The organism is Sphingomonas cynarae, from assembly GCF_039537815.1.
GTDB lineage: Bacteria > Pseudomonadota > Alphaproteobacteria > Sphingomonadales > Sphingomonadaceae > Sphingomonas > Sphingomonas cynarae.
Window position 1 is genome coordinate 340,053 of record NZ_BAABBF010000001.1, and the last position, 115,343, is coordinate 455,395.

The 115,343-nt window shown below is 68.2% G+C and carries 97 protein-coding genes, 4 tRNA genes, 2 pseudogenes and 1 riboswitch (2 of these 104 cut by a window edge); of the genes and pseudogenes, 64 read left to right on the plus strand and 39 right to left on the minus strand.

Annotated features, from left to right (window positions below; genetic code table 11):
- Together ABD719_RS01630 and ABD719_RS01635 are read right to left on the minus strand one after the other, a co-directional pair.
- Positions 1-937, minus strand: the 5' portion of a protein-coding gene (locus ABD719_RS01630; protein ID WP_344691634.1) for a sensor histidine kinase. 416 nt of this gene lie to the left of the window's left edge; only the first 937 of its 1,353 coding nucleotides appear in the window; it begins with the start codon at positions 935-937; its stop codon lies beyond the left edge, outside the window.
- Positions 934-1,605: a response regulator gene (locus ABD719_RS01635; RefSeq protein WP_344691636.1), complete on the minus strand. Its 672-nt coding sequence runs from the start codon at positions 1,603-1,605 to the stop codon at positions 934-936. Before ABD719_RS01635 ends, ABD719_RS01630 begins: the two co-directional genes overlap by 4 nt.
- Before the next feature lie 144 nt (positions 1,606-1,749).
- Between ABD719_RS01635 and ABD719_RS01640 the strand changes: the two genes are divergently transcribed.
- Together ABD719_RS01640 and ABD719_RS01645 are read left to right on the plus strand one after the other, a co-directional pair.
- The gene (locus ABD719_RS01640; RefSeq protein ID WP_344691637.1) at positions 1,750-2,406 is read left to right on the plus strand and encodes a hypothetical protein; all 657 of its coding nucleotides are present in this window, start codon (positions 1,750-1,752) and stop codon (positions 2,404-2,406) included.
- A gap of 144 nt (positions 2,407-2,550) precedes the next feature.
- Complete coding sequence (locus tag ABD719_RS01645) at positions 2,551-4,857, plus strand: TonB-dependent receptor (protein WP_344691638.1); 2,307 nt, start codon at positions 2,551-2,553, stop codon at positions 4,855-4,857.
- A gap of 12 nt (positions 4,858-4,869) precedes the next feature.
- On the opposite strand, the gene ABD719_RS01650 is transcribed toward ABD719_RS01645, so the two are convergent.
- From ABD719_RS01650 to ABD719_RS01660, 3 genes are read right to left on the minus strand one after another with little or no spacing between them, the layout of a single operon-like run.
- Complete coding sequence (locus tag ABD719_RS01650; RefSeq protein ID WP_425567085.1) at positions 4,870-6,453, minus strand: efflux transporter outer membrane subunit; 1,584 nt, start codon at positions 6,451-6,453, stop codon at positions 4,870-4,872.
- Positions 6,425-9,643 (minus strand): efflux RND transporter permease subunit, encoded by a 3,219-nt coding sequence (locus tag ABD719_RS01655; protein ID WP_344691639.1) that lies wholly within the window; start codon positions 9,641-9,643, stop codon positions 6,425-6,427. The genes ABD719_RS01650 and ABD719_RS01655 overlap by 29 nt, the downstream gene beginning before the upstream one ends.
- A gap of 6 nt (positions 9,644-9,649) precedes the next feature.
- Positions 9,650-10,855, minus strand: a complete 1,206-nt coding sequence (locus tag ABD719_RS01660; protein ID WP_425567086.1) for an efflux RND transporter periplasmic adaptor subunit — start codon at positions 10,853-10,855, stop codon at positions 9,650-9,652.
- A gap of 90 nt (positions 10,856-10,945) precedes the next feature.
- Here ABD719_RS01660 and ABD719_RS01665 point away from each other — a divergent pair, with 90 nt between their 5' ends.
- The 6 genes from ABD719_RS01665 (at position 10,946) to ABD719_RS01690 (ending at position 18,440) form a co-directional block, all read left to right on the plus strand.
- A complete protein-coding gene (locus tag ABD719_RS01665; protein ID WP_344691640.1) occupies positions 10,946-11,608 on the plus strand; it encodes a TetR/AcrR family transcriptional regulator in 663 nt (220 codons plus the stop codon).
- Between the two features lie 156 nt (positions 11,609-11,764).
- Positions 11,765-12,499 (plus strand): pyrimidine utilization protein D, encoded by a 735-nt coding sequence (rutD, locus tag ABD719_RS01670; RefSeq protein WP_344691641.1) that lies wholly within the window; start codon positions 11,765-11,767, stop codon positions 12,497-12,499.
- Positions 12,500-12,673: 174 nt separating this feature from the next.
- Complete coding sequence (locus tag ABD719_RS01675; protein WP_344691945.1) at positions 12,674-15,733, plus strand: PAS domain-containing protein; 3,060 nt, start codon at positions 12,674-12,676, stop codon at positions 15,731-15,733.
- A 50-nt stretch (positions 15,734-15,783) separates the two neighbouring features.
- Positions 15,784-16,935 (plus strand): acyl-CoA desaturase, encoded by a 1,152-nt coding sequence (locus ABD719_RS01680; protein WP_344691642.1) that lies wholly within the window; start codon positions 15,784-15,786, stop codon positions 16,933-16,935.
- Positions 16,936-16,988: 53 nt separating this feature from the next.
- Positions 16,989-17,474 (plus strand): hypothetical protein, encoded by a 486-nt coding sequence (locus ABD719_RS01685; RefSeq protein WP_344691643.1) that lies wholly within the window; start codon positions 16,989-16,991, stop codon positions 17,472-17,474.
- Between the two features lie 228 nt (positions 17,475-17,702).
- Positions 17,703-18,440, plus strand: coding sequence for a Crp/Fnr family transcriptional regulator (locus tag ABD719_RS01690; protein WP_344691644.1), 738 nt, complete (start codon positions 17,703-17,705; stop codon positions 18,438-18,440).
- Between the two features lie 81 nt (positions 18,441-18,521).
- Here the strand turns inward: ABD719_RS01690 and ABD719_RS01695 are convergent, their stop codons facing one another.
- Positions 18,522-19,178, minus strand: coding sequence for a PEPxxWA-CTERM sorting domain-containing protein (locus tag ABD719_RS01695; RefSeq protein ID WP_344691645.1), 657 nt, complete (start codon positions 19,176-19,178; stop codon positions 18,522-18,524).
- A 192-nt stretch (positions 19,179-19,370) separates the two neighbouring features.
- Positions 19,371-20,468: a beta-N-acetylglucosaminidase domain-containing protein gene (locus ABD719_RS01700; protein WP_344691646.1), complete on the minus strand. Its 1,098-nt coding sequence runs from the start codon at positions 20,466-20,468 to the stop codon at positions 19,371-19,373.
- A 101-nt stretch (positions 20,469-20,569) separates the two neighbouring features.
- On the opposite strand from ABD719_RS01700, the gene modA reads away from it, so the two are divergent.
- From modA to modC, 3 genes are read left to right on the plus strand one after another with little or no spacing between them, the layout of a single operon-like run.
- Complete coding sequence (gene modA / locus ABD719_RS01705; protein WP_344691647.1) at positions 20,570-21,352, plus strand: molybdate ABC transporter substrate-binding protein; 783 nt, start codon at positions 20,570-20,572, stop codon at positions 21,350-21,352.
- 2 nt (positions 21,353-21,354) lie between these two features.
- Complete coding sequence (modB, locus tag ABD719_RS01710) at positions 21,355-22,032, plus strand: molybdate ABC transporter permease subunit (protein ID WP_344691648.1); 678 nt, start codon at positions 21,355-21,357, stop codon at positions 22,030-22,032.
- Positions 22,032-22,811, plus strand: a complete 780-nt coding sequence (gene modC, locus ABD719_RS01715; RefSeq protein ID WP_344691649.1) for a molybdenum ABC transporter ATP-binding protein — start codon at positions 22,032-22,034, stop codon at positions 22,809-22,811. The genes modB and modC overlap by 1 nt, the downstream gene beginning before the upstream one ends.
- Positions 22,812-23,006: 195 nt before the next feature.
- On the opposite strand, the gene ABD719_RS01720 is transcribed toward modC, so the two are convergent.
- Positions 23,007-25,118 carry a transglycosylase domain-containing protein gene (locus ABD719_RS01720; protein WP_344691650.1) on the minus strand — a complete coding sequence of 704 codons (2,112 nt, stop codon included), beginning with the start codon at positions 25,116-25,118 and terminating at the stop codon, positions 23,007-23,009.
- A gap of 131 nt (positions 25,119-25,249) precedes the next feature.
- Between ABD719_RS01720 and ABD719_RS01725 the strand changes: the two genes are divergently transcribed.
- Positions 25,250-25,846 carry an NADPH-dependent FMN reductase gene (locus ABD719_RS01725; RefSeq protein ID WP_344691651.1) on the plus strand — a complete coding sequence of 199 codons (597 nt, stop codon included), beginning with the start codon at positions 25,250-25,252 and terminating at the stop codon, positions 25,844-25,846.
- A gap of 250 nt (positions 25,847-26,096) precedes the next feature.
- Here ABD719_RS01725 and ABD719_RS01730 read toward each other — a convergent pair whose 3' ends face one another.
- Both ABD719_RS01730 and ABD719_RS01735 read right to left on the minus strand, forming a co-directional pair.
- Entirely contained in the window at positions 26,097-26,495 is a 399-nt protein-coding gene (locus ABD719_RS01730; RefSeq protein ID WP_344691652.1) for a hypothetical protein, read from the minus strand.
- A gap of 28 nt (positions 26,496-26,523) precedes the next feature.
- The gene (locus ABD719_RS01735) at positions 26,524-27,198 is read right to left on the minus strand and encodes a queuosine precursor transporter (protein WP_344691653.1); all 675 of its coding nucleotides are present in this window, start codon (positions 27,196-27,198) and stop codon (positions 26,524-26,526) included.
- Between the two features lie 125 nt (positions 27,199-27,323).
- Here ABD719_RS01735 and ABD719_RS01740 point away from each other — a divergent pair, with 125 nt between their 5' ends.
- Positions 27,324-28,658 carry a NupC/NupG family nucleoside CNT transporter gene (locus tag ABD719_RS01740; protein WP_192125637.1) on the plus strand — a complete coding sequence of 445 codons (1,335 nt, stop codon included), beginning with the start codon at positions 27,324-27,326 and terminating at the stop codon, positions 28,656-28,658.
- A gap of 70 nt (positions 28,659-28,728) precedes the next feature.
- On the opposite strand, the gene ABD719_RS01745 is transcribed toward ABD719_RS01740, so the two are convergent.
- Positions 28,729-29,496 (minus strand): hypothetical protein, encoded by a 768-nt coding sequence (locus ABD719_RS01745; protein WP_344691654.1) that lies wholly within the window; start codon positions 29,494-29,496, stop codon positions 28,729-28,731.
- A 376-nt stretch (positions 29,497-29,872) separates the two neighbouring features.
- Here ABD719_RS01745 and ABD719_RS01750 point away from each other — a divergent pair, with 376 nt between their 5' ends.
- Together ABD719_RS01750 and ABD719_RS01755 are read left to right on the plus strand one after the other, a co-directional pair.
- Positions 29,873-30,373: a Ros/MucR family transcriptional regulator gene (locus ABD719_RS01750; protein ID WP_344691655.1), complete on the plus strand. Its 501-nt coding sequence runs from the start codon at positions 29,873-29,875 to the stop codon at positions 30,371-30,373.
- A gap of 244 nt (positions 30,374-30,617) precedes the next feature.
- Positions 30,618-30,840: riboswitch (cobalamin riboswitch) on the plus strand.
- Positions 30,841-31,039: 199 nt separating this feature from the next.
- Complete coding sequence (locus ABD719_RS01755) at positions 31,040-32,995, plus strand: TonB-dependent receptor plug domain-containing protein (RefSeq protein WP_344691656.1); 1,956 nt, start codon at positions 31,040-31,042, stop codon at positions 32,993-32,995.
- On the opposite strand, the gene ABD719_RS01760 is transcribed toward ABD719_RS01755, so the two are convergent.
- Positions 32,979-33,848: an ABC transporter substrate-binding protein gene (locus tag ABD719_RS01760; RefSeq protein ID WP_344691657.1), complete on the minus strand. Its 870-nt coding sequence runs from the start codon at positions 33,846-33,848 to the stop codon at positions 32,979-32,981. The genes ABD719_RS01755 and ABD719_RS01760 overlap by 17 nt on opposite strands.
- A gap of 192 nt (positions 33,849-34,040) precedes the next feature.
- Between ABD719_RS01760 and ABD719_RS01765 the strand changes: the two genes are divergently transcribed.
- From ABD719_RS01765 to ABD719_RS01780, 4 genes are read left to right on the plus strand one after another with little or no spacing between them, the layout of a single operon-like run.
- Positions 34,041-35,048 (plus strand): FecCD family ABC transporter permease, encoded by a 1,008-nt coding sequence (locus ABD719_RS01765; protein WP_344691658.1) that lies wholly within the window; start codon positions 34,041-34,043, stop codon positions 35,046-35,048.
- A complete protein-coding gene (locus ABD719_RS01770; RefSeq protein ID WP_344691659.1) occupies positions 35,042-35,863 on the plus strand; it encodes an ABC transporter ATP-binding protein in 822 nt (273 codons plus the stop codon). Before ABD719_RS01765 ends, ABD719_RS01770 begins: the two co-directional genes overlap by 7 nt.
- 30 nt (positions 35,864-35,893) lie before the next feature.
- Positions 35,894-36,604, plus strand: a complete 711-nt coding sequence (locus tag ABD719_RS01775; RefSeq protein ID WP_344691660.1) for a CoA transferase subunit A — start codon at positions 35,894-35,896, stop codon at positions 36,602-36,604.
- Complete coding sequence (locus ABD719_RS01780; RefSeq protein WP_344691946.1) at positions 36,604-37,266, plus strand: 3-oxoacid CoA-transferase subunit B; 663 nt, start codon at positions 36,604-36,606, stop codon at positions 37,264-37,266. Before ABD719_RS01775 ends, ABD719_RS01780 begins: the two co-directional genes overlap by 1 nt.
- 69 nt (positions 37,267-37,335) lie before the next feature.
- Here the strand turns inward: ABD719_RS01780 and ABD719_RS01785 are convergent, their stop codons facing one another.
- The 5 genes from ABD719_RS01785 to ABD719_RS01805 form a co-directional block, all read right to left on the minus strand.
- The gene (locus tag ABD719_RS01785) at positions 37,336-38,076 is read right to left on the minus strand and encodes a head GIN domain-containing protein (RefSeq protein WP_344691661.1); all 741 of its coding nucleotides are present in this window, start codon (positions 38,074-38,076) and stop codon (positions 37,336-37,338) included.
- A 412-nt stretch (positions 38,077-38,488) separates the two neighbouring features.
- The gene (locus ABD719_RS01790; RefSeq protein WP_192125645.1) at positions 38,489-39,022 is read right to left on the minus strand and encodes a CarD family transcriptional regulator; all 534 of its coding nucleotides are present in this window, start codon (positions 39,020-39,022) and stop codon (positions 38,489-38,491) included.
- A gap of 199 nt (positions 39,023-39,221) precedes the next feature.
- Complete coding sequence (fdxA, locus tag ABD719_RS01795) at positions 39,222-39,563, minus strand: ferredoxin FdxA (protein WP_192125646.1); 342 nt, start codon at positions 39,561-39,563, stop codon at positions 39,222-39,224.
- A 52-nt stretch (positions 39,564-39,615) separates the two neighbouring features.
- Entirely contained in the window at positions 39,616-39,900 is a 285-nt protein-coding gene (locus ABD719_RS01800) for a S4 domain-containing protein (RefSeq protein ID WP_344691662.1), read from the minus strand.
- Between the two features lie 20 nt (positions 39,901-39,920).
- Positions 39,921-42,395, minus strand: a complete 2,475-nt coding sequence (locus ABD719_RS01805) for a helicase-related protein (protein WP_425567099.1) — start codon at positions 42,393-42,395, stop codon at positions 39,921-39,923.
- Positions 42,396-42,600: 205 nt separating this feature from the next.
- Here ABD719_RS01805 and ABD719_RS01810 point away from each other — a divergent pair, with 205 nt between their 5' ends.
- The gene (locus ABD719_RS01810; RefSeq protein WP_344691664.1) at positions 42,601-44,082 is read left to right on the plus strand and encodes a peptidoglycan DD-metalloendopeptidase family protein; all 1,482 of its coding nucleotides are present in this window, start codon (positions 42,601-42,603) and stop codon (positions 44,080-44,082) included.
- Between the two features lie 83 nt (positions 44,083-44,165).
- Here ABD719_RS01810 and ABD719_RS01815 read toward each other — a convergent pair whose 3' ends face one another.
- Positions 44,166-45,239: a DUF1176 domain-containing protein gene (locus ABD719_RS01815; protein ID WP_344691665.1), complete on the minus strand. Its 1,074-nt coding sequence runs from the start codon at positions 45,237-45,239 to the stop codon at positions 44,166-44,168.
- A 112-nt stretch (positions 45,240-45,351) separates the two neighbouring features.
- Between ABD719_RS01815 and ABD719_RS01820 the strand changes: the two genes are divergently transcribed.
- The 5 genes and pseudogenes from ABD719_RS01820 (at position 45,352) to ABD719_RS01835 (ending at position 49,346) form a co-directional block, all read left to right on the plus strand.
- Positions 45,352-46,221 carry a 3-hydroxybutyryl-CoA dehydrogenase gene (locus ABD719_RS01820; protein ID WP_344691666.1) on the plus strand — a complete coding sequence of 290 codons (870 nt, stop codon included), beginning with the start codon at positions 45,352-45,354 and terminating at the stop codon, positions 46,219-46,221.
- 63 nt (positions 46,222-46,284) lie between these two features.
- On the plus strand, positions 46,285-47,043 hold the full coding sequence (locus tag ABD719_RS01825) for a hypothetical protein (RefSeq protein WP_344691667.1): 759 nt from the start codon (positions 46,285-46,287) through the stop codon (positions 47,041-47,043).
- Positions 47,044-47,157: 114 nt separating this feature from the next.
- Positions 47,158-48,393: pseudogene (locus ABD719_RS01830) on the plus strand (esterase-like activity of phytase family protein); the annotation flags it as partial.
- Positions 48,394-48,579: 186 nt separating this feature from the next.
- Positions 48,580-48,684, plus strand: a pseudogene (locus ABD719_RS18650) (PEPxxWA-CTERM sorting domain-containing protein); the annotation flags it as partial.
- A gap of 89 nt (positions 48,685-48,773) precedes the next feature.
- Positions 48,774-49,346 carry a fasciclin domain-containing protein gene (locus ABD719_RS01835; RefSeq protein ID WP_425567087.1) on the plus strand — a complete coding sequence of 191 codons (573 nt, stop codon included), beginning with the start codon at positions 48,774-48,776 and terminating at the stop codon, positions 49,344-49,346.
- Positions 49,347-49,414: 68 nt separating this feature from the next.
- On the opposite strand, the gene ABD719_RS01840 is transcribed toward ABD719_RS01835, so the two are convergent.
- Both ABD719_RS01840 and mgtE read right to left on the minus strand, forming a co-directional pair.
- The gene (locus tag ABD719_RS01840) at positions 49,415-49,831 is read right to left on the minus strand and encodes a DUF1489 family protein (protein WP_344691948.1); all 417 of its coding nucleotides are present in this window, start codon (positions 49,829-49,831) and stop codon (positions 49,415-49,417) included.
- A 42-nt stretch (positions 49,832-49,873) separates the two neighbouring features.
- The gene (gene mgtE, locus ABD719_RS01845) at positions 49,874-51,295 is read right to left on the minus strand and encodes a magnesium transporter (protein WP_344691669.1); all 1,422 of its coding nucleotides are present in this window, start codon (positions 51,293-51,295) and stop codon (positions 49,874-49,876) included.
- A 137-nt stretch (positions 51,296-51,432) separates the two neighbouring features.
- Between mgtE and ABD719_RS01850 the strand changes: the two genes are divergently transcribed.
- The 3 genes from ABD719_RS01850 to ABD719_RS01860 all read left to right on the plus strand — a co-directional run bounded on the left by ABD719_RS01850 (position 51,433) and on the right by ABD719_RS01860 (position 53,294).
- A complete protein-coding gene (locus tag ABD719_RS01850; protein WP_344691670.1) occupies positions 51,433-51,888 on the plus strand; it encodes a peptidylprolyl isomerase in 456 nt (151 codons plus the stop codon).
- Between the two features lie 186 nt (positions 51,889-52,074).
- The gene (locus tag ABD719_RS01855; protein WP_344691671.1) at positions 52,075-52,548 is read left to right on the plus strand and encodes a hypothetical protein; all 474 of its coding nucleotides are present in this window, start codon (positions 52,075-52,077) and stop codon (positions 52,546-52,548) included.
- Positions 52,545-53,294, plus strand: a complete 750-nt coding sequence (locus tag ABD719_RS01860) for a TorF family putative porin (RefSeq protein ID WP_344691672.1) — start codon at positions 52,545-52,547, stop codon at positions 53,292-53,294. The genes ABD719_RS01855 and ABD719_RS01860 overlap by 4 nt, the downstream gene beginning before the upstream one ends.
- A 4-nt stretch (positions 53,295-53,298) precedes the next feature.
- Here ABD719_RS01860 and ABD719_RS01865 read toward each other — a convergent pair whose 3' ends face one another.
- Positions 53,299-54,192 (minus strand): LysR substrate-binding domain-containing protein, encoded by an 894-nt coding sequence (locus ABD719_RS01865; protein ID WP_344691673.1) that lies wholly within the window; start codon positions 54,190-54,192, stop codon positions 53,299-53,301.
- A 247-nt stretch (positions 54,193-54,439) separates the two neighbouring features.
- Here ABD719_RS01865 and ABD719_RS01870 point away from each other — a divergent pair, with 247 nt between their 5' ends.
- A complete protein-coding gene (locus ABD719_RS01870) occupies positions 54,440-56,731 on the plus strand; it encodes a CDC48 family AAA ATPase (protein WP_344691675.1) in 2,292 nt (763 codons plus the stop codon).
- Between the two features lie 73 nt (positions 56,732-56,804).
- On the opposite strand, the gene ABD719_RS01875 is transcribed toward ABD719_RS01870, so the two are convergent.
- Positions 56,805-57,161, minus strand: coding sequence for an antibiotic biosynthesis monooxygenase family protein (locus tag ABD719_RS01875; protein ID WP_344691676.1), 357 nt, complete (start codon positions 57,159-57,161; stop codon positions 56,805-56,807).
- A gap of 183 nt (positions 57,162-57,344) precedes the next feature.
- Between ABD719_RS01875 and ABD719_RS01880 the strand changes: the two genes are divergently transcribed.
- Positions 57,345-57,956, plus strand: a complete 612-nt coding sequence (locus ABD719_RS01880; protein WP_192125661.1) for a class I SAM-dependent methyltransferase — start codon at positions 57,345-57,347, stop codon at positions 57,954-57,956.
- A gap of 196 nt (positions 57,957-58,152) precedes the next feature.
- Here ABD719_RS01880 and ABD719_RS01885 read toward each other — a convergent pair whose 3' ends face one another.
- Positions 58,153-59,313, minus strand: a complete 1,161-nt coding sequence (locus tag ABD719_RS01885) for a phospholipase D-like domain-containing protein (RefSeq protein WP_344691949.1) — start codon at positions 59,311-59,313, stop codon at positions 58,153-58,155.
- A gap of 209 nt (positions 59,314-59,522) precedes the next feature.
- On the opposite strand from ABD719_RS01885, the gene rpoZ reads away from it, so the two are divergent.
- Positions 59,523-59,867, plus strand: a complete 345-nt coding sequence (gene rpoZ, locus ABD719_RS01890) for a DNA-directed RNA polymerase subunit omega (protein ID WP_192125786.1) — start codon at positions 59,523-59,525, stop codon at positions 59,865-59,867.
- Between the two features lie 334 nt (positions 59,868-60,201).
- On the opposite strand, the gene ABD719_RS01895 is transcribed toward rpoZ, so the two are convergent.
- The gene (locus ABD719_RS01895) at positions 60,202-60,897 is read right to left on the minus strand and encodes an RlmE family RNA methyltransferase (RefSeq protein ID WP_344691677.1); all 696 of its coding nucleotides are present in this window, start codon (positions 60,895-60,897) and stop codon (positions 60,202-60,204) included.
- A 24-nt stretch (positions 60,898-60,921) separates the two neighbouring features.
- Entirely contained in the window at positions 60,922-61,965 is a 1,044-nt protein-coding gene (locus ABD719_RS01900) for a Ppx/GppA phosphatase family protein (protein ID WP_192125663.1), read from the minus strand.
- A 158-nt stretch (positions 61,966-62,123) separates the two neighbouring features.
- Between ABD719_RS01900 and ABD719_RS01905 the strand changes: the two genes are divergently transcribed.
- A tRNA-Gln gene (locus ABD719_RS01905) sits at positions 62,124-62,197 on the plus strand.
- A 336-nt stretch (positions 62,198-62,533) separates the two neighbouring features.
- Here the strand turns inward: ABD719_RS01905 and ABD719_RS01910 are convergent.
- Positions 62,534-62,620: transfer RNA gene (locus ABD719_RS01910), tRNA-Leu, on the minus strand.
- A 95-nt stretch (positions 62,621-62,715) separates the two neighbouring features.
- Here ABD719_RS01910 and ABD719_RS01915 point away from each other — a divergent pair.
- The 5 genes from ABD719_RS01915 (at position 62,716) to ABD719_RS01935 (ending at position 71,390) form a co-directional block, all read left to right on the plus strand.
- Positions 62,716-63,651: a complex I NDUFA9 subunit family protein gene (locus ABD719_RS01915; RefSeq protein ID WP_344691678.1), complete on the plus strand. Its 936-nt coding sequence runs from the start codon at positions 62,716-62,718 to the stop codon at positions 63,649-63,651.
- 28 nt (positions 63,652-63,679) lie between these two features.
- Entirely contained in the window at positions 63,680-64,480 is an 801-nt protein-coding gene (locus ABD719_RS01920; RefSeq protein WP_344691679.1) for an undecaprenyl-diphosphate phosphatase, read from the plus strand.
- Positions 64,481-64,628: 148 nt separating this feature from the next.
- The gene (locus tag ABD719_RS01925) at positions 64,629-66,071 is read left to right on the plus strand and encodes an NAD(P)-dependent oxidoreductase (protein ID WP_344691680.1); all 1,443 of its coding nucleotides are present in this window, start codon (positions 64,629-64,631) and stop codon (positions 66,069-66,071) included.
- 72 nt (positions 66,072-66,143) lie between these two features.
- Complete coding sequence (gltB, locus tag ABD719_RS01930) at positions 66,144-70,652, plus strand: glutamate synthase large subunit (protein WP_425567088.1); 4,509 nt, start codon at positions 66,144-66,146, stop codon at positions 70,650-70,652.
- Positions 70,653-70,727: 75 nt separating this feature from the next.
- On the plus strand, positions 70,728-71,390 hold the full coding sequence (locus ABD719_RS01935) for a GNAT family N-acetyltransferase (RefSeq protein ID WP_344691681.1): 663 nt from the start codon (positions 70,728-70,730) through the stop codon (positions 71,388-71,390).
- 28 nt (positions 71,391-71,418) lie between these two features.
- On the opposite strand, the gene ABD719_RS01940 is transcribed toward ABD719_RS01935, so the two are convergent.
- The gene (locus ABD719_RS01940) at positions 71,419-71,967 is read right to left on the minus strand and encodes a hypothetical protein (RefSeq protein ID WP_344691682.1); all 549 of its coding nucleotides are present in this window, start codon (positions 71,965-71,967) and stop codon (positions 71,419-71,421) included.
- Positions 71,968-72,069: 102 nt separating this feature from the next.
- Between ABD719_RS01940 and ABD719_RS01945 the strand changes: the two genes are divergently transcribed.
- A complete protein-coding gene (locus ABD719_RS01945; protein WP_192125672.1) occupies positions 72,070-72,741 on the plus strand; it encodes a glutathione S-transferase family protein in 672 nt (223 codons plus the stop codon).
- A gap of 3 nt (positions 72,742-72,744) precedes the next feature.
- On the plus strand, positions 72,745-73,095 hold the full coding sequence (locus ABD719_RS01950) for a tRNA-binding protein (RefSeq protein ID WP_344691683.1): 351 nt from the start codon (positions 72,745-72,747) through the stop codon (positions 73,093-73,095).
- Positions 73,096-73,215: 120 nt separating this feature from the next.
- Here the strand turns inward: ABD719_RS01950 and ABD719_RS01955 are convergent, their stop codons facing one another.
- The 5 genes from ABD719_RS01955 to ABD719_RS01975 are packed head-to-tail and all read right to left on the minus strand — an operon-like array spanning position 73,216 to position 78,391.
- Complete coding sequence (locus ABD719_RS01955; RefSeq protein WP_344691684.1) at positions 73,216-73,926, minus strand: phosphocholine cytidylyltransferase family protein; 711 nt, start codon at positions 73,924-73,926, stop codon at positions 73,216-73,218.
- Between the two features lies 1 nt (position 73,927).
- Entirely contained in the window at positions 73,928-75,019 is a 1,092-nt protein-coding gene (locus ABD719_RS01960) for an inositol-3-phosphate synthase (protein WP_192125675.1), read from the minus strand.
- A complete protein-coding gene (locus ABD719_RS01965) occupies positions 75,019-75,897 on the minus strand; it encodes a CDP-alcohol phosphatidyltransferase family protein (protein WP_344691685.1) in 879 nt (292 codons plus the stop codon). Before ABD719_RS01965 ends, ABD719_RS01960 begins: the two co-directional genes overlap by 1 nt.
- A gap of 34 nt (positions 75,898-75,931) precedes the next feature.
- Positions 75,932-78,001 carry an NAD(+) synthase gene (locus tag ABD719_RS01970; protein ID WP_344691686.1) on the minus strand — a complete coding sequence of 690 codons (2,070 nt, stop codon included), beginning with the start codon at positions 77,999-78,001 and terminating at the stop codon, positions 75,932-75,934.
- A gap of 57 nt (positions 78,002-78,058) precedes the next feature.
- A complete protein-coding gene (locus ABD719_RS01975) occupies positions 78,059-78,391 on the minus strand; it encodes an Mpo1-like protein (RefSeq protein ID WP_344691687.1) in 333 nt (110 codons plus the stop codon).
- A 188-nt stretch (positions 78,392-78,579) separates the two neighbouring features.
- Between ABD719_RS01975 and ABD719_RS01980 the strand changes: the two genes are divergently transcribed.
- The 8 genes from ABD719_RS01980 to ABD719_RS02015 all read left to right on the plus strand — a co-directional run bounded on the left by ABD719_RS01980 (position 78,580) and on the right by ABD719_RS02015 (position 88,059).
- Entirely contained in the window at positions 78,580-78,822 is a 243-nt protein-coding gene (locus tag ABD719_RS01980; protein WP_344691688.1) for a hypothetical protein, read from the plus strand.
- Between the two features lie 386 nt (positions 78,823-79,208).
- Positions 79,209-79,556 (plus strand): ArsC family reductase, encoded by a 348-nt coding sequence (locus ABD719_RS01985; protein ID WP_344691689.1) that lies wholly within the window; start codon positions 79,209-79,211, stop codon positions 79,554-79,556.
- Positions 79,557-79,604: 48 nt separating this feature from the next.
- Positions 79,605-80,465: a 3-methyl-2-oxobutanoate hydroxymethyltransferase gene (gene panB / locus ABD719_RS01990; RefSeq protein WP_344691690.1), complete on the plus strand. Its 861-nt coding sequence runs from the start codon at positions 79,605-79,607 to the stop codon at positions 80,463-80,465.
- A 128-nt stretch (positions 80,466-80,593) separates the two neighbouring features.
- Positions 80,594-81,307: a tetratricopeptide repeat protein gene (locus ABD719_RS01995; protein WP_344691691.1), complete on the plus strand. Its 714-nt coding sequence runs from the start codon at positions 80,594-80,596 to the stop codon at positions 81,305-81,307.
- A 26-nt stretch (positions 81,308-81,333) separates the two neighbouring features.
- The gene (locus tag ABD719_RS02000; RefSeq protein ID WP_425567100.1) at positions 81,334-82,659 is read left to right on the plus strand and encodes an outer membrane protein assembly factor BamB family protein; all 1,326 of its coding nucleotides are present in this window, start codon (positions 81,334-81,336) and stop codon (positions 82,657-82,659) included.
- Between the two features lie 75 nt (positions 82,660-82,734).
- The gene (gene der / locus ABD719_RS02005) at positions 82,735-84,114 is read left to right on the plus strand and encodes a ribosome biogenesis GTPase Der (protein WP_192125682.1); all 1,380 of its coding nucleotides are present in this window, start codon (positions 82,735-82,737) and stop codon (positions 84,112-84,114) included.
- An 83-nt stretch (positions 84,115-84,197) separates the two neighbouring features.
- Positions 84,198-84,626, plus strand: a complete 429-nt coding sequence (locus tag ABD719_RS02010) for an Hpt domain-containing protein (RefSeq protein ID WP_344691693.1) — start codon at positions 84,198-84,200, stop codon at positions 84,624-84,626.
- Positions 84,627-84,702: 76 nt separating this feature from the next.
- Positions 84,703-88,059, plus strand: coding sequence for a glycosyltransferase (locus tag ABD719_RS02015; protein WP_344691694.1), 3,357 nt, complete (start codon positions 84,703-84,705; stop codon positions 88,057-88,059).
- A 167-nt stretch (positions 88,060-88,226) separates the two neighbouring features.
- On the opposite strand, the gene ABD719_RS02020 is transcribed toward ABD719_RS02015, so the two are convergent.
- Entirely contained in the window at positions 88,227-89,123 is an 897-nt protein-coding gene (locus ABD719_RS02020; protein ID WP_344691695.1) for a DMT family transporter, read from the minus strand.
- 48 nt (positions 89,124-89,171) lie between these two features.
- Positions 89,172-89,711, minus strand: coding sequence for a TetR/AcrR family transcriptional regulator (locus ABD719_RS02025; protein WP_344691696.1), 540 nt, complete (start codon positions 89,709-89,711; stop codon positions 89,172-89,174).
- 75 nt (positions 89,712-89,786) lie between these two features.
- Between ABD719_RS02025 and ABD719_RS02030 the strand changes: the two genes are divergently transcribed.
- Positions 89,787-90,257, plus strand: a complete 471-nt coding sequence (locus ABD719_RS02030; RefSeq protein ID WP_344691697.1) for a monooxygenase family protein — start codon at positions 89,787-89,789, stop codon at positions 90,255-90,257.
- Here the strand turns inward: ABD719_RS02030 and ygfZ are convergent.
- Positions 90,254-90,961 (minus strand): CAF17-like 4Fe-4S cluster assembly/insertion protein YgfZ, encoded by a 708-nt coding sequence (ygfZ, locus tag ABD719_RS02035; RefSeq protein ID WP_344691698.1) that lies wholly within the window; start codon positions 90,959-90,961, stop codon positions 90,254-90,256. The two genes, ABD719_RS02030 and ygfZ, sit on opposite strands and share 4 nt — an antisense overlap.
- A gap of 85 nt (positions 90,962-91,046) precedes the next feature.
- Here ygfZ and pyrC point away from each other — a divergent pair, with 85 nt between their 5' ends.
- Positions 91,047-92,090 (plus strand): dihydroorotase, encoded by a 1,044-nt coding sequence (gene pyrC, locus ABD719_RS02040; RefSeq protein ID WP_344691699.1) that lies wholly within the window; start codon positions 91,047-91,049, stop codon positions 92,088-92,090.
- Here the strand turns inward: pyrC and ABD719_RS02045 are convergent.
- Complete coding sequence (locus ABD719_RS02045; protein ID WP_344691951.1) at positions 92,087-92,836, minus strand: DUF1134 domain-containing protein; 750 nt, start codon at positions 92,834-92,836, stop codon at positions 92,087-92,089. The two genes, pyrC and ABD719_RS02045, sit on opposite strands and share 4 nt — an antisense overlap.
- A gap of 153 nt (positions 92,837-92,989) precedes the next feature.
- Between ABD719_RS02045 and ABD719_RS02050 the strand changes: the two genes are divergently transcribed.
- Both ABD719_RS02050 and ABD719_RS02055 read left to right on the plus strand, forming a co-directional pair.
- A tRNA-Ser gene (locus ABD719_RS02050) sits at positions 92,990-93,079 on the plus strand.
- A gap of 385 nt (positions 93,080-93,464) precedes the next feature.
- The gene (locus tag ABD719_RS02055) at positions 93,465-94,526 is read left to right on the plus strand and encodes an alpha/beta hydrolase fold domain-containing protein (protein WP_344691700.1); all 1,062 of its coding nucleotides are present in this window, start codon (positions 93,465-93,467) and stop codon (positions 94,524-94,526) included.
- A 264-nt stretch (positions 94,527-94,790) separates the two neighbouring features.
- Here ABD719_RS02055 and ABD719_RS02060 read toward each other — a convergent pair.
- Positions 94,791-94,865: transfer RNA gene (locus ABD719_RS02060), tRNA-Gly, on the minus strand.
- Between the two features lie 130 nt (positions 94,866-94,995).
- Between ABD719_RS02060 and ABD719_RS02065 the strand changes: the two genes are divergently transcribed.
- The 9 genes from ABD719_RS02065 to ABD719_RS02105 all read left to right on the plus strand — a co-directional run bounded on the left by ABD719_RS02065 (position 94,996) and on the right by ABD719_RS02105 (position 105,981).
- Complete coding sequence (locus tag ABD719_RS02065; protein ID WP_344691701.1) at positions 94,996-95,817, plus strand: ImuA family protein; 822 nt, start codon at positions 94,996-94,998, stop codon at positions 95,815-95,817.
- Positions 95,777-97,273 (plus strand): Y-family DNA polymerase, encoded by a 1,497-nt coding sequence (locus ABD719_RS02070; protein ID WP_344691952.1) that lies wholly within the window; start codon positions 95,777-95,779, stop codon positions 97,271-97,273. The genes ABD719_RS02065 and ABD719_RS02070 overlap by 41 nt, the downstream gene beginning before the upstream one ends.
- Before the next feature lie 250 nt (positions 97,274-97,523).
- On the plus strand, positions 97,524-101,042 hold the full coding sequence (locus ABD719_RS02075) for an error-prone DNA polymerase (protein WP_344691702.1): 3,519 nt from the start codon (positions 97,524-97,526) through the stop codon (positions 101,040-101,042).
- A 62-nt stretch (positions 101,043-101,104) separates the two neighbouring features.
- Positions 101,105-101,998 carry a tetratricopeptide repeat protein gene (locus tag ABD719_RS02080; RefSeq protein WP_344691703.1) on the plus strand — a complete coding sequence of 298 codons (894 nt, stop codon included), beginning with the start codon at positions 101,105-101,107 and terminating at the stop codon, positions 101,996-101,998.
- Positions 101,995-102,627, plus strand: a complete 633-nt coding sequence (locus tag ABD719_RS02085) for an LON peptidase substrate-binding domain-containing protein (RefSeq protein WP_344691704.1) — start codon at positions 101,995-101,997, stop codon at positions 102,625-102,627. Before ABD719_RS02080 ends, ABD719_RS02085 begins: the two co-directional genes overlap by 4 nt.
- A gap of 18 nt (positions 102,628-102,645) precedes the next feature.
- Positions 102,646-102,831, plus strand: coding sequence for a Trm112 family protein (locus tag ABD719_RS02090; RefSeq protein ID WP_344691705.1), 186 nt, complete (start codon positions 102,646-102,648; stop codon positions 102,829-102,831).
- Positions 102,832-103,020: 189 nt separating this feature from the next.
- A complete protein-coding gene (locus ABD719_RS02095; RefSeq protein WP_344691706.1) occupies positions 103,021-103,707 on the plus strand; it encodes a GntR family transcriptional regulator in 687 nt (228 codons plus the stop codon).
- A gap of 43 nt (positions 103,708-103,750) precedes the next feature.
- Entirely contained in the window at positions 103,751-104,656 is a 906-nt protein-coding gene (locus ABD719_RS02100) for an SGNH/GDSL hydrolase family protein (RefSeq protein WP_344691707.1), read from the plus strand.
- Positions 104,653-105,981: an MFS transporter gene (locus ABD719_RS02105; protein ID WP_344691708.1), complete on the plus strand. Its 1,329-nt coding sequence runs from the start codon at positions 104,653-104,655 to the stop codon at positions 105,979-105,981. The genes ABD719_RS02100 and ABD719_RS02105 overlap by 4 nt, the downstream gene beginning before the upstream one ends.
- 3 nt (positions 105,982-105,984) lie before the next feature.
- Here ABD719_RS02105 and ABD719_RS02110 read toward each other — a convergent pair whose 3' ends face one another.
- On the minus strand, positions 105,985-108,273 hold the full coding sequence (locus tag ABD719_RS02110; protein WP_344691709.1) for a glycoside hydrolase family 3 N-terminal domain-containing protein: 2,289 nt from the start codon (positions 108,271-108,273) through the stop codon (positions 105,985-105,987).
- A gap of 182 nt (positions 108,274-108,455) precedes the next feature.
- Between ABD719_RS02110 and ABD719_RS02115 the strand changes: the two genes are divergently transcribed.
- The 4 genes from ABD719_RS02115 to ABD719_RS02130 all read left to right on the plus strand — a co-directional run bounded on the left by ABD719_RS02115 (position 108,456) and on the right by ABD719_RS02130 (position 115,139).
- A complete protein-coding gene (locus ABD719_RS02115; RefSeq protein ID WP_344691710.1) occupies positions 108,456-109,439 on the plus strand; it encodes a LacI family DNA-binding transcriptional regulator in 984 nt (327 codons plus the stop codon).
- A 49-nt stretch (positions 109,440-109,488) separates the two neighbouring features.
- Positions 109,489-112,488 (plus strand): TonB-dependent receptor, encoded by a 3,000-nt coding sequence (locus ABD719_RS02120; RefSeq protein ID WP_344691711.1) that lies wholly within the window; start codon positions 109,489-109,491, stop codon positions 112,486-112,488.
- A 64-nt stretch (positions 112,489-112,552) separates the two neighbouring features.
- The gene (locus ABD719_RS02125) at positions 112,553-113,965 is read left to right on the plus strand and encodes a glucoamylase family protein (protein ID WP_344691712.1); all 1,413 of its coding nucleotides are present in this window, start codon (positions 112,553-112,555) and stop codon (positions 113,963-113,965) included.
- 82 nt (positions 113,966-114,047) lie between these two features.
- The gene (locus ABD719_RS02130; RefSeq protein WP_344691713.1) at positions 114,048-115,139 is read left to right on the plus strand and encodes a LacI family DNA-binding transcriptional regulator; all 1,092 of its coding nucleotides are present in this window, start codon (positions 114,048-114,050) and stop codon (positions 115,137-115,139) included.
- Positions 115,140-115,151: 12 nt separating this feature from the next.
- Here ABD719_RS02130 and ABD719_RS02135 read toward each other — a convergent pair whose 3' ends face one another.
- Positions 115,152-115,343 carry the final stretch of a sugar porter family MFS transporter gene (locus tag ABD719_RS02135; RefSeq protein ID WP_344691714.1) on the minus strand. It continues 1,230 nt past the right edge of the window, so the window shows 192 of its 1,422 coding nt (coding positions 1,231-1,422); its start codon lies beyond the right edge, outside the window; its stop codon occupies positions 115,152-115,154.

Sequence of the window (115,343 nt, forward strand, 5' to 3'; positions counted from 1 at the left end):
CGAGCGGGGTCGCTGGGGGACGACCGCCCCCGGCACGGGCACGGCCGAGATGGTGGCGGATGGTGGCGTCGATCCGGTCGACCTGACGGCGGCGGACGGGATCGTCGCCCACTGCCAGCGCCAGTGTCGCCACCGGGGTCTTGAGCGCATGGGCAAGATTGGCGGCGGACAAGCGCGCGGTGGCGAGCGCGGCCTGCGTATCGGCGGCCAATGCGTTGAGTTCGATGGCGAGTGGCCGGAGTTCGGTAGGCTGATCCTCGTCGATCCGGTCGATCCGCCCCGCCCGCAACGCCGCCACCGCGTCGCGCAACGATCGGAGCGGACGCAGGCCGATCCGCAATTGCACCCACGTCACCGCCGCCATCAGTCCGCCAAGGATGGCCAGCGCCAGCAGCAACGGCGTCACTGCTTCCCGGATCGGCTGCGCGATCACCGCCTGCGGGGCAGCGACGGTGATGGTCACCGTTCCGCTGGTGGTCGCCAGCACATGGCGGCGGGCATGGAGCACCACGCCGTCCGCACCGATACCGTCGAGGGGGACCGGTACCTCCGCCGGGTCCACCGGCATCGGCGGTCCGCCTTCCGGACCCGACCGGTGGTCGCGACCGTGATGACGGGGCATGGTGCGCACCGTCATCGTCGCCAGCCCGGCATCGCCCAGCGCCTCGCGCGGGGTGTGGATCAGCCATCGCCAGTCGCGGCCCATCGTCAGCAGCCCGCGATGCGAGCGCAGTAATCGCGCGTCGACCCGTCCGTCCGCGCCGACGGTGCTGGCGAGCAGCGCGATCTGCGCGTCCAGCCGCTGGTCGATGCCACGCGTCACGAAGCGTTCCAGCACCCCTGCGATCGCCCAGCCCGCCACGACCAGCGCGACGACGGTCGCCAGCGCGGACAGCGCCGCCAGCCGCCCCCCGATCGAGCGCGGCCACCACCTCATGGCGCTTTCCCGTCCGCGGTCAGGCGATAGCCGCGCCCGCGCACCGTTTCGATCGCCGCGGCCCCGATCTTCTTGCGCAGCCGGCCGACGATCACCTCCAGGCTGTTCGAATCGACATCGGCATCGCCTTCGTACACCCGTTCCAGCAGGTCGAGCCGTTCGACCACGGTCTCCTTGCGCAGCATCAGCGCGGACAGGACACGCCATTCGAACGCGGTCAGCTTCAGCGGCAGGCCGTCCAGCTCGAACTGCCCGGTCTGGGTGTCGAAGCCGATCGCACCGCAGGCGATGCGCGCGGCGGCATGGCCGGCGGCGCGGCGGACGAGGGCGCGGAGCCGCATCACCAGTTCCTCGACGCGGAACGGCTTCACCAGATAATCGTCCGCCCCCGCCTTGAACCCGGCGACCTTGTCCGACCACGCCTCGCGCGCGGTCAGGATCAGCACCGGCATCGTGCGGCCGGCGCGACGCCATTCGGCCAGCACGGTGATGCCGTCCTTCCCCGGCAGGCCAAGGTCAAGGACGGCGGCGTCGAACGCCTCCGTCTCGCCCAGGTGCGCGCCGTCGATGCCGTCGGTGGCGAGATCGACCGCGAAATGTTCGGCGCGCAGGGCGCGGGCGATCGCGGGGCCGAGATCGGCATCGTCCTCGACTAGCAGGATACGCATGACGGCCGGGCTAGCATCGATTGCGGGTGGGGAACCATCCCCGATGCTCCTGACCGCACGGCCTAAACCGAGACTGAACGGCGCGGTTCAGGGGGCATCGGGGGCGAGGCGGTAGAAGGGGGCATCGAGCATGAGGAGCAGATGATGAGCAGGATGACATGGTGGACTCCGCGGGCGCGGATGGGACTGGCGGCGGCGGCCCTGCTGGCGGCAGGCGCGGCGGGTGGCGCCGGCGCGGTGTCGATGACGCGACCGGCGGTAACGATGGCGCCGACCGTCGCCACCCCGATCGCCCGGCTGGCCGCGTCGAGCGGGATCGTGACGGTCAAGGGGCGTGTCGCCGAGATCTATGGCGACCGGATGATCGTGCAGGATGCGACCGGACGGACGATGGTGGCGGGCAACCGCGAGGTGGCGGCCACGCTGGTACGCGGCAGCGCGGTGATGGTGCAGGGCCGTTATGACGACGGCCAGTTGCGCGCCGCCTATCTGGTCGATCCCGCCGGACAGGTCACCGAGGTCGGGCCGCGTCACGGACCGGGCGGGCCGGGACGCGATGGCCCTGGTGGCCCCGGACCGAAGGGGCCGCGCCATGGCCCCGGGCATGGGCCGGATCGGGGACCGGGTGGCGCGCCGGACGGTCCGCCGCCCCCGCCGCCCGCCGATGACGTGGCACCGCCACCCCCGGCAGCCGGTGCGGGGACGCCGCCCGCCGCTGGCATGGTGCGCCCGCCGGCCCCCGCCGCCGGCGCCACCGCGACGCCGCGCCCCGCCGGTGCGGCGCCGACGCCACAGCGGTGACATGAAACGGCGCGATCGGGGGCGGGTCGGCTGGTGCCGGCTTGTCCCCGGTCCGCGTCCTGCTAGGCAAGGGGTGATCGCCCGACAGGACAGAGGCGATGGATGCGATCGGACGGGGATGCCGCCACCGGCAAGGGGTCCGTCATGTCACGTCGTCGTTCGATTACCCGCAACCTTGTCTGGGCCGGCACCGCGCTCGGCAGCCTCGCACTGGCGCTCGCCGCCGGTGGTGCGGAGGCACAGGCGATCGGTGCCGTACCGGCGGACGGACAGGCCACCGCCGCCCCCGCCGGCCAGCCTGCGCATGAGGACGGGCTGAGCGAGATCGTCGTCACCGCATCGCGCCGCGAGGAATCCGCCAAGGACGTGCCCGTCGCGGTCGCGGTGATCGCGGGCGAAAAGCTCGACGTGCTCAATTCCAGCGGCCTCGACGTGCGTTTCCTCGCGGCACGGGTGCCCAGCCTGCAGGTCGAAAGTTCGTTCGGGCGGACCTTTCCGCGGTTCTATATCCGCGGTCTCGGCAATACCGATTTCGATCCCAATGCCGCGCAGCCGGTGTCGGTCGTCTATGACGATGTCGCGCTGGAAAGCCCGATGCTGAAATCCTTCCCCGTGTTCGACCTGCAAAGCGTGCAGGTGCTGCGCGGGCCACAAGGGACGTTGTTCGGGCGCAACACGCCGGCCGGTGTCGTGAAGCTTGATTCGGTCCGGCCGTCCGAGACGCCGTCGGCCTATGCCAGCCTCAGCGTCGCCACCTACAACACCGTCAATGCGGAGGCGGCGTCCGGCGGCCCGATCGGCGGCGGCTTCAGCTACCGCGTGTCGACGCTGCTCCAGCGCCGCGACGACTGGGTGCGCAACACCAGCGCCAGTTCCGGCACCAGCCCACTCGCCAGCCCCGGGCTGGAGGGATATCTGGATTATGCCGGGCGCGTTCAGATCGCCTACAGCGGCGGCGATTTCAACGCGCTGGCCAATGTCCATGGCCGCGAGCTGGAGGGCAGCCCGCGCATTTTCCGCGCCGGCCTGTTCCAGCGCGGCAACAATCGCTTCACCCTCGGCTTCGACAAGGACGTGGCGGCGCTCGACGGCATCACCGACCAGTCGCTGACCCAATGGGGCGCGAACCTGCACCTCGACTATCACCTGGCGGGGCTGGGCACGCTCTATTCGATCACCGCCTATGAACGGGCGACGGTCAACAGCGTCGGCGATATCGACGGCGGTGATCGCTATCCGTTCAGCGGCGGCACGATCGGCCAGCTGAACGTCGGCCTGTTCCCGTCCAACACCGGCGGGCGCACCAAGCCACGCGAATTCAGCCAGGAGGTGCGCTTCGCCACCGACGATCTGGGTGGGGTGCGGTTGCAGGCGGGCGGCTATTATTTCCGGCAGCGGCTGAACTACGACGAATATGCCTTCTCGGGCTCTACCGTCTCGACGCAGGATATCCGCCACCGCAACCGCAACGAGAATTACGGCATCTTCGCCTCGGCCGAGTACAAACCGGTCGACGATCTGACGGTGCGTGGCGGCGTGCGTTATTCGCACGACAAGCGGCGCGATCTGGTCGAGGGCTTCTCCCCCGGCCTGACCCCCGGACTGACGCTGCCGATCACCACGCGGGTGACGGGCGACAACGTGTCGTGGGATGCCAGTGCCACTTATGCGCTGACCGACGCGGTCAACGTCTATGGCCGGTTCGCGACCGGGTATCTGGGGCCGGCGATCCAGGACCGGGTGACGTTCGGCAGCCTGCCGACCACCGCCGCTAAGCAGACGACGATCTCGGGCGAGGGCGGCATCAAGGCGCAGTTGTCCCGCGTGTTCCGCTTCGACCTGACCGGGTACTGGAACCGGACCAAGGACCTGCAACTGACCGCGGTGGGCGGCGCGACCAATTCGGCGCGGCTGCTGAACGCCGACAAGGCGATCGGCTACGGCGTCGAGGCGGAGATCGAGGCGCGGCCGATGCCGAACCTGACCTTCACCGCCAGCGGATCGTACAATTTCACCGAAATCCGCGACGGCGACATCGCGGTGGCCCCATGCGGATCGGGGCTGTGCACGGTGCGCGATCCGCTGAACGCCGCCGGCCTCGCCGTGATCGACGGCAACGACCTGCCACAGGCGCCGCGCTGGATCGCGAACGCCACCGCGCGCTATGCGATCCCGCTGGCGAACGGGGACCAGATCTTCGCCTATGGCGACGTTGCCTATCGCGGAAAGATCAATTATTTCCTGTACGAGGCGGCGGAGTTCCGCGGTCGCGCGTCGACCGAACTGGGCCTGAAAATCGGCTACAAGACCGCCGATAACCTGGAACTGAGCGTGTTCGGGCGCAACCTGCTGAACCAGATCCGCAGCATCAGCGCGATCGACTTCAACAACCTGACCGGCATGATCAACGAACCACGGATCATCGGCGGGATGATCCGCTTCACTTATTGATCGGCCCGCCCGTCACCCCGCAGGCGGGGGGACGGGCGCCCGGTCGTTCAGGCCACCGCCCAGCGAGCGGTACAGTTCGATCAGGTTGTTCTCCCGCGTCAGGCGGGTGGTGACGAGGTTCTGCCGCGCGGCATAGGCGGTACGCTGCGCATCCAGCGTGGTCAGGAACGAATCCACGCCGGCGCGGAATCGCGCGTCTGACAGGCGGGCGGCGCCCGTCGCGGCATCAGCGCGCGCAGTTTGCGCCGACAGCTGCTCGCCGATCGTGCCGCGCTGCGCCAGCGCATCGGCGACCTCGCGGAACGCGGTCTGGATCGCCTGTTCGTAGGTGGCGACCGCCACCTGCTGCGACGCGCGCGCATAATCGAGATTGCCCTTCAGCCGGCCGCCGTCGAACAGCGGCAAGGCCACGCCGGGCGTGGCGTTGTAGGTGAAGGTGCCGCCCCCGAACAGGCCGGACAGCGCGGTGCTGATCGTCCCCAGCGTCGCGGTCAGCGAGATGGTCGGGAAGAAGGCGGCGCGCGCCGCACCGATATTGGCGTTCTGCGCGATCAGTTGGTGCTCGGCCTGCAACACGTCGGGCCGGCGCAGCAGTGCCTGCGACGACAGATCGCTGGGCAGCGAATCGAGCGTGTAGCTGTTCGTGCCCAGATCGGTCGGCAACTGTTCCAGCGGCACGGTGGTGCCGACGAGCAGATTGAGCGCGTTCTGGTCGCGGGTGATGGTGGTGCGCAGCGTCGCGATGTCGTTGCGCGCGGCCTGATAATTGGTTTCCGCCTGCCGCACCTCCAGTTCCGATCCCACGCCGACGCGGAACTGCGCGCGGGTCAGGTCCAGTGTCTGCTGGAAGGTCTTCAGCGTCTCCTGCGACAGCCGCAGCTGTTCCTGATCCGACGCCATCGTCAGCCACGCGGTCGCGATCTCGGCGATCAGGCTGATGCGGGTCGACCGCTGCGCTTCCTCGGTCGCGAAATACTGTTCCTGCGCGGCCTGGGTCAGATTGCGGACCCGGCCGAACAGATCGAGTTCGAACTGCGAGAAACCGGCGGTGACCGTATAGGCCTCGATGTTGGACGAGGTGGCCCCGGTACCCGCACCACCGGTCGCTCCGGTGCCGCCGCCGCCGGTGCCACCCGTACCTGTGCCGCCGGTGCCGCCCGTGCCCGTGCCGCCGCCGGCGGTCCCGCCGCTCGCCGCACCCGCCGCGCCGAAGATGTTGTTGGTATAGATGCCCTGCCCCGACACGGTGGTGGAGGGGACGCGATCGGCGCGCTGGACGCGGTATTGCGCGCGTGCCTGCAACACGTTGCCTGCCGCGATCCGCAGGTTGCGGTTGTTGGCGATGCCTGTCTCGATCACCTGCCGCAGGCGCGGATCGGTGAAGAAGTCGCGCCAGCCGATCGCGGTCACGTCGCGTGCATCGGTCGACGCGGCCGGATAGGCGCCGCCCTGCGGCAGCGTCGCCGGGATCGCGCCGGCGGGCCGGACATAGGTCGGCGCGAGGTTGCAGCCGGCCAGCATCGTCGTGGCGGCCAGCGCCACAGTAAGGATAGACCTGTTCACGAAATCACGCTCCCTGCGGCGCGGTGCCGCCATCGGAGGATCGGTTGCCGGCATCGGGTGCGATGTCGGCGTTGGCACGCGGCTTGTGTTCCCCGTCGTGCTTGCCCCCGTCGCCCTTGCCATGTCCGAACAGGCGGCTGACGACGACGAAGAACATCGGCACGAAGAAGATCGCGAGGACCGTGGCCGACAACATGCCGCCCACCACCGCCCGGCCGATCGCGTTCTGCCCGCCCGCGCCCGCGCCGGTCGACACCGCCAGCGGCAGCACGCCGAAGACGAAGGCGAGCGACGTCATCAGGATCGGGCGAAGCCGCAGCCGCGCCGCCTCCACCGCCGCATCGAAGGCATTCATGCCCGACTGGATGCGTTCCTCGGCAAATTCCACGATCAGGATCGCGTTCTTCGCCGACACACCGATCGTGGTGATGAGGCCGACCTGCAGGTAGATGTCGTTGTTGAGACCCGTCAGCGTCGCCGCCAGCAGCGCGCCGATCACGCCCAGCGGCACCACCAGCAGCACCGCGATCGGCACCGACCAGCTTTCGTACAGCGCGGCAAGGCACAGGAACACGAGCAGCAGTGACAGACCGTAGAGGGCCGGGGCCTGCCCGCCGGACAGCTTTTCCTCGAACGACAGGCCGGTCCATTCCAGCGCGGTGCCGGGTGGCAGTTTGTCGTGGATCGCCTCCATCGCCGCCATCGCCGCGCCGGTGCTCAGGCCCGGGGCGGGAGAGCCCTGGATCTGCATCGCCGGCTGACCATTGTACCGGGTCAGCTGCACCGGTGCCTGCGCCCAGTTGAGCGTCGAGAAGGCGGTATAAGGCGCCATCGCGCCGGTCGCGCCGCGGACGTAATAGTCGCCGATATCCTCGGGCGCGAGGCGGAAGGGAGCGTCCGCCTGCACGTAGACGCGCTTCACGCGGCCACGGTCGATGAAGTCGTTGACGTATGCGCCGCCCCAGGCAGTGGCGATGGTCGAGTTGACGACGCCGAGGTCGAGGCCGAGTGCGCGCGCCTTGTCCTGATCCACGTCCACCTTCAACTGCGGTGCATCGTCCAGGCTGAGCGGGCGGACCTGCGCCAGGCTCTTGTCGCCCATCGCCATGCCCAGCATCATGTTACGCGCCTGAAGCAGCTTGTCGTGGCCCTGACCGGTCTGGTCGACCAGCTGGACGTCGAAGCCGGTGGCGTTGCCCAGCTCCTGCACGGCCGGCGGCACCAGCGCGAAGATCATGCCGTCCTTATATTGCGAGAACGCACCCATCGCGCGCCCCGCGATCGCCTGCGCCTTGTTCTCGGCGCCCGGACGCTCCTCCCACGGCTTCAGACGAACGAAGGCGAGGCCCGCATTCTGCCCCTGTCCCGCGAAGCTGAACCCGTTGATGGTGAAGACCATCTGCACGGCCTTCTCGTTCTTCAGGAAATGGTCGCGAACCAGGTCGAGGCCCTTGTCGGTCCGCGCGGTGGAGGCGCCGGCCGGCCCCTGCACCAGCGCGATGACGGTGCCCTGATCCTCGTCGGGCAGGAAGCCCGTCGGCAGGCGCCAGAACATGAAGCCCATGATGCCCGCGATCAGCAGATAGACGAGCATCGACCGCTTCCACCCCGTCGCGGTCTTCTTGACGGTGCCCTCATAGGCGGTGGTGGCGTGATCGAACCGCTCGTTGAACCAGCGGAAGAAGCGCGCCAGCGGCCCCTTGCCCTCATGCTTCTTGGGGTCGTGCGGCTTCAGGATGGTGGCGCACAAGGCCGGCGTCAGGATCAGCGCGACCAGCACCGACAATACCATCGCCGACACGATCGTGATCGAGAACTGGCGATAGATCACGCCGGTCGATCCGCCGAAAAACGCCATCGGCAGGAACACCGCCGACAGGACGAGCGCGATGCCGATCAGGGCGCCGGTGATCTCGTCCATCGATTTGCGGGCGGCCTCCTTCGGGGACAGCCCCTCGGTCTGGATCAGGCGTTCGACGTTCTCGACCACGACGATGGCGTCATCGACCAGCAGGCCGATCGCCAGCACCATGCCGAACAGCGTCAGCGTATTGATCGAATAGCCCGCGATCGCCATCACCGCGAAGGTGCCGAGCAGCACGACCGGCACTGCGATCGTCGGGATGATCGTGGCGCGCCAGTTCTGCAGGAACAGGAACATCACGAGGAAGACGAGGATCACCGCCTCGACCAGCGTGTGGATCACCTGTTCCACCGACAGGCGAACGAACGGCGTCGTATCGTACGGGAATTCGGCATGGACGTCCGACGGGAAGCCCTTGGCGATCTCGCCGACGCGCGCCTTCACCGCATCCGCGGTCGCCAGTGCATTGGCACCCGGCGCCAGCTTGATGCCGAAGCCGGAGGCGGGTTTGCCGTTATACTTGGTGTCGAAGCCGTAGCTTTCGGCGCCCAGTTCCACGCGTGCCACGTCGCGCAGGCGCACGACCGCGCCGCCGGCATCCGACTTCAGCCGGATCTCACCGAACTGTGCGGGGGTCTGGAGCCGCGACTGGACCGAGACGGTCGCGTTGAGCATCTGCTCCTTGGGGGCCGGCTGCGCGCCGATCTGCCCTGCGGAAACCTGCGCGTTCTGCGACTGGAGCGCGGCGGTGACGTCGGCGATCGTCAGCTGATAGCTGTTGAGCTTGGTCGGATCGACCCAGACGCGCATCGCATATTGCGAACCGAACAGCTGCGTGTCGCCGACGCCGGAGACGCGGCTGATCGGGTCCTGCAACTGCGCGGCGACCATGTCGGAAAGATCGACCGCGCTGTGCGAGGCGTCGTCCGAATAGAGTGCCATCACGAGCAGGAAGTTATTGGTCGCCTTGGCGACGCGGATGCCCTGTTGCTGAACCTCCTGCGGCAGCAGCGGGGTAGCCGCCTGCAGCTTGTTCTGGACCTGCACCTGCGCGATGTCGGGATCGGTCCCCTGTTCGAACGTCAGCGTGATCGTGACGGTGCCGGCCGACGAGGACGAGGCCGAGAAGTAGCGGAGATTGTCGATCCCCTTTAGCTGCTGCTCGATGATCTGCGTCGTCGTGTTTTCCAGCGTCGTCGCGTCCGCACCCGGATAGGTGGCGGTGATCGAGACCGCGGGCGGGGCGATCGTCGGGAACTGCGCGATCGGCAGGCTGCGGATCGCCAGCACGCCGGCGAGCATCAGGATGATCGCGATGACCCATGCGAAGATGGGGCGATCGATGAAATAACGGGCCATTTCGGGTTACTTAGCCTGTGCCGCGGGGGCGGCTGCCCCCTGGACGGGCGCCTGGGCAGGCGCCTTGTCGCTATAGGGAGCCGTCTTCACGGCGGTGCCGGGCTGCAGGTTCTGCGCGCCCTCCATCACCACCTTGTCGCCGGGCTTCAGCCCGCCGGTGACGAGCCAGTCGGCGCCGACCGTGCGGCTGGTGACGAGCGGGCGGGGCGCGATCTTGCCGTCCTGGCCGACCACCAGCACGGTCGCCTCGCCCTTCTCGTTGCGCGACACCGCGCGCTGGGGGACGAGGATGGCGTTGGCCTGCGTCCCCTCGACCAGCACGGCGCGGACGAACATGCCCGGCAGCAGCAGACCGCGCGGATTGGCGAACTGGGCCCGGATCACCTGGCTGCCGGTGGTCGGATCGACCGTCACATCGGCGAATTTCATCGTGCCTTCGGGGCCGTAGTCCGACCCGTCCTCCAGCTTCAGCTTGACGCGGGCGGCACCACCGCCGCGCGACAGCGCACCCGACAGGATCTGCTGGCGCAGGCGAAGCAGGTCGGCGCTCGACTGCTGGATGTCGACATAGATCGGGTCGAGCCGCTGGATCGTGGTCAGCGGCTCGGTCTGCGACGCGGTGACGAGCGCACCGGTGGTAAAGGTGGAACGACCGATCCGACCGGAGATCGCGGCGCGCACGGTGGTGCGGCCGAGATCGATCTGCGCGGTGCGTAGTGCTGCGGCCTGCGCGGCGACATCCGCCTGCGCCTGCTGCGCGCTCGTCGTCGCATTCTCGAAATCCTGCCGCGAGATCGCGTTGATCTTCACCAGTTCGCCGTAACGGCGCGCCAAAGCCTGGCTGGAGGCGATCGCGGCGCGGGCGCGGGCGACCGCGGCACGCGCGCTGGCGACCTGCGCCTGATAGGGCGACGGATCGATCCGGTAGAGTGGCTGGCCCGCCCGGACGAAGTCGCCTTCCTGGAACAGCCGGGCGAGGACGAGGCCGTTGACCTGCGGCCGGACCTCCGACGTCTCATAGGCGCTGGTGCGACCGGGTAGTTCGGTGCTGAGCGTCACCGATTGCTGACGGACCTCGATCACGCTGACCTGCGGCGGGCCGGGCGGAGGCCCCGCCTGCTGATCGCCGCCACCGCCGCAGCTTGCCAGCAGCAGGGACGCCAGCAACAGGCCAGGGGCGGACATCATCGTGGGGGCGGCATACTTGACCATCGGGGTCCTCGGCGACAAAGAGAGCGAACGTTCACTCACATCGGCCCGCAGCTAAGCCTGGGCATAGCGTTCGTCAAGAAGGATGGTGCGGTGCACAACAAGAAGCGAGATTCGGAACTACCTGCATCCCGTGGCGAAAAAGCGACGCTTCGGCGAAATAAATTGGTCGAGGCCGCCCGTATTCTGTTCGGTGAACACGGCTTCCATGGCACCGGCATGGCACAGATCGCCGATGCATCGGGCATCCGCGTCGGGCAGATTTATCGCGATTTCGAATCGAAGGAAGACATCATCGCCGCGATGGTGGCGGCCGACCTGTCCGATTTTCTTGACGAGGCGGTGCTGGCCCAGGCGATCGCGATGGGCGACCGGCAGCGGGTCCGCCGCTGGGTGCTGGACCTGATGATCCGCAAGCAGCAGCCCAACGACTCGACGCTGTTGCCCGAGATACTGGCGGAGGCATCGCGCAATCCCCGCGTGGCAGCGATCATGCGCGAGGGGGATCAGCGTATCCGCCGCCATGTCGCCGCCGCCCTGGCGATGCTGGCGCCACACGCCGAGTCGGCGTGCGCCCGCTGTGTCGAGGAATTGATGATGACGCTGATGATGGGCGGATGCAGTCGGCGGATGGCGCTGGTCGAGGGGGACTGGCAATTCCTGGAAGGGTGCATGGCGCGGTTCCTGGACCAGCAGATCGCCTGGCTGGCCGACCATGATGATGGCGCCGCCGCCGCTGACCATGCGGATGCTTGAACAAATCTCGCAGTTGCACAATCATGGCGCGATGAACCATCCGCCACCCGTCCCCGATATCTGCCCCACTGGCCGGTGGCGGCTGCCGATCCGTCCGGCCTGATGCCCGTCCTCGGCGGGCTTCATCACGAAATCCATGGGCCGGATGGGGCGCCCGTGCTGCTGCTCGCATCGGGAATGGGCGGCGAGGCGGGGTATTGGGCACCCAATCTTGCCGCACTGGCTGCCCGCCACCGGGTGATCGTGTACGACCAACGCGGCACCGGCCGTTCCGAACCAACGGTGGACGGCATCCTCACGATCGACAGTCTGGCGGCGGACATGGCGATGCTGCTGGATGCCACCGGCACGACGACCGCGACGGTGATCGGGCACGCGACCGGCGGCATGGCGGGGATGATCCTGGCACTGACCGCGCCTGCCCGGGTCGAGCGGCTGGTGGTCATCAACGGCTGGGCACGGCTGGACCGGCACACCGCGCGCTGTCTCGATACCCAGTTGGCGCTGCTGCGCGCCAGCGGGCCGCGTGCCTATCTCCACGCACAGCCGCTGTTCCTGTATCCGCCGCAATGGATCAGCGACCATCACGACCGGTTGCTGGCGGACGAGGAGGAGGGGCTGGCGCGATTCCCCGGCGCCACGATGATCGAGCGCCGCGTCGCCGCGGCGCGTCGATTCGACGTGGTCGAACGACTGGCGCAGATCGCCGCGCCGACGCTGTTCGTGTCCAGCGACGACGACATGCTGGTGCCCCCGGCCTGTTCGGCGCGAATGCAGGCGCGGTTGCCGGGATCGGAACTGGCACGGCTCGCGGAGGGCGGCCACGCCTGTACCGTCACCCGTGCGGAGCATTTCAACCGCTGGCTGCTCGACTGGCTGGACAGCGAATAGCGGCAGCTATCGTCTCGCCGTCCGATACGGCCCCGCTTCCCGCTGCAACGGACTGAATTTGCTGGGGTAGGCGCCGCGACAGCGTGATCCGCGATTGGCAAAGGCCCGCGATGGGAGTAAATCCTAACCACAAACGCCGTGGGGGCGGCAAAGGGGCGGACGATATTGGCTCATGTGAAGGATCACGCCAGCCTGTCGTCCAGCGATGGCGGCGGATGCGTGCCCCAATCCGCGACGACGGACCCCTCTGTACCCGATCACGGCCTGCCACCGGCGCTGCGGTGCGGCGGTGGCGTGATGGGCGATCGCATCCGTGCCTTCGACTGGTCGTCGACACCGCTTGGCCCGATCGCCGGCTGGTCGCCCGGACTGGTCGCCGCCACCGCGCTGCTCCTCCATTCGCCGACTGCGATGGTGCTGCTCTGGGGGGCGGAGGGCACGATGATCCACAATGATGCCTATGCCATGTTCGCGGGCGAGCGGCATCTGGATCAGCTGGGGGTGGGCGTCCATACCGGCTGGCCCGAGGTGGTCGAGTTCAACACCCATGTCCTGCGGACCGGTCTGGCCGGCGGGTCGCTGCAATACCGCGATCACCTGATGCGGCTCAACCGCACCGGCACCTTGGAGGACGTGTGGATGGACCTGTCCTATTCGCCGACGTTCGACGAGGCGGGACGCCCGGCGGGCGTGCTGGCGATGATCGTCGATACGACGGCTACCGTACTTGCCCGGCGCCGCATCGCGGCGGAACATGGCCGGCTGGAGCAGCTGTTCGAACAGTCGCCGACCTTCATGGCGCTGTTGAGCGGACCGGAGCACCGTTTCGAACTGGTCAATCCCGGCTATCGCCAGTTGATCGGGCATCGCGAAGTCATCGGGCTGACGATGGTGGAGGCGCTGCCCGATGCGGTCACGCAAGGATATCTCGCGCTGCTGGACGAGGTGTATCGCAGTGGCGAACCCTATAGCGCAAAAGGCGCGACCTATATGGTCGAGCCGAACCCGGACGGGCATGTCGACGAACGGGTGATCGATTTCGTGTTCCAGCCGATCCGGGATGCGGCGGGAATGGTGACCGGTATCTTCGTGGAGGGGGCCGACGTCACCGATCGTGCGGTGGCCGAACGCGACCTGCGCGACAGCGAGGCGCGGTTGCGTTTCCTCGACCAGCTGGGCGAGCGAACGGTGCCGCTGGGTGATGCCGATGCGATCATGGCGGTCACCACCGAACTGATCGCCATGCACCTCGGGGCGTCGCGGTGCGTCTATGCGGATATCGATGCCGATGGCGAGGGCTGCAAGGTCGGTGGTGGCTGGGTGTTGCCGGGTGGCGTCCCGCTTGACGGACGGCACCACCTGATCGATCTGGGGGCGGCGGCGGTCGCGCTGCTGCGCGCCGGAGAGCCGTTGATCGTGGGCGACGCAACGGTGGAGATGCCCGGAACGGCGCCGTTCGAAGCGCTGGGCGTGCGGGCGTCGGTCTGTATTCCGTTGATCCGCAACGGCCGCCTCCATGCACTGCTCGCGCTGCATGACGCGAAGCCGCGCCGCTGGTCCACCGCCGAGGTGCTGGTGATACGGCAGGCGGCGATGCGATCCTGGGCCCTGGTCGAGCGGGTACGCGCCGAGGCGGCGCTGCGCGACCTGAACGCGACGCTGGAGGCGCGGGTCGCGGAACGCGCGGCGGCGGTGCAGCAGGGCGAACAGACCATCCGCACCGTGTTCGAGAATTCGTTCATGGACCAGACCCTGCTCTCGACGACGGGCGAGGTGGTCTATGTCAACGCGACCGCGCTCGCCGGGATCGAGGCGGTGTCGGCCGATGTGATCGGCCGGCCATTCGCGACGACACCCTGGTTCGCCGCCACCCCCGGCGCACCCGATCAGGTCCGCGCCGGCATCGCGCGGGCGGCGGCGGGGGACAGCGTCCGCCTGCATCTGGCGCTCGACCTGCCGACCGGGGCACGGGTCTATGATTATTCCCTGCGCCCCGCGTTCGACGGGGCGGGCAATGTGGTGGCGATCGTGTCCGAGGCGATCGAGATCACCGCGCGTGTCCGCGCCGAGGATGCGTTGCGCCAGGCGCAGAAGATGGAGGCGGTCGGACAGCTGACCGGCGGGCTGGCGCATGATTTCAACAATCTGCTGGCGGCGATCAGCGGCAATCTCGAATTGCTGGAACGGCGTATCGCACAGGGGCGGATCGACGGGCTGGCCCGCTATATCGACGGCGCGACGCAGGGCGCGCGGCGCGCGGCGGCGCTGACCCAGCGGTTGCTCGCCTTTTCCCGGCGGCAGACGCTCGACCCGCGTCCGACCGACGCGGACCGGCTGATCGCCGACATGACCGACCTGATCCGGCAGAGCGTCGGCCCGACCGTCGCGCTCGAAATCGCCACGACCGAGAAACTGTGGCCGATCAACGTCGATGCCTCGCAACTGGAGAACGCGCTGCTCAACCTGTGCGTCAACGCGCGCGATGCCATGGCGCCCGATGGTGGATGCCTGCGGATCCGGACCGACAATGTCATGCTGGGCGAGGGCGACGTGCTGCGCCGTGACGTGGCGGCCGGAGAATATGTCCGCATCTCGGTGATCGACGGCGGCGCGGGAATGCCGCCGGAGGTGATGCAGCGCGCGTTCGACCCGTTCTTCACCACCAAGCCGATCGGTCATGGCACCGGGCTGGGCCTGTCGATGGTCTATGGCTTCGCGCGGCAATCGGGCGGGCAGGTGCGGATCGAATCGGCCGAAGGGCAGGGCACCACGATCTGCCTGTGCCTGCCGCGTTTCCACGGCACCATCGATCCCGCGGTCGATGCCGCCGGCCCGGTCGTGACCGACGAGCAGGGCGCCGGCGAGACGGTGCTGGTGATCGACGACGAACCGGTGCTGCGCGCCCTGATCGTCGAGGTGCTGGTGGAGGCGGGATACCGGGTGCTGGAGGCGGGCGACGGTGCCGAGGGGCTGCGGCTGCTGGAAAGCGGGGCGCGGATCGATCTGCTGGTCACCGATGTCGGCCTGCCCGGCGGCATGAACGGCCGGCAGGTCGCGGATGCCGCCCGCCTGTCCCGCCCCGCCCTGCGGGTGCTGTTCATCACCGGCTTCGCGGATATCGCCGCGGTCGGCCAGGCCGGATCATGGGGCGGGCTGGAACCCGGCATGGGCGTGCTGACCAAGCCGTTCCCGGTCGCCAGCCTCACCGCGAAGATACGCGAAATGCTCGATTAAGCGCGGCGGCATCTTCCGTTGTCCCGCATCCGGCTGTACCGGCGCAGGCGATGACCCAGTTGCCCGGCGATTCCGCCACGCCCGTCGCGGACGACGATATCGTCTATCCTTCCGCCGTCCCTTTCCTGCTGATCCATCTCGCCGCCTTCGCCGCGATCCTGACCGGGATCACCACCTCGGCGCTGGTGCTGTGCGGGGTGTTGTACGTCGTGCGGATGTTCGGCGTGACCGCGGGGTATCATCGCTATTTCTCGCACCGTGCCTATGCCGCCGGCCGGGCGATGCAGTTGGTGCTGGCGGTGCTGGCGCAGAGCAACGCGCAGAAGAGCGTGCTGTGGTGGGCGGCCAAGCATCGCCACCACCACCGCCATGCCGACACGCCCGAGGACGTCCACTCGCCCCGCCACGCCGGCTTCGCCTACAGCCATCTCGGCTGGATCTTCGCGCGCAAGCACGATCAAGCCGACTTGTCGGTGGTACCCGACCTGACCCGCTGGCCCGAACTGGTCTGGCTGCACCGCCACGAACATACCCCCGCGATCGGGCTGGCGCTGTTCAGCCTCGCCATCGCCGGCTGGCCGGGGCTGGTGGTCGGGTTCGTGTGGAGCACGGTGCTGGTCTATCATGCGACCTTCGCGATCAATTCGCTGGCGCATGTCCGCGGTTCTCGCCGCTACGTCACCGGCGACGACTCGCGGAACAACTGGCTGCTCGCGATCGTGACGATGGGGGAGGGGTGGCACAACAACCACCACGCCTTCCAGAGCAGCGCGCGGCAGGGTTTCCGCTGGTGGGAGGTCGATATGACCTTCTACCTCCTGAAGCTGCTGGCGCTGACGGGGGCGGTGCACGGGTTGAAGAACCCGCCCGCGGGGGTGATCCGCGGCGAGCAGCGGCTGGGCGCGAAGGTGATCGCCCGCACCGCCGAGCAATTGGCCGACCGGTTCTGTGCCGAACGGATCGCAGCGCGGCTGCGGGCGGCATGGCCCGAACACGAACTGGCGGGCCTGCGCGCCATGCTGGCCGATCCGGCCACGGCGGCGACGCAGATGTGGAACCGGTATCATCCGCAATTGCCGGGGCGCGACGCATTGCTGGCGGAGGCGCGGACGTTGTTCGCGCGCACCCCCTGGCTCGACGAGATCGTCGATCGCGCGCATCAGCGGATGCTGACGGCGGTGGGAAGGCAATTGGCGGCCTGAGCCGATCCGCCTTCCCGTGCGTTGGCGCGCAGACACAGGGAAAGGGAACTACGTTGATCGCGACCATAGCCGAGCTGGATCGTATCCGTGACGAATGCCGTACGATGGTAACCAAGCGGTCGCTGATGTCGGCGGGGGCGGCGGTGGTGCCGGTGCCTGGCGCGGATGTCGTCGCCGATGTCGGGCTGCTGTCTAACCTGCTGCCCGCGATCAGCACCCGTTTCCAACTGGACGAGGCGCAGGTGAACAAGCTCGAACCCCGGCTGGGCCAGCAGGTGCTGGTGATGGCGTCCAGCCTGGGTAACAACGTGATCGGGCGGATGGTGACGCGCAAGGTAGTGACCGCGCTGCTGAAGCGGATGGGTGTTCGCATCGCGACCGGATCGATGGCGAAGTTCGTGCCGTTCATTGGATCGGCGGTCGCCGCGACGATCAGTTTCGGCGCGATGAAGGCGATCGGCAATGGCCATATCGACGATTGTTACCGGACCGCGCGGGCACTGATCGAACCGCCGCTGCCGTCGCATCACAACCGTTAGCGGCCAGCGGGGGCGGGTCGGACCGCCATCATCTTGATCGCTGCAATATTTAGCGTTTCGGGTGGATATCGCCTAACATCGGTCCGACTCGTCGCCCGGTTCGCAGGCCGGGCGCAATTATCGGCGTCGTCTATGGTGACGGTGTCGGAAATACCGGCGGGATCGGGCACCCGTCGGCCATTATGAACGACCCCTCGTCGACAGGGGGGCGTTCAGGGAGATGATGGCGTGGACAATCCCCTGATCGTCAGGTTTCGGCGGCAATGCCACCTCGATGCGGCCGATGTCGATCGGATCGATTATCTCTGCACCGACGTGCGCGACGTGCCACGCGGCGTGAATCTGGTGCGCGAGGGGGAGCGGGTGGAGCGCATCCACCTGATCCTGTCCGGCTGGGCGGCGCGGTACAAGCTGTTGCCCAACGGCTCGCGGCAGATCACCGCGCTGCTGCTGCCGGGCGACCTGTGCGATCTGCGGTGTTCGATGCTGGCACGGATGGACGATGGCATCGTCGCGCTGACGCCGATCCACGTCGCCTTTGTTCCCCCCGATGCGATCACCCGACTGGAACGGACATGGCCGTCGATCGCCCACGCGCTGTCGTGGTATTGTCTCGTCGAACAGGCGACGACGCGGGCATGGATCGTCAACATGGGGCGGCGTCATGCACTGGAGCGGGTGGCACACCTGTTCTGCGAACTGTCGACCCGGTTGGCCGTCGTAAGCGATGCGCCGGACCAGCCGCCGCATTTTCCCCTGACGCAGGAAGAGATCGCCGATGCGCTGGGGCTGACAGCGGTCCACGTCAACCGCGTGCTCCACGAACTGCGGCGCCGCGAATTCATCACCTCGCGGCGGGGCGGGCTGACGATACTCGACCTGCCGGGGTTGAAGGAGATGGCCGGTTTCAACGACAACTATCTACATCCGGCCATGGCGATGCCGACCGAGGCGGCCTTGGGCTGATCCGGCCGCGAAGCCATACGAAAAACGCCCGACCGACAAAGGTCGGCCGGGCGTTTCCATGATTGCCGTTCGTCGAAGCGATCAGGCGTAGGAGACGTTCCGGTTGCGACGGCGATACCGTGCGGCGGTGCCGATCATCCCGAAGCCCAGGAACATCATCGCCCAGGTCGACGGCTCCGGCACGGCGAAGACGACGTTGTCGACTTCGAGCGAGTTGCCGTTGCTGAGGAAGCGGATGCCGCCGATCGCGACGTCATTCACGTCACGGCCGATGGTGATGCGACGGTTGGTGTTCGGAAGATCCTGGTTGCCGTTGGCATTGGCCACGAAATCCGTGCCGGTGAAGCGCGAGATCACGCTGCCGGTCGCGCTCAGCACTTCGACGACGTTGTACGCGTCGATCGAACCCAGGAAGAAGCTGACGCTGTCATAGGCCGTCGCGGTCGAGGTGACCATCGATGCCGATCCGCCGTTCAGGACGGTCAGATAGGCGGTGCCCGCCGGGCCGAACGCAGGTGCGGCATAACGGCCGATCGCGTCACCGGTGACGATGCCGGCTTCCAGGAAGCTGTAGCTGAAGGTCGAGGGCAGGGTGCCGTCGAACGTGATCGCGTCACCCGCGGGTGCTGCATAGGCGGCAGTGCTGCCGGGGGTGTTGCCGATGATGCGGGCGGCCGACGCCGGCGTTGCGACGGTGGCGACGAGCGTGGCGGCGGCCAGCAATAGCTTGTTGTTCATAATCGTTACTCCCTTTTACGCGGAAGAAGGCCAATCGCCGATCCAGCACCTCGCCAGAGCGCACAGTCGCTTGCCGTCCATCCGAGCGCCTAACGTGGCCCTGACGGATTGGTTGCAGCGCAGCATTGATTTCGCACGCATTTACTAAAAAAAGGTTCCGTGGCCGTATCATAATGGCACAAGAAAAACGTCTTATTGTGTCTGGACATCCTCTGACGACACGCTGAACCCACCATCGAGCCAGCGAATCACCTCCTGTGCGATATCGTCGTCATAGGCCGCGTATCGTAAACGAATTGCTGCACGGCGTGCCGTCAGCCGGCCCAGACCGCCGTCTTCGATGGCTAACAGATCGGCTTCCAGCATCGTCGCCAGCACCGGCCCCGCCACGGCGATCGCTGCGGCGCGGAACGCGGCCATGTAACGATAGGCTGTCCCATCCCGGTACAGCATCGGCAGCGTCAGCGCGGGAATGCAGCCAAGGTGCGGCTGCAGCGCCGGATTGATCGCATGGCCGCTGAGCAGCGGGGCATTGGCGGCGCTGCGCCCGGTGAAGCCGCGCAGATGCAAATGCCCGCTCATCCGTGGACCGTCGTTGACCGGGTAATTGTCCCACAGGCACACCGGTCGGCCGAGCCGTGCGCCGACATCGGCGAGGTGACCGGGGCCGATCTCGCGCGCGCATACTTCCTCGCCCGTCCAGTAGACGCGGATGGCCGGGTCGAGCAGCCGCCCCAGCGTCTCCAGATAATCCACGGGCCGTTCGCCGAACACGCGGTCCAGCACGCGGTCGTCGCTGTAATAGGTTGGGCAGACATACAGGCGGGTGGCACGGGTTCGCGCCGCACAGAAATCGACGATCGCTGCCTGTCGCGCCGCCAGATCGGGCAGGTCGCCCCGCATGTCGTCGAACAGGACCGCCAGATCGTCGATCCCGATCGCGTCGAGATCGGCCAGCCGTGCCGCCAGCCGCGCGAGCCCCGCGTCGTCGACGTCGCGGTGCAGGTCGAACGGGGTCAGCCCGATGCCGAAACGAAGGCCCCGTGCGCGGCAATGCGCGGCGAAGGCCGCGATCGCGGCGGCATCCTCCGGCGGGTGCGGCAGCTGCCAGGCGCGGCGCAGATGCGCGTCTCCCTTGGGGGCATAATGATAAAAGCCGTACCCAGCCGGGGCGAGCCGGTCGACCACCGCCATCCGTTCCCGCCACGACCAGGGTGGACCGAAGAATCCCTCGATGATGCCCAGGTCGGGCATGGCGTCGGACATGGGTGGCGGGAGGGATGCGGTCATCGGCCGGGCATCGCGCAGCGACTGCGGGCTGTCCAGCGGCCGCGGCTTGCCGGGCGGGGCGGGGGCGGTATAGCCGGACGGGAATAGAGGAAGGGCGGCGGATGCTGACGCGACGGGGGATGATCGGCGGGATCGCGGCGGCGTGGCTGACGATCACCGGTGCGGCACCGGCGGTGGCGCAATCGCAGGTACCGCTGACGGTGTTCGCCGCCGCCTCGCTGACCGATGCGTTGCAGGAGGTCGGCCGGGCCTGGACGAAGCGCAGCGGCCAGCCGGTCCGCTTCTCGTTCGCGGCCAGCGGCACCGGCGCGCGCCAGATCGTCGCCGGGGCGCCGGCCGACCTGTTCGTGTCGGCCGAGCCGGGCTGGATGGATCAGGTGCAGGCGGCCGGGCGGCTGGTGCCGGGCAGGCGCCGCGATCTGCTTGGCGGCCGGCTGGTGCTGGTGGCGCCTGCATCCAGCCGGGTACGGCTCGCGATCCGGCCGGGCTTCGCGCTCGCCGCGGCCCTGGGCGAACGGGGGCGGCTCGCGATCGGCGATCCGCGATCGGTACCGGCGGGTCGTTATGCGCAGGCGGCACTGACGCGGCTGGGGGTTTGGGGCGGGGTTACCACCCGCCTTGCTCCCGCGCAGGATGTGCGCGCCGCTTTGTCCTATGTCGCGCGGGGCGAGGCGCCGCTGGGGATCGTGTACGAAACCGATGCGGCGGCCGAGCCGGCGGTACGGATCGTCGGCACCTTCCCGGCCGCCAGCCATCCGCCGATCGTCTATCCGGCGGCGGTGGTGAAGGGCGCGAAGCCGGGGGCGGTCGCCTTCTACCGTTTTCTGGGCGGCGGTGAGGCGATGGCGATCTTCCGCCGCTATCGCTTCCGCACATCACGCTGACGGTGACGTTCACCCCGGAGGAATGGGCGGCGCTGATCCTCAGCCTGCGGATTGCGGGAATGGCGACCTTCGGGGGGCTGATCGCGGCGACCGGGTTCGCATGGCTGCTGGCACGGACGCGGTTTCCGGGGCGGGTGCTGCTCGACGCACTGCTCCATGCGCCGCTGGTGTTGCCGCCGGTGGTGATCGGGTTCGTGTTGCTGATCCTGTTCGGCACGCAGGGACCGATCGGACGCTGGCTGGATCAAATCTGGGGGATCAGGCTGGCCTTCACCGCCGGAGGGGCAGCGCTGGCGGCGGGCGTTTCCGCCTTTCCGCTGATGTTGCGCGCGGTGCGGCTGTCGATCGAGGCGGTAGATCCGGCACTGGAGGACGCGGCGCGCTCGCTGGGCGCGGGGGCGTGGGACCGCGCCTTCACCATCGTGCTGCCACTGGCGCTGCCGGGACTGGTCGCCGCCGCCGTGGTGGGGTTCGCGGCGGCGCTGGGCGAATTCGGCGCGGTCATCACCTTCGCCGCCAATATCCCCGGCGAGACGCAGACGTTGCCTCTGGCGATCTACGCCGCGTTGCAGGTGCCCGGCGGTGAGGCGAGCGCGGCGCGGCTGTCCGCGATCTCGTTCGCGGCGGCATTGGCGGGATTGTTGCTGTCCGAACTGCTGCTGCGCTGGCGGCGGCGCTGATGCGGGTGATGGCGCGACACCGGCTCGGCGATTTCATGCTCGACGTGGCGTTCGAGGGGCCGGAGGACGGCGTGACCATGCTGGTCGGTCCGTCGGGGGCGGGCAAGTCGGCGACGCTGGCGATCGTCGCCGGGCTGTCGCGGCCGGACAGCGGCGTGGTGGCGATCGGCGACCGGGTGCTGACCGATACTGCCGCGCGCCTGTTCGTCCCGCCCGAGCGGCGGCGGATCGGCATCGTCCATCAGGAGGCGCGGCTGTTCCCGCATTTGTCGGTCGAGCGGAACCTGCGTTACGGCCTCGTCCGCGCGCGCGACCGGGCACGCCGGATCGAGCCGGATGCGGTGATCGACGTGCTGGCGATCCGCCACCTGCTCGCCCGCCGGCCGCGCGATCTGTCGGGTGGCGAGCGGCAGCGGGTGGCGCTGGGCCGCGCGATGCTGAGCCAGCCCGACCTGCTGCTGCTCGACGAACCCGTCTCCGCGCTCGATCCGGTGCGGCGGGCGGAGGTGCTGGGCTTCGTCGCCGACCTGAAACGCCGCTTCGCGCTGCCGATGCTCTATGTCACGCACAGCGCCGACGAGGCGCGGCTGCTGGGCGATCATCTGGTCCGGATCGAGCAGGGCCGCGTGACCGGGCAGGGCAGCGTCACCGCGATGCTGCCGGTCCGCGAGATTACCGGGGAGGTAGTGGCGCCGGGGGTGGTGCGGATCGGCGATGCGACCATGCCGGTGGCGGGGCTGGACGCGCCGGTCGGGGCGACGGTGCGGCTGGGCTGGTGATCTTGATCCTTGCGGGACTTTTATAAAATCCCGCTTGCCTCCCCGGCGGAGGCCGGGGCCCAGTTGGGAAGGCCGCTGCAAGTCACTACCGACCTTCGCCCAACTGGACCCCGGCCTCCGTCGGGGAGGTATTGGAGGATAGGGAACAGGCTTTCCCGGCAGCCTGCGCCTTGCGGGAGACAGGGCTGCCGGCCCTCACCATTCCTCCTGCGGCTCGTCCGGCGCGCGGCGGTCATCGCGGGGAAGCGGGCCATTGTCCGGTTCGCGGCGACGCGGACCGACCGAGATCGAGCCGTCGTCGCCCTGGCGGATGTCGATCCCCAGTTCGCCGAGCCGGTCGGCGGCGGCATCGATCGCGTCCGCGCCGATCTGGCCCAGATCGTTGCCGACATCGTCGACCGCGTTGCTGTCGAACACGGGTTCCGGTTCCGCCACCACGACCGGCGCGATGCCGAGCGCGGATTGCATGAACTGCCGCCACATCTGGGCAGGGATGCCACCGCCGTGCAGGCCGGGATTGGGCGAATTGTCGTCGTTACCCACCCACACGCCGACGATCAGGTCGCCCGCGAAGCCGATGAACCAGGCGTCGCGGCTCTGCTGCGAGGTGCCGGTCTTGCCCCACGCGTCGATGCTCAGCACCGCCTCGCGCCCCGTGCCACGGATCGAGGAGCCGAGCAGTTGGAGCATCTCCTCGCGTACCCGCCCGTCGATCGCGCGGCTCCGCCCGGCGAGCGATGCGTACCAGCCCCCCACGCCCTGATCGCCTGCCACCTGATCGACACCGCGCGGCTCGACCGGATAGCGGCCGTTGGCGATCGCGGCATAGGCGGCGGTCAGTTCCAGCAGCGACACCTCCGAAGTGCCCAGCCCGATCGTCGCCTCGTTGGCGATGGGGGTGGAGATGCCGAGGTCGCGTGCCGCCTTGATGACGTTCTTCACGCCCACTTCCTGCGTCAGCCGCGCCGCGACGACGTTGGACGAGCGGGCGAAGGCGCGGCGCAGCGTGATCGGCCCCAGATAGCGGCCGTCGTCGTTGCGGGGTTTCCAGCCGGCGATCTCGACCGGCGTATCGTCCTTCACCGTATCCGGGGTCATCCCGGCGCGCAGCGCGGCAAGGTAGACGAACAGCTTGAAGGTCGATCCCGGCTGGCGGCGGGCCTGGGTCGCGCGGTTGAACGGGCTTTTGGCATAGTCCCGCCCGCCGACCATCGCGACGACCCGGCCGTCCGGGTGCATCGCGACCAGCGCCGCCTGTGCCTGTCGCAGACCCGCGGCCCTGATCGTCCGCTCCGCCGCCTTTTGCAGCCGGGGATCGAGCGTGGTCCGCACCGTCGCCTCGGTCTGCACCTCGCCCGCGCGGTCCCGCGCCTGCGGCAGCACCCAGTCCGCGAAATAGGTGCCGCTAGGCAACGCCCTGGCCTTTGCCGGCAGCACGCGCTGCGGCTGTACGGCACGCGCCTGCGCAGGGGTGAGGAATCCGGCATCCTCCATCGCGCCGACCACCACCCGCTGCCGCGCCCGTGCGCCCTTGAGGTTGTCGGTGGGGGCGAGGCGCGACGGCGCCTTGACCAGCCCCGCGAGCATCGCTGCCTGACCGATGTTCAGCGCTTGCGGCGTCCGCCCGAAATAATGTTTCGACGCGGCGGTGATGCCATAGGTGTTGTCGCCAAAATAGACGTTCGACAGGTAGCGCGACAGGATCTCGTCCTTGGTCAGCCACGCCTCCAGCCAGAATGCGATCAGCACTTCGCGGATCTTGCGCGCCGCCGTCCGGTCCGAATCGAGGAAGGCGTTCTTGGCGAGCTGCTGCGTGATCGTGCTACCACCCTGCCGTACCCCGCCGGAGCCGACATTCGCCCAGGCCGCGCGGGCGATGCCGCGCGGATCGATGCCCCAGTGGGAATAGAAGCGCCGGTCCTCGATCGCCATGAACGCCTCGCGCACATGTGCCGGCAGCTTCGCGGCGTCGACGGGCGCCCCGATGATCGCGCCGCGCCGCGCGATCGGGGTGCCGTCGTCCGCGGTCAGCGTGATCGACGGCGGTGTCGGGGGTTTCAGCGAGCGCGACAGCGGCGCGGTGATCGCCAGCCACGCGATCGCGACCACCAGCAGCACGATGCCCAGGGCGAAACCGCGCACCAGCCAGCGGCCGATCCAGCGATAGGAGCGGGGGGCCGGCTCCGGCTCCGGCGCGGGTTCGAACGGGTCGCGCCACGATTCCGGCGCGGTATAGCGATGGGGGCGTTCGAGATCCTCGTCGGTCCAGCGCCGCGGGCGATCGGGGTCGAAAGGGTCGGGACGCATCGGCGGGTTCCAGGACACGGGCGCTGTTCTATCCGACTAGAACACCTCATGCAATCGTCGGCTCATACCCCTCGGGACGAATGGATGCGAGCCCCCTGTTCTTTTGCCGCCGAAACGTGAAAGGAGGCTGAATGGACGAACAGACGAACGAGGGCGGCAAGCCGCTGGTGGTCGGCATCGGCGGCACGATCGGGGCACGCTCGTCGACCGAGCGGGCATTGTGCATCGCGCTCGACGCGGCCGCCCAACAGGGGTTCGCGACCCGGCTGTTCGGCGGCGCCGACATGGCGCGGCTGCCGCTCTACGATCCACGCGCGACGACGCGGACACCCGACGAACAGGCGTTCGTCGAGGCGGTGCGGGGCGCCTCGGCGGTCATCATCGCCAGTCCGGGCTATCACGGCTCGATCTCGGGCGTGGTCAAGAACGCGCTCGACCTGCTGGAGGAAACCGCGAAGGACGCGCGACCCTATCTGGCGGACATGCCGGTCGGGCTGATCGCCACCGCCTATGGCTGGCAGGCGACCGGATCGACGATCGCGGCGTTGCGCTCGATCGTCCATGCGTTGCGTGGCTGGCCGACCCCGTTCGCCGCCGCGATCAACACGCAGGTGACCCGGTTCGACGACGATGGCGGCGCCAGCGACCCCGCGGTGGTAGAGCAGTTGCGGCTGGTCGGCCGACAGGTCGCCCGCTTCGCCCCACTGGCGGCGGCGATGCCGGGTTAGGGGCGATTCTCGGTCGATGCCATCCAAGGACCGCCCTGTTGCGGTCCTGACCGCCACGGCGCTGTCGATGACGTGCGCGGCGTTTGCCGCTGGTCGAAGCCACGCCAAACGGCGTTCCGGCACGGTCCTTGATGGCGGTAATTGACCATTCGATGCCGGCTCTCGCTGTGATGCAAAACTCAAAAGTTTTGCATCAGGGCCGTCATCGTGGTCTTGGAATATGAGCGGGTTTTAAACGTTATAGCGCTTCTCAATTTGCTCGCGAAATAGAGAAAGCGTACTTTCGGACCAGCCACCATATCGCCGCAAAGACGATCGCGATCACAACCAAGGCGATACCCAATGCGGGACTATCATCTTGGCACGGTGCCGGCATGCCAGAGCATCCCCCCGCTTGCAAAACCATCATCAGCACGGGCATTCCTGGCACCACTAAGAACAGCACCGCCGCTAGCGGGCCAATTCCTTCTTCGGCGACCCGACGCAGAATCTTTCGATAATTTCTCATGGTTCCGCATACCTGCTTGCAGCAGCCAATCGCAATGACCGCTTTGATTAATGATGCAAAACTCACAAATTCCGCATCATTAGCTTTATGGCGTAAAATCAAGCAGATAGCCGATGCAGAATTTCGATGCACGACGAGCATATCAAGGTTGGGGTGATCGAACGGACCGTCAGGCCCGGTCCAGCCACCGCCCCAGCTTCACGAAAAAGGTGATCAGCAGCGGCACCAGCACGATCGACAGCACCACCTTGGTCAGCATCTGCCCCGCCATCAGCCCGGCGATCGGGCGTTCGCCGAGGAACGAGATGGTGATGAACAGCAGCGTGTCGACCACCTGGCTGACGATGCTGGCGATCATGCCGCGCAGCCAGATCAGCCGCCCGCCCCCCTCCGGCCGGTGCGACAGGCGCGCGAAGATCACGACGTTCAGCGTCTGCGAGATGCCATAGGATACCAGCCCCGCCAGCATCATCCGCGAGCTTTGTCCGACCACGACCGGGAACGCCTCGATCGCGGGCGGGTACATGCCGGGATCGTGCGGCAGCGCCAGCACCAGCTGGATCAGCGCCGCCGACACCAGCAGCGGGATGAACCCCAGCCGCACCAGCCGCGTCGCCGTCGCCTGCCCGTGCAGCTGCGCCACCGCGCTTGACATGGCGACCAGCAGCAGGAAGGCGAAGATGCCCGCCTCCACCGCCAGCGGCCCCAGCGCGACCTGCTTCACCCCCAGCACGCCCGCCATGCACACCATGCCGCCGTACAGCACTGCCAGCACGAACAGCGACCGGGTGATGACGTATGTCGGCGCGGATTGCGGGTCGGCGGCGGAATCGGGGCTATTCATCGGCGATTGCTAGCGCATCGCGGCGCCACGTCAAATCGCTGGCCCCGTCGCTATACGCCTGTATGGTGGATCACCGCGCAGCCGGCGGCCGCGTTCCACATGACATTGGCTTACGCGGAACCCTGATGAATCGTTTCCTGATCGGCATCGCCGGTATTCTCGTCATCCTCGGCATCGCGGTGGCCCTGTCGACGGATCGGCGCGCGATCCGGCTGCGCGTCGTCGGCGCCGCCTTCGCGCTGCAATCGCTGATCGCGGTGATGGTGCTGTACTGGGGGCCGGGGCGCGCGGCGCTCGCCACCGCGTCGCAAGGGGTGGCGGCGCTGCTCGGCTATTCGCAGCGCGGCACCGAATTCCTGTTCGGCAACCTCGCCAGTCCCGCGATCGGCGGCACCAGCTTCGCGATCGCGGCGCTGCCGGTCATCATCTTCTTCGCCAGCCTCGTCTCGATCCTCTATTATCTGGGGGTGATGCAGTTCGTGGTGCGCTGGGTCGGCGGCGGCATCGAATGGGTGATCGGCACCTCCAAGGTGGAATCGCTGTGCGCGGCGGCGAACATCTTCGTCGGCCAGTCCGAATCGCCGCTCGTCATCCGCCCCTATCTGGCCGGGCTGACGCCGCCGCAGGTCTTCACGGTGATGACCAGCGGCATGGCGGGCGTGGCGGGGACGATCCTGGCGGCCTATGCCTCGATGGGCATCCGCATCGATTTCCTGTTGGCGGCCAGTTTCATGGCGGCGCCGGGCGGCATCCTGATGGCCAAGATCATCATGCCCGACCGCACCGTGCCGCCGGAGGGCGAACTGCCACTGGGCGACCTGCCCGACGAGAACCGGCAGATCCATCTCGCCGAAACACGGATGAGTGGCGCCGGCCCCGCCTCGCTGCCGATCGAGGGAACCCCGGGCGAGCCCCTGCCCGAGGCGAGCCACGACGAGGAAAAGCCCGCCAACCTCATCATGGCCGCCGCGCAGGGTGCGCAGACCGGCGTGCGGCTGGCGGTGGCGGTCGGCGCGATGGTGCTCGCGTTCGTCGCGCTCGTGGCGCTCGCCAACGGGTTGCTCGGCGGGGTGGGGCGCTGGTTCGGGATCGCCGACCTGTCGTTCCAGGGGCTGCTCGGCTATGTCTTCGCGCCGGTCATGGTGTTGCTCAACGTGCCGTGGAGCGAGGCGGGGATCGCCGGCGGCCTGTTCGGGCAGAAGATCGTGCTGAACGAGTTCGTCGCCTATATCGATCTCGGCAAGCAGGCGGCGGTCCTGTCGCCGCATACCGTCGCGGTCGTGACGTTCGCGTTGTGCGGCTTCGCCAATTTCTCGTCGATCGCGATCCAGATGGCGGTGACCGGCAGCCTGGCGCCCAACCAGCGCCCGGTGATCGCCCGGCTCGGCATCCGCGCGCTCGTGGCGGGCAGTCTCGCGAACCTGATGTCGGCGGCGCTGGCGGGCCTGCTGCTGACCTGACCGGCTTTCCGCCCCGTCCGAACTACCCACCCGAATGTTTCCCGCGGGAAACATTCGGGTGGGGCAGCGATCAGGCTATATCCCGCACCGTCGCGCTCGTCTCCAGCACATGCACGCCGGTGACGATGCCGTGCGGGTTCATATACGCCTCCGCTTCGGCCGATGCGGCCATGTGGTCGTAATCCGCCGCGATCGGGCTGACATGGCGCAGCGCGGCGCCATCGACCACCCCGGTCTTGAATCCGCGCTTCGCCGCCAGCACCGGCCATACCATGTCGACCCCCCAGCCGAACCGGAGGCTGGGCATCGGCAGCGTCAGGTCGAACACCTCGCGCCGCAATGCGATGATCGGCCCGATCTCTGCATAGTTGGTCTGGCGCACCAGCACGCCGTGCTGCCGCTTGGTGATGCGGTGGCTCCAGTAGGAAAAGGCGCGCTGCGCCGGCCCGGCAATCTTAAGCTCGGCATATTCCGCCAGGGCGATGAAAGTATCGGTGAAATGCTCGGGCAGTTCGACATCGTCGTCCACCATGATGACCCAGTCGAACCGCGACAGGTCGTGGCGTTCGAGCAGGACGTTGACGTTGTCGAGCTTGCCCAGTTTCTCCACGCCCTTGCTGTCGAAGGTCATGCGGTGCCGCGTGCTGGCCATCTGTTCGTAGATGCGATCGAGCGAGCCGGGCCGTCGGGGCGACTGCACGCCGACGACGAGGATCGCGAGACCGGGCAGGTCGGCATAGAAGGACGACCGGCGCAGGCGTTCCAGCTTCGGCCGGATCGCGCGATCGGCCAACACGTCCTCGACCCGTGAGGTATAGGGGCCGATGCGGCGTGCCACTGCCCGTCTGAGCCGCTGGTGAAAAGTGATATGCCGTCTCCCCGATGCCGGGTCGGCGGCCCCGTGCCGCCCTTCGCCGCCCGCCGCCGCCGCCCCTGGCTGGATGGCTGCTCTATCAATACCGCGCCATCCCGCCAAGCACCGGCTGCGGCGATCCCGTGCCGCCCCGGCACGCCGCCCTGTCGTGACCTGTGGCCCGCCGATACGGGATCGGGATCGTTCGTTGCATTCATCTACGGGTAACATGATCGATCTGTGTGGTTATTCGCACCGCATCGGCCTTTTTGCCGTTCGATATTGGGATTGACCATTTCTGATCTGTATATTGACGGCACCTGTTGCTACGTTACGGGGGGTGGTGATGAAGGAGCATATCATGTCCGACGAAAACCCTGACAACAACGCGGTGGAACTGGCTATCGAGCTGACGATTGCTTGGCTGGGCAATCCCAACACTCGCATTTCTGCCGAAGAGGTGCCGGCGTTCCTTGGCAAGATGCACGAGACGGTGTCGACGCTGCTCGGTACGGGCGTCCAGCCCGCGGCCCCGGCCGAACCGGCGGGTGATTTCACCCCCGCGGTCACCGCCCGCAAGTCGTTGGCGTCGAAGGATCACATCATCTCGATGATCGACGGCAAGCCGTACAAGACGCTGCGCCGGCACCTGGCGACCCATGGGCTGACCCCGGCAGAATATCGTGACCGCTATGGCCTGAAGCCAGACTATCCGATGGTTGCCGAGAATTATTCGGAAAGCCGTCGCGCGATGGCCAAGAAGATCGGCCTCGGCCGCAAGCCCGGTGCGCGCAAGGCGGACGAAAACGCCGCCCCGGCCCCGGCCCGCCGTCGCAAGGCGGACGCTCCCGCCGGCGAATGACCCGTCGGGTCGCCGGCGCCCGTCGCCGTGCGACCAGTCGATCGACACCCGTGCCGGGACACCCCCGGCGCGGGTGTCGTCATGTTAGGGCGATGGCGTTTCGATCATGATGGCACTGGCGTGCCCGGTTTCGTCATCGCTTCGCGACGCTCGCGATGACGCCGGGGGCTTGGCCGCGTCCCAAAATCGCGTTGGCGTCCGTGCCGCATTGCGGTAGGGCGCCGCCGGACCACGACGAATGTCGCGGTCCATCGATCGTGCCGGTGTCCCGAAAGGGGCTTGAATGTGGAATGCGGTGCGGAGGGCTCGCCCTCCCAATCCGCAGCTGTCCCTGCAACTGTCAGCGGCGAGCGAGACGTACGGGCCCGGCCAATCGGTCGGGCGGCCACTGGATCACCCGATCCGGGAAGGCGTAGGTCGAGCCTTGACCCGTGAGCCAGGAGACCTGCCGGCACCGTCGCTCATGCTTTGGTCCAGGGGTTGGCCGGGGCACGGACAGGATTCCGTTCGAGCGACGAACATGGCGGCCGGGGCCGCGACGGGACTGGAGCAGCCGGGCGTCGCGTCCGCCGGGCGCGCATCGGTCCCGGTGTTCGCGCGTGCCCATGGGGTGCGGGCGGAAACGGCCCCGCGTCCGCGTCGTCCGATGGCGCGGGGGGACTGTTCATGAAGACCATCGTTTCACTGCTGGCGTCGGCCGCCATCGGCCTTGCCGCCGCGCCTGCCGCCGCCCGGCCTGCCACCGTGCAGGGCGATCCGACCCTGCCGACCCGCGATGCGGCGGGCAACGAGATCGTCGTCACCGCCTCGCGCTCGGGGGAGGGCACGCCGGTCGCCGATCTGCCCGCCTCGGTGACGCTGCTCGATGCCGCCGCGTTGCAGGAGCGTCAGACCCGGATCGTGTCGGACATTCTGCGCGACGTGCCGGGGCTGGCGGTCAGCCGTACCGGCGGGGTCGGCGGGATGACGCAGGTGCGCATCCGCGGCAGCGAGAGCAACCATGTGCTGGTCCTGATCGACGGCATCGAGGTGTCCGACCCCTTTCAGGGCGAATATGATTTCGGCACGCTGATCGCGGACGAGGCGGCGCGGATCGAGGTGTTGCGCGGCCAGCAATCGTCGCTCTACGGCTCCGACGCGATCGGCGGCGTCATCCAGTACATCACGCTGACCGGCCGCGAGCGGCCCGGCGTCTCGCTGCGCGCGGAAGGTGGCTCGTTCGGCACCGCCGCCGGCGGCGCCCGGATCGCGGGGGCGGGCGACACGGTCGATTATGCGGTGTCCGGCTCGGTCTATCACACCGGCGGCACGCCCACCGCGCGCGGCGGCAGTCGCGATATCGGATCGACCAGCGTCGGCACCACCGCCAAGGCGACATGGACGCCGTCGTCCACCTTCAAGCTGACCGGTGTCGGCCGCTACAGCTATACCGATGCCGACAACAACGATCCGGCGACCAGCGGGCCGCTGTTCGGCTACACCGTCGACAGCCCGGGCGTCCATTCGCGCGTGCAGGGCTTCTACGGTCTCGCCCGCGCCGAACTGGCCCTGGCGGACGGGCGCTGGACCAGTGCGCTGACCGGGCAGTTCGCCGATACGAACCGCAAGGGCTATGGCAGCACCGGGCTGGCGAACGGCAATAGCGGCCGCCGCTACAAGGGCTCGTTCGAGACGAGCTACCGGATCGATACCGGTGCGCTGGTCAGCCGGATCACCGGCGCGGTCGATTACGAGCGGGAATCGTTCCGCAACCTTACCCCCGGCGGCTTCGCCTTCACCGGCCGCCGCGCGACCGAGAACTGGGGCTTCGTCGGCCAGTATGAAGGCAATGTCGGCGATGCGCTGTCGCTCGGCGCGTCGGTGCGGCACGACCGCAACGACCGGTTCGCCGATCCCACCACCTTCCGTCTCCAGGCCGGTTACCGGCTGCCGTTCGGTCTGCGCGCGCGCGGCGCCTATGGCACCGGCGTCAAGAATCCCGGCTATTTCGAGCTCTTCGGCTTTGCGGACGGCCGGTACATCGGCAATCCCGATCTGCGCCCCGAAAAGTCGAAGGGCTGGGAAGCGGGACTGGATCAGGAGATCGCGGGTGGCCGCGCGACGGTGGGCGCGACGTATTTCGAAAGCAGGCTGGAAGACGAGATATTCACCACCTTCCTCGCCCCCGATTTCCTCGCTTCTCCCAGCAACCGCACCACCCGGTCACGCCAGCACGGCGTGGAGGCGTTCGTGTCTGCCCGTCCGATCGACCAGCTCCGTTTCGATCTGGCCTATACCTATCTCAAGGCGCGCGAGGACGGCACGGTCGAGGTGCGCCGCCCGAAGCACGTCGCCAGCCTGAACACCACGGTGTTCAGTCGCGACAAGCGTTTCGCCGGCACGCTGACGTTGCGCTACAACGGCCGGCAGGACGATGTGGCGTTCATCGACCCCAGCTTCGTGCCGGTGCGCGTGTCGTTGCGCGAATATGCGCTGGTCAATCTGAACGCGGAATACCGGCTGACCGATCGCCTGTCGGTGTTCGGCCGGGTCGAAAACCTGCTCGCCGAACGCTATGAGGAGGTGTTCAGCTTCGCGACGCCGGGCCGTGCCGCCTATGGCGGGGTCAGGGCGTCGTTCTGACCGGGCGTGCGGGGCCGCGCCGGTCGGCGGCGCGGACCTGCGCGGCGAGCAGCGCGACCGCGCGGGCATAGGCGGGGCCGCCGCACACCGTCAGCGGCTGCGGGATGTACAGCCGCCGCGCGGGCGGCACCGCCGCGTCCAGCACCGGGTGATGCAGCGCCGCGGTGCCGCGATCGGTGGCCACCCGCGTATCCGCCTCCATCACTAGGAAGGCGGGGCGTGCCAGCGCCATCTCTTCCAGCGACAAGGTCGACAGCGGGGGGCGGCCGAGCCGCCGGGCCAGATTGACCAGCCCGACGCGGGCCATCATGTCGTCGACCAGCGTGCCGGTGCCGGTCAGGTACCCCTGCCGCTGGTAATAGGCCGCCACCCGCCCGCGCCCCGGCGGCGGACCGACCGCGGCGAGATCCGCGCGCATCGCCGCGATCAGCCGCTTCCCCCGCGCCGGGTGGCCGACCGCCGCCGCGACCGTTGCGATCGCCTGTTCGATCCCGGCGACGTCGTTCTGCAACGGCAGGTCGATCATCGCCGCCGCCGGCAGCCGCAACGGCGCGATCGCCGCCCGCGTCCGGAATGGCGCGCCGATGACGAGGTCGGGGCGCAGCGCCATCACCTCCTCCGCGCTGCGCCGGGTGAACGGCCAGCGCCGCGCCTGTTCCGCCACCGCCGACAGGTCGGGGTCGCGCGCCCATTCGGTCAGCGCAGCGACCTGGCCCCGGTCGGCCAGCGCGACCAGCAACTGGTCCGCGCACAGGTCGAGCGAGACGATCCGGCGCGGCGGCTGTCGTGGCGCGGCCTCTGCCGACGACGAGGCCAGGATTGCGGCGAGGACGGTTAGGAGGTGGCGGCGCATGATGTGTTTCCCGGTAGCATCTTCACGGTCCAGTTCATCCCCCGGCATCCGCCGCGGAAGCAGGAGAATTTTGCAGCGGTTTCGTAGCCGCCATGCGGACGGATATTGCTTTCGGATGGCATCGATCACCGGCTAGAGGCCGGCAACGCCGACGCGACGCGGCGGACCATCCCTGCCTCACAAAGGTCTGCCGTGCCTAACCCTCCGCCCCGGCGCCAGCCTCCGCGGCTGATTCCCGCCCTGATCGGGCTGGCGCTGGCCGCCGGCATCGCCGCGTTGCTGGTCGGGCCGGCGCGGTTGCCGGTGGCGGCGCTGTGGGCGGGCATGACCGGGCAGGGCGATCCGGTGGTGGCGGCGATCCTGTGGCAGTTGCGCCTGCCGCGCGCGGTACTGGGGCTGCTGGTCGGCGCGATGCTGGGGCTGGGGGGGGCGGCGATGCAGGGCTATCTGCGAAATCCGCTGGCCGATCCCGGCGTGCTCGGCGTGTCGGGTGCCGCCGCCCTGGGGGCGGTGGTCGCGATCTACTGGCAACTGGCCCGCGCCCATCCCGCGGTGCTGCCGCTGATGGCGATCGTGGGGGCGCTCATGTCGCTGATGCCCCTGATATGGCTGTCGCGGCGCGGCGAAAGTCCGCTCGGCCTGATCCTCGCCGGGGTGGCGGTGGCGACGCTGGCGGGGGCGGGGATCAGCCTGGCGCTCAACCTAGCGCCCAATCCGTTCGCGGCGATGGAGATCACCACATGGCTGCTCGGCAGTCTGGAGGATCGCACCCCCGCCGATGTCTGGATCGCGTTGCCGTGCGTGATGGCGGGGGCGGCGCTGTTGCTGTGGGATGCACGCGCGCTCGACGCGCTGTCGCTGGGGGAGGATGCGGCGCGCACGCTCGGTATCGATCTTGCGCAGGTGCGGTTGCGGCTGATGCTGGGGATCGCGATCGGGGTGGGCGGCGTGGTCGCGGTGGCGGGCAGCATCGGCTTCGTCGGCCTGATCGTGCCGCACCTCGTCCGCCCGCTGACCGACCGCAGCCCGTCCGCGATCCTGATCCCGTCGGCCCTGGCGGGGGCGACGCTGCTGACGCTGGCCGATCTCGGTACCCGGCTGATCCCCGCCACCGCGCCGTTGAAGCTGGGGGTGCTGACCGCGTTCCTCGGCGTGCCGGTGTTCGTCCATCACCTGTTGAAGGAACGGCGGCTGTGGTGACGATCGCGGCGACCGGGCTGTCTGTCGATCTCGGCGGGCGGCGCGTGGTCGATGGCGTCACCGTGGCGCTGGCGGCGGGGGCGTTGATCGGCGTGGTCGGCCCCAACGGCGCGGGCAAATCGACCGTGGCGCGCGCGCTGCTCGGCCTCGTCCCCCCGGCGGCGGGGCGGGTGACGATCGACGATGCCGATGTCGCGGGGATGACCGCCCGCACGGTCGCCCGCCACATCGCCTATCTGCCGCAGGCGGTGGCGGTACACTGGCCGTTGACGGTCGAGCGGCTGGTCGGGCTGGGCCGGCTACCGCATCTCGGGCCGTTCTCGCGTCTCGCACCGTCCGACAGGAGCGCAATCGCGGCCGCATTGCAGGCGACCGGCACCGCGCATCTCGCCCCCCGCACCGCCACCGACCTGTCGGGGGGCGAGCGGGCGCGGGTGATGCTGGCGCGCGCGCTGGCGACGGGCGCACCCGCGCTGATCGCGGACGAACCGCTGGCCTCGCTCGATCCCGGCCACCAGCTCGACGTGATGGCGTTGTTGCGTGCGCAGGCGCGGGCGGGGGCACTGGTCGTGGTGGTGCTGCACGATCTGGGTATCGCCGCGCGCTTCTGCGACCGGATGCTACTGATGGATGGTGGCCGGGTGGTCGCCGACGGTCCGCCTGCCGCGGTGCTGACCGATGCGGCGCTCGCCACGGTCTATGGCATCGAGGCGTGGCGCGGCACGGTGGACGGCCAGCCGCTGCTCGTGCCGCTGGCGCGAACCGCGGATCGGCATATCCACACCAGTCGTTCCGGTTTATCGGTCCCGACCTGACCAGCGATCCGCGTTCCCGATGGAGGCAGCATGAAGAGCAAGATCTACGACAGTCCGGCCGCCGCCCTGGAAGGGCTATTGTTCGACGGCATGACGATCATGTCGGGCGGGTTCGGCCTGTCGGGCAATCCCGAAAGCCTGATCCCGGAAGTGCGCGCCAGCGGCGTGAAGGGCCTGACCGTCATCTCCAACAACGCCGGTGCCGACGGGTTCGGGTTGTGGATGCTGCTCGACAGCCGGCAGGTCACGAAGATGATCGCCAGCTATGTCGGTGAGAACAAGCTGTTCGAACAGCAATATCTGTCGGGCGAGCTGGATCTGGAATTGAACCCGCAGGGGACGCTGGCCGAGCGCATCCGCGCAGGGGGCGCGGGCATCCCCGCCTTCTACACGAAGACCGGCGTGGGCACCGTGGTGGCCGAGGGCAAGCCGGTCGAGACGTTCGAGGGCGAGGACTATGTCCGCGAGACGTGGCTGCGCGCCGACCTGTCGATCGTGAAGGCATGGCGTGCCGACCCGGCGGGCAACCTGATGTTCCGCAAGACCGCGCGCAACTTCAACCCCGTGATGGCGACCGCTGGCAAGATGACCGTGGTCGAGGTGGAGGAGATCGTGCCGGCGGGCAGCCTCGATCCCGATTCGATCCACACGCCCGGCATCTATGTTGACCGGATCGTGCAGAGCACGGTGAACGAGAAGCGGATCGAGAAGCTGACGACGCGCGCGCGGGAGAACGCATGATGACGACCACCGTGACCAAGGGCTGGACCCGCGACCAGATGGCCGCCCGCGCCGCACGGGAATTGCGTGACGGTTATTACGTCAACCTGGGCATCGGCATCCCGACGCTGGTGGCCAATCACGTACCCGACGGCATCGACGTGACGCTGCAATCGGAAAACGGGATGCTCGGCATCGGCCCGTTCCCTTACGAGGGCGAGGCGGACCCCGACCTCATCAATGCCGGCAAGCAGACGATCACCGCGCTGGCGACCTCGTCCTTCTTCTCCAGCGCGGACAGTTTCGCGATGATCCGCGGCGGCCATATCGACATGGCGGTACTGGGCGCGATGGAGGTGGCCGCGAACGGCGATCTCGCCAACTGGACCATCCCCGGCAAGATGGTGAAGGGCATGGGCGGCGCGATGGACCTCGTCGCGGGCGTGAAGCGGATCGTGGTGGTGATGGATCACGTCGCCAAGGACGGCAGCCCCAAGATCCTGCCCGACTGCACTCTGCCGCTGACCGGCAAGGCGGTGGTCGACCTGATCGTCAGCGACCTGGGCGTGATCGCCTGCGACAAGCCCGGCCTGCGCCTGATCGAACTGGCACCGGGCGTGACGGTGGACGAGATTGTCGCCAAGACCGGTGCGCCGCTGGCGGTGGGCGGCGTGGCGGCGTAACGTGAACACCCGGTCCCGCCCCCGGGCGGGACCGTCACGAAGGGGCGATGCCCCCGATCTGCCTGCTTCTTACCCGCAGCGCACCGTGCCGCTGCCCATCTTGGTCACCGAGCATTTGGCGCCGCCGCCGATCGTCACGTCGCCCGATCCCATGATGGTCACGTCCGCGCTGCGCAGCACGGTAGCGCGGATGTCGCCCGCGCCGGCGATCGTCAGGTTGGCGGTGTCCGCGCGCAGCGGCTCGGCCCGGATGCGGCCGGAGCCGCCGATCGACACCGACAGCGCCTCCGCGGTGCCGGCGGCGGCGACTTCGCCCGATCCGCCGATCGCGAAGCTGGCCTTGGTCACCTTCAGCCCGCGCAGGTCGAGCCGCCCCGACCCACCGATATTGCCGTCGAACGATCCGCCCTCGACCCGGTCGACGGTGACCGTGCCCGATCCGCCGATATCCGCGCCGGTGATCCGCGGCATGGTGACGAGGAAGCGGACCTTGTCGCCGCTGCCCCAGGTGAATCCCTTGCGCCGCGTCAGCTTGAGCGACTGGCCGTCGCGCTCCACCCTGATCTTGTCGAGGGCGGCGGGCGTGCCGACCGCCTTGACCGAAAAGCCGGGGCCGACCCGCACGTCGACATCCCCCGCCGCGCCCAGCGCGATCGCGGTGAAGCCGTCGACCGCATAGCTGCGCTCGCCCCCGGTACCGGATGCCGCCACGCCGTCTCCGCCGCTGTCCTCGCCGAAGGGCATCGAACAGGCGGCCACCGGCACCGCAATCAGGGCGGCCAGTATCGCAGCGTGATGGAAACGTGGCATGATATCCCTCCCGAAAGTGTATTGGTGTAGTAGTACACAAATGCAGATTGGAGGCAAGATGTTATCTGGCGGCGGCGATCGACGGGGCGGATGCCTGCGGTCCGTTTATGATCGGATGACATCAGGCTGAACCGGATGTTCGTCATTGCTTCGCTACGCCCGCAATGACGGCTTGGGTCAGTTAAATATCGTCCGGTCGTCGATCGCCGCCATGGGCATGATGTCGCGAAAACCGCCCTGCCGCCGCTGCGCGCGTGGCGAAGCAATCGGGCATTACGGGCGGGGTTCCGGATTGCCTCGCCATGCGCGCAACGACGGGATGGATCCGGCCAATGTCATCCCGAACCCAAACGAAAAGGGGCGGCCCGTTGCCGGACCGCCCCTTCCCTGTCTGTCGTGGCCACGTTGCCGATCAGGCGACGGGCTTGTCCTTGTTGTAGATCGCGGCAGAGGCGCGGAGGATGTCGAGGATCTTCTCCTGCGCCTTGGGCTCGTCGACCTCTTCCATCGCCGCCAGTTCACGCGCGAGGCGGCTGGTCGCGGCCTCGAAGATCTGACGCTCGGAATAGCTCTGCTCGGGCTGGTCGTCGGCACGGAACAGGTCGCGGACCACTTCGGCGATCGACACCAGGTCGCCCGAATTGATCTTCGCCTCATATTCCTGCGCGCGGCGCGACCACATGGTGCGCTTCACCTTGGGCTTGCCCTTCAGCGTGTCCATCGCCTCGCGCATCGTCTTGTCGGACGACAGCTTGCGCATCCCGACCGATTCGGCTTTGTTGGTGGGGACACGAAGGGTCATGCGCTCCTTTTCGAAACGCAGGACATAGAGTTCTAGGCTGGTACCCGCGATCTCCTGCTTCTGCAGCTCGATCACGCGGCCGACGCCGTGCTTGGGATAGACAACATAATCGCCGACGTCGAAGAACAGCGCCTTGGCAGCCATGAGGGGCCTTTCGGATCGTATCGCATCCCGTATATCGGCCGGGCGGGCCGATCAGGATTCGCGACTGTGGTCGAACAAGGCGGGCAGCCGTGGACATGCCCGTCTGGGGCATCGTTTAACAGATCAGCAATAAAATTACCAGCTATTCCGCATCGATTGCAGCGCAGCCGTGCGCTGGCCGATCCCGATGCGGGACCGATCAGTCGCCCGGGCCGGGTTCCGGCGAGAAATACTTGTCGAACTTGCCCTCCGCACCTTTGTGCTCGTCGGCGTCAGGCGGGGTCTGGTCCAGCTTGCGGGTGACGTTGGGCCATTGGGCGGAGAAGGTGGTGTTCAGTTCCAGCCACTGCTCCAGCCCGTTCTCGGTATCGGGCAGGATCGCCTCGGCCGGGCATTCCGGCTCGCACACGCCGCAGTCGATGCATTCCGACGGATTGATGACGAGCATGTTCTCGCCCTCGTAGAAGCAGTCGACCGGACAAACCTCGACGCAATCCATGTACTTGCAGCGGATGCACGCGTCGGTGACGACGTAGGTCATGGTAAGCTCCGGAGAATAATGCCCATGCTGCTATGCCGCACGGACGCGCCCGTCAATCAAGCTCGTCTTGGTGCGACACGTTAGCAGCTTGCAGGTCGAGATAGCAGCCCCGTCCTTCCGCCGGCGGGCCGCGCCGTGCGGGCAGCGCCTCGATCCGGATCACCCGCACCCGACCGCCGGGTGCCGCGAAGGTCAGGATGTTGCCGACCCGCACCGCCGCGTGCGCCCGGTCGATCGTCCGCCCGTCCAGCCGCAACCGGCCCTGTTCGGCCAGCACCCGCGCCGTCTCGCGCGTTTTAGTCAGCCGCGCCCACCACAGGAAGCGATCGAGCCGCATCGTCGTGTCGCCCGGCGCAATCATTCGGCCGCGAACAGCCCGGCCAGTCCGGCGAATGCGCCGCCCCCCTGCACCGGCGCAGGCGATACGGCGCGGGCTGGCGGGCGACCGCGCCAGACCCACGCCTCGCCCGCCGGGCGGAAACCCAGTTCCGCCATCAGTCGCGCCAGTGTCGCAGGCTCCAGCCCGATCGAGGTGGCGAGCGCGGCATCGGGCACGAAGGGCGCGCGGCCGGCCCGGGCATCATGCGCAGCGCGGGCGATGCGTTCGACCAGATCGACCCGCACCGCCTGCGTGCCGAACGGGCGATAGCCGCCCGCCACGCTCGCCCCGTCGCTGCCACGGGGCAGCACGGTCGCCCCTTCGCGCGCCGAGGTCGGCGGGGTGCCACGCACCGCCAGCAGCGCCCGCCGCCACGTTGCCGCCGCCGGTTTCAGCAGTCGCGGGTCGAACAGGTCGAGCGCGCCGACCGTCACCCCGATCCGCCGCAGCCGCCGCCGCTCGTCGGGGGTCAGCGCGTCCAGCGACGTACGCAACGGCAGGCGCGGCAGGATGCCACCCGCCGCCTCCACCGCGGCGGCGACCACCCGGAACGCCGGCGTCGCGGCGGGATCGCGCGCGGCATCGGCCAGCGCGACCAGCACCGGCACCCGCGCCTGCGCGGTCGTGGCGAACCAGCGTGCCAGCCGTTCGGCGATCCGGTCGCGCGTCGCCTTGTCGAGGCAGTCGAGATCGCGATCCGCCACCAGCCGTGGCCGCGCCAGCGAACCGCCCGCCGCCAGCGTCGCCACCCGGTGCCCGGTCCAGCGTATCTCGCCATCGACCAGCGCGAAGGCGTCGTCCGTCGCCGCCACCAGCGCCGCCGCCCGCCGTGCCCGCTCCGCGCCCAGCCGCTTTTCGGCGGCGGCGAGCAGCATCCGCTTGTCGCTGGCCCGCGCACCCGGCTCGACCGAGAAGCGGAACCCGTCGAGCCGGCCGATCGGGTGGTCTTCCACCGTCACCTCGCCCTCCGGGCCGACGACGACGGGCAGCGCGCCGGCATCCGCGCCGATCTTGCGGATCAGCGCGGTGGTGCGCTTGTCGACGAAGCGCTGCGTCAGGCTGGCGTGCAGGCCGTCCGACAGGCGTTCCTCGATCGCGCGGGTGCGTGCCTGCCATTCGGCGGGGTCGGCCAGCCAGTCGGGCCGCTGCGCGATATAGGCCCAGCTGCGGATCGCGGCGAGGCGGCCGGCCAGCGTCTCGACATCGCCCGATACCGTGTCCAGTCGCGCGATCTCGTCCGCGAACCACTGGTGCGGCACATGCCCGCGTCCTTCGCTCAGATAGCGGAACACGCGCTCGACGAAGCGGCTGTGCGGGTCGAGGCCCAGCTTGCGGAAATCGGGGATGCCGCACGCCGCCCACAATCGCCGCACCATCATCGGATGGCGCGTGCGATCGCGCACCCAGCCTTCATCCGCCAGCCGCTTCAGCACCTTCAGGTCGGTGGCGGGCGGCGCACCGCGCAGGGGGCCGGGCGGCGGCGGGCGTTCCAGGCTGGCGATCAGCGCATCGACGCTGCCGGTATCGGGGTCGCCCTCACGCCAGAACAGGCTCTCCAGCCGGGGGAAGCGATGTTCCTCGATATTGAGGATTTCCTCGGGCAGGAACGCCCCCGGCCCCTCCTCGGCCAGCGCGCCGAAGGTGCCGTCACGCTGGTGGCGACCGGCGCGGCCGGCGATCTGCGCCATCTCCGCCACCGTCAGCCGTCGCTGCCGCCGCCCGTCGAACTTGTGGAGCGAGGCGAAGGCGACATGCGCCACGTCCATGTTCAGCCCCATGCCGATCGCGTCGGTGGCGACGAGATAATCGACCTCGCCCGCCTGGAACATCTCGACCTGCGCGTTGCGGGTGCGCGGGGACAGCGCGCCCATCACCACAGCCGCGCCGCCGCGCAACCGCCGCAGCATCTCCGCCACGGCATAGACCTCCTCCGCGCTGAACGCGACGATCGCGGACCGCTTGGGCAGGCGGCTGATCTTCTTCGCGCCGGCATAGCTCAGCGTCGAGAAGCGCGGCCGGCCGACGATCTCCGCATCCGGCACCAGCGCCTTCACCATCGGCCTGAGCGCCTCCGAGCCGAGGATCATCGTCTCCTCCCGGCCGCGCATGTGCAGCAGGCGATCGGTGAACACATGCCCGCGTTCCGGGTCCGCGCCCAGTTGCGCCTCGTCCAGCGCCACGAAGGCGGCCTCGTGCGATGGCATCGATTCGGCGGTGCAGAGGAACCAGCGCGCATCGGGCGGTACGATCTTCTCCTCGCCCGTCACCAGCGCGACGCGTTCGGCCCCCTTGATCGCGACGACGCGGTCGTACACCTCGCGCGCCAGCAGGCGGAGGGGGAAGCCGATGATGCCGCTGGAATGCGCGCACATCCGCTCGATCGCGAGGTGCGTCTTGCCCGTGTTGGTCGGGCCGAGAACGGCGGTCACGTTGCCCGTGGCACGACTGGTCATACCCGCCAACATCGTGCCTCGCCCCGGCCGGTGCAACGGCTTTCATCGGTTTTGCAGGCGGATACGAACCGGCGCGGGGCCGCCACCGCTCGTCGCAGCGAGGGTAGGTGGGGCGGGCGGTTAATTTGACTTTAGCAGGTGGCGTGCTCAACCGTCCGCGCCGACGCCGAAGGAAACGCGGCATCCGTAACGAAGGTGACGCCGTTTGTTTCTGAAGACCGATCAGGGACTGGAATGGGCCGGCGGCACCAGCGCGCGGGCACTGGGCGCGGGCGCCGCCGGGTTCGGCCGCGCCGCGGCGCCGCATCGGGACTGGCGCACGCGTCTCGCCGCGATCGACTGGGTACCCGATCTGGGGATGCGGATCGGCAGCCTCGACTGGTGGCGCGGCCTCGCCACCTGTACCGCGCTATGTGCCGCGACGATCGCGCTGGCGCCGGGCGTCCGGCCGCTGATCGGCAGCGTGCCGGCCCCGCTGGCGGGTGCCGAGGCGGAAGGCGCACGGGTGCAGGGCATCGCGCCGCTCGCCCTGGGCAGCGGTACCGGCCGCGTCGCCGCCGCCACCGAATTCGTCCGTCCGCTCACCGAGGTGCCGGAGCGGCCCCGGATCGACCTGTCCGCCACGCTGGGGCAGGGTGACAGCTTCGGTCGCGCGCTGGAACGCGCCGGCGTCGGTCGCACGCAGGCGCAGGAGGCGGCGCGACTGGTCGGCGGTGCCGCGTCGCTCGCCGATATCCCCGCCGGCACCCGCATCGCGCTGACGCTCGGTCGGCGGTCCAGCCGGGCGATGCCCCGCCCGCTCGAACGGCTGGCCTTGCGTGCGCGGTTCGACCTGTCGGTGGCGGTGGTGCGCGACGGCGGCGGGCTGCGGCTGGAACGCACCCCGATCGCGGTGGATCACACGCCCTTGCGGTTGCAGGGGCTGGTCGGCGCCAGCCTCTATCGCTCCGCCCGTGCCGCCGGCGCGCCGGTCCGCGCGGTCGAGGCGTATATCAAGGCGATGGCGACGCGCGTGTCGATCGGCCGCGACGTCCATGCCGCCGACAGTTTCGACATGGTGATCGAGCGCGACCGTGCCGCCACCGGCGAGACGAAGCTGGGCGACCTGCTGTTCGCCGGGCTGGATCAGGGCCGCCGTTCGCTCAGGATGCTGCGCTGGACCGGCAATGGCGAGCGGGAGGCGACGTGGTTCGATGCCGCCGGCCAGGCGGAGCGGCGCGGTGGCATGGGGATGCCGGTGGCGGGGCGCGTCACCTCGAACTTCGGCCTCAGGATGCATCCGCTGCTCGGCTTCATGCGGATGCACAAGGGGATCGACATCGCCGCTCCTTATGGCGCCCCGATCCTCGCCGCGATCGACGGCGTCGTCGCCAGCGCCGGGCGCAACGCCGGCTACGGCAATTTCGTCAAGCTGGCGCACAGTGGCGGCCTGTCCAGCGGTTACGGCCATATGAGCCGGATCGCGGTGCGCGGCGGCCAGCGGGTGCGGCAGGGGCAGGTGATCGGCTATATCGGCTCCACCGGCCTGTCGACCGGCCCGCATCTGCACTGGGAGGTCTGGCGGAACGGCCAGTCGATCAACCCGCGTTCGATCTCGTTCGCCAGCGTCGCCCGGTTGTCGGGCGAGAATCTGCGCGGGTTCAAGCGGCAGGTGCAGGCGATGCTGGCGGTGAAGCCGGGCGCGTAGGGCGTCTGTAAGCCTCGTCGTTGCGAGCGTAGCGAAGCAATGACGGGATGGCGCGGGCGGATGTCATCGCGCGTCGGACGCCGTTACCGCCGCACCACCCGCGCCCGCCACGTCGCGATATAGTTCGGATTGCCCCGGCATTCGCCCATCTCGCTCTGTTCGGACAGGCGCAGGCGGGTGCCGTCCCAGACGAAGGTCTGCGCGACGCCGCAGTCCCCCAGCCCCCGGCCCTTGGCATAGCTGGTCAGCTCGCCGCCCTGCCACCGGGCGTTGACCACGTTGGGCACCGACGGCCCTTCGCCGGCGGGGGCGATGCCGGTCGGCGCATCGGCCTGTGCCGGCCGCCACGCGCCCTTTTCCAGCACGAACAGCGCCGACGACAAATTGTACGCCCCGGTAGAGCAGGGCACGATCACCAGCGTCGCGCCGCCGCCCAGCGCATGGCTTTCGGGATAGCTGGCCGCCCCGGCGGGCAGATCCTCGCACCGCGCGCGCCGGCGCATCGCGGCGAACTGGACGCGGGTCGGCTTGTTGGCGGTGCCGGTCGCGGTCAGTGCGCCGATCACCGGGGCGCGGGGCGGGGGCGGCACCGCATCCGCGCCGCGTGCGCCCTTCGCCACCGCGGCGGTGACGGTGTCGACGCGGCCCTGCCGCTCGTCGATCCAGCGCAGGGCCGCCGCCGCGCCCTTCAGCGACAGCGTCGCGCGGGGCCGGTCCCCCGCTTCCAGCACCACCAGCGACCGGCCGTTCGCCATCTGCGCGATCACCCTTTCCGCCGCCGCCCCGGTCAGCGTCGGCAGCGCGAGGCGGCGGCCATCGATCGTCACCGCCACCGGCGCCACCTGCGTGTCGTCGCCCGGCACGTCGAACGCCAGCGCGAACCCGCCGCCCGGTCCGGCCCCCCGCGTCACCGCCAGCGTGACCGCCGGAAATGGCACCTGCGCTTCGCCGCCGAGCGAGGCCATCGTGCAGATCGCATTGTTGTCGCAGCCGACATACCAGTCGCCGAACGTCCGGGTCGGGCCGGGGCGCGGCGGAGGCGCCGTCTCCGCCGCAGCGGCCGCGGCGATCATGACCTGGACCGGCGCCGCCGGGGCGGGGTCGCTGCCCGAACACGCCGCCAGCATCAGCACCGTTGCCGCCATCGTCGGTTTCATCATCGCCTCCTAGCCGTCCCGTGCCGGACGGGGTATCGCGGGCGGAGATACCGGGCATCGACACGGGCCGGCAAGGCGGTCCGTCGCGAACGGCGGAAAGAAGGAGACGGGGATGCGGACGATCGGCGTGATCGGAGCGGGTCAGATGGGCGCGGGCATCGCGCAGGTATCGGCGCAGGCGGGGTTCCATGTCCTGCTCGCCGACGTGTCGCGCGAACAGGCCGACAAGGGCCGCGCCGGCATCGCCAGGGCGCTCGACCGGCTGGTGACCAAGGAGAAGATCACCGCCGAGGCGCGCGACGCCACGCTGGCCGCGATCGAGCCGGTCGACAGTGTCGCGGCGATGGGCAATTGCGATCTGGTGATCGAGGCCGCGACCGAGCGGGAGGCGATCAAGCGCCAGATCTTCGCCGATGTCGGCAAGGTGCTGCGCGCCGACGCGGTGCTGGCGTCCAACACCTCGTCGATCCCGATCACCCGGCTGGCGCAGGCATCGCCCGATCCGGCGCGCTTCGTCGGCGTGCATTTCTTCAACCCCGTGCCGGTCATGGGCCTGATCGAACTGATCCGCGGCCTCGCCACGTCCGACGCCACCGTCGCGGCGGTGGAGGGCTATGCGCAGGCGCTGGGCAAGCGGGTGGTGCGCGCCAACGACGCGCCCGGCTTCATCGTCAACCGCGTGCTGATGCCGATGCTGAACGAGGCGTGCTTCGCACTGGGCGAGGGGGTGGCGACCATCCCCGATATCGACGCCGCCTGCCAGTTGGGCCTGAACCACCCGATGGGGCCGCTGACGCTGGCCGATTTCATCGGGCTCGACACCTGTCTGGAGATTACCCGCGTGCTGTTCGAGGGCACCGGCGACCCCAAGTTCCGCCCGGCGCCGCTGCTGGTGAAATATGTCGAGGCGGGCTGGTACGGCCGCAAGACCGGGCGCGGCTTCTACGATTACAGCGGCGCGGAGCCGGTACCGACGCGGTAAGGTGGTGCCGTTGCGGCCGTATCGATCCTGCCCTATCCCATGCCGCAGGGAGAGCGGACGAGGGTGACGGCGATCATGCTAGCCGGGGTGCTGGTCGGCTGCGGTGGTGGCGGCAATGGTGGCGGTGGCGGTGGCGGTGGCGGTGGCGGCGTCGCGGTGGTGCCCGGTACGCCGTCGCCCGCGCCGTCCGCCTCGCCCGGTCTCGTCGCCCCCGCCAACGCCCGGGCGTATGTGAAGCGGATCGACGGCATCCCGCAGGTATTTTCCACCGGCCAGCCGATCGCGGGCGGCATCGGGCTGGATTACGGGCGCGGCATGAACCTGCATATCCAGCGGCAGCAGCGCGGCATCAACCGCTATGCCTGCACGTTCGGCGTGCCGACGCTGGTCACGGATCGTCCGGCGGCGGCGTTCACCTATACCCGGACCGGCATCAACGGCATCGCCTATGTCGTCGATCAATCGGGGGTACCGCGCACCCATACGCTGATCGCCAGCACCGCGACGATGCGCGTCGATCCGGTGGCGGGGCAGGCGGCCGTCACGATCCGCCTGCTGGGACAGTTGCTGGGGCCGGCCGGGCCGGCCACCGCGACGACCGATTTTGGCAGCTTCACCGGCACCGTCACGATCGACTGGATCGGGGGCGGCTATCGCGGTGCGCTGACGGGTCCGGACGGGCGCAGTGATTTTTCGGGCCTGGCCGGCTGGTTCTATGGCCCGCAGGCGCGGGAGGCGGCGTTCTCGTTCGCGCTCGGCGCTGCCGATCCGGCGACGGGCATCCGCCTGAGCGCGGTCGGCAACGGCAGCGGTGCCCTGTAGCGTTGGGCCGTGGCGGTGGCCCGCGATGGCACTGTCGCAAACCCGTCGCCGAACCGTCACGCCGACGTAACGTCGGTCCTGTCTGCCGATCCGGTAAACAGGGGGATAACCATCATGCGCCGTTTCGTGCCCGTTCTGCTCGCCGCCGCCACCGCGACCACCACCGTGACCGGGGCGCTGCCCGCCGCCGCCACCACGCTCGTATCCGCCTACGCCATTTCCAACGGCACCGACCTGTCGGGTCTGTCGGGGGCGGGGCAGAACCGGCTGGGCGGGTTCGGATCGGACCTGATCTACAATGCGGCGACCGACAGTTTCCTGGGGATGACCGATCGCGGGCCGGGCGGCGGCGTGCTGCCCTATGCACCCCGGTTGCAGGGCTTCGCGCTCGATATCGATCGGGCGACGGGCGCGATCGGCGGCTTCACGCTGAACAGCACGGTGCTGTTCCGGCAGGCGAACGGGCAGGTCTATTCCGGACTGAACCCGCAACTGTCGACCGGCAGCGCCGCGACGCTGGGCGCCTCGCTCGATCCCGAGGGGCTGGCGCGGTTGCCGAACGGCAATCTGCTGGTGTCCGACGAATACGGCCCTTCGGTCTATGAATTCACCCCCGCCGGCGCGTTCGTGCGCGCGTTCGAGGTGCCCGCCAACCTCGTGCCGAAACAGGCGAACGGCACCGTCGATTATGTCGCCGGGCGCGGCAATGGCGGCATCGCCACCGGCCGTCAGGACAATCGCGGGTTCGAGGGGCTGACCGTCAGCCCCGACGGCAAGACCGCCTATGCCGTGTTGCAGGACCCGCTGGTCGAGGAAGGGCGGAACACCAACAACGGCACCGTCAACGGCGAGGGCCGGTTCAGCCGCAACGTCCGCATCGTCGCCTATGACGTGGCCACGGGCACGCAGAAGGCGCAGTATATCTACCAGCTGGAAACGGTCGCGGACATCAACGACCGGATCGCCGGCACCGCCAATGACTTCAACGTCAACGCGCAGGGCCGCTCGATCGGCGTCTCGGCGATCCAGGCGGTGAGCGACGGCACGCTGCTGGTGCTGGAACGCGACAATCGCGGGTTCGGGGTGGAGGACGCCAACGGCACCACCGCGGTCGGCTCCAAGCGGGTCTATCGCATCGATCTGGCCGGCGCGACCGATGTGAAGGACATCAGCCTGGCGGGCACCAACACGCTGCCCGCCGGCGTTTCCCCGGTCGCCAAGACCGCGACGCCGTTCCTCGATCTCGCCGCCGCGCTGCGCCGCATGGGGCTGGCCATCCCGGAGAAGCTGGAAGGCTTCGCGTTCGGCCCGCGGCTGGCGGACGGCAGCTACACGCTGATCCTCATTACCGACAACGACTTCTCGGTGACGCAGAACGGCGCAGGCACGCAGTTCGACGTCTGCACCAGCGGCGTGAACGGCAGCGGCACCAGCCGGCAGGTCGCGCTGGGCGCCGGTTGTCCTGCGGGCATGTCGCTGATCCCCAACATGATCTACAGCGTCCGCCTGAGCGAGGCGGAATACCAGTCGCTGACCGGCGTGGTCCCCGAACCCGCGACGTGGGGCATGATGGTGCTGGGCTTCGGCCTGATCGGCGCGGCCGCACGGCGGCGGCAGCGCACGCGGGTTCGCTACGTCTGAGGCAAGGTAGCGGCCGATGCGTCATCGGGCGGGACTGGCCCGTATCTCCTGTCGGCGGCCGATCCGGCTGCCGACAGGAGACGATGGCGATGACAGCTTTCCGGACGATGATGCTCGCGACCATGCTGGCTGGCGGCGGCATGATGGGTGCCACCGCCATCGCCGCGCAGAAGACGGTGATGGTCGGCGGTGCTGCGATGTACCCGACCAGAACGATCGTCGAGAACGCCGCGAACTCGCGCGATCACACCACGCTGGTCGCGGCGGTCAAGGCGGCCGGGCTGGCCGACACGCTGTCCGGACCGGGGCCGTTCACCGTCTTCGCACCGACCAACGCGGCATTCGCCAAACTGCCGGCTGGCACCGTCGACACGCTGCTGAAGCCCGACAGCAAGGATCAGCTGACCGCGGTGTTGACCTATCACGTCGTGCCCGGCCGGGTCAGCGCCGCCGACATCGCCGCCAAGGCGAAGGCCAATGGCGGCAATGCCACCTACACGACCGTGCAGGGCGAGCCGCTGACCTTCCACAAGGCCGGCACGGGCAGCAAGGCTGGATGGGCGATCATGGACGGCAAGGGCCATATGGGCCGGATCACCATCGCCGACGTCTATCAGTCGAACGGGGTCATCCATGTCATCGATACGGTGATGCTGCCCTGATCGGACGGGCGCCGGAACGCAGGGGCCGGCGCCCCTTACCCCGCCCTTCCTCCTGACGGGAGGACGGTTCAGATCAACGCCAGTGCCGCCAGTTCTCCCATCAGCGCCGGCGGCATCGCCGCCAGTCCGGTGGTGTCACCGCCCAGATCGACCGGCGCATCGGCCGCCTCCAGATAGCGCCAGCCCTGATGCGCGCGTTTGGGTTGCGCCTGCACCAGCACTAGGTCCGGCCCGAGATGGATCGCCACCCGGCCACCCTCCGCCTCGCCGAAGCGCAGGATGGGGGAGCGGGCGACCAGCTGATGCTTGATGATCCAGAACAGCGATCCGCCTTCGCCCACCGGCCCGGCCACCTCTTCGTGCCGTTTGGGCAGGTAGCGCGTGGTCAGCACCATGCCGCCCTCCGCCACGCGGGCCCGGATGCGGTCGGCCAGATGCTCGACGCCGGTCGCGCCGAACGCCACTTTGGTCAGGTGAAGCGCCATACCCGCCCATCTGGGCATGGCCGCGCCCGGATCAAGCGGCGATCACGCGCCCAGACCCCACAGACTGGCCAGCCCCAGGAATGCGAAGAAGCCCATCGTGTCGGTCATCGTCGTCACGAACACCGCCGACGATACCGCCGGATCGATCCGGAACCGGTCCAGCGTCACCGGCACGATCACCCCCGCCAGCCCGGCGACGAGGTTGTTGATGACCATCGCCAGCGCGATCACCAGCGACAGGTCGCGGTTGCCGAACACGACATAGGTGCCAACCCCGATCAACAGCCCCAGCGACAGGCCGTTGGCCGCCGCGATGCGGAATTCGCGCACGATCATCCGCACCGTGTTGGACGAGGTGAGCTGGTTGGTCGCCAGCGCGCGCACCACCACCGCCAGTGTCTGCGTGCCGGCATTGCCGCCCATCCCCGACACGATCGGCATCAGCACCGCGAGCAGCGCGAACCGCGCGATCGTGTCCTGGAACAGCCCGACGACGCTGGCGGCGAACATCGCCGTGCCGAGGTTGACGACCAGCCAGGTCAGCCGCGTCCGCACGGTGAAGCGGATCGGTTCGTTGATGTCGCCCTCGCCCGCGCCCGACAGGCGCAGCACGTCCTCGCCCGCCTCCTGCTGGATGATGTGGACGATGTCGTCGACGGTGATCATCCCGACCAGCCGGCCGGCGCCGTCGACCACCGCGGCGGAGATCAGCGCGTATTTCTGGAAGCGGAGCGCGACCTCCTCCTGATCCATGTCGACCGGGATCAGCGTCTGCTCGCGCTGCATCACATCGGCGACGCTGACCCATTCGGGGGTGCGCAATATCCACGATAGCGCGCAGGTGCCGACCGGCTTGTGCTGCGGATCGACGACGAAGACTTCCCAGAAATCGGTGGTCAGTTCCTGCGCGCCGCGCAAATACGCCATCACGTCGCCCACCGTCCAATGCTCGGGCACCGCGATCAGCTCGCGCTGCATCAGGCGGCCGGCCGATTCCTCCGGATAGGACAACGCTTCCTCGATCGCGGCGCGATCGTCGGGGTCGAGCGCGCGCAGCACCGCGCGCTGCTCGTCCTCGTCCATGTCCTCGATGATCGCGACCGCGTCGTCGGTGTCCAGTTCGGCCGCCAGATCGGCGACCTCGGTCGGCGACAACGCATCGATCAGGTCCTCGCGGACGTAATCGTTCATCTCGGCGAACACGTCGCCGTCGAGCAGTTCGGCGACCGCGCGGGCCAGCGCGGCGCGATCGGGTTGCGGGGTCAGTTCGAACAGGTCGGCGATGTCGGCGGGGTGGAGCGGCCCGACCAGCGCGCGCGCTTCCTCGTCATTGCCGGCCGCCACCGCGTCCAGCACCGCGCGGATGAATTCGGGACGCAGGTGGTCGTCCTCGTCCAGTTCGTTTTCCGGCAGTTCGTTCTCGGTATCGATCGTGTCGTCGGGGGCCAGCTCGCTGTCGACCATTGCCGCCTCCCTCATGGTGTGCAGGTTCGCGGCCCTAGCCCGCCCGCCCGGTCGGGACAAGTTTGCCAGCGCCCCGCCGCATCCCTATCTGCCGCGCAACGTTAAGGCGTTCACCGATTTTCCAAGGAGCTTCCCCGATGGCCGATACCCCCGACACGCTGATCCTGACGCTGGACGGCGGCGACGTGACGATCAAGCTGCGCCCCGATCTCGCCCCCAACCACGTCGCACGCATCGTCGAACTGGCGAATGACGGCTTCTATGACGGCGTCGTGTTCCACCGCGTGATCCCCGGCTTCATGGCGCAGGGCGGCGACCCCACCGGCACCGGCATGTCGGGTTCCGACAAGCCCAACCTGAAGGCGGAATTCTCGGCCGAGCCGCATGTGCGGGGCGTGTGCTCGATGGCACGCACCAATCAGCCGGATACCGCGAACTCGCAGTTCTTCATCGTGTTCGACGATGCGCGCTTCCTCGACAAGCAGTACACCGTCTGGGGCCAGGTGACCGACGGCATGGAACTGGTCGACGCGCTGCCCAAGGGCGAGCCCCCGCGTGAGCCGGGCAAGATCGTGAAGGCCCGCACCGCCTGACGACCCGACCGGACATCGTATCCCACCCGTGGGATACGCCCGGCCTGCATCGCCCCGCCGCGCAGAGATGCGCGGCGGGGCGTTCGCGTTGAAACCCCCGCGCATTCCATGCGTTCGGCTAACATGACATTTTTGTCATGTACGATATCGGCCAATATAGGCCGGACCGTTCGCAAGGAGAACATGATGACCCGTCTTCTCGCCGCCGGGGCTGCACTCGCGCTCACCGCGCTGGCGCCGTTTGCCCCCGCTTTTTCCAACCCCGCCCTTTCCGTGGATCACGCGCTGCGGGTGGACCATCATGCCGGCCCCGTCGACGCCCGTTACCGCGGCGACGTAAAGATCCGCCAGCAACAGGTCGGCGCGGTCGGCCCCGGTGGCCGCCCCTCGACGCTGCGCTGCACCTGGGCGGGCGACATGACCGTCGCGCGCGAGGCGCGGACGGCATCGGGCGCGATGATGACGCGTGTCGTGTCGCGCGATGCGGTCGTCACCGGCAGCCATGTCGGCTGGTGCGGTTCGCAGCGTCAGGCGATCGCGGCGCAGATCGCCGCGCGCCGCGATGCGCTGGATCGTCATCTCCAGGCGGTGGCGCAGGAGGACCACCAGGTCCTGCGCGCCGAACTCGATCGCTTCCACGGTAACGTCGACGTCGGATGAGGTGCATTCTGGGGAAGAGGCACATTCTGGCGATGATGTCGGGCGCGACGATGATCGCCGCGCCCGCGCTGGCACAGGTGTCGCCGACCCTCGGGGTCGAGGCGACGACCGACGAACGGCGCCGGGGCCTGAGCTGGAGCGAGGGACAGGCGTCGGCGTCGGGTGACGTGCTGCTGCCGGTCGGCCCGGTCGATGCGTCCGCGCGGATCGCCGCGACACGCGGATCGGGGCGGCACGGCGGTGCCGACGCGGTCATCGATCTGGGCGCGGGCACGGGCTGGGACGTCGGCGCGATCCGGCTGCGCGCGACCGTGACGGGACACCTGTTCACGGGTGCGCGGGGAAGGATAGATTATGTCGAGGCGGGCGGCACCGCCAGCTATGGCATCGGTCCCTTGCGCGTGACCGGCGGCGCGATGCTCGCCCCGTCGCAAGACGCGATCGGCGGCAGCAACCTCCACCTCTTCGCCGATGCCGATGCCGGCATCCCCGGCACCCCGGTCACGCTGGTCGCGGGCATCGGCCATTCCTCGGGCGGGGTCGACGATCCTGTCCGCGCGCAACGCCTGCGCCCCGGCGGCGACTATACGAACTGGCGACTGGGGATCGAACACCGGCAAGGGCAGCTGACGCTGGCGCTCGACTATACCGGCACCGATATCGGACGCGACGATGCCTTCGGCCCCTTTGCCGATGCCCGTCATGCCGGGGACCGCATCCTGGGCCGGGTGCGGTTCGGCCTGTAGCGATTCAGTCCTCGCGTTCGTCGGTCAGCGTGAACAGCCAGTCGTGGAACATCTTTACCGGCCGGGTCTGCATCGCGCGCGGGCGGCACACGAACCAGTGGCTGTACGGGCTCTCCACCTCGATATCGGGGAACAGGCGGACGAGGCGGGGGTCGTTGGCATGATTGAAATGGCTGGCATGCATGAAGGCGATGCCCAGCCCCTGCGCCGCCGCCTCCAGCATCAGCCCGCCCGAATCGAACAGGTCGACCGCCATTGGTTTCAGCGGGCCGATACCCGCCGCGGTCGTCCAGGCGCCGATCGTATCGGGCATCTCGCGGTGGAGCAGCGCGGTCTGCCCGGCCAGTTGCGACGGATGCGTGATCGGTCGTGGCCCCTCGATCAGGTGACGCGCGCCGATGACATAGACCGAATTGCGATCGAAGCGCCGCGCATAAAGCGCCGGATCGATCTCCCGCCCCAGCGCGATCACCGCGTCCAGCCCGTCGCCCAGCCGCGCGATGCCATGCCCGGCGGTGTCGATGTCGAGATGCAGTTCGGGATGCGCCTGTCGCAAGGCGCCCAGATGCGGGAACAGCCGCTGCGCTGCGAACAGCGGCAGCACGCCCAGCCGCAGCCGCAACAGGCCGGACCCTGCCGTCATCGCCTCCACCGCATCGGACAACTGGTCGAGCACGGGCGCGATCTGCACCAGCAGCCGCTCGCCATCCTCGTTCAGCACCATCGCCTGATGGCGGCGGGCGAACAGCGGCTTGGCGATGAAGCGTTCGAGCGACTGGATGCGCCGGCTGAGCGCGGGGGCGGAGAGCGACAGCTCCTCGGCCGCGGCCTTGATCGAACCCAGCCGTGCGACCTGCACGAACGCCTCGATCGATCCCAGGGGTGGCAGCCTTCGCATATCTCCTCTCCCGTCGTCCGATGTGCCCGCCAATTGTCAGACATGCAATCGCGATATCGCTTTTCGCACTTGCAGCATAGACAAACATGGATCAGAAAGGACGTGCCTTTCAGGCATCCTCTCCTAAAAACTTCACGGGCTGGCGGTTTCGCCGGCCCTTTTTTTGTGCGCGGCGCATAGCGCCAGCCCCTCGCGCCATCGCATCCGGCTTCCTACCTGACGGGTTCGACGCCCGAAAGGATGCCTGATGGCCGATACCGATACTCCCCCACGCAAAATCCAGGTGGCGAACAGCCGGCCCGAGGATTCGGGCCGTGGTCTCGCCCACCTGCCGCGCACGCTGATGGCGGCGCTGGGCGTGGGTGAGGGCGACGTGATCGAGATCGTCGGCAAACAGTCCACGCCGGCGCGCGCGGTCGGCCCCTATCCGGAGGATGAGGGGCTCGACCTGCTGCGGATCGACGGCTTGCAGCGCGCCAATGCCGGTGTCGGCTCGGGCGATTTCGTCGAGGTACGCCGCGCCGAATCGAAGCCCGCCACCCGCGTCGTCTTCGCGCCCGCACAACAGAATCTGCGGTTGCAGGGATCGTCGAACGCGCTGAAGCGCACCTTCCTCGGCCGCCCCTTCTGCCAGGGCGACGTGGTGGCGACCGCGGGGCATCAGCGTGTGGCGGACATGCCGCCGACCGTGCAGCGCTTCATGAACGCGCCCGCCTATGCGTTGCAGGAAATCCGGCTGCAGGTCGTCTCCGCCAGCCCCAAGGGCGTCGTCCATATCGACGAGAATACCGAGATCGAGCTGCGCCCCGAATATGAGGAGGTGCGCGACGCCCGCCGGGCCGACGTGACGTATGACGATATCGGCGGCATGGCGGCGACGATCGACAATCTGCGCGAGATGGTCGAGTTGCCGCTGCGCTACCCCGAACTGTTCCAGCGGCTGGGCGTCGATCCGCCCAAGGGCGTGTTGCTGCACGGGCCGCCCGGCACCGGCAAGACGCGGCTGGCCCGCGCGGTCGCCAATGAATCGGATGCGCAGTTCTTCCTCATCAACGGGCCGGAGATCATGGGTTCGTCCTACGGCGAATCCGAAGGGCGGCTGCGCGAGGTGTTCGAGGAAGCGGCCAAGGCCGCGCCCTCGATCGTGTTCATCGACGAGATCGATTCGATCGCGCCCAAGCGCGGTCAGGTGCAGGGCGAGGCGGAGAAGCGCGTCGTCGCGCAGCTATTGACGCTGATGGACGGGCTGGAGGCGCGCGCCAACCTCGTCGTGATCGCCGCCACCAACCGCCCCGAGGCGATCGATGAAGCGCTGCGCCGGCCCGGCCGGTTCGACCGCGAGATCGTGGTCGGTGTGCCCGACGAGCGCGGTCGCCGCGAAATTCTCGGCATCCATACTCGCGGGATGCCGCTGGGCGACAAGGTCGACCTCGCCGAGCTGGCGCGGACCACCTATGGCTTCGTCGGCGCCGATCTGGCGGCCCTGACCCGCGAGGCGGCGATCGAGGCGGTACGGCGGATCATGCCGAAGCTGAACCTGGAGGAACGCACCATCCCGCCCGAGGTGCTCGACACGCTGTCGGTGACGCGCGAGGATTTCCTCGGCGCGCTGAAACGCGTGCAGCCATCGGCGATGCGCGAGGTGATGGTGGAGGCGCCACGCGTCCGCTGGGAGGATGTCGGCGGGCTCGACGATGCGCAGATGCGTCTGAAGGAAGGCGTCGAACTGCCGCTCAAGGACCCCGACGCGTTCCGTCGCCTCGGCATCCGGCCCGCGCGCGGCTTCCTGCTCTATGGGCCGCCCGGCACCGGCAAGACGCTGCTCGCCAAGGCGGTGGCGCGCGAGGCGGAGGCGAACTTCATCGCCACCAAGTCGAGCGACCTGCTGAGCAAATGGTATGGCGAAAGCGAACAGCAGATCGCCCGCCTGTTCCAGCGCGCGCGGCAGGTGGCGCCGACGGTGATCTTCATCGACGAACTCGACAGCCTCGTTCCCGCGCGCGGGTCCGGCGCGGGCGAGCCGCAGGTGACCGAGCGGGTGGTGAACACCATCCTCGCCGAGATGGACGGGCTGGAGGAACTCCAGTCGGTGGTGGTGATCGGTGCGACCAACCGGCCCAACCTCGTCGATCCCGCGCTGCTGCGGCCGGGCCGGTTCGACGAGCTGATTTATGTCGGCCTGCCGGATACCCCGGGGCGGCTGCGCATCCTGAAGATCCAGACCGCGAAGATGCCGCTCGCCGCCGATGTCGATCTGGAGGAGGTGGCGCGCCGGACCGAACGGTTCACCGGCGCCGATCTGGAGGATGTGACGCGTCGTGCCGGTCTGGTCGCGCTGCGCCGCTCGCTCCAGAGCACCGAGGTGACGATGGCGGATTTCGAATCGGCCCTCACCGAATCGCGCGCCAGTGTCACGCCCGAGACGGAGCGCGATTACGAGCAGATGGCCGCCCGCCTGAAACAGGATGCCACCGCGGTCCAGCCGATCGGTTTCATCAGCCCCGGCCAGTTGACCCCGAGGGGCAGCAAAGGGGGATAGACTCCGCCTCATCCGTCATTGCGAGCGTAGCGAAGCAATCCAGGGCGTCGAGCGTGGCCGCCGGATCGCTACGCTACGATGGCAATGACGGATCGGCAGGAATATTTCCCCGATCCCGCGCCCACCGGTACGACCGCCCGACTGTCGTTACCGCGACCTCGTAACCGTCATACCATTCGTTTCGCCCCCGGTCGCGGATCGCGACATGGTCGGGATGCCCGCGCCACGCCAATGCCGCCGCTTCGTCCGCCCACCAGCTGACGGTAATACCGAACCCGTCCGCTCCGCGTGCGCTGTCGACGCCGCAATAACCGGGTTGGAGGGCGGCCAACCGGTCCATCGCGGCGGCAGCGGCGGCATAATCCGCCTCATCGTCGCTGCGTCGCTGCGATGAAAAGATCACCGCCACCTGTCCCGTCCGGTCTGTCATGCGCCCTGAAATAACCGATTGCCGTAGCGGCAGGGAAGGGGAAGGCCGGGGTCGGCGATGCCCCATTGCGGGGCGGACTGTCGCACGATTGAAACCCTATCCCTTGCAACACGTTCGGCACCTGTGCGACGGAGGGGTCAAGACCTCGCCGTTCGTGTGGGGACCACGTTCGACAGGATTTCGATGGCAAGCTCGACCTCCGCCGCCCGCCGCGTGCGCCGCCCCGCCGGAATTCCTTCCCCGGCACAGATGTTCTTCCAGGGTTTTCTCAAGCATCCGGTGATGGTGGGATCGATCATCCCGTCGTCCGACAAGCTGATCCGCAAGATGCTGGACCGGGTGGACTGGGCCAATTGCAAGCTGTTCGTCGAATATGGCCCCGGTGTCGGCACCTTCTGCCGCCCGATCCTCGAACGCATGGCGCCCGACGCGACGCTGATCGCGATCGACACCAACGCCGACTTCATCCGCTATCTCGATGCCACGATCGTCGATCCGCGGTTCCAGCCGGTCGAGGGGTCGGCGGCCGATGTCGCGACGATCATCGCGGAGCGTGGGTTCGCCGCGGCCGACTATATCCTGTCGGGCCTGCCCTTCTCCACGCTTCCCCCCGGCGTCGGCCCGGCGATCGCGGCGGCGACGCACGCCACGCTCAATCCCGGTGGCGCCTTCCTCGTCTATCAGTTCAGCCCCAAGGTGAAGGACTTCCTGGTCCCGCACTGGCAGCGGATCGACCACGACATGGAATGGTGGAACGTGCCCCCCGCGCAGTTGTACTGGGCCTGGAAAGACTGAGCGCAGACGCGGCCACGCCCGCGTCGGTGCCGCCCCCGGCGGCAGCGCGAAGTCCGGTCGGCGGGTCGGCATCACCGATCCCGTCCGACGTAAAGACGGCGGCTTTGCCGTCGTCCCTTCTCCCATCGTCGTAAATACGACGAGGCGCCTCTCCGCGACCCAGACCATCATGACCGCATCACCGTGACGGCGTGACCTATTCGTCGATCCCGAAGTTCAGTCCGCGCGACACGCTGGGATCGATCACCCCCAGCATCACATACGCCCCGAACTGCTTCACCCGCTGCCACCAGCCCGTCTCGCGCCGGTACACGTCGGGGGTCACCGCCTGCGACTGTGCGATCTCGCCATCGACATAGGCGCGGACATGATTGGCAAAGGCGGCATCGTCGATCCGCAGCATCAGTTCCAGATTGATGAACAGGCTGCGCATGTCGAAATTGGCCGAACCGATATGCACGATATCGTCGATCGCATAGAGTTTGGTGTGCAGCTTGGTCGGCAGATATTCGAACAACTGCACCCCCCGCTTCATCAGGCCGGCATAGGTGAAGCGCGCCGCGGCGATCGTGGCGTTGTTATCGGACCGGGCGGCGGTGACGATGCGGACCCGGTGGCTGGCCCGGCCGGCACGCTCGATCCGGCGCAACAGCATCGGGCTGGGCAGGAAATAGCCGGCCACCATGTCGATGCAGCGTCCCCGCGCCATGTCGTCACGCACCGTCCTTGCCCAGGGCGACAGCCGGCGGGTGGGGCCGCCGATCAACCAGCGCATCCGGCCATGCCGTTCGCTGAATTGCGCCAGCGATCGGTTGATCGGGCCGACGCGCAGCTTGGGATGTTCGATCGCGGCGCGCAGGGCGTCGAAATAGCCCCCCATCCGCGCCGCCGCCGGCCCTTCGACCAGCAGCCCCAGGTCGCGCCACGCCTTGTCCGCGACGGTGCCGAAATAATCGTCCTCGACATTGAAGCCGCCAATGATGATCCGCGGGTTCTCATCGGCATCGGCCAGCGCCAGTTTCTGATGATTGCGCAACAGGTAACGCCGCCCGAACGAGGGCGTGAACCAGCACACGTCGACCCCGGCGGCACGAATGTCGTCGAAGAACGAATCGTCGGTGCCGTCGCTGCCGAACCCGTCCACGACCACCGCTACCGTCACCCCGCGCCGGGCCGCCGCCGCCAGCGCCGCGTTGATCCGCCGGCCGGTGTCGTCGTCGGCGTAGATATAATAGAGGATGCGCAGCGAATGGCGCGCGCCATCGATCAGGTCGATCAACGCCCGCAACCGTCGCGGTCCGGTGTCGAGCAGCGTCAGCCGGTTGCCATCGACCGTGAACACCGGCTGTTCGGGCATATCGTCCGCGACCGGTCGGTCGGGCTGGGCGGGCACCGGCGCTGCGCTGTCGGGCAGGGGCGGGGTACGGTCGGACACCGGCATGGTCTCACTACGCACGGGCGGGGCGGGTTGATCCATGTCACCTTGCCGACGCCAACCTTGATTTTAACCGGCTCTTGCGCTATCCGCCGCCATTCTCCTGATTTCAGCGTTTTGAAGGACACGGCATGGCGCGCGTCACCGTCGAGGATTGCGTCGACAAGGTTTCCAACCGGTTCGACCTCGTGTTGTTCGCGGCGCAGCGGGCACGCCAGATTTCGGGTGGCGCCGATCTGACGATCGATCGCGATCGCGACAAGAATCCGGTCGTCGCCCTGCGCGAGATCGCGGAAGAGACGGTGCGTCCCGATCACCTGCAGGAATCGGTCGTTACCTCGTTGCAGAAGGTACGGGTCGACGACGATGACGAGGTCGATGCCGTCGGCTCGCTGTCCGCGCAGGCGGAGGCACTGCGCCTCACCGCCGCCGCGCCGCCGCGCAACCAGAATCTGGGTGCCGACTACGACGGCTGATCCGGTTTCGATCGGAACATGAAAAGGCCCGCGACGGCGACGTCGCGGGCCTTTTCATGTCGTAGTGATGCTGGATGCGAACCGGCCTTGCCGTCGTTGCGAGCGTAGCGAAGCAATCCGGAACCACGCACGGTGGCCCCTGAACTGTCTTGCTCCGCCGCGCAACGCCACGATCGGTGGGGGCGATGCCATCCCGGTTGAGCCATACCGACCCCGGGCTGTCCTACACCGGCACGTCCCGCTACGATCGCGCCACGGCCATCCCGCCGCCGCTCTTTCGCACCGTCCGCCACACCCCTGTAGGATGCGACCTTCGCGACCTTAGTGTGACTTTTCAGTCCGCATCGTCTTCCACCGGATCGGCCGCGGCTCGCCCCTTGAAGCCTTGCGCGATCACATACCATTCGGACGAATCCTTGCGGCTGGCCGGTGGCTTGGCATGTTTCACCGTCTGGAAATTGCGCTTCAGCGTCGCGACCAGATCATTGTCCGCGCCGCCTGCCAGCACCTTGGCGACGAACGCGCCGCCGGGTTTCAGCACGTCGCACGCGAAGTCCACCCCCGCCTCGACCAGCGCCATCGTGCGCAGGTGATCGGTCTGGGGATGGCCGACGGTGTTGGCCGCCATGTCCGACAGGATCAGGTCGGCGGCGCCGCCCAGCGCCTCCTGCAACAGGCCCGGTGCCGTATCGTCCATGAAATCGAGTTGCAGGATCGTCGCGCCGTCGATCGGGTCAACCGGCAGCAGGTCGATCCCGACGATCGTCGCCACCGGCACCTGCCGCCGCACCACCTGCGTCCAGCCGCCCGGTGCGATGCCCAGGTCGATCACCCGGCGCGCGCCCTTCAGCAGCCCGAACCGCTCGTCCAGTTCGATCAGCTTGTATGCCGCACGGCTGCGATAGCCCTCCGCCCGCGCCTTGCGGACATAGGGATCGTTCAACTGCCGCTCCAGCCACCGCGTCGATGCCGCGGTGCGGTTGCGCGCGGTCTTCACGCGCGTCCGTCCGCCCGATCCGCCCCTGCTCATGTCTTGTTCCTCATGCCGCCGTCCTCATGGCCGGCGCTCGCCCATCAGGCGGCGCAGGATGCCTTCGCGGATGCCGCGATCGGCGATACCCAGCCGTTCGGCCGGCCACAGGTCCATGATCGTCTCCAGAATCGCACAGCCCGCCACCACCAGATCGGCGCGCTCGTTGCCGATGCACGCTACCTCGGCGCGCTGCGCGATCGATTTGCCCGACAGCGACCGGCTGATCTCGCGCATCGCCGCCGCCGGGGCGACCAGCCCGTCGACCGCCGACCGGTCGTAATGGCTCAGGCCCAGATGCACGCTGCCCAGCGTCGTCACCGTGCCGCTGGTGCCCAGCAGCCGCGGCTGGTCGACCCGGGGCAGCCGTGCCGCGAACGGCGCCATGCTGGCCGCCGCCAGCGCCCGCATCTCCGCATAGGCCCGTGCCAGCGCCGCCGGGTCGCCATTGCCGGCGGCACCCGCCCGCTCCGTCAGCGACACGACGCCCCATGGTGCCGAGTGCCAGTCGAGCACGCGCGGCTCCGGTCCGGCGGTGTCGACCAGCACCAGTTCGGTGGATCCGCCGCCGATGTCGAACACCAGCGCGGGATCGCTGCCCGGCTCGATCAGCGCGTGGCAGCCGAGCACCGCCAGCCCCGCCTCTTCCTCCGCCGAGATGATGTCGAGCCGGATGCCGGTTTCGGCATGGGCGCGCTCGATGAAATCCGCGCCGTTCGCGGCCCGCCGGCACGCCTCGGTCGCGACCGATCGGGCGAGCACGACGTTACGCCGCTTCAGCTTGTCCGCACATACGCGCAGCGCCGCCAGCGTCCGCTCGATCGCCGCATCGCTCAATCGCCCGCTTGCCGCCACGCCTTCGCCCAGCCGGACGATGCGCGAAAAGGCATCGACCACGGCAAAGCCCGACCCCTGCGGCCGGGCGATCAGCAATCGGCAGTTATTGGTGCCCAGATCGAGCGCGGCATAGGCCCGCGCATCGCCCCACCGGCCGCGGGGCGGCCGGTTCGGCGCCGGACGGGCAGGGCGATCCTGCCGGTACGGCTCTCGGGCGGAAACATCCCCCATCGCCGTGATACTTTCCGTTCGTGTTCTGCCGTCACGATCGCAAGGATGCGCTCGCTCGGTGTCTAGCCCCAACGTAGCGCTCCCCCGCCCCGACGACAAGCGGCGTCGATTCCCCCCGTTGACACCGCGCTCCGCCCGGCCTAGAGGCGCGCTTCGGTTGCCCGATCCTCTAATGGTAAGAGAGCGGACTCTGACTCCGTCAATCAAGGTTCGAGTCCTTGTCGGGCATCCAGTTTTTCCAGCTATTTTAATAGCTTGGGGTCCCTTTACGAAGGGCCGGCGCCGGTATTTTTGCAGCCGCATCGCCTGACAGTCGAATTTGTCGATTTCTGCCGATTACCCGGGCGACCGGAATATCCATGCGACACGGTTTTCCCATGGCTCACGTCGATGGCAAGTCGTCATCTGCTATGATTCTGAGGGATTGGCAGGGGTAGGATATGTCAGGGGCTCGCCCTTGTCTGCGGATAGCCGCTGGCACCTGAAAACATGGGTAGCCCCTGCGGGGTGATCATCACACGCCATCACAGGAAAACATAACAATCTCTACTGCCTGTAGCAGGAGAAATGGTGCCCAGAAGAGGACTCGAACCTCCACGACCTTGCGATCGCCAGCACCTGAAGCTGGTGCGTCTACCAATTCCGCCATCTGGGCACGGGGTAGGTGGCGGCCTTTAGGGGTGGTGCAGGAGCCTTGTCAACAGCCGTTGTGATCGGCAAAGGCCAGAAAACCGCATCGGGATGCAAATCATGAAGAACAAGCTGGTGACGCTGATCGGCGGCGGAGGGTTCGTCGGACGCTATGCGGTCCGGGCGCTGCTCAATGCCGGCGCGCGGGTACGGGTGGCGCAGCGCGATCCGCGCCATGCCTGGTTCCTGAAGACGCAAGGTGGCCTGGGCCAGACGCAGTTCGTCGCCGCCGACGTGACCCGGCCCGACACTGTCGCCCGTGCCGTCGCGGGCGCGGACGTGGTCGTCAATCTGGTCGGCGTGATGGGCGGGGCGATGGACCGCGTCCATGTCGACGGTGCCCGTACCGTCGCGGTGGCGGCGGCACGGGCCGGGGCCGGAGCGCTGGTCCATGTCTCGGCGATCGGGGCCGACCCCGGCAGTGCCGCCGCCTATGGCCGCAGCAAGGGCGAGGGCGAGGCGGCGGTACGCGAGGCATTCGCGCAGGCGACGATCCTGCGTCCCTCGATCGTGTTCGGGCGCGAGGACCAGTTCGTCAATCGCTTTGCCGGGATGATCGCCGCCAGCCCGGTGGTGCCGGTGCTGCGCGCACCCGTTCGTTTCCAGCCGATCTTCGCGGGCGATCTGGGCGAGGCGATCGCCGTGGCGGCGGGTGATCCCGGCCGGTTCGGCGGCCATGTCTACGAACTGGGCGGCCCCGACGTGATCTCGATGGGCGAGCTGATCCGCTTCATCGCCGATGCGATCGGGCGTTCGCCGCATATTCTCGAACTGCCCGATGCGATCGGCGCGCTGCTCGCCAAGGTGCCGGGCGGGCCGATCACGCGCGACCAGTGGCTGATGCTCCAGCAGGACAATGTCATGGGCGCTGGGGCGGAGGGGCTGGCCGCGCTCGGCATCGCGGCCACGCCGCTGGCGGCCGCCGCGCCGGAATGGCTGGTGCGGTTCCGCCAGCAGGGCCGGTTCGGCCGCCGCACCGTCGAGCAGGCGTCGTGACGCTTTCCCCGTGTCCGGAGCATAGCCGTTGACCGATTATCTCGTCGCCATCCTGCTCGGCATCGTCGAAGGGGTGACGGAATTCCTGCCCGTCTCGTCGACCGGGCATCTGGTGCTGGCGACCGAACTGATGGGCTATGACGCGTCGCGCTGGACGGTGTTCAACATCGCGATCCAGCCGGGCGCGATCCTCGCCATCGTCGTGTTGTACTGGCGCACCTTCATGGCGGTGCTGGCGGGGTTGATGAAGCGTGAGCCGAATTCGGTCGCGTTCGTCCGCAATCTGCTGATCGCGTTCGTGCCGGCCGTGGCGCTGGGGCTGGCCTTCAACGACCAGATCGAGGCGTTGCTGGAAAACGCCGTCGTGGTCGCCTGGGCCTTGATCGTCGGCGGCGTCGCGATCCTGATTGTCGAGCGTCTGGCGAAGACGCAGGCCGTGGGCGGCATCGCCGGCGTATCCGCCATCCAGTCCGCGAAGATCGGGGTGGTCCAGTGTCTGGCGATGATCCCGGGGGTCAGCCGGTCGGGCGCGACGATCATGGGGGCGATGTCGCTGGGCATCGATCGCCGCACGGCTGCCGAGTTCAGCTTTTTCCTGGCGCTGCCGACCCTGACGGGGGCGACCGTGCTCCAGATGGTCAAGCATCGTGACGCGATCACCGGGGCGGGGCTGGAACTGATCGCGATCGGCTTTGTCGTATCGTTCGTCGTCGCCCTGGTGGTGGTGAAGGCCTTCATGGCGGTGGTCACGAAACACGGATTCGCGCCCTTCGCCTGGTATCGAATCATCGCCGGCGCGGCGGCGTTGCTGTTTCTATACAGCAGGTAGGTCCGTTTCGGTTATTAATAGGAGATAGCCTGTTTCGGGAAAGGGCATTTCAGCACATATTTCCCATAAATAGGTAAGTAATGCTTACTTGAGGTCGATTGTTGTCCGTTGTAGGGCCGTTCGGGTAATTATCGAGCGGAGATACGGCATGGCGGACAACCCGATGCTGAAGTTCGTCACCGAAGGTCAGTCCTATCCGGCAAAGCGCGCTGCCGACCTGCGCGCCGCGGATTTCCGTGAGATAGCCGATCGCTATGCGGTGCCCGACGCCGAGGATCAGGCGTCGCGCTGTTCGCAATGTGGCGTGCCCTATTGCTCGGTGCATTGCCCGCTGCACAATCATATCCCGGATTGGCTGCGCCTGACCGCGGAAGGGCGGCTCCGCGAAGCGTATGAGCTGTCGAACAGCACCTCGACCATGCCCGAAATCTGCGGTCGCATCTGCCCGCAGGACCGGTTGTGCGAGGGTAACTGCGTGATCGAGTTCTCCGGCCACGGCGCGGTGACGATCGGTTCGGTCGAGAAGTTCATCACCGATACCGCCTGGGCGGAGGGTTGGGTCGAGCCGGTTGTGGTCGGTCCTTCGCGCGGGCAGTCGGTGGCGGTGATCGGCGCCGGCCCGGCCGGGCTGACCGCGGCAGAATATCTGCGCGGCCATGGGTACGACGTCCATGTCTATGACCGGCACGATCGCGCCGGCGGCCTGCTGACCTATGGCATTCCCGGTTTCAAGCTGGAAAAGCCCGTGGTGATGCGCCGCATCGAACGGCTGGCGACGGCGGGGATCGAGTTCCACTACGGCTTTGCGGTCGGCGAGGATGCGACGCTGGACGCGTTGCGCCAGCAGCATGATGCATTGCTGATCGCCACCGGCGTGTACAAGGCGCGGCAGGTTGATGTGACCGGCAACGAGACGCCCGGCGTCGTCGCCGCGCTCGATTATCTGACCGCTTCCAATCGCAAGAGCTTCGGCGATGCGGTGCCGGCATTCGACGACGGCCGGCTGGATGCGGCCGGGCGCAACGTCGTCGTGATCGGCGGCGGGGATACCGCGATGGACTGCGTCCGTACCGCGATCCGTCAGGGTGCCGCCTCGGTCAAATGCCTCTATCGCCGTGACCGCGCCAACATGCCCGGCAGCCAGCGCGAAGTGGCCAATGCCGAGGAGGAAGGCGCAGAGTTCGTCTGGCTTTCCGCCCCGCTCGGCTTCGACGGGCAAGGGCAGGTCAGCACGGTCCGCGCCAGCCGGATGCGCCTGGGTGCGCCCGACGCCAGCGGCCGCCGCGCGCCGGAGGTCGATCCGGGCGCCGGCCTCACGCTCGACGCCGATCTGGTCATCAAGGCGCTGGGCTTCGACGCGGAGGATCTGCCGACCCTGTGGGGGGCGCCCGAACTGGGCGTCAGCCGCTGGGGCACGGTGCTGGTCGACGGCAAGACGTTGATGACCAGCCTCGACGGCGTATTCGCGGCGGGCGACATCGTCCGCGGTGCCAGCCTGGTGGTGTGGGCGATCCGCGACGGCCGCGACGTGGCCGCATCGATGCACAAATGGCTGAAGGCGAAAGCGCGTGCCGAGAAGGTGGCGGCGTGAAGGCCCGCCATCATCCGGTGCCGGTGATGGCGCTCGAATCTATTTCCACCCTCCGACTGATCGGGTCGAACGATGATGAATGACCAGCGCGCCTATCTCGCCGAACACGGCATGTACCGTCCCGATTTCGAGTCGGACGCCTGTGGCGTCGGCCTCGTCGCGGCGACCGACGGGCGGCCGTCGCGCCGGGTCGTGCAGTCGGCGATCGATGCGCTGAAGGCGGTGTGGCATCGTGGCGCGGTGGATGCCGACGGCAAGACCGGCGACGGCGCGGGTATCCATCTCGACCTGCCGTTGCGCTTCTTCGACGACGCCATCGCGGGTTCCGGCCACAAGGTGCGGCCGAACCGGCTGGCGGTCGGCCAGATATTCCTGCCGCGCACCGACCTGGGCGCGCAGGAGACGTGCCGGACGATCGTTGAATCGGCAATCATCGAGGCGGGCTACACCATCTATGGCTGGCGGCAGGTGCCCGTCGACGTGTCGGTCATCGGGCTGAAGGCACAGGCGACCCGGCCGGAGATCGAGCAGATCATGATCGCCGGCCCGCTGCCGGCGGATCAGGACGAGGCGGAGTTCGAGAAGAACCTGTATCTCGTCCGCCGCCGCATCGAAAAGCGGATCATCGCCGCGCAGATCCAGGGTTTCTACATCTGTTCGCTGTCGGCACGGTCGATCGTGTACAAGGGGCTGTTCCTCGCCGAGAGCCTGTCGATCTTCTACCCCGATCTGCAGGACCAGCGGTTCGAGAGCCGTGTCGCGATCTTCCACCAGCGTTATTCGACCAACACCTTCCCGCAATGGTGGCTGGCGCAGCCGTTCCGCTGTCTGGCACATAACGGCGAGGTCAACACGATCCGCGGCAACAAGAACTGGATGCTCAGCCACGAGATCCGCATGGCGTCGATCGCGTTCGGCGACAATTCGGAGGACATCAAGCCAGTGATCCCCGCCGGCGCGTCCGACACCGCCGCGCTGGACGCCGTGTTCGAGGCGATCTGCCGCTCCGGCCGCGACGCGCCCACCGCCAAGCTGATGCTGGTGCCCGAGGCGGCGAGCGACGACATGCCCGCCGATCATACCGCGATGTACCAGTATCTCGCCTCCGTCATGGAGCCGTGGGATGGCCCCGCCGCGCTGGCGATGACCGACGGCCGCTGGGCGGTGGCGGGCATGGACCGCAACGCGCTGCGTCCGCTGCGCTACACCCGCACCAATGACGGCCTGCTGATCGTCGGATCGGAAAGCGGTATGGTCGTCGTGCCGGAATCGACCATCGTCGCCAAGGGCCGGCTGGGACCGGGGCAGATGATCGCGGTCGACCTGCAGGAAGGGATCGTGCTGGAAGATCGCGCGATCAAGGACCGGATTTCAGGCGAGCAGGATTATGCCGCGATGACCGGCGAGTTCCTGACGCTGAAAGACCTGCCTCCCGCCGGCGACGAGGCGACGGTGCGCTTCTCCCGTGCCGAACTGGCCCGCCGTCAGGTCGCCGCCGGCCAGACGATGGAGGATATGGAGCTGATCCTGTCGCCGATGGTCGATGGCGCCAAGGAAGCGATCGGATCGATGGGCGACGATACGCCGCTGGCGGTCATCTCCGACAAGCCGCGCCTGATCAGCCAGTTCTTCCGCCAGAACTTCTCGCAAGTCACCAACCCGCCGATCGATTCGCTGCGCGAACGCCATGTCATGTCGCTGAAGACGCGGTTCGGCAATCTCGCCAACATCCTCGACGTGCGCGACCAGCGCGAACGGGTGCTGGTGCTCGATTCGCCGGTGCTGACCGGCGCGCACTGGGAGCGGCTGAAGGCGCATTTCGGTCGTTCCGCGGCGGAGATCGACTGCACGTTCGAGGCGGATGGCGGCCCCGATCGCCTGCGCGCCGCGATCCAGCGCATCCGCAACCAGGCCGAACAGGCGGTGCGCGAGGGCCGCTCCGAACTGTTCCTGACCGACGAGCATGTCTCGGAGGACCGGGTGGCGATCGCCGGCGTGCTGGCGGCGGCCGCCGTCCACACCCACCTCGTCCGGCGGGGTCTGCGCTCCTACGCGTCGATCAACGTGCGCAGCGCCGAATGTCTCGACACGCATTACTATGCGGTGCTGATCGGCGTCGGGGCGACGACGGTGAACGCCTATCTGGCCGAGGCGTCGATCGTCGACCGGCATACCCGCGGCCTGTTCGGGGCGCTGACGCTGGACGAATGCCTGACCCGCCACCGGATCGCGGTGGAGGAGGGCATCCTCAAGATCATCTCGAAGATGGGCATCGCGGTGATCTCGTCCTATCGCGGCGGCTATAATTTCGAGGCGGTCGGCCTGTCCCGTGCGCTGGTCAACGATCTGTTTCCGGGGATGCCGGCGAAGATTTCCGGCGAAGGCTACACCTCGCTCCACCTGTCGGCGATGATCCGGCACGAGGCGGCGTTCGACAGCGCGGTCGCGACGCTGCCGATCGGGGGCTTCTATCGCCAGCGCGCGGACGGGGAGACGCACGCCTATTCCGCCCAGCTGATGCACCTGTTGCAGACCGCGGTCGCGACCGACAGCTATTCCAGCTATCTGCAATTTTCGCGCGGGGTCAGCGACCTGCCGCCCGTCTATCTGCGTGACCTGCTGCAATTCAACTTCCCGGCAGAGGGCGTCGCGATCGATCAGGTCGAGGCGATCACCGAAATCCGCAAGCGCTTCGTGACGCCCGGCATGTCGCTCGGCGCGCTGTCGCCGGAGGCGCACGAGACGCTGGCGATCGCGATGAACCGTATCGGCGCCAAGGCGGTGTCGGGCGAGGGCGGCGAGGATACCGTCCGCTTCAAGCCCTATGCGAACGGCGACAATGCCAATTCCGGCGTCAAGCAGATCGCCTCCGGCCGGTTCGGCGTGACCGCCGAATATCTCGGCGCGTGCGAGGAGATCGAGATCAAGGTCGCACAGGGTGCCAAGCCCGGCGAGGGCGGGCAGTTGCCCGGCTTCAAGGTGACGGAGTTCATCGCCAAGCTGCGCCACGCGACGCCGGGTGTCACGCTCATCAGCCCGCCGCCGCATCACGACATCTATTCGATCGAGGATCTGGCGCAGCTCATCTACGACTGCAAGCAGATCAATCCACGCGCGCGCGTCTGCGTGAAGCTGGTCAGTTCGGCCGGGATCGGCACGGTCGCGGCGGGCGTGGCGAAGGCGCATGCCGACGTGATCTTGGTGTCCGGCCATGTCGGCGGCACCGGCGCAAGCCCGCAGACCAGCATCAAATATGCCGGTACACCGTGGGAAATGGGGCTGTCGGAGGTCAACCAGACGCTGACGCTGAACGGCCTGCGCGGGCGCATCCGCCTGCGTGCGGATGGCGGGTTGAAGACGGGGCGCGACATCGTGATCGCCGCGATCCTGGGTGCCGAGGAATTCGGCATCGGCACGCTGTCGCTCGTCGCGATGGGCTGCATCATGGTGCGCCAGTGCCACAGCAACACCTGCCCGGTCGGCGTCTGCGTGCAGGACGAGCGGCTGCGCGCCAAGTTCACCGGCACGCCCGAAAAGGTCATCAACCTGATGACCTTCATTGCCGAGGAGGTGCGCGACATTCTCGCCCGGCTCGGATGCCGGTCGCTGGACGAGGTGATCGGGCGCACCGAATTTCTCCGTCAGGTCAATCGCGGTGCGGAGCATCTCGACGATCTCGACCTCAACCCGATCCTCGCCAAGGTGGATGCCACCGATGCCGAGCGCCGGTTCAGCCTGTCGACCTTCCGTAACGAGGTGCCCGACAGCCTCGATGCGCAGATCATCAAGGATGCCGCCGCGGTGTTCAGCCGTGGCGAGAAGATGCAGCTGACCTATTCGGTGCGCAACACGCACCGCGCGGTCGGCACGCGCCTGTCGTCGGAGATCACCCGCACTTTCGGGATGAGCAAGCTGAACGATGGCCACGTCACCATCCGCCTGCGCGGGTCGGCGGGGCAGTCGCTGGGCGCGTTCCTGTGCAAGGGGATCACGCTGGAGGTGTTCGGCGATGCCAACGACTATGTCGGCAAGGGCCTGTCGGGCGGCACCATCGTCGTGCGGCCGGCGGTATCGTCACCGCTGCGCAGCCAGGAGAACACGATCATCGGCAACACCGTGCTGTACGGCGCGACCAGCGGCCGGCTGCTGGCGGCAGGGCAGGCGGGCGAGCGGTTCGCGGTGCGCAATTCGGGCGCGACCGTGGTGGTCGAGGGCTGCGGCGCGAACGGCTGCGAATACATGACCGGCGGAATCGCGGTGGTGCTGGGTCAGGTCGGTGCCAATTTCGGTGCGGGCATGACTGGCGGCATGGCGTTCGTCTACGATCCCGAAGGCCGCTTCGATGCCCGCGCCAATCCCGAGAGCATCACCTGGCGCCGGCTGGGCACGGCGCATTGGGAAGGCGTGCTGCGCGATCTGGTCGAGGCCCATGCCAAGGCCACCGACAGCCGCTGGTCGAAGGGGCTGATCGACGACTGGGCACGCACCGCCGGTGATTTCTGGCAGGTGGTGCCGAAGGAGATGCTGACCCGGCTGGCGCACCCGCTCGACGATACGGTCGAACTGGTGGCGGCGGAGTAGGGATGGCCGGACGGGGACGCCGTCCCCTTCCGGTCCCTCGGCAAGCTGTTCGTCTCGCAAGGCCATGGGGTACCGATGACCGATATGCCGCTTGGCCCGATCGTCGCCGACGCGACGCGAACGTTGCCGGTGTTGCGGCGGCATCCGGGCCGGGCGGTCATGCTCGAGCCATTGGCAGCCTGCCATGTGGCCGACCTGTGGGATGCCGCCCGATCGGCGGACGCGTCATGGGCCTATCTGCGATACGGCCCCTTCCCGACGGAAGCGGCGCTGGCTGCCCATGTCGAACGGATCGGCGGCCTTGCCCGACAACCGTTCTTCGCCGTCATCCCGACATCCAGCGGCAAGGCCGAGGGCTGGACCTCGTTTTGCGACATCGTGCCGACCGATGCGGCGATCGAGATCGGCAGCATCTGGTTCTCGCCGCGTCTCCAGCGGACCCGCGCCGCCACGGAGGCGATATTCCTAATGATGCAACACGCCTTCGCGCTCGGTTATCACCGGGTCGTGTGGCGCTGTAATGCCCTTAACGCGGCGTCCATGCGCGCCGCGCGACGGTTCGGTTTCGTCTATGAGGGGACATGGCGGGGCGACAGCATCGTGAAGGGGCGTCGACGCGATACGGCCTGGTTCTCGCTTCTGGAGCCGGAATGGCCCGCACAGAGGCAACGGTTCGAGGCATGGCTGGATGACGGCAACTTCGACGCAGACGGCGGGGCGAGAAAATCGATGATGTGACGCGACCGGGCAATGGGTAGGCGATGCTTCAACCGGTAGGCCGCCGCCGCACCACCGCCCAGCCGGTGGCGCCGTAAACCAGCAGTGCCGGCCAACCGCCATCGGTGACGAACAGATAGGCCGTGCCGATCACCGCGACGATCGCCAGCACCGCCGCCGTCATCCGGACCGTCGCGATCCGACGCAGCAGCAGCGTACCGATCGCCAGCGCCGCCAGCGCATTGCCCGCCAGCCATGTCCATGATCCGCCGCGCCCGATCGATCCCATGCCCGGCACCTTCACCGTCGCGAAGCCGCGCATGGCATTGGGGAACACGTCGGCGGACAGGTGCAGCCCGATGCCCAATGCCAGCCCCGCCGCGACCGGCCACCAGCGTGGTCGCGACGCCAGCAGGATGACGGGCAACATCGAATGGGTCAGGCCGCTGCGATGGCCCAGCCCCAGCGCCATGTCGAGATCGGGCAGCGTCGTCCCCGCCAGCGCCGCCACCGGCACCGCGGCCGGCAGCAGGATCGGCCAGCGATCGCCCAGCGCGACCAGTATCGCCGCCGCCAACAGGAAAAGCACCGCGTCCATCCGCCCGCTGTAGCGCCCGCCATGCCGAAACATAACCAACGCATGCCGATAACCGCCGCCGCGGCCCTTCCGCCCCCGCCGGAGGGACGCTAACGGTGCGCCATGTGGCAGCTTTATCAATTCCCCCTGTGTCCCTTCAGTCGCAAGGTCCGTTTGCTGCTGGGTGAAAAGGGCGTGGGGTACGAGCTTGTCCGCGAATCACCCTGGCTGCGGCGCGACGAGTTCGTCGACATGAACCCGACCGGGCAGACGCCGGTGATGGTGGATGCCGATCGCGGCATCCTGCTGATCGATTCGATGGCGATCGCCGAATATTTCGAGGAAACCATCGACAAGGCGGTGATGATCAACGGCACCGCGACCAGCCGGGCCGAGATCCGCCGGCTGGTGACGTGGTTCGACACGCATTTCTATCACGACGTCACCGGGCCGCTGCTGCATGAGCGGATGGTGAAGCGCATCGCGCAGCGCGCCACGCCCGATGCCAAGGCGCTGCGTGAGGCGATGAAGGCGGCGGTCGGGCATCTCGACTATACCGATTACCTGCTCGATCACCGGCAATGGCTGGGCGGCGCGACGATGACGCTGGCCGACCTGACCGCGGCGGCGCAGATCTCGGTCGCGGACTATCTGGGCGGGATCGACTGGAAGGGGCATGACCAGACCGCGCGCTGGTATCGCGGGTTGAAGAGCCGCCCGTCCTTCCGCCCGCTGCTGGCCGAGCGGATGGAGATGATCGGTCCGCCCGCCCATTACGACAATCTGGATTTTTGAGCCGTGGACACCCCCGCCGAAACCATCGCGTTCGACGATTTCCTCAAGGTCGACATCCGCGTCGGGACGATCGTCGTGGCCGAGCCGTTTCCCGAGGCGCGCAAGCCCGCGTTGCGGCTGACGATCGATTTCGGCCCCGAGATCGGGCGCAAGCGATCATCCGCCCAGATCACCGAACACTACACGCCCGACATGCTGGTCGGGCGGCAGGTAGCGGCGGTGGTCAACTTCCCGCCGCGCCAGATCGGGCCGATGATTTCGGAGGTGCTGACGCTCGGCTTTCCCGATGCGGACGGCAAGGTCGTGCTGATCGCGCCGACACAGGGCGTGCCGGACGGCGGGCGGTTGTTTTAATGACGACAGCGTCAAGACCGACCCATCCCGTCATTGCAAGCGTAGCGAAGCAATCCAGAGCCTAACGCGCGATTCTCCGGATTGCTTCGCTATGTTCGCAATGACGGATGTTCCGGCGGACTATGCCGCCAGCGCCAGCCGCCACGCCTCCGCTTTGGCCAGCGCGGCGGGATCGTCGACGTCGATCCAGTCGAGATCGCTGCAATCCACCACCTGTGCGCGGCCATCGCCCGCGAGCAGGCGCATCCCGTCGGTAAGCGACGGCGCGCCGAGGCTGCCGAGTGCGGCGAACAGGCGGGGGCCGATCGCGAAGACGCCGGTGTCGTAACAGTCGGCGTCCGCCAGCCCCTTGCCGATCGCGACGATCGCGTCGCCATCGGTCTTCACCCAGGTCACGTCGTCGGGATCGACCCAGGGGTGGCCGATGCGCCGGTCGATGCCCAGGGTCGCGCCACCGCCCGTACCGGTCGTCGCAAGGCGGGCATAGAGGGCGGGGGTGACGAGATGATCGCACATCGCCAGCACCGCCGGCTCCCCCGCCAGCACCGGCGCGGCGGCGAGGACGGAGACGCCGTTGGGCTCGCGGTGGTCGCGGGTCATCACCGTCTCCACCGTCAGCGGCCAATGGCGGGTCGCCAGATGCGCGGCGATCGCCTCCGCCCCGTAACCCAGCACGACGACCGCGCGGGTCAGCCCCGCCTCCGCCATGCCGGTCAGCGCGTGATCGATCAGCGGGCGTCCGGCGACGGGGCAGAGCGGCTTGTACGGCGCACTGCCCCGCAGCCGGGTGCCGTGCCCGGCGGCGAGCAGCACGCCGGTGCAGATCGGCATATCAGGCGGCCGCGATGAACTTCTCGACCTCGATCTGGGCGAGGTCGTCGGTCATCTGGGTGCGGGGATGCTTGCAGAAATAGGCCGATGCGGGGTCGATCACGCCACCGATGCCGCGATCCTTGGCGATCTTTGCGCATCGGATCATATCGATGGCCACGCCGGCGGAGTTGGGCGAATCCTCGACCGACAGGCGCAGTTCCAGGTTCATCGGCACGCCGCCGAAGAGCTGGCCTTCCATGCGCAGGAAGCAAACCTTGTTGTCGTTCTGCCACGGCACGTAATCGCTGGGGCCGATATGGACATTGTCGTCGTCAAGTCGTTCCGCTGCGACCGACTGTACTGCCTCGGTCTTGGAAATCTTCTTCGATTCGAGCCGACGATGGTTCGACATGTTGAGAAAGTCGGTGTTGCCGCCGGTGTTGAGCTGATAGGTACGGTCCAGCTTCACGCCGCGCTTGGCGAACAGGTCGGTCAGTACGCGGTGGACGATGGTCGCGCCCAGCTGCGCCTTGATGTCGTCACCGACGATCGCGACGCCTGCATCCTCGAACCGCTTCGCCCAGACCGGGTTGGAGGCGATGAAGACGGGGATGTTGTTGACGAAGGCGACACCGGCTTCCAGCGCGCATTCGGCATAGAATTCGGTCGCTTCCTGCGAACCCACCGGCAGGTAGTTCATCAGCACGTCGGCACCGCTCGCCTTCAGTTCGGCGATCACGTCTTCCTTCGACGGCTGCGTGTCGTTGGCGACGATGAAGGTGCGGTCGTCCTTATAGTCGGCCATGTGCTCGGCGACGCCGTCCAGCACCTTGCCCATCTTCACGACGGTGCCGGTGGCGGGCAGGTTGGCGGCGAACACGGCGGTGCAGTTGGGCTTGGCGAACACCGCCTCCGCCACGTCACGACCGACCTTGCGCGCATCGACGTCCCACGCCGCCACGACCTTGATGTCGCCGGGGCGATAGCCGCCGACTTCGTAATGCATCAGGCCGACATGATCGTTGCTGCCCTCGCCATAATAATCGAGGCCCTGCACGAGGCTGGAGGCGCAATTGCCGATACCGACGATCGCGATGCGGATGGTGCCCATTACTGTCCCTGTTCCTTGACGAGATATCGCGCCGGCGCCTCGGCCGGGGCGGAAGAAATGACGGAAGAAAGAAATGCACGCTCGACCCGGCGATGCCAGGCGAGGCCTGCCAGCAGGATCGCTGTCAACGGAACGATCTCGAACCACCAGAAGAGGCGTGGATCGCCCGCCATACACGCGACGAAGACCATGAAAATACGAACATTGGCGGTTTCCAGCGACAATAGCCGCATCGGCGCCACCGCCGCCCGCGCATAGCGTGCGCCGGTCGCGACGGGATCGGGGCTGGCGGCCAATTGCTGCTCGAACGCCATCGCCAGACGGTCTGGAATGCCGGCGACGTGGTCGTACAGCCGTACCAGCGGTGACGCGGCGGGTGCCGGCGGCGCGGCGACCAGCGCCACCCCCTTTGCCCGGCGGTGGAAGCGGGTACGCTCCCCCTCGAACAGGCTGGACTGTACGGCGTGCAGCCCACCTGCGACGAATGCCAGTGCCCAGCCGGCCGGCGTGCCCCACACGATCGCGAGCGCGACGTAGATCAGGAGGAAGACGCCGTGATCGCACAGCCCGTCGAGCATCCGGCCGAGCGGGCTGGCGGTGCCGGTGGCGCGTGCGACCATGCCGTCCAGCCCGTCCGCCACCAGCCAGCCGATCGACAGCATCAGCCCGATCAGCGCGAATCGCCAGTCGGCGAAGCGGGCATAGGCGAGCGCGGCGCCGGTCCCCAGCGTCAGTCCAGCAATCGACACGGCATTGGCGGATATTCCGCGCGCGACCGCGATCGGCAGGAGCAGGCGGCCGAGCGGATGGATCAGCCAGAGATTGGAAGGATCCTCGATCCGGCGATCGCGCGATCCATCCGGAGGAGGCACTGTCATAGGCTGGTCACAATGCGCCGTCGTCGCCCATTATTCAAGATGGTTGCGGCAGGTTTGCGGTCAGTTCCTCCAGCCAGACCCTGGCGGTGCCGTCGGAAGGGGCGCGCCAGTCGCCACGTGGGCTGACCGCGCCCCCGGCCGATACCTTCGGCCCGTTGGGAAGCGCGCTGCGCTTGAACTGGCTGGTCTGGAAGAATCGACGGCAGAACGATTCGAGCCAGTGGCGGATCACCGGCAGATCATAGGCGACGCGCGCGTCGGCCGGAAAATCCTCCGGCCAGCGCCCTGCCTCCAGATCGCGCCACGCATGCCAGCACAGAAAGGCGATCTTGGACGGGGCGAGGCCATGGCGCAGCACGTAATGCGCGAAGAAGTCGTTCAGCGCATAAGGCCCGATCATCGATTCGGTCGATTGCATCGCGCCCGTATCGGCATCGGCGGGCACCAGTTCGGGCGAGATTTCCTGCGCCAGGATCGCGGCGAGGATATGGTTCGTCTCCGCATCATACTGGTCGGTCCGGATGCACCAGCGGATCAGGAACTGGATCAGCGTCTTGGGCACGCCGGCATTGACCGCATAATGGCTCATCTGGTCGCCGACGCCATAGGTGCACCAGCCCAGCGCCAGTTCGCTGAGGTCGCCCGTCCCCAGCACGATCCCGCCGCGCTGGTTGGCGAGGCGGAACAGGTAATCGGTGCGCAGGCCCGCCTGCACATTCTCGAACGTCACGTCGTACACCGGCTCGCCCCGGCCGAAGGGGTGATCCATGTCGGCGAGCATCTGGCGGGCGGCGGGGCGGATGTCGATCTCGTCGGCGGCGATGCCCAGCGCGCGCATCAGCGCCCAGGCATTGGCCTTGCTCCCCTCGCCGGTCGCGAAGCCCGGCATGGTGAAGCCCAGGATCGACGAACGCGGGCGGCCGAGGCGGTCCATCGCCTTGGCCGCGACGATCAGCGCATGGGTCGAATCGAGCCCGCCCGACACGCCGATCACCAGCGTGTCCGCGCGCGCCGCCTCGAGTCGCTTCGCCAGCCCCTCGACCTGGATGTTGAACGCCTCGTAACAGTCGGCGTCGCGTTTGGCGGGATCGTTGGGGACGAAGGGGAAGCGGCGGATCGAGCGTTCCAGCCCGCGATCCGCCAGATCCTCGCCGTGCACGAAGCCGATGCGGCGGAAGCGCAGTTCGGGATGGCCGGCGACGGCCGCGGCATCGTTGAACGTGCCGGTGCGGGCGCGCTCCTGCAGCAATCGCTCGGCATCGATGTCGGCGACGACCAGTTCGGGCGTGCGGGAGAAGCGCGTCGATTCGGCGATGAGTTCGCCCAGTTCGTGGATCAGGCCCTGGCCGTCCCACGCCACGTCGGTGGTGCTTTCCCCGATCCCGGCGGCGGCGTAGACATAGGCGCAGGCCGCGCGCGCGCTCTGCGCGGCGGCGAGCATCGTCCGCTCGCGCGCCTTGCCGATCACGATGTTGGAGGCGGACAGGTTGCAACAGACCAGCGCGCCGGCCAGCGCCCCCATCGTCGAAGGCGGGGTGGGCGCCCAGTAATCCTCGCAGATTTCCGCATGGACGGTGAAGAAGGGCAGGTCGCTGGCGGCGAACAGCAGGTCGGTGCCGAACGGGACGGGTTCCCTTTCCGGTTCGCCCCCCAGATCGATCGTCAGGCCGGTCAGCCCCGCACCGCTGGCGAACCAGCGCTTCTCGTAATATTCGCGGTAGTTGGGCAGGAACGTCTTGGGCACCACGCCCAGGATGCGGCCGCGATGAATCGCCAGCGCGCAATTGTAGAGCCGCCCGTTGCGCGCGATCGCCGCGCCGACGAGCAGCAGCGGCTTGAGATCGACAGAGGCCGCCCGCACCGAATCGATCGCCGCGCGGGTCGCCGCCTGTTGCGCGGATTGCAGGTGCAGGTCGTCGATCGCGTAGCTGGTCAGGTTCAGTTCGGGAAAGACGACGAGATCCACGCCGCGCGTATCTGCTTCCCGCGCCAGCGCGATCGTAGCGGCGGCGTTGGCGGGTACGTCGCCGACGCTGGCGGGCGGCGTCGCGGCGGCGACGCGGATCATGCGCTGGCGATGGAGCGAAAAGAAGGGATGGGTCATGCGGTCATGTCCTTATCGCAAGGCGCGCGAAAGGCACGCATCCTCACCGCCCGATCCTCACCGTCGCGGCACGCCCGCCCGGTCGAGTTCGCGGCCCAGTCGGCCGGTCAGCCAGCAGCCATACATCCGGAAATCGGCGGCAAGGCTCCACAGCGGATAGGTGAAGGTCGCCGGCCGGTTCCGCTCGACCAGCAGATGCGCGCCCCACGCGAACGCATAGCCCGCGACCGGCATCAGCAGGAACAGTCCCCACCGCCCGGTGACGATCCCGGCGACGAGGCATGCGATCACCAGCGTCGTGCCGACATAATGCAGCCCCCGCGTCGCCGCCCGACCATGCTCGCGCAGATAGAAGGGCCAGAACTCGGCAAAGGTGGCGAAACGGGCCATGGCGCGAAGTGTATCGGAGTCTGGAAAGAAAGGCCAGATATTGCAGATGGTTGGCGCGCGATGGGGAACGGTGGGTGTTGGTGCCCGTTGCCCCATGTGTGAACGTCGCAATCTGGTGGAAAGCGGACATTTCCCGATTGTGTAGAATCCCTCATGACTTCGCCATTGGCGGATGACATGGTATCGGCATGACCGGCAAACGTATCATCGCCATCTTTGCCTATGCGGGCTTCACCGCCGCCTGCGTCGTGTTGCTCGGCCTTCTCTGGATATCGGTCAACCTGCTCAATTTTCCATGCGATAGCCCTGAAGACCTAAGGCCATGTGCCCAAGTAGTGCCGTGGTTCTTCGCAACCCGCGGCCTTCTGCCCATCGGTGGCGCCTGGGCTTTGATGACGTGGGCAACATTCTGGCGTCGGAGTAGGAAATAGGATCGCCGATCGAATGTCTGCGAATGGGCGACAGCAGTCATTTCATTCGAGCGCCTCGTGCCACCGCGGAACGCCACTCACCATGAGAGCGGAGGATGCCGCCCCCGGTCACGCCGCGAACGGGTTTATCGCGCCGTGTACGCCGCCGGCTTTCGGCGCCGCGTCGCGCGCGAAACCGCGAGTACGGCCATCGCCCATGTCCTACACGTCGCCCGCCTGCTACATCCGCCGGAACCGCTCTTTCTCATCGCCGCCGTTCGCATCGCCGGGTCGCAGCCCCGGCGCATTCACCCCTGTAGGATGTGACTTTCGTGACTTTTGGCGTGACTTTCCGTCCCCTGGCATCGCATCTGCCGCGCGCCATCCATCCCTTGCGAGAGCATCCCATGACCGCCACCCTGTACGGCATCCCCAATTGCGACACCGTGAAAAAGGCGCGCGCTTGGCTTGATGCGCGAGGGCTCGCCTACCAGTTCCACGACTACAGGAAGGCTGGCGTCGATCCCGACCTCTTGCGCGGCTGGGTCGAGCGGCTGGGATGGGAGGCGGTGCTGAACCGTGCCGGCACCACGTTTCGCAAGCTGCCCGAGGCGGAACGGGCGGATCTGGATGCGGCGCGGGCGATCGCGCTGATGCTGGCGCAGCCGTCGATGATAAAACGGCCGATGCTGGTGCATGGCGACGTGCTGGAGGCGGGGTTCAAGCCCGATCGCTACGCGGCGATCATGGACTGATGCCATGGGCGCTGGATCGCCGCCTTTGGCGCGGCTACGATCCGGCCCATGTCCACGACCTACACGATCGACACCGCGACCAGTCGCGCCAATCCCGCGCCGGCACCGCGCAAGCGCCTGACCGTGCCCGCCATTCGCACCCGAAAAGGGGGCGAGCCGCTGGTGATGCTGACCGCCTATACGGTGCGGACCGCGCAACTGCTCGATCCGCATTGCGACATGCTGCTGGTCGGCGACAGCCTGGGGCAGGTGATCTACGGCCTGCCCTCGACCGTGCCGGTCACGCTGGAGATGATGGCGGCGCACGGCGCGGCGGTGGTGCGCGGCAGCCTGCAGGCGCTGGTCGTGATCGACATGCCGTTCGGCAGTTACGAGGCATCGCCCGAAAAGGCGTTCGAGAGCGCCGCCTGGTTGTTGAAGCAGACCGGGGCGGCGGCGGTGAAACTGGAGGGAGGCGAGGCGATGGCCGCGACCGTCCGTTTCCTGTCCGAACGCGGCATCCCGGTGATGGGGCATATCGGCCTGACCCCGCAGGCGGTGAACGTGCTGGGCGGCTATGGCGCGCGCGGGCGGAGCGCGGCGGAGGCGGAGAAGATCGCCGCCGATGCCCGCACGATCGCGGCGGCGGGCGCCTTCGCGATCGTCGCTGAAGGGGTGATGGAGCCGATCGCGGTGGCGATCACGCGCGAGGTCGCCTGCCCGGTGATCGGCATCGGCGCATCGGCCGAATGCGACGGGCAGGTGCTGGTGGCGGAGGATATGCTGGGGATGTTCGAACGCGTGCCGCGCTTCGTGAAGCGGTACGACGATCTGGGCGGGCGGATTTCCGACGCCGCGGCCCGCTATGCCGCCGAGGTGCGGACACGGGCCTTTCCGGGAGCGGAGCAGGTGTACGTGCCCAAGGGATAGGCGTCGCCTTCCCCCCGGCGGGGCGTCTTTCCGCCGCCGGGACGGGCGGCGGCGGCAAGCGCCCTTCCGTTTGGCGGGCCGCCCGGCTATGAGCCCGGATCGTTTTCCCTGCATCCCGGAGCCGTTCCTTGGCCCTGCCGCCGAATGCCAATGCCGAAGTATTCATGCGGGAGGTGGACGAAGAGGTCCGCCGCGACCGGATGACCCAGTTCTGGACCCGCTGGGGCAAGGTCGCGATCGCCGCGATCGTGCTGGCGCTCGCCGTGCTGGCGGGCGTCCTCTACTGGCAGCACCGCAGCCGCGAGGCCGCGGGGGCCGAGGGCGAACGGTTGCAGGCGGCCTATGACGCGCTGGGCCAGGGGCGGATCGACAAGGCGCAGCCCGCGCTCGCCGAACTCGCCGCCTCCGACCGCGACGTCTATCGCGCGCTGGCCAGGTTCACCGAGGCGGACATCGTTCTTCAGCGCAACGACCTGAAGGCCGCGGCGGCCAAGTTCGCCGAGGTGGCGGCCGATACCGGTCAGGCGCAGCCGATTCGCGATCTGGCGCTGATCCGCCAGACCGCCGCCGAGTTCGACACGCTGAAACCCCAGGTCGTCGTGGAGCGGATGCGTCCGCTGGCGGTGCCGGGCGGGGCGTGGCTGGGCAGCGCGGGCGAGATGATGGCGGTGGCGCAGTTGCGTCTCGGCCAGAAGGCACAGGCCGGGCAGCTGTTCGCCCGGATCGCGCGGGACGAGGGCGTGCCCGGATCGATCCGTCAACGCGCCGTTCAGATGGCGGGCCTATTGGGCGTCGACGCCGTTCCCGCGGCCCCCGCCGCTACGCAGGAAGCCGCCCGATGACCCCCCGTCCGATGACTCCCCGTCTTATGACAGGGCATTTCCGTGCGCCGGTGATGGTGGCGGCGCTGATGGCGCTGAGCGCCTGCGGCATCTTCAAGGGCGGCGGTCCGAAGAAGACGCCGACCGTGGGCGAACGGGTGTCGATCCTGTCGTCGGAGAACGGCATCGTCGCCGACCCCGCCATGGCGACCGTGGCGGTGACGCTGCCTGCCGCCGCCGCCAACGACGCCTGGACCCAGTCGGGCGGCAATGCCGCCAAATCGATGGGGCAACTGGCGCTGGGTGCGCAGCCGGCACGGGCATGGCAGGCGACGATCGCCGGCGGCTCCCCGCGCGAACGGCTGGCGGCGCCGCCGGTGATCGCGGAGAACAAGCTGTTCGTGATCGACGTGACCGCCGCGGTCCATGCCTATGCCGCCGATACCGGCGCAGTGCTGTGGACGGCGGAACTGTCGCCCGGCAAGCAGAACAGCGCCTCGCGCTTCGGCGGCGGTGCCTCCTATGACGACGGCAAGGTCTATGCCACCGACGGACTGGGCGACGTGGTCGCGCTGAACGCCGCGGATGGCAAGGAATTGTGGCGTGCCAAGCCCGGCGGGCCGTTGCGCGGCGCACCGACGATCGCCAACGGCAACGTCTATGTCCTCAGCCAGGACAACCAGATCTTCGCGATCAACCAGCTCGACGGCAAGGTGCAGTGGGCGCAGTCCGGCACGCTGGAGACGCAGGGCGTGTTCGGCGTCGCGGCACCGGCGGCGAGCCAGGGGTCGGTGGTCGCGGGCTATTCGTCGGGCGAACTGTCCGCCTATCGCTACGAGAACGGGCGCGTGCTGTGGCAGGATGCACTGTCGCGCACCTCGTCCACGACCTCCGTATCCAGCTTGGCCGATATCGACGCCGCGCCGGTGGTGGATGGCGGCCGGGTCTATGCGGTCGGGCAGGGCGGGCGCATGGTCGCCCTGGAACTGTCGACCGGGCAGCGGCTGTGGGAACAGAATCTGGGCGGCATCTCGACCCCGTGGATCGCGGGCGACTGGCTGTTCGTGATGACCGACGACGCGCGGCTCGCCGCGCTGTCGCGGGCCAGTGGCAAGGCGCGCTGGATCGCGCAACTGCCGCGCTATCGCAATCTGAAGAAGCGGTCCGGCCCGATCACGTGGTTCGGCCCGGTGCTGGCCGGCAACCGGCTGGTGCTGACCAATTCGGAAGGGCAGATCGTCTACGCATCGCCCACGGACGGCAGCGTGGTGCAGACGGTGGAGACGAAGGTGGCGTTCGCCTTGTCGCCGGTGGTCGCCAATTCGACGCTCTACACGCTCGACCAGAAGGGGCGGATCACCGCCTATCGGTGACCGTCGCCCGCATGGCCCCGTTTCATCCCGTCCGTACAGGGTGACGGCGGGGCCGGCAGCGGCTAAGGGCGCAGGATGCCCAAACTCCCCGTGGTCGCGATCGTCGGCCGGCCCAATGTCGGCAAGTCGACTTTGTTCAACCGTCTCGTCGGCAAGAAACTCGCGCTGGTCGACGACCGGCCCGGTGTGACGCGTGACCGGCGCGAGGGTGACGCGCATCTGATCGGCCTCGATTTCCGCGTCATCGATACCGCCGGTTACGAGGATCAGGACGCACAGACGCTGCCCGGCCGGATGCGGATGCAGACCGAGGCGGCGGTGGCGCAGGCCGATGTCGCGCTGTTCCTGTTCGACGCACGCGCCGGCATCGTGCCGCTGGACGAGGAGATCGCCCGCTGGCTGCGCCAGTCCTCCACCCCGGTCATCCTCGCCGCCAACAAGGCGGAAGGGAATGCCGGGAATCAGGGCATTCTCGAATCGCTCAGCCTGGGCTTCGGCGATCCGGTGCAGCTGTCCGCCGAACATGGCGAGGGGCTGGGCGACCTGTTCGAGGTCCTGTTGCCGCTGCTGGAGGGGAAGGAAATCCCCGACGACGAGGAGGACGAACGTCTCGATGCGCCGCTGAAGCTGGCGATCGTCGGCCGGCCCAATGCCGGCAAGTCGACTCTGATCAACCGGATGCTGGGCGAGGACCGGCTGATCACCGGCCCCGAAGCCGGGATCACCCGCGATTCGATCGCGGTCGACTGGCAATGGCGCGATCCGTTGCGCGGGGCGCATGGCGAGCCGCGCCCGGTGAAGCTGATCGACACGGCGGGCATGCGCAAACGCGCCAAGGTGCAGGACAAGCTGGAGAAGATGTCGGTCGCCGATGGCTTGCACGCGGTCGATTTCGCCGAAGTCGTCGTCTTGCTGCTCGACGCCACGCTGGGGCTCGAGGCGCAGGATCTGCGCATCGCCGACAAGGTGCTGGAGGAAGGGCGCGCGATGATCATCGCGCTGAACAAATGGGACGTGGCGGAAAATCCGTCGTCGCTGTTCAACGGCGTGAAGCGCGCGCTGGAGGATGGCCTGTCCCAGGTCAAGGGCGTGACCGTCGTCACGGTTTCCGGCGCCACCGGCAAGGGCGTCGACCAGCTGATGAGCGCGGCGTTCCAGGTGCGCGAGGCGTGGTCGAAGCGCGTCGGCACCGGCGAACTGAACCGCTGGTTCGAGCGCGCGATCGAGGCCAACCCGCCCCCCGCCCCCGGCGGCAAGCGAATCAAGATGCGCTACGTCACCCAGGTGAAGACGCGGCCGCCCAGCTTCGTGATCTTCGGCACGCGGGTCGACCAGCTGCCCGCCAGCTACGAACGCTATCTGGTCAATTCGATGCGCAAGGAACTGGGGTTCGGCGCGGTGCCGGTGCGCGTCACCATGCGCGCACCCAAGAATCCGTTCGATCAGAAGGACTAACCGCCGGAACCGTTGTGCAACATCCTGTTTACCGCCGGCTGGTAGGATCGGGACGTGGCAATAGACGGGGCGGAGCAGGCACGGTGTCGTTCGAGGAAAACACGTTGGTGGATCGGGCGGCCTATGCGACCGCCCGTGCCGAACTGGGAACGGGTTTCGTCCGCATCCTGGGGTATTTCCGCGAAGACGGCGTGAAATCCGTCGCCGCGATCGAGGCGGCGATGCGCAAGGGGCAGGCGGCGGCACTGGTGATCCCCGCGCACACCCTGAAGGGTGAGGCCCGCCAGTTCGGCGCGATGCCGCTGGCCGCGCTGGCCGAGACGATCGAGGTGATCGCCCGCGAATGCGTGGAGCGGCAGGATACGCCCGAAGAGGCGCTGGAGTCGGTGGCGCGGCTGCGGCCGCTGTTCAACGAGACACTGGCGCTGCTCGAAAGCGGATCGGCACCGGTGATGCCGGTGCGGCGTCCCCCTGCCGGGGGATTCGGCCGACGGACGCTGCCCGCCGGCTAGGATAACGCCCGTCGTTAACGGGCTGTTTGCCTTGATCGGGTAGCCGCCGGACCATCTTCTGGTGCCGAAAGTCCGCATGACCCAACCGATCTTCTACGACGCCAGTGGCCGCCGCCGGCGAATCGCCGGAGCGATATTGCTGGTGCTGGCGCTGGGGCTGGCGGTGCTGGTCTGGTGGACCGCGACCGTTCTGGGCGCGCGCGATCCCCATGCGCCGCTGCGCTTTGTCGAGGACGCCGACGCCCCGCAAGGACTGGCGGTTGCCGCCTCCGCCGACGCAACGGCGGCGTGGCTACCCGAGGCGGGCACCGCGGCGGCGGGCAAGGCGCCGCTTCGACTCGGCTTCTACATGCCGTGGGATGCCGCATCTCGGGCGTCGCTTGCCGCCCATGCTGGCGATCTCGACTGGCTGGCGGTAGGGCTGGCGACGGTGACGGGGGCGAATCACCACGTCGCTTACGAGCATGACGGGGAACTGGCGACGTTGCTCGCCGGGCAGGCGCGGTCGCCACGGCTGTTGCCGATGATCCAGAATGCGATGACGGATGGACGCTGGGACGGGGAGGGCACCGCCCGTCTGCTTGCTGCCGCGCCGGCGCGGGCGCGGTTCGCCGACCGGCTCGTCGCGCTGGTGACGGCGGAGCGGGGCGCGGGGGTGATGCTCGACCTCGAAAGCCTCCCCGCCTCGGCGCACCGCGATTATCAATTGTTTCTGCGTGAACTGCGTGCCCGTTTCGCGCCGCGCGGCTGGGCGGTGATGCTGGCGGTGCCGGTCGGCGATCCGGCATGGGATCTGGCGGCCTATGCCGCCGTCGCGGACCGGCTGGTGCTGATGGCGTATGACGAACACTGGATGGGGGGCGAGGCGGGACCGATCGCCTCGCAGGGCTGGTTCGCGCAGGCCGTTGCGGCGGCGGTGGCCCGCACCGGCGCGGACAAGGCGATCGTCGCGATCGGCAACTATGCCTATGACTGGGACGGTCGCCGCACGACGCCGCTGACGGTGGCGGCGGCGTGGCAACTCGCGGCGCAGGCCGGGGTGACGCCGCAATTCGACCGGGCGAGCGGCAATCCGCATTTCGCCTATACAAAAAACGGGCGGACGCATCAGGTGTGGTTGCTCGACGCGACGACCGCGTGGAACCAGCGGCGCGCGATCGAGCGCACCGGGGCGGCGGGCATCGCACTGTGGCGGCTGGGCAGCGAGGACCCGCGGCTGTGGGATGCGCTGGCGGCGGGGGCCGGTGCGCGGCCCGACCTGTCGGTGCTGCCCGCCCCGGCCGGGATCGAGGTGACGGGGGTCGGCGAGATCATGCGGCTCGACCGGCAGGCGACGGCGGGGCGGCGAACGCTGGCCTATGACCGCGACGGCCTGATCCGCGATGTGCGGATCGACGCGCTTGCGAGCGGCGATCTGGTGCAGCGCACCGGCGCGCGGCGGCGACTGGTGGCGCTGACCTTCGACGACGGGCCGGACCCGGCATGGACGCCGCAGATCCTTGACGTGCTGAAGCGCGAACATGCGCCCGCGACGTTCTTCGTCACCGGCACCAATGCGCTGGGGCAGCGCGCGCTGCTCAACCGCATCATCGACGAGGGCAGCGAACTGGGCAACCATTCCACCAGCCATGCCGATCTGGGCCGCGAACCCGCCGCGCTGGTGAAGCTGGAACTGAACGCGACGGCGCGACTGGTCGAGGCCTATACCGGGCGCGAGATGCGGCTGTTCCGCCCGCCCTTTCTGGGTGACGCCGATCCGGGCACGCACGACGAACTGCATGCGTCGCGGGCGGCGGCGGATCTGGGATATCTGACGGTCGGCCTGAACGTCGATCCGCTCGACTGGCGTGCGCCCGGCGTCGAGGCGATCGTCGCGAACACGGTGCGACAGGTGATGGCGGGCACCCATGCCCGTCCGGCGCAGATCGTGCTGCTTCACGATGCCGGCGGCGACCGCAGCCAGACGGTGGCGGCGCTGCCGCGGATCATCCGGACGCTGCGCGCGCGCGGCTATGATTTCGTGACGGTATCGACGCTGGCCGGGCTGCCGCGCGCGGCGACGATGCCGCGTCTCGATGCGGGCACGACGGTGCGGGCGGCGCGGACGAGCGGCCTGTTCGCCGGGCTGTGGGGGCTGCGGGAAGGGCTTGGGCTGCTGTTCGTCGCGGTGATCGTGCTGGGCATGGGGCGGTCGCTGGCGCTGACCGCACTGGCATGGCGGCATCGGCATCGCGGCGAACCGCCGGTGGCGGCGCCGCATCTGGTGCCGCGCTTCGTGTCGGTGCTGATCCCCGCCTTCAACGAGGCGCGGGTGATCGAGGCGTCGGTGCGGCGCATCCTGCACAGCCGCGACGTGCATCTGGAAGTGATCGTGATCGACGACGGGTCGACCGACGATACGTCCGCGGTGGTGCGGGCCGCGTTCGGGATCGACCCGCGCGTCACGCTGCTGACGCTGGCGAACGGGGGCAAGGCGGCGGCGCTCAATGCTGCGCTGCGACAGGCGCGCGGCGACCTGATCGTCGCGCTCGATGCGGATACGCAGTTCGAACCGCACACGATCGCGTTGATGGCGCGCTGGTTCGCCGATCCGGCAATCGGCGCGGTGGCGGGCAATGCGAAGATCGGCAATGCGGTGAACTGGATCACCCGCTGGCAGGCGGTGGAATATGTCACCGCGCAGAATCTGGAACGCCGCGCGCTGGCGGCGCTGGGGGCGGTGACGGTGGTGCCCGGCGCGGTCGGCGCCTGGCGGCGCACCGCGCTGGATGCGGTGGGCGGTTATCCGGAGGACACGCTGGCCGAGGATCAGGACCTGACGATCGCGATCCAGCGCGCCGGCTGGCGCATCGCCTGCGACACGGCGGCGGTGGCGTGGACCGAGGCGCCGGAGACGGCGCGCGCGCTGTTCAAGCAGCGTTTCCGCTGGGCCTATGGCACGCTGCAATGCCTGTGGAAGCATCGCGGTGCGATCGGTCGGGGCGGATTGGGACGGATCGGCCTGCCCCAGGCGATCGTGTTCCAGTTCCTGCTCGCCGCGGTGTCGCCGCTGATCGATCTGGCGCTGGCGGGGGCGGTGATCGGCACCGGCTGGCGCATCGCCCGCGATGGCTGGTCGGCGACGGGGGGCGATACGGGCACCGTGCTGGCGTTCTGGGCGGCGTTCACCGCGGTCGATCTGGGTTGCGGCTGGGCGGCGTTCCGGATGGACGCGCGCGAGGGGCGGTTCCCGGCGATCCGGCTGCTGACGATGCGCTTCGGCTATCGCCAGTTGCTCTACGCGGTGGTGCTGCGCGCGATCGCGGCGGCGGTGACGGGGCCGAGGATCGGCTGGGGCAAGCTGGAGCGCAGCGGGCGCGTCACCACCCCCGCCGCGACGCCGGCGACCGTCGTGTCGATACCGGTCCGGGTGCCCTTCCGGCGGGCGGCGTAACGCGCTTTCAGAAGAATGGGTTCACGCGGAGACGCGGAGACGCGGAGGGATTCTGGCGGCGCAGCCGATCATGCGATAACGGCGGTCGTTAACCGTCAGGCCGCTGAAGAAGCGGATCACCTCCGCGTCTCCGCGTGAACCCATTCTTCTGCGCTGCGCGGACCGCCTCAATCCAGCGACAGGCCGTGGGTCGCATCGGCGGCGCGGGTGGTGTCGGATCGCTCGCCACGGACGACGACGATGCTGCCCGCCACGATCAGCACCCCGCCCAATACCAGCGGCCAGCCCGCCGGATCGCCGAACATACCGATGCCCAGCGCGGCGCCGATCAGCGGTTCGATGTTGATGAACACGCCCGCGCTGGCGCTGTCGACGCGCGCCGCGCCATATTGCCAGGCTGCGGTGGCGAGGAAGGTGGACAGCAGCCCCTGTCCGATGATGCCGCTCCATGCGACGGTGCCGAGCGCCAGTGGCGGCGCACCGTGCTGCAACAGCGCGACCGGCAGCACGGTGGCGGTCGCGACGACCAGCGTGACCGAGGGAACCGCCATCGCCGAGCGGGTGACGGGCGCCCGCTTCAGCACGATCAGCCAGGCGAGGAAGATCAGTAGCGACAGCAGCGACAAGGCGATGCCGATCGCGGTTCCCGCGCCACCCGGCTTGCCCGCGATCAGGGCCGCGCCGATCGTCGCGGCGGCCACCCCGGTCCATGACGCGCGGCTGACGCGTTCCCCCATCAGGTGCGCCGCGACCGCGATCAGCGCGGGCATCGCCCCGACCAGCAGTGCCGCCAGCGTGACGGTGACGCCGGCCAGCCCCTCGAACTGCACCATGAAGGCGAGGCCATAGAACATGCCCGCCAGCAACACCGGCGGCGACCGGAATAGCGCCCGTGCCTCCGCACTGGCCAGGGCGAAGGGCAGCGCGGCGACGCTGGCAACCGCGAAGCGGAGCAATACCATGTGTGCCGGCTCCACTGCGCGCAGCGCCAGCTTGCCGAGCGGGAAGCCCAGTCCCCAGAACAGGCCTGCCGCAGCGAGGGCGATGAAGGCGGCGCGATGCATCACCACCCCATGCCCCGCCGCCGCCCGCATGGCGAGGGGGGATCCGCCTCAGCCTTTCCCGTCAGATGATCGACACAGCCCGGTGGCGAACAGGGTCAGCACACTTTCCCGTTCTGCCCGATCGGGGGGCAGGCGTTCCGCCAGCGACAGCATGGCGAGACCGTGGACAATCCCCCACGCCGCCACCGCGGCATGGGGCCGATCGTCGCCGGTGATCGTCGCAACCCGTTTCGCCAGCACCGCATAGGCGGCGGTGCCACAATCGACATCGGTCGTCGCCAGTCGGGCGCCGGCGAACATCAGCCGGAACAATGCGGGTCGGTCGAACGCCATATCGATATACGCCATGCCCTGTGCGACCAGCGCCGCAACGGGGTCAGTCCGTTCCGCGTCCGCCGTGCGGAGCCGATCGGCCAACTCTGAAAAGCCGCGATCCGCGACCGCGCCGAGCAGGGCGGCCTTGTCTGCAAAGTGACGATAGGGCGCCATGGCCGACACCCCCGCCGCCCGCGCCACCGCACGCAGGCTGATGTCCGCCTCGTCCCCCTCCAGAAGATTCAGTGCCGCCTGGATCAACGCAGCTCGCAATCCCGCCTCTTGCATCTCAGTTTACACCGTATACATGGCCACTATGTGTACGGTGTAAGCCAAGGAGGCGAAGGCATGCAATCGGGACCGGTACGTGAAACGGTAGACCTGACCGGCTATCCCGATCTGGTGGTCGTCCTGCTCGGCTTCCGGATCGGGTCGTTGCGCACGCTGCCCGCGCTGATCGCGATCGGGCGGGGCCTGCGGATGATTCGGCATGACCGCCCCGATGGATTGCTGGGGGACGAACAGTTCCTGTTCGGATGGAACCACCTCGGCATCCGTCAATACTGGCGCGATCCAGCGGCGCTGGAGCAATTCACGCGCTCGGCCATCCATGCCGGGTGGTGGCGTGATTTTCTGCACGACACCAAAGGCGCGGGCTTCTGGCATGAAGCTTATCACGCCCGTGGCGGGATGGAGGCGATCTATGTCGACATGCCCGGCCGTCCAGGCTTGGCCGGCTTCGCACCGCTCAGGGCACCGGTCGGGCCGTTCATGTCGGCGCGCGACCGGGTACGGGCGGATGCGGCCGCACGGCGTTAATCAGCCAGTGCCGCCGCCAGCCAGGCCGGACGCAGCGCGTCGCCCAGTGCTTCGACGCGGCGATGCTCGACCATCAGCCCCAGCGCCGGATAAAGGGCGCGGGTGCGGTCGCCCGCCGGCGCGATCGGGGCGACGACCAATCGGCGGTTCACCTTGGCGCGGTGGTGCATCCGCGCGGTGTTCTCCTGTCCGACATAGCAGCCCTTGGTAAAGCTGACGCCGTTCAGTTCGCGCGCATTGCATTCCAGCCACAGCGTCTCGCCCGACCCGAGTTCGCCCCTCCCCTCCGTCACGCCCAATGACAGGCGATGCGCGGTCCATGCGTTGTCGACCGGTGTGCCGCCCGGCGGGGCGAGCCATCGCCGGCCTAGTTCGGGCAGGCGCGGGTCGGCGATGCCGGCATCGCCATCCCGCGACCAGTGAACCGCAAGCGCGGGATCGATCGCGATCGTGATCGCGCGGCGCAACCGGTACATCGTCAGCCGTCGCGCCAGCGCCTCCGCCTGCGCCGCCTCGACATCGATCAGGATATCGTCGTCGTCCGCCCAGAGCAGGAAATCGAACAACGCCTTGCCCTGCGGCGTCAGCAGCCCTGCCCAGACCGGCAGCGCACTGGCGACATCGTGCGTGACCAGCCCCTGCAGGAATCCGCAGACATCCTCGCCCGCCACCCTCAGCACCGTCCGGTTCGCCAGCATCGTCATCCCGCCTATCTGGCGATGCCACCTGTCCGGCACAATGCGGGCGATCGGGATTGCCGCCCGCCGCCGGCGATCCTAGGGCATCGGCATGACCGATCGCCTGACCATCCGCCGCCCCGACGACTGGCACGTCCACCTGCGCGACGGCGCGATGCTGCATGCGGTGGCCCCCCATACCGCCCGCCAGTTCGCCCGCGCGATCATCATGCCCAACCTGACGCCGCCGGTGACGGATGCGGCGACGGCGCGCGCCTATCGCGACCGGATCATGGCCGCGCTCGGGGAAGATACGGATTTCCAGCCGCTGATGACCTGTTACCTGACGGATCACAGCGCCCCCGACGATATCGTCGGGGGCCATGCCGAGGGGGTGTTCACCGCCTGCAAGCTGTACCCCGCACACGCCACGACCAATTCCGCCCACGGCGTCACCGATATTCGCGCGATGACCGGGGTGCTGGAGGCGATGCAGCGCGCGGGCATCCCGCTGCTGATCCATGGCGAGGTGACCGACCGCTCGATCGATATCTTCGACCGCGAGGCGGTGTTCATCGAGCGGGTGCTGATCCCGCTGATCCGCGACTATCCGGGCTTGCGGATCGTGATGGAGCATATCACCACCGCCGAGGCTGCGGCCTTCGTGACGGAAGCGGACCACCCGATCGCCGCGACGATCACGCCGCAGCATCTGATCCTGAACCGCAACGCGATCTTCGACGGCGGCCTGCGCCCCCATGCCTATTGCCTGCCCGTCGCCAAGCGCGAGGCGCACCGGCTGGCGGTGCGGCGCGCAGCGGTATCGGGCAGCCCGCGCTTCTTCCTGGGCACGGATACCGCGCCGCACGTCGTCGGCGCGAAGGAATCGGGCTGCGGCTGTGCAGGCATCTTCAACGCGCCCTTCGCGCTCGAAGCCTATCTCCGCGTGTTCGACGAGGAAGGCGCGCTCGACCGGTTCGAGGGCTTCGCCGCGGAACACGGAGCGCGTTTCTATGGCCTGCCGCTCAACGAGGGCACGGTGACGCTGGAACGCGTCGCGCAGCAGGTGCCGGCCTCGACCGGTGAAGGCGCAACCGAGGTGGTGCCGTTCATGGCGGGCGAAACGCTGGCGTGGCGGCTGGCCACCGATACCTAGAAGGGCAACCAGCGGCTCTTGTGGGTGAAGTTCATATAGCCGACGTTGACACCCGCCCGCCAGCCGACGCCCAGCCGGATCGGGATCAGCACCACGTTGCCGCGCCGCAGATAGGTCGCGGCGAATCCGCCGACCAGATACAGTCTCCCCTCCGCGCCGGGGAAGCGGTGGAACAGTTCCTCGGTATCGTAGAGATTGTAGACGAGCACGAAGACCTTGTTGGCGTCGCCGCCCACGTCGAAGCCCAGCGACGGCCCGGTCCAGTAGACGGGCTGCTGCCCCTCCACCTTGTGTGTCATCACCCCCGAGCCATAGCGGACCCCGACGATGAACGCGCCCGACGCCTCGCGCCCCGCGATATAGGCGTTGGGCCGGCCCTGTTCCTTCAGCACCTTTTCCAGCAGCCCGGCGAGCCCCTCCGCGCCCTTGCCGAACACGCCCTCGCCCGCGGCCAGCAGGTCGTCGCGCTGGAAGGTGTCGGCCGCCGCCGTGGTCCGTTCGGCACGCGTCGCGGCGGCCTGATCCGCCGGAAGGGGCGGGGCGGCGGCCGGGGGAGCGGGTTCGAGCGGCTCCTGCACCGGCGGCGCATCCTGCCTCGGCACGGTGCGCGTCGCGGTGGCCACTGGTGGCGGCCCGGCCAGATCGCCATCGATCGCCCGATTGGGATCGATCGTGCGCACCTGCGCCATGCCCGGCTGACCACCGAGCGACGCGAGCAGCGCCAGTCCCATCCACACGCTGCGCATCCGACCCATGTCCCCGTTATCCGTTCCGACGTTCGCCTGTTCCCCCGTAGACCAACTCCCGCCTTGCGGCGCAATGAACGATCTGCACGACCGATCGCACGAGGCGGTTGATCGGTCGCGATACCATGGCTATAGCCTGCACCCTGCCGATCCGGAGACGTGGGTGAGCGGCTGAAACCAACGCTTTGCTAAAGCGTCGTACGGGAAACCGTACCGAGGGTTCGAATCCCTCCGTCTCCGCCATTTCGGTTTCTTCCGATCATCCTCGACATCTGATCGTTGGGGGAAGTGGCGTGTCGGCATTCGATGCGCCCGATATCGGCCGCAAGCGATCAGCGCCGAACAAATCTCCGCACGGGTAATCCTGATGTGCCGGGATCAGGCGGCGTCCACAGAAATAGGACGTCGCGGGCACTGGTCGAGCATCCGGCAGCGCTGCCTGGTTACCTGGAAATTTCCTGATCCTTGACCGTCTGAGTTGTCGTCCGGCGGGTCGGAATGGCCAAGGCCGCACGCCCTGCAATCCTGTCCCTTGGCTACAGGAGCAGGCGCGCTTGCCATCGATCCGGCCACTGAATGCCCGGCGCACCACTGCTGACACACATCCGAATCGGTTTTGATGTAGACTGTGCCATCTGAACGGCACAGGGAAATAAACATGAACCTTATCAATATGATCCGGATGGGGAGTGTGATCGCCATGACTGTTGTTGCCGCAGCGGCGTCGGCGGGCGATGCACAACTGCCCGGCTATTCGGCCGGTGCGCAGGTCGTCAGCGTTGATGGAAAGCGGAGCCAGGTCGATCAGATCAGTGGCGTGATCTATTCGCAAATCCGATCGACAAGGGCGGTCCGACAGTTGCGCATGTCGCTGATCGTGCCGCGGACCAGCGATCTGAAGCCCGCAATCGTCTATTTCCCGGGCGGGGGCTTCACCTCCGCCGATCACGAGAAATATTTCGAGATGCGTTCCGCTTTGGCGCAGGCCGGCTTCGTCGTCGCGGCCGCCGAATATCGTGTCGTTCCCGACAGGTTCCCGGCCCTGGTGCAAGACGGCAAGGCTGCCGTCCGTTACCTGCGGGCCCATGCGGCGGAATACGGCATCGACCCCGCCCGGATCGGCGTGCTCGGGGATTCCGCCGGTGGTTATGTCTCGCAGATGGTCGCCGTCACCAATGGCGAGAAGAGCTTCGACAAGGGCGATTATCTTGACCAGTCGTCCGACGTGCAGGCGGCGGTCACGCTGTACGGCATTTCGAATCTTCTCAATATCGGCGAAGGATTCCCGCCGAAGATTCAGCAGACGCACCAGTCGCCCGCGGTGACCGAGGCGCTTCTGGTCAACGGCCCGGCGTTCGGCGGTTTTGCCGGCGCGGCGATTTCGACCGATCCGGCCAAGGCGCTGGCCGCCAGTTCCATGGGCCACCTGAACGGCGTCGAGCCTCCGTTCCTCATCATGCATGGCACTGCCGACGCGCTCGTCTCGCCGGTGCAGAGCAAGCAGTTGTTCGAGGCATTGCGGGCCAAGGGTAGCAAGGCGGACTATGTATTGGTGAAGGGGGCCGGGCACGGCGACCTGACCTGGTTCCAGCAGCCCGTGATCGACCGGGTGGTCACCTGGTTCAAGGCCGTGCTGGGCGGCCCGATCGCCAAGGTCGGCGGCGAGGATGAGCCCAAGGCCAATCTCTAACCATTAACGGTTTTTCCGGTGCCGGTCCCGCGTGGCGGCCGGCGCCGGAGAACCGGTTCCGGATATGATCCCGTCGGTGGGATGTGGTGAAGACGCACCATACGGGTTCGTCATAGAAGCGCGCTGGATGATTTCGATCCGGATACGGACGTGCTTTGCTTCAGCCTTTGGGCCTGTCGCTGCTTTCCCGCTGATAACACAGTCCGCGACGCAGAAAGTGGCCCCGAGAGACTATTGTAACTGCTTGATAATATTTGAAAAAACTGGAGCGGGCGAAGGGATTCGAACCCTCGACCCCAACCTTGGCAAGGTTGTGCTCTACCCCTGAGCTACGCCCGCTCTGGCGCCATGAGCCGGCGGACCGGCTGGGTGAGGCGGGCCACTAGCAGCGGGTGGGGGATGCTGCAAGCGCAAATGAGCGAATTTCTTGCTTGGCGATTTCATCGACAGAACATTACAAGAACAACTGATGATCGAATCGCCTGCCTTCCTTGCCGAAACGGCATCCGCCGTGCTGATCGCGCAGTTGCGGCGCGTGGCAGGTGCGACGGTCGTGGCGGGCGATGGGCCGCCGGGCGATGCGTGGCGAACCGTGGGGATGACGCGTGCGCAATTGCATGAGGTCTATGCCGTAACGCCGGACGATGCCGCGGCGGCGACCGGCTTCGCGCTGGCGCTGGCGTTGGCGGCGGGAGCGCTGCCGGCGCTGTGGGTGCGGATCGAGCGTGACGAGCGCGGTGCTGGTCGCCCCTATGCCGCCGGGCTTGCCGAACTGGGACTGCCGCCCGAATCGCTGGTGCTGGTGCTGGTACCCGACGAGCCGGCGCTGCTGCGCGTGGCGGCGGATGCGGCGCGCTGTCCGGGGCTGGGACTGGTGCTGGTCGAAAGCCGGGGCCGCGCCGCCGGGCTGGACCTGACTGCGACGCGGCGGCTGATGCTGGCGGCGGAGGCATCGGGCGTGACGGTGCTGAGCGTGCGGATTGGCGCCGAGCCGGTGCCCAGTGCGGCCGCCACCCGCTGGGGCGTCGCGGCCGCGGCGTCGCAACTGTTGACGGCGGGGGCGGGGGGCGACGTTCCCGGCCTGCCTGCCTTCAATGTCGAATGCCTGCGGCGACGTGGCGGCCCCGCCGGCACCCGCTGGCGCGTGGAGTGGAACCGTGAAACCCGTTGCTTCGACCCCCTCGATCCCGGCGCCAGCGCGCAACCGGCGCTGGCTGGCGCTGGTCTTTCCCTGGCTGGCGGTGGAGCGGCTGCGCGCGACGCGCCCGCATCTGTTCGTCGGACGGGGTGAACATCCGCTCGCGTTGGTGGAGACAGTCGGCAATGCGGTGCGGCTCGCCGCGCTGGACCGGTCGGCGATGCAGGCGGGGCTGGTGGCGGGGCTGACGCTGGCCGATGCCCGTGCCCGCGTGCCCGAGCTGGAGGTGTATGACGGCGATCCACATGCCGATCTCGACTGGTTGGAACGGCTGGCGGACGGGTGCGCGCGCTATACGCCGACCGTGGTGCTGCTGCCGCCCGATGCGCTGCTGCTCGACATCACCGGCTGTACCCATGCGTTCGAGGGAGAACGGCCGATGGCCGCCGATGTCGAGGCGCGACTGGCGCGGCGCGGCGTGCTGGTGCGCCATGCGTTCGGCGATACGGCGGACGTGGCGCATGCGCTGGCCCGGTTCGCCGGCGCCCCCGCTCCGGACGAGCGCGGGGCGGTGCGGCGGCTGCCGGTGGCGGCGCTGGGGCTGGAACCGGAAGATAACGACGCGCTGACCCGCGCCGGGCTGAAGACGGTGGGCGACGTGATGACGCGTCCGCTGGCGGCGATCGCGGCGCGGTTCGGCGAGGGGGCGGCGATGGCGGTGCGCCGTCTGTCTGGTGAGGCGAAGGCCCCGGTCACGCCCCGCATTGTCGCGACGCCCGTCATCGTCGAGCGCCGCTTCGCAGAACCGGTCGCGCGCACCGATTACGCGCTGGCGACGATCGCTGATCTAGCGGGCGAGGCGGCGGCGGCGTTGGAGAAACGAGCCGAAGGAGGCCGCCGCTGGGAGGCGCGGCTGTTCCGCAGTGACGGGCAGATCCGCCATCTCCGCATCGAGACGGGGCGGCCGACGCGCGACGTGGCGGTGCTGATGCGGCTATTCGCGGAGCGGATCGAGGGGTTGGCCGATCCGCTCGACCCCGGTTTCGGTTACGACCTGATCCGCCTGCACGTCGTGCTGGCCGAGCGGCTCGACACCAGCCAGTTGCGGTTGGAGGGCGGCGGTGAGGTGCATGGCCCGCAGCAGGAGGTCGCCGCGCTGGTCGATCGTCTGACGACGCGGCTGGGCCGATCGCGCGTGCGCCGGTTCGCGGCGCGCGACAGCCATATTCCCGAACAGGCCGAACTGATGCTGCCCGCCGCCGCGTCGCCGCCAGCGGCGGCGGAATGGCCGCGGCCTGAACCGGGCGAGCCGCCGCTGCGCCCGATCTATCTGTTCGATCCGCCGCAGCCGATCGATTCGATCGCCGCCGAAACGCCCGACGGCCCACCCGCCCGCTTCCGCTGGCGTCGCACCGTCCACGACGTGGCACGGGCCGAGGGGCCGGAACGGATCGCGGGCGAATGGTGGCGCCGCCACGATGCGCCCATCCCCACGCGCGACTATTTCCGGATCGAGGATCATCGCGGCCGCCGGTTCTGGATTTTCCGCCACGGGCTGTATGCGGAGACGGAGAATCCGCGCTGGTACGTCCACGGGCTGTTCGCGTGATGCGCGCGACGGGCGGTCATCCCGCTTTTGGCAGAGATGCGCAAAGACCCCCCCTGCTTCCCCGGCAGAAGCCGAGGTCCCGTTGGGTGGAGGGTCGCGATAGGTCACGACGGCCTTCCCAACGGGACCCCGGCCTCCGCCGGGGAGGATTTGGTGGTGAGGTGGTACCTGTTGCCGCAACTATTCGCATGTGCCGACACGGTCGACCGCGCATCACGGACATACGAAGGGGCATCGCGAAGGCCTGGCGATGACGGCCTTTGCCGAACTGGTGGCGGCCACCGCCTTTTCGTTCCTCGACGGGGCCAGTCAGCCGAGCGACATGGTGTCGCGCGCAGTCGAGTTGGAGCTGGCCGGCATCGGTATCGCCGATCGCAACACCGTGGCGGGCGTCGTCCGCGCGCATGACGCGCTGAAGCGGGCACGGATCGGCCTGCTCGGTACGACGCTGCCGCCGCTCGATTTCAGGCTGGCGGTGGGGGCGCGACTGGTGTTCGCGGACGGCACGCCCGACATCGTTGCCTATCCGTCGACACGCGAGGGCTGGGGGCGGCTGACCCGGCTGCTGACCATGGGCAATCGTCGCGCGCAAAAGGGCGGCTGCGTCCTTGGGCTGGGCGACCTGATCGCGCTGCACCGCGACCTCCTGCTGATCGTGCTGCACGAATCGAGCGATCGTGGAGCCGTGCCAGTGCCGGGGGCCGAACTGCCGCCGGCTCGCACCGACCCTGGCCTGCCGGCAACGCTGGCGGCGCTGACCCGGCTGGGCGGCGATGCGGTGTGGCTGGGGGTGACGATGCCACGCACCGGCCGCGACCGGCGGCGGTTGGCGCGTCTGGCGGCGGTGGCGGATGCCGCCGGCGTGCCGCTGCTCGCGACCTGCGACGCGCTCTATGCGTGGCCGGGCGACCGTGACCTGCACGATGTCGTCACCTGTATCCGCGAAGGATTGACCGTGCAGACCGCCGGCCGCCGCCTTGCCGCCAATGGCGAACGGCACCTGAAGGACGAGGGCGAGATGCAGCGCCTGTTCCGCGACCGGCCGGCGGCGGTGACGGAAAGCGGGCGGTTACTGGCGCGGATCGAATTCTCGCTCGACCAACTCCGTTACGAATATCCGCACGAACCGGTGCCGCCGGGATGGGGGCCGCAGGCGTGGCTGGAACATCTCGTTTGGCGATCCGCGCTCGACCGCTACGACGATCATGTGCCGGACAAGGTGATGCGGCTGCTGAACGAGGAGTTCGCGCTGATCGCCGATCGCGACTACGCCTATTATTTCCTGACCGTCCACGACATCGTCCGTTTCGCGCGGGCCTGCAAGCCGCCGATCCTGTGCCAGGGACGGGGATCGGCGGCCAATTCGGTGGTGTGCTTCCTGCTCGGCATCACCTCGGTCGACCCGATGAAATACGACCTGCTGTTTTCGCGCTTCGTCTCGGCCGAGCGTGACGAGCCCCCCGATATCGATGTCGATTTCGAGCATGAGCGGCGCGAGGAGGTGATGCAGTATATCTATCGCCGCTACGGGCGCGAGCGGGCGGCGATCGCCGCCACCGTGATCCATTACCGCCCGCGCAGCGCGGTGCGCGAGATCGGCCGCGCGCTGGGCCTGAGCGAGGGTGTGACGCAGCGGCTGACCAGCACCGTCTGGGGCAGTTTCTCCGACCGGTTCGGGCCCGAGCGGTTCGAGCAGACCGGCCACAGCCTCGCCAACCCGGACATGGCGCGGCTGCACGATCTGGTGAACCGGCTGCTGAAGTTTCCGCGCCACCTGTCGCAGCATGTCGGCGGGTTCGTGCTGACCGAGGGGCGGCTGGACGAGATGGTGCCGATCCACAACGGCGCGATGCCCGATCGCACCTTCATCGAATGGGACAAGGACGATATCGATTGTCTGGGGCTGATGAAGGTCGATATCCTCGCGCTGGGGATGCTGACCTGCATCAGGAAGGCCTTCGACCTGATGGCGGCGAACGGGCTGGGCCGCCCCACGCTCGACAATCTGGCGGTGGAGGAAGACGACCGCGTCTATGCGATGCTGCAGAAGGGCGACAGCATCGGCGTGTTCCAGGTGGAAAGCCGCGCCCAGATCAACATGCTGCCGCGGTTGAAACCACGCGAGTTCTACGATCTGGTGGTGCAGGTCGCGATCGTGCGGCCGGGGCCGATCGAGGGCGATATGGTCCACCCCTATCTCCGCCGCCGGGCGGGGAAGGAGAAAGTGGAGTTTCCGGCCCCCGATCCGCGTCACGGGCCGGCGGACGAACTGCACCAGTTGCTGCGCTTCACCTATGGCGTGCCGCTGTTCCAGGAACAGGCGATGAAGCTGGCGATCGTCGCGGCGGGCTTCACGGGTGGTGAGGCGAACCAGTTGCGCCGTGCGATGGCGACGTTCCGCAACGTCGGCGGGATGACCGATTTTCGCGCGAAGCTGGTCGATGGCATGGTCCGTCGCGGCTATCCCGCCGACTTTGCCGAGCGATGCTACAAGCAGATCGAGGGGTTCGGCAGCTACGGTTTTCCCGAAAGCCATGCGCTGTCCTTCGCGCGACTGGTCTATGTGTCGTCATGGCTGAAATGCTTCCATCCGGCGGTGTTCTGCGCGGCGCTGCTCAATTCGCAGCCGATGGGTTTCTATGCACCCGCGCAACTGGTGCGCGATGCGGTGGAGCATGGCGTCATCGTGCGGCCGGTCGATGTCAATCATTCGGGATGGGACAATGCGGTGGAGGCAGGGGTTACCGCGGCTTCTGCCGTTTTTCTTCCCGAAGAAACGGCATCGCCACTTTCCTGCCTCCCCGGCGGAGGCCGGGGTCCAGTCGGGATGGCCCCGGTATGTCATCACACCGGTTCGCCCAACTGCACCCCGGCTTCCGCCGGGGAGGTGCAGGGGGGGATGGAGGATGGCACCGTCGCCATCCGGCTCGGCTTTCGCCAGATCGACGGGTTCCGGGGCGACTGGGCCGCCGCGATCGCCGATCACGCGCCCTATGTCTCGATCGAGGACCTCGCCCGCCGCGCCACCCTGCCGCCCCGCGCGCTGCGGTTGCTGGCCGATGCGGATGCGTGCGGGTCGCTGGGGCAGAACCGGCGCACCGCGGGTTGGGAGGTGCGGCGCACCCCGCCCGCGCAACTGCCGCTGTTCGCCGCCGCCGATGCGCCCGAACTGGGGGTGGAGCCCGATGCCGCGTTGCCGCCGATGCCGCTCGCCGAACAGGTCGTCGCCGATTACCAGACGACGCGGCTGTCGCTGAAGGATCATCCTATGACCTTCCTACGCGCGCTGTTCCGGGCCGAAGGCGTCTTGTCTGCCGCCGATCTGGCGCGGGTGAAGGACGGCCGCCGCGCCAGCGTGGCAGGCATCGTGCTGGTCCGGCAGCGGCCGGGCAAGGGCAATGCGATCTTCGTCACGATCGAGGACGAAACCGGCATCACCAACGGGCTGTTGTGGGCGCGCGATTTCGAGGCGAACCGGCGGGCGGTGATGGCGTCGCGGCTGATGGTGCTGCACGGTGTGGTCCAGCGCAGCGAGGAGGGCGTCGTCCACCTGATGACCGCGCGGGTCGACGATCGCAGCCACGAACTGGCGCGCCTGTCGTCGGACTATGCCGCCGACCCGCGCCCCGCGCCCGCCGACGCGGTGGTGAAGCCGGTCTATACCCGCAGCCCCGATCCCCGCCATCACCAGCCGGCCCCCGCGACCCATTCCCACGCCACGCATCCCCGTGACGTGCGCGTGTTGCCCAAATCACGGGACTTTCATTAAGCAGTCACGGCCCCCAGATAGTGGGGACGCAATCTGGGGAATATCACTTGGCCACCTTGGGAATGTCGGCAGCCGAAAAGGACGCGGTGACCGCGTTCCGCCATGACGTCGTCGAACCGTCGATGACGAACCTCGTCATCATCGATTTCTGGGCCGAATGGTGCGGACCGTGCAAGGCGTTGACGCCGGTGCTGGAAAAGGTCGCCGCCGCCTATGCCGACAAGGGCGTGGTGCTGGCCAAGGTCGATACCGACAAGAATCAGTTCATCGCCAGCCAGTTCCAGATCAAGTCGATCCCGACCGTCTATGCGATGTTCCAGGGCCAGCTGGTCGCTGACCTGACCCCCGCGCGCACCGAAAGCGCGCTGCGCACGATGCTGGACCAGTTGCTGCGCCAGTTGCCGATCCAGTCCGCCGCCGCCGACGAGGCGGCCGAGATCGAGCCGCTGATCGCGATGGGCGAGGAAGTGCTGGCGGAGGGCGATACGGAACGTGCGCTGTCGATCTTCGGCCAGTTGATCGAGATGGCGCCGGAGAACCCCGCCGTCCTGTCCGGCCATATCCGCGCGCTGGTCGCCGCCGGCCTGCACGACGAGGCGGAGGCGGCGATCGCCGCCTTGCCCGCCGACCTGAAGGACCCCGGCATCGACCGCGCCCGTGCCGCGCTGGCATTGGCGCGCTCGGCCGCGCCGGTCGACGATACCGCCGCCCTCGCCGCCGAGGTGGCGGCCAGCCCCGACGATCACGAAAAGCGCTTCGCGCTAGCCGGCGCGCAGATGGCGGCGGGCGACCGCGATGCCGCCGCCGACAACCTGCTCCACATCGTCGCCGCCGACCGGACATGGAACGAGGGTGCAGCACGCACCCAGTTGTTGACGCTGTTCGAGGTGGTCGGGCTGATGGACCCGTGGGTATCGGCGCAGCGCCGCCGCCTGTCCGCGATCCTGTTCGGATGACCGCCACCCGCCTGTCGATCTTTCCGCTTCCCGGTGCCTTGCTGTTTCCGGGAATGCATCTGCCGTTGCACATCTTCGAGCCGCGCTACCGCGCACTCGTCAGCGATGCGATGGCGCGCGACCGGCGGGTGGCGATGATCCAGCCCCGGGACATGCAGAACGAGGAGGTCGGCGATCCCGAGCGGCCCGCGCTTTACGATATCGGCTGTGTCGGCAAGATCGCGGAGGTCGAGGCGCTGGAGGATGGTCGCTACAACCTGATCCTGGAGGGGGTCGCGCTGTTCCGGATGGTGCGCGAACTCGACGTGACCACCGCGTTCCGCCAGATCGAGGCGAAGCTGCTCCCGGTCCGTCCCGACGAGACGCTGTCGCTCGGCCGCCGGTCGTCGCTCGAACTGGAATCGCGGCGTTTCGCGGAGGTGCAGGGTTATGCGGTCGATTGGGATGCAGTCGGCCGGCTGGATGACGAAAGCCTCGTCAACGGCATCGCCCAGATCGCCCCGTTCGATGTCGCGGCCAAGCAGGCGCTGCTGGAGGCGCCCGATGTCGAATCGCGCGCCGAACTCATCATCCAGCTGATGCAGTTCTTCGGCCGGCATGGCGGCGAGAACCGCGTGACGCTGCAATAGGCTGATCGAAGGATGACGATGATCGACCCGTGGCTGCTCGAACGCCTTGTCTGCCCCGCCACCCGTACCCCGTTGCGCCACGATGCCACGCGGGACGAACTGATCTCCGATGCCGCGGGCCTTGCCTATCCGATCCGCGACGGCGTGCCGGTGATGCTGATCGAGGAAGCGCGCCGGATTGATAAGGACGATGCTTCCGGTTGAGCATCCCGGTCATATTACACGGAATTTGATCGGCCAGCATGGCTGGCGGCACGATCGTTTTGGCACAATGTGGACTGATCGCAACAATATGGATTGATCGCGATGATCCATTCTGGAAAGGTTTGGCGGTAACGTGACATCATCGGGAATTGTCGATCCCGTCCGTCGCCTGCCCGAAGGATTCCGTTCTTGACCATCGTCGCCCGCACGCTCGCGGATCAGGTATTCGAGATCGTTCGCGAGCGGATCGTCACCGGCGTACTGCCCGACGATACGCCGGTCCGGCAGGATGCGCTGGCGCATGATCTGGGCGTCAGCAAGATTCCCCTGCGCGAGGCGCTGGCCCGGCTGGAACAGGAAGGGCTGCTGCGCAGCCAGGCCAATCGGGGTTATGTAGTGCGCGCCCTGTCGGCAGAGGAAGCCGACGAGATCTATGCCCTGCGTCTTGCGATCGAGCCTGCGGCCGGTGGCCTGGGGGCGCTGGCGGCGGACGAAACCCAGAGGGCGGAGGCACTGGCTGCCTTCCATGCGCTGGACGAGGCGGCGAACACTGATCTTCCCGCCGTCGCGGTCTGCAATCGCCACTTCCACACCGCTTTGGTGCGCCCCGCCGGTCGTCCGCTGACGACGCAACTGGTCGAGCGGTTGTCGATCCTCGCCGAACGCTATGTCATCACCCATCTCGAACCGGCCGGGCGCGATGCGCGCGCGCATCTCGAGCATCGCCTGCTGATCGACGCCTGGATGGCGCGCGATGCCGCCGAACTGGAACGGCTGATGCGCCTGCATCTCGACGGCACGTTGCAGGATCTGCGCGCGCAAATCGGAACGGGGGGCAACCTCGTTACGGGACCAATCGAAGCTCCCCCTCTTTGACGATCGCCGGTCGAACACGATCGGGTCGGGCCAAGGATACGCCATGGTGTGGAATATCGGTGACATGATCCGTCGGCGTTTCGTCCGCTCCCTTGCCGCCGCCGCGATCGTCCTGCTGGCGGGCGCCACTGCGGGTGCGGAGACGATCCTGTTCGTCGGCAACAGCTTTACCTTCGGCGCAGGGTCCGCCGCGATGCGCTATCGTCCCGACAGCGTGACAGACCTGAACGGCGAGGGGATCGGCGGCGTGCCCGCGATCTTCCGTCGGTTCGCCGAGCAGGCTGGTCTCGATTACGACGTGGCGGTGGAGACGGGCGGGGGGCGTAGCCTCGGTTGGCATCTGGCGGAACGCCGGGCGCGGATCGACCGCGCCTGGGACCATGTCGTGTTGCAGGAGTACAGCACGCTCGACGCCGCGCGCCCCGGCGATCCGACGCGTTTCATTGCCGATACCCAGACACTCGCCCGGTTGTTCGCAGTGCGCAACCCGGGCGTCAGGCTGCACCTGACCGCGACGTGGTCGCGGCCCGATCTGGTTCGGGCCGGGGGCAATCCCTGGACGGGTCGACCGATCGCGACGATGGCAAACGATCTGCGCCGCGCCTACGACCGGGCCGCCGCGCAGACCCGGCCGGTCGTGCGCGGCGTGGTGCCGGTGGGGCAGACCTTTACCTGCGCGATCCGCGCCGGCGTGGCGGATGCCGATCCCTATGATGGAATCGCGCCCGGCAAGCTCAATCTGTGGGGGGACGACCATTATCATGCCAGTACCGCCGGTTATTATCTGGAGGCGCTGATGCTGTTCGGGTCGATCACCGGTCGCGATCCGCGCAGCCTGGGCGTTCGCGAGGCTGCCGCCGCCGACCTGGGCCTGTCGCCCCGGCAGGCAGGCGATCTGCAACGGGTCGCGCATCGCGCGATCGCGACGGATGGCGCCTGCGGGCGGTGATCCCCGCCGGCCGTCCGCGGCGATGGCGGCTGCTGCTGTTCGGAGCCGGCGACTTTGCCTGCAACCTCTACTGGCAGAGCGTCACGCTCTATCTGCTGTTCTTCTACACCGATGTGCTGGGGATCGCGCCCGTCACCGCTGGCCTGATCTACATGGCAGGGGCGATCTGGGACGGGGTGGCGGATATGCTCGCGGGCATGATCGCGCAGCGTGGTCAATACGGCTATCGACGGCTGATCGGCTGGACCGCGGTACCGCTCGGCATCGCGTTCGTGCTGCTCTATCGCCGGCCCGGCATCGGGACGATCGGCGGAGTGGTCGCCGCGCAGCTGGCGTTTCGGGCGCTCTATGCACTGGTCAACATCCCCTATGCGGCGTGGAGCGTGCGGATCAGCGAGGACAGCCGCGACCGCACGGTCGTGGCGGGCGCGCGGATGCTGTTCGGTGCGGGGGCGGCGACGATCGTCGCGCTGGGCATCCCTTGGATCGCCGAACGGGCAGGTGGCAGCGCCATCTCGGTCGAAGGATATGGTGCGGCGGCGGCGGTCTTCGCGCTGGTTGCGACGCCCCTGCTGCTGTTCGTGGTGGCCATGACGCCGGAGGCGATACCCGACGTCCCCGCCCTGCGACCCTCCATCGCCCATTGCGTCAGCGCGCTGGGCCGCAACCGCGCCTTCGTGACGTTGAACGCGGCGATGGCGGCGGCGGGGATCGCCGCCACGCTGCTGAACCAGTCGGTGCTATATTATCATCGCCACGTCGTCGGCGACATGGCGACGGGCGCCGCGACGTTGGTGTTGATGGGGCTTGTCGGGGTCGGGGTCGTCCCGTTGTGGACGCTGGCCGCCACCCGCATCGGCGCGCGGTCGACATGGTTCGTGGCGGCGGCGTTGGGTATCGTCTGTGCGGCCATCTTCGCCGTTCCGGTCAGTGGGGGAGCGATGGCGCGACCGTTCCTGATCGGGATGCAGGTGGCGCTGGTCGGGTTCAACCTGACCGGTTGGGCACTACTGCCCGACACGATCGATCATGGCGAGGCGGCGGGCGGTATCCGGGTGGAGGCGATGGCGTTCGGCGTGTCGGCGCTGGTCCAGAAACTGGCGATCGCGGTTGCCGTGCTGATGATCGGCACGGTGTACGGCTCGATCGGTTATGTGGGGAGCGGATCGGCGAGCGCGACCACGGCGACCGGGATCACTTGGCTGATGATTGCCGGCCCCGCCCTCGCGACCGCGCTGTCGGTGGTGGCGATGGCAGCCAACCCGCTGCGTCGTGGAGCCCATGCCGCGGCGATGGCCGAACTCCATCGCCGCCGCGGGACCTGATTGTCAGACGAGCGTGAATTCGCCCGCCACGCCTTCCGCCTCGGCGGAGGGGGCGATCCACAGGCGGAAGCGCCCCGGCTCGACGGTGGGTTTCAGGTCAGTGCCGATGAAGGTCAGGTCCGCGCGTCGCAGTGTGAACGACACGGACGTCGAGGCGCCGGGGGCCAGCGTGATCTTGCGGAACGCCTTCAGCTCGCGGATCGGGCGGGTGATGCTTGCGGTCACGTCCTGCACATAGAGCTGCACCACCTCTTCGGCCCTGCGGGTACCACGATTGGTGATCGTCGCCGTAACCGTCAGCACGCCATCGGCGGTCAGCCGGCCCCCGCCGGTGTCGAGCGCGGCGTAATCGATCCGGCCATAGGTCAGGCCATGGCCGAACGGAAACGCGGCGGTGTTCGGCGTGCCGCGATAATGCGCCTTGAATGGCTGCAACGGCCCTGGCGGATTGGGGCGGCCGGTATTCTTGTGGGCGTAGTGATAGGGTTCCTGACCGGTGGCGTGGGGAAAGCTGACCGGCAGCCGCGCGGATGGACCTTCCGCCCCGAACAGGATGTCGGCGATCGCCAGACCGGACTGCGACCCGAGGAACCACGTCACCAGAATCGCCGGCGCGGCCAGCACCGCGCCCGACAGCGCCAGCGCGCGACCGTTGCGCAGCGCGATCACGATCGGCTTGCCGGTCGCCGCCACCGCCTCCGCCAGCGCCATCTGCGCGGGAGGCACGACGATCTCGGTGCGTGACTGTGCCTCGCCCGACATGTCTTGGCTTTCGCCGATCGCCAGCACGACGATGTCGGCCGCCTGCGCGGCGGCGACCGCGGCGGCAATACCGCCGGATAGCGCTGCCTCCACCCCGGACCCTGCGGTCGCCGTCACCAGCGCCGGATCGGCCACCGTCGCGCGCACCCCCGACAGCAGGTCGATCGCGTCCGCATCGGAGCCGTAGACATTCCACGGCCCGATCAGGTTCTGCTGCCCCTGCGCGAACGGCCCGATCAGCGCGATGCGCTTGCCGCTGCGGGGCAGGGGCAACAGGTCGCCCTCGTTCTTCAGCATCACGATCGAACGCCGCCCCGCTTCCCGCGCCAGCGCCAGATGCGCCGGCGTGCGGACCCGCGTCTTCTCCCGCCGGGGATCGATCCGCCGGAACGGATCGTCGAACAGGCCGAGCCGAACCTTCAGCGCCAGCACGCGGCGCACTGCCTGATCCAGCCGTGCCATCGGCACCTCGCCCTTCGCGACCAGATCGGGAAGGTGCGCGAGATAAAAGCCCGACTGCATGCTCATGTCGACCCCGGCCATGAATGCCAGCCGCGTCGCGTCACGCGCGTCGGCTGCGAAGCCGTGGTCGATCAGTTCAAGATCGCCGGTATAATCGGATACGACCAGCCCGTCGAACCGCCACTCGTCCCGCAGCACCTGACCCAGCAACCACGGATTGGCAGTGGCGGGCACGCCCGACAGTTCGTTGAACGACGCCATCGTCGTGCCCGATCCCGCTGCGAACGCGGCCTGGAAGGGCGGGAAATACACGTCGCGCAACGTGCGTTCGGAAACGTCGACGGTGTTGTAGTCCAGCCCCGCCTCCGCCGCGCCATAGGCGGCGAAATGCTTCGCGCAGCTCATCACCGCATCGTCCGCCGCCAGCCCGCGCCGGCCCTGGAACCCGCGGACGCGTGCATCCGCCATGGTGCGGCCGAGCAGCACGTCCTCGCCCGCCCCCTCGATCCCCCGGCCCCAGCGCTGGTCACGCGCGATGTCGACCATCGGCGCGAAGGTCCAGTCGATTCCCGCGGCCGATGCCTCGACCGCTGCGGCGCGCGCGGTGCGTTCGGCGAGCGCGGGTTCGAAACTGCCCGCCTCGGCCAGCGGCATCGGAAAGACGGTACGAAAGCCGTGGATGATGTCGGCTGCGAACAGCAGCGGGATCTTCAGCCGCTGCTCGCGCATCGCCACGGTCTGCATCCGGCGCGCCATCGCTGCGCCATTGCCGTTGAAGACGCCGGTGATGCGCCCCGCCTTCACCTCCGCCAGCTGCTGGTCGAAACTGGCGGTGGCGGCGATCGGGTTCAGCGCCGTCGCCGCCCCGCCGGCCCAGGCCGCCGCCATCAGCGTCAACTGGCCTGCTTTCTCCTCCACCGTCATCTGCGCGACCAGCGCCTCGACCGGGGCGGGCAGGGCGGCGCCACCCATCTGCGCCAGCAGCGCGCGCGCGGGGCTCGCCGCCCAGGCGGCGATCGCGCCGCCACCGATCATCAGGGCGCGTCGCGAGATACGCTGCTCGGTCATCGTGATCCTCTCCCTTCGTGACAATTTCGTCACGGTCGGGCCGCCGTGTTGCTGGCCCATGTTGAATGCCCCTCTTGGTTGATGTAACCGGTTACATCAAGAGTGATCCGATCGGTCCGGTGTTTCCGGCCGACGGGAGAACGACCCGTTTCGCGACGGGTTGCGAGAGGATGCGACGGCCGATGTCCCATGCCACGATCCGCGATGTCGCGCGTGAGGCCGCCGTATCGGTGGCGTCCGTGTCGCGCGTGCTGAACGGGCATGACAATGTCGGGCCAGCGGTGAAGGCAAGGGTGCGGGCGGCTGCGGCGGCACTCGGCTATGTTCCCCATGCCGGTGCCCGCAATCTCAGCCTGGCGCGGACCGGAGCGATCGGGGTGGTACTACCCGACCTGCATGGCGAGTTCTTCTCCGAGATCATGCGGGGCATGGACCGTGAGGCGTCGGCACGTGGCCTGCAGCTGTTGCTGTCGAACATGCACGACGACCCCGTGCTGGGGATCGAGGCGCTGCACACGATGCGGGGGCGGGTTGACGGGCTGGTGGTGATGGCGCCGCATGTCGATCCCGACCGGCTGTTCGCGCATCTGCCCGCCGGCATCCCCGCAGTGCTGGTCAACTGCGCGCCGCATCACGAACGCCGTGCGGAGATGCGCGTCGACAATGCCGCGGCGGCGCAGGCGATGACCGCGCATCTGATCGCCACCGGTCGCCGCTCTATCGTCCACATTGCAGGCGCGGCGGGCAATAGCGAAGCGACCGCGCGGCGGCTGGGGTTCGAAACCGCGATCGCGGCGCATCCGGGCGTGACCGGGCGCGTGCTGCAAGGCGACTTCCTGGAGGAATCGGGGGTTGCCGCGGTCCGGCAATTGCTTGCCGACCGGCGCGGCGCCGATGCGATCTTCGCGGCCAACGACATGATGGCGATCGGCGCGCTGCTGGCGTTACGTCAGGCGGGGCTGGCGGTGCCGGGTGACATCGCGGTGGCGGGGTTCGACGATATTCCGATCGCACGACTGATCTCGCCGGCGCTGACGACGATGCGCGTCGACATCGTGGCGATCGGGATGCGCGCCGTCACTCGGCTGGCGGCGCAGATTGACGGGGCGACGGATACCACGATGGAATTGCGCGCGCCGATGCTGATCGTCCGCGAGACGACATGATGCCGGAATTACAAACATCCCGGTCAACGGGACATGCAGGGGAGACAGAATGATGACGCACAGGATGATATCGGGGGCACTGCTGGCCGGAACGGCGATCGCCGCCATGGGCATCGTCGCGATCGCACCAGCGGCCGCGCAGACCACCACCGCCACGATCCGGGGCCAGATTCGCGATGCCGCCGGAGCGCCGGTGGCGGGCGCCACGATCGTGGCGCTCAGCACCGCCACCGGCCAGACATTGCGCACGACCAGCGACGCATCGGGCCGCTATGTGCTCACCGGGCTGCGGCCGACCGCCTATACCATCACCGTCACGGCGGCGGCCGGGAGCTTCGAGCAGCAGGTGACGGTCGGCATCGGCCAGTCCGCCTCGCTCGACGCCATATTGCGCGCTGCACCCGGTGCGGCTTCGGGCGCGACGCCCGGCACCGCGCCGGCCGAGGGCGATACCGTGGTCGGTGGCACCGCGACCGGCACCGGCGACGAGATCGTCGTCACCGGATCGCGCCTCGTCGAAACCCGCACCAGCGAGATCGCGACCAACGTGACGCAGGAACAGTTGCGCACGTTGCCGCAGACCGACCGCAACTTCCTGTCTTTCGCCGCGCTGGCGCCGGGCGTCCGCTACAACGACCGCGAGGATGGCCGCAGTTTCCAGTCGGGCGCCGCGACGGCGGCACAGGTCAACGTATTCGTCGACGGCGTGTCGCTGAAGAACAAGCTGCGCGAAGGCGGCGTCGCCGGCCAGCAGAACAGCCGCGGCAATCCGTTCGGCCAGCTCGCCGTGCAGGAGTTCCGGGTCCTGACCCAGAACTACAAGGCGGAATACGAGCAGGCCGGTTCGGCGATCATCACCTCGGTCACCAAGTCGGGCACCAACGAATTCCATGGCGAGGCGTTCGGCCAGTACACCGATCGCAGCCTGACCGAGACCAACTATCTCGATCGCATCAACAACCGTGTGAAGCCGGCGTTCGAACGCAAGCAATATGGCGTGTCGCTGGGCGGCCCGATCATCAAGGACAGGCTGTTCTTCTTCGCGGCCTATGAAGGCAACGATCAGGATCGCGCACTGTCCGTCGACAGCACCGCCTCCGCCAATCAGATCGCCGCGTTCGAGGCGAATTCGGGACGCCGCCTCAGCGAATTCGAAGGCAATTTCGTCAGTCCGTTCCGTGGCGATTTCTACTTCGGCAAGCTGACGCTGACGCCCGACGATCGCCAGACCTTCGACCTGTCGTTCAGCCGGCGCGAGGAAACCGACATCCAGAATTTCGGGGGCCTCGTGTCGTTCGAGAATGCGGAGAACAAGATCAACCGCGTCAATACCTATTTGTATAAATGGACCTATCGCGGTGACAACTTCATCAACGAATTCAATGCGAACTATCTGAACTACACCTTCAATCCGGTCTCGCTCAATCCCGATCTGGCGACGTTCGATTATGGTGGCGTCATCATCTTCGGGGGCAAGGACTCGACCCGGCGCGAAGTGCAGACGGGCTACACGCTGCGTGACGATTTCACCTATAGCGGGTTCGACAACCATGCGCTGAAATTCGGCGGCCGGGTCGAGATCACCGATATCGAATTCTCCAACCTTTCCTACCTGCAGCCGCGCTATAATTTTCAGATCAATATCGACAATCGCACCGATTTCAGTTTTCCCGCAGAGGCGCTACTGGGGCTGGGCAATGGCCGGGTGCGTGGATCGAACACGCAGATCGGGCTGTACGCGCAGGACGACTGGGACCTGACCGACCGGTTGCAGTTCAACCTGGGCGTCCGCTGGGATTACGAGACGAACGGCAACAACAACGAGTTCGTCACCTCTGCCGCGGCCGCTACGGCGCTGCGTTCATTGCCGGCCACGCCCTATTTCAATCCCGAAAACTACATCGCCAACGGCCGCAACCGTAAACCCTATGCCAAGGCGATCGCCCCACGCTTCGGCTTTTCCTACGACTTCAAGGACGACGGGACGACAGTGCTGTTCGGCGGTTACGGCCGTTATTACGATCGCAACAACTTCAACAACACGGTCGACGAGGTGTCGCGCACCGTCAATCCGGTCGGCGTCTTCCGCTTTTCGCGCGACGGGCTGGACCGCAACGGTCAGCCCACCACGATCTGGGACCCGCGTTATCTGACGCGCGAAGGGCTGCTGGACCTGCGTGCGCGCTCGACCAGCGGCCTGCCCGAACTGTTTGCGGTGAAGAACGATACGAAGCCACCGGTCAACGACCAGTTCAGCATCGGCCTGCGCCAGACGCTCGGCATCTTCCAGGCATCGGTGACCGGGTCGTACCAACGCGGGCGCAACGGCTATACCAACATCTTCGCCACCCGCGGCAATGGCGGGTTCGGACCGATCGATTCCGCGCTGACCGCGCGCCTGCGGGCGCTCGGCTATGCGAACGCGCTGGTCGGGTTCGACGGGCTCGACACCCGGTACAAGGCACTATTCGTCCAGCTCGACAAGAACTATACCGAAAGTTCGGGCTGGGGCCTGAACATCGCGTATACCCTGTCGAAGGGCGAGCAGAACGGTGGCGACCTGTTCAGCCTCGATGAGGTGACGCCCGATGCCTATGGCTGGCGACCGCGCAACGGCGACGAACGTCACCGCGTCGTCGTCTCGGGCATCGTCGACCTGCCGCTCGGCTTCCAGTTCTCCACGCTCAGTACCCTGGGCAGCGGCGAGGCGTTTCTGGTCACCGACACCACCGCAGGCGCCGATCCCGGGCAGCGTCAGTTCTTCGCCGATTATCCGCGCAAGAATTGCATCAAGGGTGTCTTCGCCTTTTGCGAGGTCAACCTGACGCTGGCCAACAAGCCAAAGATTCTCGGCGGCCAGCTGGAGGTCGCGGTCGACCTGCTCAACGCGTTCAACAGCCGCAACTTCTCCGGCTTCGACGGGTCCGTGAACAACCGGATCAACCCGGCGACCGGGCAGGTTACCGACCCGCTCGACGAACCACGGATCGGTACCAGCTTGCTGACGCTGCCCCGGCGCGTTCAGTTCCGCGTCGGTTATCGGTTCTGATCCCCGCCGGCCGGTGCGCCCGTCGGCGGACGCACCGGCCGGACATCTGCGCGAAGGATATGCCTTGTTCGATCGACGTCAGTTCCTGGGGACGACCGGCATGGTGTTGGCCGGCCTCGCGACCGGCTGCACGACGCCCGGCCGCCGGGCGGCGGACGGCGCGGCCACGCCCGACCTGCTCACCGATATTCAGGAACGCGCGTTCCGTTTCTTCTGGGATACCACCGACCCTGCCACCGGGCTGACGATGGATCGCTGGCCGACGCCGTCATTCGCCTCGATCGCGGCGGTCGGCTTCGCGCTGACCGCCTATCCGATCGGCGTCCGCCACGGCTGGGTGACGCGCGAGGCGGCACGCGCACGCACGCTCGCCACGCTCGGTTTCTTCGCCGATGCGCCGCAGGGGCCGGAGCCGATCGGGGCGAGCGGGTACAAGGGATTCTTCTATCACTTCCTGGGCGTGACCAGGGGACATCGTTTCGCGCGGTGCGAACTGTCGACGATCGATACCGCGCTGCTGCTGGGCGGCGTGCTGTTCGCGCAGAGTTTCTATGATGGCGACCACCCGGACGAAGTCCGCATCCGGGCGCTGGCGGAGCAGTTGTACCGTGCGGTCGACTGGACATGGATCGTGCCGAGGCCGCCCTTCGTATCGATGGGCTGGCATCCCGAAACCGGGTTCATCCGTAGCGACTGGAACATCTACAACGAGGGGATGATCCTCTACGTCCTCGCGCTCGCATCGCCGACCCACCCGTTGCCGCCGGAGACATGGCCCGCGCTGACCGACCGGTTCGAGGCGAGCTGGACGGCGGAGGGCGATATGCCCCACCTGCATTTCGCGCCGATGTTCGGCCATCAGTACAGCCATGTCTGGATCGATTTCCGCGATATCCGCGACCCCTACATCGCTACCAAAGGCATCGATTATTTCGAGAACAGCCGCCGTGCGACCTATCGCCAGCGTGCCTATGCGATCGCCAATCCCGGTGGCTGGGCGGGATATGGCGCGGATGGCTGGGGACTGACCGCTTGCGACGGTCCCGGCGACTTCACGACCACCGGCGGCGATCGCCCGCGCGAATATTTCAGCTATTCGGCGCGTGGGCCGGGCGAGCGGGACGACGGCACCATCGCCCCCACCGCCGCGCTCGGTTCGATCGCCTTCGCGCCCGAGATCGTGACGCCGGCGATCACGGCGATGCACGCGCGCTACGGCGCCGGCATCTACAGCCAATACGGTTTTCTCGATTCATTCAATCCCACGCTCACCCGACCGCCGCAGCCCTTGCAGCATGGCCGGATCATTCCCGGTATCGGTTGGGTCGATGGCGACTATCTCGGCATCGATCAGGGGCCGATCGTGACGATGATCGAGAACCATCGCACCGGCTTCGTGTGGGAGGTGATGCGTCGCAACCCGCATATCCGGCGCGGGCTGACGCGGGCGGGGTTCACCGGTGGCTGGCTGTCCTGACCGGACGCCATCGGTTCCGGCATGGGCGACGGGAATGTCCGACAATGCTTTGCATTGCCTCGTCCGGTGATACGGTGCGGCCATGACCACGGAGCCCATCAAGCCACGGCGCAGCAATTCCCGGCAAACCGGTGCGCCGACGATCACCGACGTCGCCCGTCTCGCCCAGGTATCGCCGATGACGGTGTCGCGGGTCATCAACGCCGAAAGCAATGTGCGGGCGAGCACGCGTGAGGCGGTGCAGGCGGCGATCACCGCACTGAACTACGCCCCCAACCGCTCCGCCCGCCGCCTTGCCGGGGCCGGGCAGCTGCGGCTCGGTCTGTTGTTCAGCAATCCGTCCGACGCCTATCTCAGCGCATTCCTGCTCGGCAGCCTCGAACAGGCGAGCCGGGCGGACACGCAGCTGATCGTGCAGAAATGCGAACTCGACGATCATGAGCGCGAGGTCGCCGCTCGCCTGATCGCCAGCGGCGTCGACGGCATTATCCTGCCGCCGCCGCTCTGCGATTCGCCGCTGGTGCTGGATCTGCTGCGCGATGCCGGCGTGCCGACGGTGGTGGTGGCGACCAGCCATCCGCGGGCCGGATTCGGCGCGGTGTCGATCGACGATCGGGCCGCGGCACGCGAGATGACGCAGCATCTGCTCGACTTGGGGCACCAGCGGATTGGCTTCATCACCGGCAACCCCAATCTGACCGCCAGCGACGAACGATTGGCCGGTTATCGCGCCGCGCTGGAGGGGCGGGGGATCGCATTCGATGCCGATCTGGTGGCTCACGGTCTGTTCACCTATCGATCGGGGCTGGATGCGGCGGAGGAACTGCTCGATCGCGATGATCCGCCGACCGCCGTGTTCGCCAGCAACGACGACATGGCCGCCGCAGCGGTCGCGATGGCGCATCGCCGCGGGCTGGACGTGCCGGGGGATTTCACCGTCGTCGGCTTCGACGACAGCGCGATCGCACGGACGATCTGGCCCGAACTCACCACCATCCACCAGCCGATCGCGGAGATGAGCCGGATGGGGGTCGAACTGCTGGCCGGAATGCTGCGCGACCGGCGCAACGGCGGCAGCGCCGAACCGCAGCATCTGGTGCTCGGCTATACGCTGATCCGGCGGCAATCCGATGCCGCTCCCCGCCAGCGCCCCAGGGTGCGGCAGCGGGGATAGCGGCGCCGGTGCCTATCCCACCATGTCCTCCAGCTCGCGCCCGCGGGTTTCGGCCACGGCCGCGCGGACGAAGACGAACGACAGCGCCGCCGCCACCGCATAGAAGACATAGGTGACCGCGAGGCCCGGCGACACCGCCATCGCCGGGAAGCTGACCGAGATCGCCGCGTTCGCGATCCACTGCGCGAACCCCGACACCGCCAG

Coding starts and splice junctions, on each gene's coding strand:
- ABD719_RS02065 (WP_344691701.1), top strand. CDS start 94,996: ATGATCGAATCGCCTGCCTTCCTTGCCGAAACGGCATCCGCCGTGCTG.
- ABD719_RS02030 (WP_344691697.1), top strand. CDS start 89,787: ATGCAATCGGGACCGGTACGTGAAACGGTAGACCTGACCGGCTATCCC.
- ABD719_RS01915 (WP_344691678.1), top strand. CDS start 62,716: ATGAAGAACAAGCTGGTGACGCTGATCGGCGGCGGAGGGTTCGTCGGA.
- ABD719_RS01975 (WP_344691687.1), bottom strand. CDS start 78,391: ATGGCCCGTTTCGCCACCTTTGCCGAGTTCTGGCCCTTCTATCTGCGC.
- ABD719_RS02015 (WP_344691694.1), top strand. CDS start 84,703: ATGACCCAACCGATCTTCTACGACGCCAGTGGCCGCCGCCGGCGAATC.
- ABD719_RS01815 (WP_344691665.1), bottom strand. CDS start 45,239: ATGAAACCGACGATGGCGGCAACGGTGCTGATGCTGGCGGCGTGTTCG.
- ABD719_RS01740 (WP_192125637.1), top strand. CDS start 27,324: ATGAATCGTTTCCTGATCGGCATCGCCGGTATTCTCGTCATCCTCGGC.
- ABD719_RS01725 (WP_344691651.1), top strand. CDS start 25,250: ATGGACGAACAGACGAACGAGGGCGGCAAGCCGCTGGTGGTCGGCATC.
- ABD719_RS01640 (WP_344691637.1), top strand. CDS start 1,750: ATGAGCAGGATGACATGGTGGACTCCGCGGGCGCGGATGGGACTGGCG.
- ABD719_RS01835 (WP_425567087.1), top strand. CDS start 48,774: ATGACAGCTTTCCGGACGATGATGCTCGCGACCATGCTGGCTGGCGGC.
- ABD719_RS02100 (WP_344691707.1), top strand. CDS start 103,751: ATGGTGTGGAATATCGGTGACATGATCCGTCGGCGTTTCGTCCGCTCC.
- ABD719_RS01840 (WP_344691948.1), bottom strand. CDS start 49,831: ATGGCGCTTCACCTGACCAAAGTGGCGTTCGGCGCGACCGGCGTCGAG.
- ABD719_RS01850 (WP_344691670.1), top strand. CDS start 51,433: ATGGCCGATACCCCCGACACGCTGATCCTGACGCTGGACGGCGGCGAC.
- ABD719_RS02080 (WP_344691703.1), top strand. CDS start 101,105: ATGTCGGCAGCCGAAAAGGACGCGGTGACCGCGTTCCGCCATGACGTC.
- ABD719_RS01750 (WP_344691655.1), top strand. CDS start 29,873: ATGTCCGACGAAAACCCTGACAACAACGCGGTGGAACTGGCTATCGAG.
- ABD719_RS01755 (WP_344691656.1), top strand. CDS start 31,040: ATGAAGACCATCGTTTCACTGCTGGCGTCGGCCGCCATCGGCCTTGCC.
- ABD719_RS01970 (WP_344691686.1), bottom strand. CDS start 78,001: ATGACCCATCCCTTCTTTTCGCTCCATCGCCAGCGCATGATCCGCGTC.
- ABD719_RS01720 (WP_344691650.1), bottom strand. CDS start 25,118: ATGCGTCCCGACCCTTTCGACCCCGATCGCCCGCGGCGCTGGACCGAC.
- ABD719_RS01965 (WP_344691685.1), bottom strand. CDS start 75,897: ATGACAGTGCCTCCTCCGGATGGATCGCGCGATCGCCGGATCGAGGAT.
- ABD719_RS01800 (WP_344691662.1), bottom strand. CDS start 39,900: ATGCGGCTCGATCGCTTCCTGTGGTGGGCGCGGCTGACTAAAACGCGC.
- ABD719_RS02090 (WP_344691705.1), top strand. CDS start 102,646: ATGATCGACCCGTGGCTGCTCGAACGCCTTGTCTGCCCCGCCACCCGT.
- ABD719_RS01695 (WP_344691645.1), bottom strand. CDS start 19,178: ATGAACAACAAGCTATTGCTGGCCGCCGCCACGCTCGTCGCCACCGTC.
- ABD719_RS01660 (WP_425567086.1), bottom strand. CDS start 10,855: ATGGTCAAGTATGCCGCCCCCACGATGATGTCCGCCCCTGGCCTGTTG.
- modA (WP_344691647.1), top strand. CDS start 20,570: ATGCTGACGCGACGGGGGATGATCGGCGGGATCGCGGCGGCGTGGCTG.
- ygfZ (WP_344691698.1), bottom strand. CDS start 90,961: ATGACGATGCTGGCGAACCGGACGGTGCTGAGGGTGGCGGGCGAGGAT.
- ABD719_RS02120 (WP_344691711.1), top strand. CDS start 109,489: ATGATGACGCACAGGATGATATCGGGGGCACTGCTGGCCGGAACGGCG.
- ABD719_RS02045 (WP_344691951.1), bottom strand. CDS start 92,836: ATGCGCAGCGTGTGGATGGGACTGGCGCTGCTCGCGTCGCTCGGTGGT.
- ABD719_RS01855 (WP_344691671.1), top strand. CDS start 52,075: ATGACCCGTCTTCTCGCCGCCGGGGCTGCACTCGCGCTCACCGCGCTG.
- ABD719_RS01790 (WP_192125645.1), bottom strand. CDS start 39,022: ATGGCTGCCAAGGCGCTGTTCTTCGACGTCGGCGATTATGTTGTCTAT.
- ABD719_RS01980 (WP_344691688.1), top strand. CDS start 78,580: ATGACCGGCAAACGTATCATCGCCATCTTTGCCTATGCGGGCTTCACC.
- ABD719_RS01900 (WP_192125663.1), bottom strand. CDS start 61,965: ATGGGGGATGTTTCCGCCCGAGAGCCGTACCGGCAGGATCGCCCTGCC.
- ABD719_RS01925 (WP_344691680.1), top strand. CDS start 64,629: ATGGCGGACAACCCGATGCTGAAGTTCGTCACCGAAGGTCAGTCCTAT.
- ABD719_RS01885 (WP_344691949.1), bottom strand. CDS start 59,313: ATGCCCGAACAGCCGGTGTTCACGGTCGATGGCAACCGGCTGACGCTG.
- rpoZ (WP_192125786.1), top strand. CDS start 59,523: ATGGCGCGCGTCACCGTCGAGGATTGCGTCGACAAGGTTTCCAACCGG.
- ABD719_RS01865 (WP_344691673.1), bottom strand. CDS start 54,192: ATGCGAAGGCTGCCACCCCTGGGATCGATCGAGGCGTTCGTGCAGGTC.
- fdxA (WP_192125646.1), bottom strand. CDS start 39,563: ATGACCTACGTCGTCACCGACGCGTGCATCCGCTGCAAGTACATGGAT.
- ABD719_RS01635 (WP_344691636.1), bottom strand. CDS start 1,605: ATGCGTATCCTGCTAGTCGAGGACGATGCCGATCTCGGCCCCGCGATC.
- mgtE (WP_344691669.1), bottom strand. CDS start 51,295: ATGGTCGACAGCGAGCTGGCCCCCGACGACACGATCGATACCGAGAAC.
- ABD719_RS01955 (WP_344691684.1), bottom strand. CDS start 73,926: ATGCCGATCTGCACCGGCGTGCTGCTCGCCGCCGGGCACGGCACCCGG.
- ABD719_RS01805 (WP_425567099.1), bottom strand. CDS start 42,395: ATGACCAGTCGTGCCACGGGCAACGTGACCGCCGTTCTCGGCCCGACC.
- ABD719_RS01655 (WP_344691639.1), bottom strand. CDS start 9,643: ATGGCCCGTTATTTCATCGATCGCCCCATCTTCGCATGGGTCATCGCG.
- ABD719_RS02115 (WP_344691710.1), top strand. CDS start 108,456: ATGTCCCATGCCACGATCCGCGATGTCGCGCGTGAGGCCGCCGTATCG.
- ABD719_RS02130 (WP_344691713.1), top strand. CDS start 114,048: ATGACCACGGAGCCCATCAAGCCACGGCGCAGCAATTCCCGGCAAACC.
- panB (WP_344691690.1), top strand. CDS start 79,605: ATGTCCACGACCTACACGATCGACACCGCGACCAGTCGCGCCAATCCC.
- ABD719_RS01860 (WP_344691672.1), top strand. CDS start 52,545: ATGAGGTGCATTCTGGGGAAGAGGCACATTCTGGCGATGATGTCGGGC.
- der (WP_192125682.1), top strand. CDS start 82,735: ATGCCCAAACTCCCCGTGGTCGCGATCGTCGGCCGGCCCAATGTCGGC.
- ABD719_RS01680 (WP_344691642.1), top strand. CDS start 15,784: ATGACCCAGTTGCCCGGCGATTCCGCCACGCCCGTCGCGGACGACGAT.
- ABD719_RS02000 (WP_425567100.1), top strand. CDS start 81,334: ATGACAGGGCATTTCCGTGCGCCGGTGATGGTGGCGGCGCTGATGGCG.
- ABD719_RS01940 (WP_344691682.1), bottom strand. CDS start 71,967: ATGGACGCGGTGCTTTTCCTGTTGGCGGCGGCGATACTGGTCGCGCTG.
- ABD719_RS01650 (WP_425567085.1), bottom strand. CDS start 6,453: ATGGCGGCACCGCGCCGCAGGGAGCGTGATTTCGTGAACAGGTCTATC.
- ABD719_RS01820 (WP_344691666.1), top strand. CDS start 45,352: ATGCGGACGATCGGCGTGATCGGAGCGGGTCAGATGGGCGCGGGCATC.
- ABD719_RS01760 (WP_344691657.1), bottom strand. CDS start 33,848: ATGCGCCGCCACCTCCTAACCGTCCTCGCCGCAATCCTGGCCTCGTCG.
- ABD719_RS01785 (WP_344691661.1), bottom strand. CDS start 38,076: ATGCCACGTTTCCATCACGCTGCGATACTGGCCGCCCTGATTGCGGTG.
- ABD719_RS01960 (WP_192125675.1), bottom strand. CDS start 75,019: ATGGGCACCATCCGCATCGCGATCGTCGGTATCGGCAATTGCGCCTCC.
- ABD719_RS02075 (WP_344691702.1), top strand. CDS start 97,524: ATGACGGCCTTTGCCGAACTGGTGGCGGCCACCGCCTTTTCGTTCCTC.
- ABD719_RS01875 (WP_344691676.1), bottom strand. CDS start 57,161: ATGACAGACCGGACGGGACAGGTGGCGGTGATCTTTTCATCGCAGCGA.
- ABD719_RS02110 (WP_344691709.1), bottom strand. CDS start 108,273: ATGACCGAGCAGCGTATCTCGCGACGCGCCCTGATGATCGGTGGCGGC.
- ABD719_RS01880 (WP_192125661.1), top strand. CDS start 57,345: ATGGCAAGCTCGACCTCCGCCGCCCGCCGCGTGCGCCGCCCCGCCGGA.
- ABD719_RS01730 (WP_344691652.1), bottom strand. CDS start 26,495: ATGCTCGTCGTGCATCGAAATTCTGCATCGGCTATCTGCTTGATTTTA.
- ABD719_RS01945 (WP_192125672.1), top strand. CDS start 72,070: ATGTGGCAGCTTTATCAATTCCCCCTGTGTCCCTTCAGTCGCAAGGTC.
- ABD719_RS01895 (WP_344691677.1), bottom strand. CDS start 60,897: ATGAGCAGGGGCGGATCGGGCGGACGGACGCGCGTGAAGACCGCGCGC.
- ABD719_RS02020 (WP_344691695.1), bottom strand. CDS start 89,123: ATGCATCGCGCCGCCTTCATCGCCCTCGCTGCGGCAGGCCTGTTCTGG.
- ABD719_RS01935 (WP_344691681.1), top strand. CDS start 70,728: ATGACCGATATGCCGCTTGGCCCGATCGTCGCCGACGCGACGCGAACG.
- ABD719_RS02085 (WP_344691704.1), top strand. CDS start 101,995: ATGACCGCCACCCGCCTGTCGATCTTTCCGCTTCCCGGTGCCTTGCTG.
- gltB (WP_425567088.1), top strand. CDS start 66,144: ATGATGAATGACCAGCGCGCCTATCTCGCCGAACACGGCATGTACCGT.
- ABD719_RS01870 (WP_344691675.1), top strand. CDS start 54,440: ATGGCCGATACCGATACTCCCCCACGCAAAATCCAGGTGGCGAACAGC.
- ABD719_RS01775 (WP_344691660.1), top strand. CDS start 35,894: ATGAAGAGCAAGATCTACGACAGTCCGGCCGCCGCCCTGGAAGGGCTA.
- pyrC (WP_344691699.1), top strand. CDS start 91,047: ATGACCGATCGCCTGACCATCCGCCGCCCCGACGACTGGCACGTCCAC.
- modC (WP_344691649.1), top strand. CDS start 22,032: ATGCGGGTGATGGCGCGACACCGGCTCGGCGATTTCATGCTCGACGTG.
- ABD719_RS01985 (WP_344691689.1), top strand. CDS start 79,209: ATGACCGCCACCCTGTACGGCATCCCCAATTGCGACACCGTGAAAAAG.
- ABD719_RS01780 (WP_344691946.1), top strand. CDS start 36,604: ATGACGACCACCGTGACCAAGGGCTGGACCCGCGACCAGATGGCCGCC.
- ABD719_RS01645 (WP_344691638.1), top strand. CDS start 2,551: ATGTCACGTCGTCGTTCGATTACCCGCAACCTTGTCTGGGCCGGCACC.
- ABD719_RS01700 (WP_344691646.1), bottom strand. CDS start 20,468: ATGACCGCATCCCTCCCGCCACCCATGTCCGACGCCATGCCCGACCTG.
- ABD719_RS01735 (WP_344691653.1), bottom strand. CDS start 27,198: ATGAATAGCCCCGATTCCGCCGCCGACCCGCAATCCGCGCCGACATAC.